This window comes from Vallitaleaceae bacterium 9-2, from assembly GCA_038396585.1.
Lineage (GTDB): Bacteria > Bacillota > Clostridia > Lachnospirales > Vallitaleaceae > UBA1351.
On sequence record CP121691.1, the window covers coordinates 2,190,418 to 2,305,760 of the forward strand.

Genomic DNA, 115,343 nt, shown 5'->3' on the forward strand with positions numbered 1-115,343 from the left:
AAATATAACGTATACTGTGCTATGTCTGGCGAAGAGGCAATGGAGATTATTCTAAATACCCCCATTGATTTAGCAATTCTTGATGTAATGCTTCCAAGAATAGATGGTTTTAGTCTTTGCGAACAAATTAGAATAAACTTCTTTTTTCCAATTTTGTTTTTAACTTCAAAAGTTAGCGAGGAGGATAAGATTAAGGGGTTAGTTTGTGGTGGTGACGATTACATGCTTAAACCTTTTTCATCCAAAGAACTTATGGCAAGAGTCTCTTCTTTACTTCGAAGAAATACAATATATAACAGGCAAAGCAAATCAAAAAAATCAACACATCATATACATAATTTATTTTTAGATGAAGATTCTTCTACCGTTACTGTTAATAATCACATGATAAGTTTTACCGATATAGAATACAAAATCCTCCTAATTTTATTAAAAAACAGAGGACATAGCTTATGTGTAAAACTCATTTTTGAAAAAGTTTGGGGAGAGCTTTTTACTCAGACATCACATAATACAATTGTTGTTCATATAAAAAATATACGCAAAAAATTGCATCAATATGACAAAGAAACGGAATATATACATACCGTATGGGGAAAAGGTTATGAAATTTATTAATAAAAAACAGTCTTTTGGAATAATCAATCAACTTATCTATCTATCCGTAAAGACCATTGCAGGTTTAATTCTTCTTTTTTTTATTTTCTTTATCTCTTGGCGCTATATCATTGATCTACATGTTTCACCTGTTGATAATATGCATTTAAATCATCAATTAAAAGATGTTGCGGTATTTATAGGTATTTTGATATGTTTTTCATTATATCTTGCTATCATTGTCCGTTTTTTAATGCAAAAACTTGAGTACATTAAGCATCTTATCGAGTGTATTCACGTAATGAAAGGTGGAAATTTTTGTGACCCAGTGACAATTTGTGGACACGACGAACTTTCCCACCTTGCACTACATATTGATGAGCTTAGACAAGAAATACATACTAACAACCTAGAAAAGCGAAGAAGAAAAGTAAAGGAGAATACTTTTTTAACCTCGATCTCTCATGATTTAAGAACACCATTAACTAGCATTATCGGCTATTTAGAAATTCTACTTGATAGTGATTTTAATGATTGCAAGAAACAATCTAATTATCTTAAGTTATGCCTCAAGCGTTCCATACAACTTCAAGAATTAACAAATAGCGCCTTTGAGCACTTTTATCTAAAAGATAAACAACTAGAAACCACGGAACTTTTACGTTGCAACTCTATAATGAACTTGGAACGTATTATCATAGATTCTGCCCAAATATTAGCTCAGCAAAATTTAACTTACTCTACTGTTTTCCCTAAAAAGCGCTATGCCTTGGTCTATGACATTCGAATGATACAGCGTCTTTTTGATAATGTGTTTACAAATATTTGTCGCTATGCAAAAAAAGAGACAAATATTAACATTACTGGTACCATCACAGATTCAAATCTAATTATTAGAATTACAAATAAAATAGATATACAATGTAAAAGAAAGGAAAGTACAGGTATTGGAATAAATAACTGTAAAAAAATAATGCAAATTCATGAGGGAAGTTTTTCCCATGAAATAGACAACCTTTTATTTACATCAACTGTTCGTTTTCCCATAAAATGTGGCAATAATATCTCTTGACTATTCTTGACTATAATAAAGGATTTCACGATAACCTTTTACTATCTTTCGATTGATTCTAAGGATATAACTTTGTCACAAAGTTTTGATATAATCTCTGTTTCATGACTAATAATGGCAAGGCCTATTTTTCTCTCTTTACATATTCGCAATAATTGACGCCATATCTTCGCTTGAGTAATGGCATCCAACATGGTTGTCATCTCATCTGCAATAATGTACTTTGTTTGAGGATTAAGTGCTCGAACAATACAAAATCTTTGCATTTCACCTCCGGATATTTCCATGGGAAAACGTTCAAGCCATTCTTCTTTTATACCAAAACTATCAATTATGTCCTGAGACGGTGTATAACTTTCACACAGCAAATCTTTTAGCTTCCACTTAGGATTAAGAACTTTTTCCGGATGTTGATAAATCAGCTGTACAGGTTGGAACACTCCGTCTTTGAAAGGTTCTCCATCGACCAATACTTGACCATTAACAGGTTTAAGGTAATTGGAAAGAACCTTTGCCAAGCTGGTTTTCCCACAACCACTATACCCTGAAATCCCAAGTATTTCTCCATAAGATAATTCAAATTCCACATTTTTAAACAGCCACTCATTCTTCTTATAATAAAACCCCAAATTGTTTGCTTTTAACGACATGATCGAACCTCCTTATATAATGTGAACTGATTTTGAGGCAAGCAATTCCATAAAGCTTTTGTATACGGATGTAAAAGCCCCTCTCCGTTCCCCTTAAAATTTTCAGCCTCCGTTGTTTCAATAGCCTCTCCATCTTTAAAAACCGTTACCCGATCACATATCGTTAATGCAGATACTACATCATGAGTAATAAGCATAACAGATACACCTTCATCAGCAAACTGTCGCAATTGATTTAAGATTCTACTTAATGCTTCTGGATGTATTCCCGGAGTGGGTTCATCTGCTATTACAAGTTTTATATCTTCCTTAACACTTGTTGCAAAAAGAACTCGTCTTAACATGCCTCCCGAAAGTTCAGATGGATACAACTTTGCATCTGTTTTTTTTAATCCATATCTTTCAAATAAACTTTCTTGTATATTATTTGCTTGTTTTTTAGGCAATCCAATTTTTACCTGCTTACCTACACGCATTAATGGATCTAAGTAATTTACTGATTGAGGTATAAAGGCAATCTCTTTTCCCCTAAGTTGAACTTTTCTTTCTTCTGTCAGTCGTTTTTTTTGATAATATATTTCCCCTCTACATTCTGCATTGGCTGGCAAGATTCCAAGAATTGCATGGGCAAGCAAGCTTTTTCCTGACCCGCTCGCACCAATAACCGCATGAATTTCTCCTTTCCTAACAGAAATATTCAAATTATTTATGGGTGTTGTTTTTTTTGTTTTAAGTCCTTTTACATATTGCGAAAATGAAATGGACAAATTTTCAACTGTTAAAATATCGCTTTTTTGATTCATTGATTACTCCTTTACTCATTAGCAGTGGCTGGTTCTACAAGCGTACGTACCTGTTCACCTATGTTATCAAAACTTTTTACAATAAGTACAAGTAACACCCCTGGGAAAACAGCAAGCCACCAATCACCAACAGATATATGTTTAACCGCTTCTGAAAGTATCAACCCAATCGAAGGCGTTTGAACAGACAAACCAAAACCTAAGAAAGTAATTGAGGCTTCATGTAGTATGGCATGTGGAAACAGAAGTAAAAATCCCACCATGATTTGTGGAATAATGTGTGGCATTATATGTTTTCTGACGATAAACCACTTAGTCTTCCCAAAATTCTTTGCCATTTGAATATATTCACTGTTTTTTATACTTAAAACTTCTGCTCGAATAATTCGTGTTAATGACGGCCAATGTGTAAAAGCAACACCACACACAACTCCTTTGATCCCTCCTCCTACTGCAAAAGAGATAAGGATGATGAAGACCAAATGCGGTATGCCTATGAACATATCTACAAGCCAAGAAATAATATAATCTGCTTTTTTACCTAATGTTGCTGCACAAATCCCCAATATCGTTGCAATAACAGCACCAATAGAAGCACCTAAAAAGCCAACAAAAAGTGATAACCTTAGCCCTTTAAGTGTTCGCGTCAGCATATCTCTACCTAACCAATCCGTTCCAAATAAATGGCTCCAAGAAGGAGGCAAACTTTTTTTTGCAAAATTAGTCGTTAAGTTTTCGTTAGTTAATATAAAGCTAAAGATAATCGCAATAAATATTAATCCGATAGATACCGTTAGTGTAAGTATAACTTTTTGTCGTGCATTTAAACCTCGCTTTTTATCTTGCATCTTATATCTCCTCCTTTAAACAAGGATTAATGACTGAATTTAATATGTCCGCAAGCATATTCCCAGTAAATACAAATATTGCACTTATCATAACAATCCCCATAAGTAACGGCATATCACTTTTGAGTCCCGCTTCAGTAAGCGTTGACCCCAATCCTGGATATGAAAAAACTTGTTCTGCCAAAACCGATCCCCCAAAAAGTTCTCCAAAATATGCAAAATGTAAAGTTATAGCGGGTAACGCAACATTTCTTAATCCATGATTTTTGATAATTTGCCAAGTCGTCTCTCCTCTAGCTTTTGCAAAGACTATATATTCACTATTAAGTACATCAATCATCTTTTCCCTTGTATGTAAAGTTACATTAGCAATTCCAAGCACACTAAGCGTTGCTACCGGTAAAATTAAATGATGTATGCGATCCATCAAAGTCACATCACTTGAAGCAACCCCTATCGGCACTGAAATACCTATTGGAAACCATTCAAGCCAAACCGAGAAAATAATTAACAATAATAATCCTAGCCAAAAAGTTGGAACTGAAGCTTGAATATAGGATATCCATTTAATAATTTTATCTGTCACTTTTCCTTTTTTTATCGCTGCAATGATACCCATACAAAAACCTATACTCCCAGATAAAATCCATGATAGCCCCATTAATGCAAAAGAAGCTAAAAACTTTTCCTGTATGATGTCACTGACAGGTCTACGGTGAACTTTTGACGTTCCCATATCACCTCTTACAATATTTTTTAACCATGTTAAATATTGTTCAACCGGATGTTTATCAATTCCCCAATATGCTTCTAGTGCCGCTCTTTGTTCTAATGATATGTTTACATCTCCACCAACATAAGCTGTTATTGGATCTATAGGGGAATTATGCATCATTATAAATGTTAAAATTGACAGCCCAATCAAGAGTGTAATCCCTCTAGTTAACTTATATATGACATACTTTAATTTCTCCATGATCTGCTCCTTTCAAAGAAATAGGATACATGTCAATTTACTTGCATGTATCCTAAAGAAATTAATACACTCTCTTAATCAACTTTCACTTCAGAATCCCAGCTCCATTCTCCAATATTTGCTAGTAGCGACCATTCATGCCCATGCGTATGAATCGCTTGCTCACCAAAGTTTAAGCGGGCATCTCCAAGATGAATATGATCAAGGCGCACTAACCATATAAATGGAACCTCTCCAAGTCCACTTGCTCCGGTTTCTCCATCCCATTGCGCAAGTTTCCAATATTCATTCGCCTCTTCCATACTAGTTGCATGCATTGCTTTATTCATATATGTGTTAACTGTCGCATTATCAAAATATACAATGTTATTATAGGCCGTCCCTGCAAGGTCAGGATTATGCATCGTGTAAAACTGATGTGGATGATGTCGTCCACCTGCAAATAGAATTGGATTAGAATGCATAATTGTTTTCATCTCATCCCAGTTACTTCCGACCAATTCAATCTCAATTCCCAACTGTTTGGCTTGTTCTGCAACTACAAGTGCAACATTTGTACGAATAATATCTGCCGTTGGATGATAAAGTTTAAACGCCGCTTTAAGTCCATCTTTTTCTCTTATTCCATCTTGGTCCGTATCTATCCATCCTCCTTCTTCAAGAATCAGGTTTGCTTGTTCAACCTTATTATCTTCAAGAACAGTTTCTTCATTCCACCATGGCATCTTATCCACAAGTGAATATGCCTTTTTCCCATGACCATTAAGCACAGTATCTACCATGGCTTGTCGATCCAACCCAATATACAACGCTTTTCTAATTGCTAAGTCACTTGTAACATCATTTCCAATTGGATAGCCTTCCGGCGTCTTTCCATAACCACTTTTTTGTGTTGGCATTGAAACACCTCGGACATCATTACTTTCATATGAAAACAATTTAAACCCTTCAATTTTTTCATCTGCAAATTCTGGTAGTGTATAGATCAAATCTACTGTACCGTTCTTGGCTGCAGCTAACGCAGCATTTTCATCAAGAAAAAGCAATGTAAATTTTTTAAAATGCGGCTCTTGTCCATGGTAATATGGATTTACTTCAAAAATTGCTTGTTCTCCTCTATCCCATTGAACCAATTTATATGGACCTGAACCAATTGGGTTTTGTGCATAATTGTCATCATAGTGGTTCTTTGGCAAAATAACAATTTCTGTAAGTTGAGCAAAAAATGTTGACCTTGGTTCTGTTAAAACAAATTTCATGGTAAGTGGGTCTATAATCTGAATCTCTTTTAAAAAAGTTAAGTCCCAATGCATTCCATGTTCTTTTAACATTTCAAAGGAAAACTTTACATCTTCTGGCGTTACTGATTCTCCATTAGAAAATTTGTAATTGTCATTAAGATAGAACATCCATGTAAGTCCATCTTCACTTACCTCATATTTTTTTGCATAGTCTCCAACAATTTCAAGTTCATGTGTTTTCTTTAACAATGTACTATGAAGTATTTGTGATTGACTATATAGTCCCCATCTTGTTTTTGGATCAAACTCTCCTGGTGGGCGTGTACCCATACAAATCACAAGCTCATCTTTTAATTCTGGTAGTTGTTCATCCTCTATATTTTCAGCACTATTTTCCTTGTTTTCTTCTTCCTTGTGCGTCGATCCGCCTGCTGCTGATTCTGTCACATTACTATTAGTGCAGCCAACAAGCAATGAAAAACTCATCATCAAAGCACACAATAGGCATCTTATTTTTCGCTTACTTTTGTTCATATGTTCCTCCTTGTATCTAATTAAAGTGTTATTTTTTGCTTAAGCAAAACCTAGTATAGTTCATTCCATTTGCAAGCTCAATCCTTTTATATGATTCTTCATATTTCTTCATAATTAAGATTGATTATCATTTTCATGCTTTGCGCAAAAAAATATCATTGTATATAAACAATGATATTAATTCTTCTTGATGAATAAATCGTATTCAATTCTTCCTTCATTTAACCTAAAATCCTCTGTTATAATATCATCTACACTGCTTTTTTCTTGAGTGTTAACATCATACTTAGATAACCTATAGCGGTCTCCAATATAATATATATATTGTCCATCAAAGGCAATATTATACACTGTATTAATATCACCAATTGCCGTTATTTTAGACGTCATTCTATCAATCATACGAACAGCATCTGTATCAATAATATATATTGTATCCTTGTCCAAAAAGAATCCATCAATCCCTCGCATAAATCCCCATTTTTTATTCTCTTCTTTGAGTATTCCACTTCTATTTCTCCCCAAATTTTTCTCAAAAATCACCGTTTCTTCAAACGTCTGCATATTTACTTGCACAACAGCAAAAAACCTACGCTATTTACATTTCCTTCAAGTTCAACATAATAATCAATCTCAACGTCCGTACCTGAATATTCGATAAATTCATTCTCATCTAATTTATCATTTAATCCATGCCCAAGAGAACCCAGTACTTTCATTTGTGACTCTGCTTCCTTAAAGGGATCTTCTGCCAACTCTTCTGCTACCTCTTTTTCAATACTTGAAACATCTATTGGTTCATTACTCGCACATGACACAAATAATACATTAAATAGGATTATCATTGATATTAACATTACTCTCTTCATATTATCCCCTTTCTTATATGCTTATCTCTCCATTTTTCTACGCATTAGTTCTCCTCTTACTTCAACATCAAAAGAAAGAAACTTAATCTATTGTTCTTTGATACGTACCATAAATGTATTTAAAAACTATTAATATTAATATGCATCCATTGTAACAAGCAGTATTATTTAATCAAGTCATTTTGCTTATTTGGTATACTTGATGTACTATTTGGTTATACACAAGCATTTAATCATAGATTTCTCTATATTATGTGCTATTGTACATGCCGTATCATTCCATCAGGAACCCCTGATGCATCTGTCTATTATCGTGTTATATTTTCGAATGTATCTGCAAAAAAAAGGAATCTAACACTAAAAAAGTATTAGATTCACATTGTTTAATCATTTTATATCAATTTTGTTTTTACAAGTTCGTCAATAGCACCTACTGTTGTCTGATCCATCTCCCATTCTAAGGCTTTGATATTAGCCATAACCTCTTCTATATTTGCTTGTGTGGCAATAACCGAGGTTACGTTCTTCTGTGCTACTAGATAGTTCAAGGCAATTTCTGCAAGCTTCTTGTTTTGTAAGCTTTCTATATTCTTAATTTCATCGAGAACGCTCAGATGACGAATTCTTTCATTCCCTCTAAGTTTTGGATTGGCATTACGAACATCATCCTTGCCAAAAATTGTATCTGCTGTTATTTTACCTGTCAATAGACCTTGGAATAGAGGACTATAAGGTAAGAAAGCCAGACCTTCTTCTTCACAAAGAGGAAGAACCTCTTTCGCCGTTTGATACTCTAATGGTATATCGTGATACGATTTTGGATTATGTTCAAGCATATTAAATAGTCCTTGCATGGATACAATATCTACTATTTCATTCGCTTTCTTGTAACTCTCTACTGAAAAATTACTGAGCCCAATATAGCGGGCCTTCCCTGAAGCTTTAATATCTCTCATAGCTTCAATAGTTTCTTCCAATGGCACGCCCTCTGTCGAAGGCCAATGCACTTGATAAAGATCTACATACTCCACATTTAACCTTTTCAAAGATTCTTCAATCTCCATCATAATATTTGCTCTAGACACATCATTTCGGACCTCTTGACGTTCATTCCACGGCAACCCTACTTTTGAAGCAATAAAGATATCATTTCTGTGACCTTTAATTGCTTTTCCTAATACCTCTTCTGCATGACCCAGACCGTAAACTGGTGCAACATCAAAAAAATTAACACCAGCATCAATTGCCGCTCTAATAGCTTTAATCTGTTCTTTGTCACCATGATCTGTCCAGCTTCCTTTTCCAGATGCTCCCCAACAACCAAATCCTAAAACACTAAAGTCATGATCAATTTTTTTTACTCGTTTATAGCGCATAATTTCCTCCTACTTTATTTTGATTAATTATTAAGTTAATTAGTCCACATTTGTTCAAAGACAGGTTTTATGTCCAGCAGATTTGTGTGACCGGTTTCATAAATGGCTGAGAAAAAAACTTACATCTTTTTCTCTGAACCTCTATAGATAATCTCTGGTTCCATAACTATTCTTAATGGCTCCGTATTTACTGCATTTTCTGTCTCGTTCATTCTAGCATACAATAAATTCATTGCTTCAATTCCCATCTTGATATTATCTCTTTTTATAACTGTCAAGTTAATATGTAGTGTTGTTAATACGTCTATATCATCAACTCCCACAATCGCTATATCTTCAGGTATTCTTAATCCTTTTTGAAAAATCCCCTGAAGTATCCCAAGTGTTGTGAGATTATTTGGTGAAAATATTGCCGTTGGCCTATTGTCTGAATCAATAATATCAATCATAATATTATAAGCCGTCTTTGTGGTAAAATCACCTGGGTAGATAAGTTCTTCTCGTACTTGAAGTCCATGTGCTTGCATGGCTTCTGTGTAGCCTCTAAGCCTTTCACGTCCAATCATTAAGCTCAAATCACCTGCAATTGTTGCAATCTCAGTGTGTCCTGCTTCAATCAAACATTTGGTTGATTCATAGGCGCCACGGTAATTATCGATAAAAACTCCATCCCAGTTTACATATGGCACATCTCTATCCAAAAGTATAACCGGCACATTTAGCGCCTTTACCCCATCTATAAATTCTTGACTAGGTCTTTTTTTATACATTCCACCAGCAGCCGGTGTTAAGATGATGCCTTGAATTTCATAGCTCCTAAGCATAGCAAGCGCTTTCATTTCTTTTTCAGCGCTATTGTCTGTATCACAATAAAATATATTAAGATTATGTTCTTCTGCAATCTGGCTAATTCCTTTGAAAACTTCACCAAAAAAAGGATTGCTGACCTCAGGAATGACAACGCCAATTACGTTGTTTTTTCTATTCGAGAGGTTCCTTGCTGTTGCTGATGGGACATAATTCATCTCTCTAATCTTCGTTGCTATCTTTGCAGCTACTTCTGCAGATACATAACCAGAGCCATTGATATATCTTGAAACTGTTGCTTTTGATACATGACATGCATTTGCAATATCTTTTATTGTTGTTGCCATATAGCCCTCCTAGGTGTGTGACCGGTTACATATGCAATATTATCATAAGAATTTACTAATGTCAATTTTTAATAAATGACTAAACTTCGTAGTCCCCTCTTATATTTCTATTACACCACATTTTTTGTTATGAAAAAAAAGCTATATTATGTGTTCAAATTCTTGAAATACCATAAAATCATAAAATTGAATATCTAAAAAGAAGATTTTAATAACTTATTCATGTATCATCTAGATTATAACGTCAATAAGAGGAGATAAATAGTTTATGAGAAAAAAATCTATATTACTTAAAAGTATTTTGTCACGGTTTATATTGTTAGTTGTCTCAATAGGTCTAATAAGTAGTATTGCATTATTTCAGTTTTATAATAAACAAAAAGACGTCTTAGATCAAAAAAAAGACATGATTATTGAAAATGCCAAACAACAGATTGATGCTCAAGTAAGTAATGTTGAAGCAGTAGCTATGACGCTTTCAACCTTAGATTTATTTAAAGAAGCCACAAGGGATAATGCTATCATCCTTCGTGAAATAAGAAATATCTTATTAACGTATGTAGAAAAAGATCAAGGATATATCAAATACGCCTTTTTTGTTGATCTTAACGGAAAGGTAGTTGCAGGTAGCGATACGCTTGTTGAAAGCTTAGACTTTGAAAATGAACGCTTTTTTCTTGAAGCGATAAACGGTAAAATCCAATGGAGCGAAAGTCGTATAGGTCTTGAAGGAGTGGGATACGAACAAATTGTCGGCGTACCCGTTTACGATGATTTTGATATTATTGGCGTCTTATGTATGACGTTATCCTTAGACTATGTAGGTGATTTAGTAAAAGAGGTTCAACTAAGTGAATCTGGAGAGACTTTTTTACTTGGGCATGATGGTAGAATCTTAGCACATAAAAATATGGACCTGATCGGAAAATCAATATTAAGCTTTGATGACTTAGGTTTAACAGAGAAAGGAAAAGATATTCTTAAAGAAAAAGAAGGCGATTTTATATTAACTTTTAATGGTGAAAAGACTAAGAATTACTTTTGCCCTATAAATGACTGGATATTCTTAACAAGGAGTCCACAAAGTGAATTAACGAAAGATATAAAACATATGATTTTTCTGATTGGCTTTACCTCTCTAGTAATTCTTATATTAGCATTAGTGATTGCTTATATTGATTCAAAGCACCAAATAAAGAGAATACGACAGTTACAAAACAAGTTAAAACAAGTTGCAAAAGGTAACTTAGATACTAAAACAAATCAAGTTCAGCTTGCTTCCTCTAATGAACAATCGAAAGATGAACTGGTTCAAATGGAGTTAAGTTTATATCAGATGATTGATAGTATACGCAGCATTCTGTTAGGAATCAATGAATCCGCTAATAACCTTTACCGATCAGGAGAACATGTGGAAAGATCTGCTAGTGAGAATAATCAGGCTAGTCAGGACATAGCAAGCTCTATGGAAGAAATTAGCGAGTTAAACGAAGTTCAGACGCATCAAGCAGGAAGTGTGCATATTAATATGAAAAGTATGCGTCAGCAAATGATACAGGTCGTATCTTCAATTGAAGAAATGAGCCATGTTATTGAAGGGGTAAATAAGGACACCATTATTGGGTTAAAAGTCATGGCAAATACTAAACAGCAGATGGAGCTTGTAGAAGATTCAAGCCAAACCACATCAAGTCAGTTAGATGGCTTAGCTTATAAATCCAAAGAAGTTCAAGACATTAATCAAGAAATTCATCATATTGCAGAACAAACTAACCTTTTAGCCTTAAATGCTGCGATTGAAGCTGCACGAGCCGAAATCCATGGTACAGGGTTTGCCGTTGTTGCAGATGAAGTTAGGAAGTTAGCTTTCATGGCTGAAGAAGCCGCGGGACGAACCAATCAAATTATGGAAGAATTGTCACAAGAGGTAAGTCTAGTTCAGTCGACTATGGACGTTGAACGGGAAAATGTTCAAAGCGGTATGACTTTTATAAGTGAATCAGTAAGTGCATATAATCGAATAGCAGAAGGTATTGAAAAATTCCATAATACCCTAAATGATACAGAAATAGTGATTAAAAAAACACAACGAGCTAGTCAACACGCCTTGGAATTGAGCCAAAAAATGGAAGAAGCAGTTAATAAGAGCAAGGGTGAAACTCAACAGATTGCTGCTGCAAGCCAGCAGCAGTGTGCTATAAGTGAAGAAATAGCACAACAAGCTGAAGTACTAATGGAATTAGGAAAGAATCTTGAAAAAAATATTCAAAAATTTAGGCTATAGCATCTGCTATAGCCCCTAATCTTACATTATGTCTGTAAATATCTCATGAATATTACCATCCGGACCTGCAAATAATGCCATTCTTTGATTCCACGGCATATCTTTAGGTTCACATATGCCCACAGCACCCTTCTCAAGGAGATTTACATAAGTTTTCTCCAAGTCTTCAATAGATTCGCACGGAAATGCTAATTCAAAACTTTGACCACTAACTTTTAGCTAATTCAAACCGCTTATCTGTTTCGTTTATCTCCAACTTTAGCCAACTAGTCTTCAAGTAGAATTTTTAGCATCTTTTCTGGATTATTCAAAAACTCTTTCGTCACCGCATAATGTTTTGTATCCTTATAATCTATAATCTGATATCCGTTCTCTATATCAAAAATCTGCGCATTAGGATAAGACATAATGATTGGCGAATGCGTTGCTATTATAAACTGTGATTGTCTCTTAACAAGATCATTAATTCTCGAAATAAGTGCCATTTGTCTAGTAGGAGACAAAGCAGCTTCGGGTTCATCTAGAATATATAGCCCTTTTCCTCCAAATCTATTCATCATGAGCGATACAAAAGCTTCACCGTGAGATTGTGCATGCAACGACTTCCCGCCATAGAATCGAATCAATTCACCATCGTCTTCATTTAATTCATCAATGTTACTCGCTAAGTTATACATACTCTCTGCTCTAAGAAAATACCCATCATCAGGACTTGCTGCCCCCTTTGTAACTTTTATAAAATCAGACAAATCCGAATGCGTATCATTAGTAGAAAAGTTAAAACTTCTGCTTCCACCTTCTGGATTGAAACCACAAGATATTGCAATTGCTTCCAGCAAGGTTGACTTACCAGCACCATTCTCACCTACAATAAATGAAACATTCGGATGTAATTCTAATTCCCCTAATCTTTGTATAGCAGGTAGCGTCATCGGAAATCTACCTCTACAAGTATATGCAGACGGAGATAATTCAACAGCCCTAATATATTGAAACATTCCACGTTCCAGAATTCCCATAGTAAGCCCTCTCTATATATTCTATATTACTTGAATTAATGTTTGAAAATCAAATCCATGTATTTCTGATTTCTTTATCCACTATAACTTATAGATGCAAAGATACATATTCTCACCAAGACTCTCAAACACATCATTTTTAAAACCACCTGCAAGAAAAATCTGATCCAATTCTTGGGGACTCAACCGCATACTTTCGGCAGGACCTGATGGCGAGTTTTTCTTATGAAATTCTACAAGTGCCACTTTGCCGCCTTCTTTAAGAGAAGTCTTCAGGTCAGCAACAAATTTCATCGTATTTTCAATATGATGAAATACCGTAATGATAACAAAAAGATCAATGGTTCCAGCCTCCAAAGGTACTTGATCATGCTCAACCTTTTGAAGAATTACCTTACTTAGTCCAAACTCACGAACTTTTTTCTGGACAAGTTTTAGCATATCTTCATTCGCGTCGAGAGCATAGACCTTACTTTGAGTTTTTTTAGCCAAAGCCTTCGTGAATATACCCGTTCCTGCCCCATAGTCACAAACCACCTGCCCTTGTTTAAGATCTGCCAGTTCCATAATTCGTTCTATATTAATTTCATCTAGTCTGTCTTGATTTTCAAATCTGCTAGGATCTTTCATCCAGTCCTCCTTTTTGTGTTTTTTTAAGTTTCTATACTATAGGTGTGCTTCATAGCTATCTGTTGTTATGGATTGTGCCAAAACAACTCCACACCCCACTCCTATAATACCTCGGAATAATCCTTCTTGCATTATTCTATAGATAATTCCAAATCCAGTGATGCTCGCTCCCACAACAAATGGAAGCAATAGCATTATGATAATACTTATAGAAAGTATAACGCCAAACCACATGATATTAAGTCCATTGGTCAGTCCTTTAATTAGTCGCTCTAATTCCAAGAGAAGACCTATTATAACCGTTCCCATCACAAAAACCACTCGATATGCATCATATGTTGGGCTTATTCCCCTGGCACCTTCAACAAAATCAGGATAAATCTTTGCTAAGGCTACTATAATGCATACAATAAGTATCCAAGAAATCAGACGTATTTGCTTCCCTTTAATTAATTTTTTCATTCAACTCTCCCCTCGTACTCCTAAAAAAAACTGCATAATATCAGGCGTATTCCAATCAAATATATGCCTCAAGCACTTCAAATATCTCATTAGATACGTCTTCATATCTATAGCGAATAATATCTACTAACTTACTTTTATTGTTAAAATCAGGATTTTCAAGAAGAGTACGTTCAAATATTGAATACTGTGGCATATTTTGGCTATCTACCCACTTTTCGTTTTTCATCTTTTGCCAATAGTTTATCTGGATCTCTTTTGTCTGTGCCACAAGCCATATTTCAAACTCTGCTTTTTGGTGATTTAAAACAAGTGCCAACTTCAGTTTGCTTTTTTTTAGTAAATCATTTTGCAGATAAAAATACGTGACATCAATATACCCATGCAAAACACTTGAAACTGTGTACGTCCCCTTATACTCCTTCAAAAACATTGTTCTTAAATTTTGAATAATGCTAACAAGATACTGATAGGTCATCTGAAACTCTCCATCCGTCAATACTTCTTTGTAACTACTCACTAACTGATTCATATTCTTATCCGCCATAGTTTTTACTCCTTAACATGTATGAGTGTACCATCTATCAAAACAAATCATCTTCTTTTTCATCTTGAATTAATCCTACCATAGATTCACAAGCGATTCAACGTTTTGAATATCCACAATATCACTTTGAGACATCACTATAAATAACTCAGCAATTCCATTATCTGATTCTAAAATGTAGATTGCAGGTATAAAGTCAAGACTTTTATTCAAAACGTATAACGAGTATTCGTGTTCAAAGTAATTGTGCCTTCATACATGACTGTATATATTACATCCATATAAACCTCTCCAATAACTATTTTAACTGAATATCTTACATACCGCTTTTTTTAATATCAATGCGAATTAATTCGCCAAATGGTTCATCAAACCCAAATATGACCGTAATCTTTTCTGACATTTGATATACAAGCATTTTCTCTTTTTCAAAAATATAACTACTATCTGTATATTCAGAATAGTTTACATCACAATAAGTTTTAACCTCTTGATACGAATCCCCAACACTAATACCTGAAATCAATTTAATATGTGGTGATGTGATTTGCAATTCAGATAATTGTTGAAATTCAAATGTAAATTTGCATATCAACGCATTTTCAAGAGATTCCCTGTTACTTACTCCTGTAGCGTATCTTTTAACTTCGTGCTTATATCTTTCCTCATTAAAATAAAATACAACGCTATCGCCATAAAAATCTTCCAGTACAATATAATTATTACCAAATAATAATTTCATCTCAGAAAATGTCATCCCAATGCTAATATCTTCAGAAACAGAAAAATGGTCAATAATAACCTCCGGAGTGTCATGATTTAATAAGTCCGAAGTAACAAATCCATACGGAGATATACCCAACACATCCTTAGATTGTAATTTAACATAAGCCCACCTTCCACTTTCAGTACTTACCTCATATAAAACCAATACACGACCTTCAATATTTTCTTCAATTATTTCTGCCCCCATATTAGGTGCTGAATATAAATTGCTTTTTTTAAGAAGCATAGCCTTACTTTCCAAAGGCTGTGCTTCACATATTGTATATTCAAACCCCTTAGCATAGCTCTCTTCTTCGCTGATATTAACTTCATTTTGCAATTTTTCTACAAGCAATGTTGTGTTTTTCATATCGTCTTTAAGCTTTAAAAGCTCATTCTCTTTTTGCTTAATAGCTATTTTTAATGATTCCATTTCTTTTTTTGTCTCCTTTAATTGGATGTAATTATCATTTGTAGAACATCCCATTAACATACATATGGCAATTAAAATAATAATTATTTTTTTCATATACCCCTCTCCAAAATCTCGCTTTATTCTTTAAGCAAAGTTCCTTTTTTCTATTAGTAACTGCTCCGATAATCATGATAATCTAATTTATTCCGAAATAGAAATAAAACAAATATTGCTATACTCTCCTAATAGCCCTATTTAGGCTAATTAAAAAGGCTACCAAGATCCATTGACAGCCTTTTTCTTTATCTACGAGTACCTCGTTAATCTCGATTCACCTTAGTCAAATGCACATTATTGAATGTTTGTACATTCGCACCGACAGCAACATCACTTTGTTCATCCTCAAAGTAAATATATAGTGCTGTCTCCGAAGTTTCACCCGGTATCATTACATTTTCCCCATCTATAATCCACTGCTCATTAAATAAAACAAGGATATGTACATCATCAATAATTGCACCTGAGTGCTTTTCAAAGCCTTCTCTATCAAATCCTACTAGTGCATCTAATATATCAACTGCTAGCTCGCCACGAATAACCTTGTATTGTCCTGCATAGTGATTAGATTCATAATCGTTTTCTTGTTGCCACCATTTGAAAGAACCGTCATCATCCAATTGCAGTTCTGAATAATCCCCCATCACCCATGAATAACCAGTAAGAAACTCTTCTTGTTCATTGCCTACTGTTATATTATCAAAAACTACTTTCGTATTCTCAATGGCTTCTATATCAGCCTGTGTTTTCACAGGCTCTTCAAAGTCAATATTCCATAAAACAGCCACAAAGACAATTACTGAGATCATCCCTATTGATGATAAAACAATACTCAAAATACCTAATAATTTCTTAGAACTTCTAATCACTGAAATGATTCCTAGAATTATCGAAGGAATCCCAAATATAAAGGGCATAACCAACATAAATCCTGTTAAAAAAGCCAATCCCCCTAAAACAATTGCAATAATACCAACCACGTCGGTTGGTTCCTTCTTAACACCTTCATTTCCCACCACATACTGATTCTCATTATTCTCCATTTTTACTCTCCCATCGTAATATATTTTTATTTATATAGTATAGCCCACATACAAATAAGTAGTCGGCTATATTAACAGAATTATATTCACACTCACAGTCCCTATTATTCAAAACTTGTTTGCTCATCAAGTATCATATATTTTACTTTTCAGGTAAACATCCATGATATCTGATGTAGTCTACGAAAGTCTAAGATAGCCTTGGAATAAACTGCTTTGCAAATTCAATCTTCTCGTCTTCACTATTAAACTCTCCAAGATAAGCCAAAACCTCTACTGCAAAGTCGACAAATGCAATTCCTTTAGCTGTAATAATATTCTTGTCACATACCACTCTTTCATCAAGATAATTCTCCCATTCAAACGGATCATCTATACAAAATCGTTTTCTTTTTTCATCATCCCATGCAGTAATAGATGTCGTATATCTAATGCCATTCAATACATCAGCTTTGGCAACTATCCAGGGAGCAGCACAAATCGAAGCAATCAACTTATTATCTGAATTAAGTCGTCTTATAAAAGAAATTAGTTCATTACTAATTCCAGTCATCCAACCTCCTGGAATAATAACACCCACAACGTCTTCTAGTTGTATATCTGATATCTTCATGTGTGGGGTAAACTGCATACCAGATGCACTATTCACAGCTTCTAATTTCTCTGATAGTGTAATAACTTCATAACCTAAATCTCTCTTAAGCACATGCACTAAAAGTGATACTTCAAAATCTGCCATCTCATCATAAATATACAAACATATCCGCTTCATAAAAACCTCCAACTTCCGCATTATTATTTTGCCGAACCGCTGATGTAAACCTGACTCGGTTTTCCAACTGAGTGTCGCTGGATCATATGTTAGACGACATTTTTTCAGGACGGCTTATTCAAGTATAACTCCTAACATCTTCAGTAAATGATCGTTATCCTCTAAAAAATCAAACGCATCATTCTCATATTCATATGATTCAATTGAGTATTCATACAAATTCCCATTAATTTTAATCTCATTGATACTAATAGAGATTCTAGGAAAAGTTTCTGCCGAGAAGATCACCTCGTCTACAGCTTCTCCGATTTCAAGTGAGACCTTCTTAGAACCTTTAAACACCGCATCAAATTCAGGTTTATATTCAACAATATCAGCTTTGTCAATACCAAACTCGATTTCATTTCTATACGTTATTATTTCATAGTCAATCTCAATCTCCACGCTTTTATCGCTATAATTCGCCATTTCAATAATAAACAAGGTAGGATCTACCTTGTTTACATAACCTTCATCAAAGTATGGCTCATTGACATACTCATTGTTATACTCATATTCAAGCAATTCTGTTTCAAAGATATCAAACCTTACATCTATCAATGGTTCTTCTTTAGCTTTATCGCTATTACTTTCTTCATTATCAATTGGTTTTTCATCATTATTCATGTTTGTGCATCCAATCATTATCAATAGACACAAAAAAACAGGTATGCTTCTCATTACATTCTCCTTTTCCAACTTTATATAGAATGAAAAATACCACATAGCGAACCCTATAGTTCTTGTTCAATCGGTCATGTCGTTAAATGGCTGTTTTACTAGTGTTATGCTCCCAAAAGTGGTAACTTCTTTATCTTATGATATTTAAGCGCCAATGATAAACAATGTTTTAATTCATTAACAGGTTGTTCTTCTGAAATCTTTAATATGATTGCTCGATTACCTTCGAACTCTAATGTATTCCTATATAATTCTCTAAATGTTTCTATTAATGTCGTACTGCATATAAAAAATATATAGAAGTTATCCGGCGTCTTTTCTTTCCAGTCCATCCTAATCGGACTGCCATCTGGTGCTTTAAAACATGGCTCGCCCCATTTTAAGCTTTCTTCAATCAAGTCAATTTTTTCATCTTTAGCCACTTCATATAATATCTCTTTCATACGAAAAGCTAAAGCTTTTGCAGTCTTTGGATAGGTATTAAACCTTTCATCTATTGGATTACCCAATTGTTGCACCTCCTCTTATGCTTTTAATGTAAGCTACATATATTCATGCTTTTGATTTATTAACATCAATTCCTGGAGTTGGCGAAATTACTGCCATTACCATACTCTCAGAAATCGGTGATATCCATAATTTCAACTCATCAAAACAACTAGTCGCTTATGCCGGTATTGATCCGTCTGTTCATCAGTCCGGTTCCTATACTGCTCGGAATTCAAAAATTTCTAAGCGTGGTACACCTTACTTACGAAAAGCTCTTTACCAGGCCACTGTAGCTGGTATTTCCAATCGAAAAACCGGACCTGTTAACATGACTTTACATAAATATTATATCTTAAAAAAAACTCAAGGCAAACCTACAAAAGTTGCTATCATTGCTACTTGCAATAAACTTCTTAGAATCATTTACGCCATGCTTACTAATGGCGAACTGTATGTTCAACAATAATTAGTTTAAATTTTGAGAGGTCTTTTTGTTGTGCCTTTTTTTATTCTAAAAACTTTTACTTGACTGGGATTAGCTGGTTTATGTGACGTCTGATACGGACAAATCCAATTCACAAAACCTTTCTGACAAATACCCTAAAAAAGCTTCGTACTTCTTTTCACTCCAAAAACTGAATGGATAATCTCTATTCTCAGTCGATACAACAATGTTATATAAATCATCTTTCTTATAATGTCTGATATCAGAAAGACTTACTTTGAAATCACCTAAAATGAAATATTCATCATTCTCATAAATTGTATTATGGTTAACGACCTTAGTCATTAAAGGCATAATCATAGAAATTACAAATAGATAATCTATCTTCTGCAATAATAACATTAGTAAAACAAGAAAATTGATGATACATAGTGCTATAAATTGAAAATACTTAGAGAACAATTTTGGATTATACAGCTTTCTCAAACGCATACTCTTTACTCTAGATTGAATTATATAATTCCTTGAAAAATAGATAATCGTATGAATAGCAACATATCCGTAAACCAGACTATATGGAATCAATTTCGTATCCAATTGTTCTATATCATAGAAACGAAAAAGTAAATACATCGATATTATAAAAGACATATAAACTATTGTAAAAATTCTATTCTCCTTCTTCGTTAAAATTGTATCCATTAATTTTATTCCTCCGTATTTATAATGGCTAGTATCGGATGTCACATAACATCCCGTAAGCTCTCAATCCACTTCATGTTCATGACCACATTTTGGGCATTTTATTGTTCTCTTTCTTGATATCTCTTCCATAAATCCCGAACTTAATATACCAGTAGGTAAGGCGACTAATCCAATACCAGTTATAGCAATTATTGATGATAACACTTTTCCAACTCCAGTAACAGGATATATATCACCATAACCAACTGTAGTTAATGTTGCAATCGCCCACCAAAACGAAGCAACAATATTAGGAAACCCTTCTGGTTGTATTTCGTGTTCAGCGTAATATATTAGTGTCGAAGATATAAGAACTATTAATATCATAATCGAAATCGTTGCTAATAGCTCTTCTTTCTTATCACGAATTACCTTAGCTATCAAGTTCAATGCTTTGGAATATCTATTAAGTTTGAATATTCTAAATATCCGTGTTAATCGCAGTATTCTTAAAAATCTCAAGTCAAACGGGATAATCATCGGCAGGTAAAATGGTAAAATTGCAAACAAATCAACCAATGCCATAAATGAAAATATATATAAAACCCTAGATATCGCTTTCGATTTCCCTTCATATTTCAAATCAGCAGTCCACACTCTTAGCAAATATTCAATCGTAAATATTGTTACTGTGAATTGTTCTGATACAATAAAGTTGTAACACCAAGAGCGAGTTTGATGATATAATTCAAACTTGAAAAGGAGTTACGATTATGGCAAATAACAAATATGATAAGGTCCTCCAGGACAAAATTATCCGTCTTCATCTTGAAGAAGGAAGAACCATCAAAAGTTTAAGCGACGAATACAACTTAGGTAATGGCACACTCAGATATTGGCTGAATAAGCACCGTGAAGAATGCAAGAACAACCCACAGTTACAAAGCGAAACAAATCAAATGCTTGAAATTCAACGCTTGAAGAAGGAACTTGCCGAGACCAAGAAAGAGAATGATTTCTTAAAAAAGGCAGCAGCATTCTTCGCGAAGGAAATCGACTAAAGAAGTACGAGTTTATTCGTGAGTATCATCTAGAGTTTGGCGTAAACTGGTTGCTAAATAAACTTAGCCTTTACCCAAATGACTACTACAATTACCTAAAAGACCGCAAAGCAGCCTATCGTCAGCAAAAAGAAACATTGAAGCAACAGATCAAAGATGTGTATCACGAACTTAACGGAGCCATTGGTTACCGAATGATCTGCGATTTACTGAACCGTAAAGGGATTCAGTGCTCTTATGGTACCGTTTATTCATACATGCGTGAAATAGGCATTAAAGCCATTGTACGTCGCAAGAAGAATCCGTATATCAAAGGTTATCAGCATCACATTTTTGATAACCTGTTAGGACAAAACTTTACTGCTGCAAAGCCTAATCAGGTTTGGTGTACCGATTTTACATACCTTAGTCTGAAGAATGGTTCTAAACGCTACAATTGTAGCATTATCGACCTATATGACCGCAGTATTATAGCTAGTCTCAACAGTAAATGGATTGATTCTAACCTTGCCATAGAGACCTTGGAGGTTGCACTAGAGGCAAATCCTGTAAGGGATGAATTGATTCTCCACAGCGACCAGGGGTCGCAATACGCCTCAAGGGATTTCATTGCCTACTGTGCTAATAATGAGATTACTCAAAGTATGAGCAGAGCCGGCAATCCGTATGACAACGCTCCGATGGAACGTTTCTATAATACATTGAAAACAGAGTTCGTATATCAGTACTCTTTTGAGACCGATGAAGATCTTAACCAAGGCATCTATGAATACATCTTCGATTGGTATAACCATCGTAGACCACACTCATATAACGGTGGTAAGACGCCATTTGAAATGAGACATTCAAACTAGCCACTGGTATGACAATTTTGCTTGACTAGAACACAACCACCTAACACTAATATTGCACTCAACATAAGTATAAAAAATTTATTCATATTTATCCTTTCATTACAGAGTATGTATTGCGTATAACGTTCTCGTGTTTGAGAGGCCGTTGAGTTTACAGTGCTTGCTTATGTCAGTCACCGCTTGCGGTCGACTAACTCAAGCGCGCCTCGGTTAGCGATACGGTCTTTCAAACACCATGTTAGAAGCTGTATATTACGGAAACTATGTAAACTTTAAATCTAGTTCATCTTCCATATATTCTCTTAACCGTATTACTTCAATTTTAATTGTAGTTTGGTCAGAATCCAAAAAATATTTCTTCTTTCCATTAACTACTGCAAACTTAAATACCCTGTCTATACTATCAACTTTAGAAGTCATCACTGTACCATCTTTAATATCACTATTAAACTCCCAACAAATAACCTTTCGGATATTTTGAAATGAATGGTTAAACTCATTTTTGTTTAGAATATACTTCAATTCAACATACCAAAATTCAGAATCTGTTACTTGAGCCGGAGAATTATTTCTAGCTAATATATCTATACCTAATGATGTATTATAATCTAATGGTTCAAAATCAAAATTATCTGGATAGAAATTATATATAGTATTAAACAAAATTGATAATTCAGATTCATTTTTGGGTTCAATCAATCTAACTTTATCATGTTGTATAAACTTTCTCTTTCGTACATTTTCACTTCTTTTTTTAAACTCTATCTTTTCAATTTCTTTAGTTCGATGCTCATTTTGCCATTGCTTTAAGGTGTAGATTTCCTTTTTATATAAATCCTCATTAACTTCATCTAAGCAATTTTGAATCTCTCCTTTTACCGCTTCTAAATGGTCAATATTTGTATTAGCAATAGTACCTCTATTCGCTGTTAATTTAAAATGTTGACAGTTTACAAATGCATGTAGCATTACAACAGAGTTTGAACCTGTACCAAAGTTGCTTACCCAACTATTCTTATTTTCTATTGGTATATAGTCTTTACATAGCCAAAGTCCATATCTATCTGATACTTTGTATTTACCCGTTCTTCTTGACTTTCTTTCTGCGAGCATATGATTATATTTCCGCTTAGCTTTATCACCTTCTACATATATTACTACATCGTATTTAATATACGGAAACCTATCTAAAGTGCAATCTTCCCAAACATACTTTTTAACAAAATGGTCAACTGCATCCGTTTTAAAATCCTCAAAAAGTTGATTTATATCACTATTTTCTTTAGCAAAGCGATGCCCAAACTCAAGCACCTCATACCCATCTTCTTTATCAAGTGCAGATAACTTAATTGTGAATGCCTTGGGATTGTTACCTTCAAATTCTTTTTCAACTGAACCATGTTTCGTGAACCAATAAATGTAATCTACAATGATATCTTGTCTGTAATGTGATGTCTCTTTTGAATAATTTTCAAGAATTATTTTTGTGCCTTTTTGTGTAGTTTCTGGATCTATAGTTTTAACTTTAGGTTCATGTAATATCCCTCTATTTAAAGACCTAAAAGGGTTATCACAATATGAATGAAAAGCTTCTTCACCTGTAGATGTGGTCACTTCAATCCTTTCTGCACGTAAGTAGATCTTTGTACCGTGACCTTTTTCTCCAATTAAATCTGGATTGCCCTTAGAACTGGAATCACCAAGATTCCAAAAATTTTGTGTCAATCTATCATATGTCATTCCTTCACCATCATCAGTAAAACTCATCATTAACACATCTGATCCCTGTGTTGTATCAATATAGATATCAATAGATAACTCAGAAGCACCTTTATCATATGAATTTGATATTGCTTCTCTAATTACTTCTAATGGATTCCCAAAATCACTGGCAATTTCTAAAAACTCATTTTCTTGGTTTACCTTTGGTACAATTGTTTGATATGACATATACTATTCTCCTTTTTTATATATAGTAATATATTGCTTCTAACGTTCCTGCAGTTCCCGACTTGTGCATCCTCCGATTTCCTGTACATGTTGGGAACTGGCGTGTTAGATGATGCCCTACCTTTCCGAGGAATTAAGCCATGGACGGCGTAGTGACGACTACTTATATTTTCTCAATCTTATTAACGTTAATAAATTTCACTTATATATTAAATTTCAATTTGACGCTGAGTTAACTAATTATTCATAGTCTATATCGAATTACTAGAAAAACCAATTACAACGGTAGTAAATGGTACTTCTTAAAAATTTTATTGTAATTTTTCCTGATGTGAATTTATATTGCTTTTTAAAGCCTTAATCATTCACTTGGAAATTTCAGAAAAATTTATCACAGGTACTACAAGAGTTACCTCTTGTAGTAATAATAACTTTGTTTTGTTAGGCCCTGGATAGGATAATGTAGTCCCTCACCATCAAATAGAATTTTTTATTCTATTCCTCGCATATTAATCCTGCCTTAATGTAATCTGTCTTTAAAATTGAGTATACTACTTCATAATCATCATTCAGATACACTATATCAACTAACTGGCTTTCATTAATTAATAAAGACTCTACATCCATCGCCTCAAAGTCATAGGTCATATTTAACACAATATAATTACTCTCAATTTCACTACTATAGCTAAATCCATTTACATCAAACACTTCGTTAGAAAAGGTTTTATCCGCTAACTCCTTTTTCATTTTTAAATTATCATACTTGCCATCTATTAATTCGTATTTATCCATAACCACAGTTTTAATAACGATATTATCAATATGATAAACTTCAACCTGATATGAATGTTTTACCTTCGACTCGTAAATATTAGTCTCAGTAGGTTCTATGCTAAATTTAGAAATCACTTCTTCGTTTGAAGTACATCCACACAATATAAATATTACAAATATGCATATACTTAATATTTTTTTCATGTAATTAATCTCCTGGTCTTATTATCACTACCCATTTCCAACAGTTAACTGAAGGTCAAATCAAATTTTAACATTCACTATTTGCAATCACTTCATATCAACCTAATACTAGCACTACATTGACGTAGTGCGGAAACTACATGGTAGGGTTTCATCTAACGTTCCCGCAATTGCCATCATCCCAGTCTGTGCATGATGGCAATTGTCGTGTTAGATGTAGCCCTACCTATCCGAGGAACGAAGCCATGGACGGCGTAGTGACGACTCTAATGACAACTTCAAACTCAATTACAAATTTTAGTTTGTAGGGATGATTCTTATCACTCTATTGCTGTAAATTCTATAAGCCTCAGACAACTTGTGAGTCTTTGGCATCAATTCTACCAACTTGATTAAATCTACCTGTCTGACCGCTACTGAATTGTTATCACCTTCAGATCTCCATCCCAACTAACAGACTTATCAAAAGCTTCTAAAATTGCCCTTACCGGTACATAGGTTCTATTTTCTATTAATGTTGGCGGTATATCGATTTCGTGAAGTTGATCATTAACATAAACTTCACGAAGATCAATCTGCATTACAACATTATTAACCCCATCACTCAGTATAATAGATTGTGTCTCATCAACCCATTCAATGTCATATCCAAAGCTACTTCCAATATCACGAAGCGGAATCATCGTTCTTCCCTCTACTACGGTTGGCTTCACTGTAAATTCTAAAAATTCATTGTTATAATTTACAATAATATCATCATTATTTTTCATTAGTTTAAACATTGCATTTGCATCTAATCGGAAGTTTTTATTATATAAAATCGTATCTTCATCAAAAGTTTTTTCTACAACTTTCCAATCTGTCAAATTATTACTTTCATGTACAACAGAATTTCCGATAACCCTATATACGCCATCCTCATAATTACATACTGATTCTGCTTCACTAAAGAGTTCTTTAACTGTAAAATTTTCAAAATCATTAGTCTCAATACAATAATATTCCGATGGCTTATAACTGCTTGAATTCCCAAAATCCATAACCCATAATTTGTAAGTACCATTATCATATATAATATCTTCTATTCCATAATTTTCTCCTAATACCTCAAGTTGCTGCCTTACTCCAGTCTTTATTTCCCAATCTATAAGGTTTTCTGAAATAGCAAAGAAACCATAAGCACCCCTTGTATAGTATTGTCCATTATCCAATTGATATACCGTATTAAAATGTGTGCTATAACCTGCTGCTCCTTTATATTCATAAGTTCTAGGACAATCGTATTCCTCAACCAATACCCAATTATTCAGATCTGAAGATTCGATGATATAATAATGAACAAGACTCAGCGTACTATTTCTATATCTGAAGATCAACCGCCATCCATTATCGACTGTACTTAGATTGACACAACTCATTTCCATACCATAATATATATATTTATTAAATGTTAGTTTCTCATGGGTTGGTACTGCTTGAAACTCATCTCCACTTGCATGAATATTTACTTCGATATCAATACTACCAAGGATTTCATATCCTTCTTTTTCGTCATATAGGGCGATTTTGTATGGCTCATCATCGTTAGCAACAAGATAGTAATCACCATCAGAACTCCCGCCTTCATGACCAGATATTCTTTCAATATAAGTGTAATCAAATTTATTGGTATCTTCGTTTCCTACAAACTGCCATTCCATCATATTTCGGGATGTATAGATATCTCCATTGACATACTGAACATAATACATATCTTCATCTTCTTGAAAGTATGCTGATTCTATTTCACTAATAAAGGCATTTTCTGGCATTTCTGTATTCCAACTATTGAAATATTCAAGGTAATAATCATAATGTGACACATCCAACTGATTTGATATATCCAACGCCTCTACAATGTTATCCGCATCAATAGAATATAATTGTTCAAAATCAGATTCTCCATCAAACTGATACACCGTTACTGATTCAGAATTTTTAACCATATATATTTTTTCCTCATATTTATATAATCCTCTATATCTACTATCATCAAGTTCATGTGCTGTCTGATTGATTCCATACCAATTCACTTGGTCATCAGTATAGAATATCCCATAATGATAATCCACACCTCCCAAAGAATTTTTTTGGACATAATCAACAATAGAATATGACCGATTTCCAATATATTGTATTTGGTTAAAATGAGCAGATATAACCGATTCTATTTCAACATTATCACTTGTATAAAAATTCAATTCTTCAGTTTTCCAAGTTCCGCCTTCATTTGTTACTTGAAAAACTTCTTGAATGTTTAAATCTAGATACGGCGTAATATAAATATAACCATTATAATACCGAAAACTATCTACATAATGCGGTATATCTATCTGTCCAACTACGTGTCTCCCATCAAATTCTATTATTTTCTCACCATAAAATAATAACGTATCATCAAACTCATTGTATCGAATTCCGGAAACTCCAGTTCCATTAAAAAACTGATCACTTAAGTTTGTGTACTTTGTTCCATCAAATTTTATCGCTGTCATATCTGATGTTGCTGCATACCATTCACCTTTATAAAAAATTACTTCACTATCAATTTCCGACATCAGGAATTCATCAATATATTTGATGTTATCACGAGTATCTGAAACTTCTTCTGCTACAACCAATTGAGTACCTACTGTCAATAGCATACAACAAATAAACCCTATTATTACCTTTTTCATAATTCTTCTCCTCGCTTCCCACATATCAACATCCTTACTTCTGTCATCTGCATTACAGGATATGATTGTGGATATCTACTATTTATAATAAGTTGAACCATTAATTTCTACTCAGAATACGCTTACATTAATAATCAAAAACTAGTTGTATTTGTTCCAATGATTTCTTCACTTCAGATTTAAATTTGACGCTCACTATTTGCAGTCACTTCATTTAACCCAATACTAGCACTACATGGACGTAGTGCGGAAACTACATTGTAGGGTTTCATCTAACGTTCCCGCAATTCCCGGCGTGTGCATCCTCCGATTTCTTGCGCATGTTGGGAACAATGTGTTAGCTGAAGTAATAACGGCGGTCTACACTACTTGTTTTTAGCTTTCCTAAATCGTTCAAATTCAATACCCCAAAACTTAATCTTACTAGCGAATGGAGCAATAATAAGACCTATAATTGCTCCGAGCAATGTTAAATCTGTTGCTGAAAGAGTAAATGACCATATCTTTGACCCTACTCCAATTCCAAATAGAATCCCAGCTAAAATCCAACTTACTAGCGAAAATCGATCTACAACTTCTTCCTTCTTCTTCTCAGCCTTATTTGCTTTCTCTGCTAGTCTTGCCTTTCTTTGTAAATTATAATCGATACTCTTCACGGACTTATATTCTGCAACATCAAGATTGCTAATATTTGCATCTACTTCAATAACTTCAAAGAATGGATCAACATCCTTTGGAAATACCAAATAAGTAGGGATTTCTTCTGGTAAATTTAGTTCTTGAACATATCTCCTAAGTTGATCGGTCCCCATCCTAACAAAGTCTCTTCTCTTACGAGATTTCAATTCAAATAGCATTATAGGTAGTTGCGTCGTTGTATCGATCACAGCTAAGTCAACCCTCCCTCTTCCTGCCTTATACTCAGTTAAGAGACTCTCCTCTGGAAAACCATGTTCTAATAAATAAGTTAAAAACTTATCCATTAAATCTCTTTCTAACTCCATAACTCCTCCTACAAACTAGTTATTATTTCAGCTAACGTTCCCACTGTTCCCGACGTGTGCATTCTCCGATTTCCTGCGCATGTAGGGAACAGTGTGTTAGGCGAAGTAAATTCCAACTTACTATATAGTATAAATATTCCAGCTGGCATTCAGTATATCCCTTATACATGACAACACTACGAAGAAATACTCTACACTCGTGTCAGAAGTTATCGACCATGCTTGACCAATATCTGAATCAGGACCGTGATTACAAGCATTCCTAATATGACCTAAATACTTTGACATGAACTTATGTTTATGTAGTATCTTATTGCTCGAAGACAATCTATCAATCTTGGCATTTATCCCATTAGCACCACTCATATTCACACTATTATCATCCCCAAACTTATTAAGAAATGATTCAAATGCATTTCCTGCGTGGAGTATTGCGCCTCTTGGATCATTGCTTATTGTCACAATCTTTAAGTATGAGGTGATAAGTGGTTCAATAACATCAGTATTACTTACTGAATTACATACTCTGTCACCTAATCTATTTCTTATTTCAACTTCTGCTTCAGTTCTTGAAAGTACGGATTCTCCAACCACAAGTAACGGAATATGTTGTTCATTTGATGAGTTTACTTTGTACAAACCAGCGCCCTCCGAAACAAGGATTCTGGCATATGTTCCTAGACTAGTCAACGTATCTCTTACTTCATCACGATGTGTTGCTAAGGAGTAAAAAGCTTTAACTTGTTCAGCAGCTATGTGGACAAATCCCGTTACTTCTAACCTCATTGTAAAAAACTTAAACGGTTCAAATTCCTCAAGCAAAATTCTGATAACAGATGATTTTAGCTTCTCATCATTTGTAGCCAAATGCTTGGTAAGCATAGAATCACAATAATATTTATTATCACCAGAATTCATCTTTAGAAGACCTAATTGAACAGACATTTCAAGTGAATTGCTGATAGAAGCTAAAGGAATATCCAAAAAATCTGCCAACTCCTGATTAGTACATCCATTTTTAAATAAATTAACTGCTTCCGCCGCAGTTACAATATTCTCAGCTGTAGTAGGTACAATAACATAACTCATAATTACCTCCTACTTCATTCATCTATATTGACTTTCACTTGTTGATTTAAATCGGAAATCAATTTATTTAGTTTAGTACCTAACTCGTCCAAATCCTCTACTTTTATATCAAGATTTATGTCAATATTTATAGCTAACTGATTTCTATTGTTAGAATTACTAGATATTGTAAATTTTTGTTTATCTGGTTCAACAGGCTCTTGTATCACTTGATGAGTTTCCTTATTTATAGCAGCTTTTTCGATATCAGAAATAGCAACGATCTTCCCCTCCTCTTCCTCAACAAGTTTAGCAAGCTTAAGAATTTCAATAATTGTACTAGAACCAATTTTCACATAATTATTACTCTTCTGACCAGAAGAATATGCTATATGACTCTTTAGACTTTGAATATCCATGCCATTTCTTATCCTTATTGCAGAAAGCATCTTTGAGAAAAAATCATTTTCGATGGCAATATCTTTCCACAATCTCTGAATCTCATCTGCAATTCCGTGTTCAATAGCACGAGATAACTCATTGCCACTTTCTGTGATAGATTTATTTCTTGCACCTTCGATTATTCCAGTAGCCAATAAAAAACCACTATTTCGACTAATTTGTGTAGATGGTACACCACATCTTTGACTCAAATCGTCTAGTGATGCTTCTCCATTCGCATGTCCATAAGCAAGTATAATCTTTTCAAGTTCCTCATAACTTGAACCTGGTAATTTAAATTCTGTGTTCATAAATACCTCCTTAAAATTTGTCGTTTATTTTATTCCTCATCATCGAAGAATTTATTTCGCCTAACGTTCCGGGTGTTGCCGACGTGGACATCATTCCAATTTATCGTCCATGTTGTCAATGCGCTGTTAGACGAAGCAATCAACGGAAGCTACCAATCCCATCAATTTGATAAATTAGTACACAAAAATTCTGTCAATGCTTTCATATTTTCATCAGGTTTTTCAAATAAATATTCTACAACCGAATCGGATAAAACGGATTCTAGTTTTCTCATCTGCCTTAACTCATGCTGAAGCTTTGAATAAAACGCCTTACCGTTCTTAATCTTTTCTTCATCGTTTATCTTTCCGTTTTTGACTTCAGTCTGATATTCAGATACAATATCCGATAAAGATTTATTCTGAAAAACGTAATCATTCATCACTCTAAAGAAACAGTGATCAACCTTCAACACTAATCTTTCAACAAGGTACTTCTCTAAGCTCTTTATTGGTAGATAATGAGGTGGATTAGCGAACCCAATATTGTTTTTGTTCATAAAGTTTGGTACAAGACCTTTGATGTCTCGATCCAAGACAATCATTATCTTTGTTGTGTTCAATGTAAGATTGGATTTAATCATATCGTATGTGAAACGTATTACTTCAGCCCAACCACCTACTGGAATAACTAAAACCCTCTTATTACCAAGCAGTCTCTCTTTATAGAGAATTCTATTTAAAATAGCTTGAGCAAGATTGTCTTCAACAACAAAAATATAATCATGTCCATAGTTAGAGGACTCTAGATTTCTAGTTGCATAGACTGGATAACAAGGATTTATTACTTCAATTGATTTGTCAGTATGTCTTTGTAAAAAATAAATCCGGCTATGGTCAATATTTCTTATTAATTCTATAGAATGAGTTGAAAATATTACTACAAAATTATGTTCTTCTGACAATCTCTCTAAGAAAAAAACAAGTCTTCTTAATGCTGATGAGTGTAAAGCCAACTCAATCTCATCAAGCAATATTAATGCTGGCGTTGTTCCATAATTCTCGCGACTTATTCGTATATGAAGAGATTGAAGTATACTTAAGAGCAAGTTTTCTCCAGTAGACATATGAAGTTGATTTACCCTTCTATTATTTTCATAATTATAATAAAGAGCTCTCATTAAATCATATTTACGCTTTGAATTTTCACCTAAGACCCTTAGGTCTTTGTAGTAAGTTTTATCATCTCTCAGTATCTCGCCAAGATTATCTTTAACAAACTGCGGTGCATCTTCAAGTTCACTTTCCTTCACTTTAGATACTTTCTTTAAGTTCTTAAAATCAACATCTTTAAACCTATTCCCAAATGTTAAACTACCTTCATAAAAGCCCGTAATACCAAGATGACCTGACGCATCAAACCACTGACCTTTCTTCGACCTAATATTTCTTTTATTGCCTTTATATTGAAAAGAAATCGACGAATGCATAGGCGTTCCAAAATAATGATACATCATTGGATTATAGAATGATGTTGACATTGCCATCATAATGGTACTCTTTCCTGTTCCATTCTCACCTGTAATTGCATACAATCCTTTAGTCATTGGAATATTAAACTCGAATTCCTTGATGGATTTTATGTTCTTCACGTTCATATTTATACTCATAATCATACTCTCCTTTAAAATAGTTGATCGTTTCCTCTAACGTTTCGCATGTTGACGACGTGGACATCCTTCCGATTTCCTGTCCATGTTGTCAACATGCTGTTAGTCGACGTAATTGATGACCCCTTTAGATAAACTGGGCTAAAGTCTAATAAACTCAGCTTTTTCTGCCAAATAGACAAATTCTTTCTTTCCAACTGCTATTTCACTACATACAGTAGCAGTAGTCTGAGATTTTAAGTACGCCACACCACTCTTATCTATATAATCTATAGCCACTTTGGTTCTGTTAGTAAGTTCCCATAACTTAAATAAGAACGCTGAAGCCTTAACGGAACGAAGTTTCACATCTTGGTCTGTCATTTCTTGTACTGTTACTGTAACCACCATTCCATCATCATTTACGTTTATGAGCTCAAATCCATTAGTAAATAATTCTGTATGAAATAACATTTGCCATGTTTCATCTCTAATTGTTGATGTCTTTGTAACCGCTTGATAATAAGGTGAAATCTCATAGATATTGTCATATAAAAAGAACTTAGTTGCAAAATTAACTATCTGCGACAATGTATTAAGCAAAACTGATATCTCTAGCAATTCTTCCTTATCTTCTACAACAACTTCCTTGTCTAGGTTTCTTCCGTAAGCACACTTAATTGATGTTCCGACTACTTTGTAACTTTTATGACAAGCAATATTCCTCCATTGTGTTAATGGAACATTATGAATTTCAGAACAGGTAAAATCCGCTAATATACCTAATGTCTTGAATTCATTATAAATATTACCAAATGATAACTTCATCACTTTATCTAACTCTACTGTTGGATTTGCCTTTAGCCTCTTGATATAGACTAGAAAACCAAGAAAAACTTTCAGCATAACTTCACCGATATTTTCTATCAATCCAAACACTTCTGTAATATACTCAAACAGTTCTAACTCAGATAAGTCTCTTTGTAATATACACAAAGACCAATGCTTGTTTCCCATTTCGGTTGTCAATTCTTGAAACTCTGCAAATGCTTTATATACTGAATCCGGTTCTACTGCTTTCACAGAGTTAAGATAATCTACAACTTCTTGTATATGGTCATGTAAACCCTCATAGTTGTTCTTATTGTAGTTAATCCAATCATGCACAAGAAAATCAAGAGAATATCTCTTAAGATTTTCTTTGTTTTTAAAGAAGCTAGAAAAAGTAAAAATAATATCCCCTGTTATCTCTTCTTTACTCTTCCCTTCTTTTACCTCTCTTCCTAATTCGTGCATACATAATTCATCACTCAATTTTTTATAAATCATAACTACTCCCTTTTTCCACTTATACGAATCAATTATGTCGACTAACGGACCGCCGGTTTACGCTGTACGGGAGCTTACAGGATGAGCTTATGGCTGTGAGCCTGCGAACGCCTTATGCGATTCCGACTCGGTTAGCGAGCCCTATAGCGTAAAACGGGTGTTAGACGAATTATGAGACGCCAAGTTTAAAATGTATTTGCCATAAACTGCTCAATTCCATTAAGCATATTCACAACATCATTAAAATCATAATCATCAAACTTTCCATGTGCTGCTGAGTTACCTACATCAAGCCATGATTGTATCAATCTCCACTGTGGAGTAGAATATACTCCTTGTTTCTTCAACTCATCATTAAGACGCGCGGCTTTAAGATTTTCAGTTATATCTTCACGCCTTGCAATTCGTTTCAAAGTATCTTCAACTACAACACGTCCCAAAACAGCAGCAGGATCTTTATGTTGTGCTTTCAACAAGTGCTTTGCTTCTTCAAGCACACTATCAAATATCTCGCCGGCTATTACAAACTCCTGACCTTCTATAAAACCGTTCTCAACATCATCAAGCGCTCCAATTAGTAAGCCTTTTATAGCCTTGACGTGCGAAGTTTTGGAAACTTGCCCAGTTAACTTGTTCAACTCACGCTTATGAATACTATGAGTTCCAAAAACGACTTGCACTATATTCTTAACTTTGGTAAGCCATGCATTTAGGGTCACTTTCTCACCTATATAATCACCATATGTATCCTGAACTGTTGAATCTAGAACATCATCTGCTTCATCAATCAGTTCCCTAATGCGTTCGACATACCGCTTCATTTTGTACTTCATTGTGCTCTCCTTTCGAAACCAAGTCTCATGTTTTGTCTAACGCCACTGTTTCTACATTGCATCAATCCCCCCTTTGCCATATGGGTTTACGCATTGCGACAATATGCATTTTATTGCAGGGTTGACGCATTGCGACAATACACTTACGGTTTTGATGCGTTTATATACTTTTGTTTTATCTTATATACGCAAAGAAGACCAACTGCTTTATGGAATAAATAGTAAGGCCTTGGTGACACTTTTATTCTGCGTTGGTCTGTGTATTCTATATTTTGTTGTACTGTATTTTTTGGTTAAAAATGATTGCTCTGGTGCTATTAAGCTCGCCATTTGATTTTCCCCCATCAATAATTTACTCACCTAGTTATTATTTTACCATATTTTGATATATCTTCCAACAACAGATGCCCCTTTTGTACAAAAAAAAGCTGAAAGCCTTTTCATGGGCTTCAGCGTTTTTATATTGAGTCTTATTCTCCACCGATTTCTTCCATTAAGTATGGTGTCATCTGGTAGACGTAATAGTTTAGCCAGTTTGAGTATAGAAGGTGCGCATGGGACTTCCAGGTAGATTCCGGTTCTTTGGATACATCATCATCAGGAAAATACCTGTGCGGAGGATGCGGATTCATCCCCTTGGATTGATCCCGTTCATATTCTTGCTTAAGGGTATCTGAATCATATTCTGAATGACCTGTCACAAAAATCTGCTTCTCGTCTTTAGATACAGCAATGTATAGTCCGGCTTCTTTTGATGTTGAAATCAAGCGAATCTGATCATGTTCTAGCACATCATCTACCGATACCGTCGTATGTCTCGAGTGTGGCACCATAAATTCATGGTCAAACCCACGTACCAACGGACAGTATGGATCACTGACAGAATGTTTGAACACACCATGGAGCTTATTTTTTAGAGGTATCTTATGAATACCGTAGTGATAATAGAGTCCTGCCTGCGCTCCCCAGCAGATATGGAAGGTGGAGGTTACGTGCTTCTTGGTCCATTCCATGATTTCTGTTAGCTCTTCCCAATAGGTTACCTCTTCAAAAGGCAAGTTCTCCACTGGTGCTCCTGTTATAATCATTCCATCAAACTTTTTATTCTTTATGTGATCAAAAGTTGTGTAGAACGAACGCAGATGTTCAATCGGGGTATTTTTGGATTGATGTGTTTTTGGCATCAACAAGGTTACCTCAATTTGCAGGGGTGAATTACTCAACATTCGTAATAGCTGGGTCTCTGTCTGCTCTTTTAGAGGCATCAGATTGAGGATGGCAATATGCAAAGGACGTATATCCTGATGCATTGCACGCTTGTCATCCATGATGAAGATATTCTCATCTTGTAAAATCTGTTTTGCCGGCAAATCATTGGGTATCTTAATGGGCATTGTCTATCACCTATCTTCCGTTTTTTTATTTATTCACTAATTGCCTCATAGATTGATTTTCCTGGAGGAACCATTGGATATACGTTGGATGCTTGGTCAACGATACAGTTAACAACCACCGTCTTATCTGATTCAAATACTTTTTGTAATACCGTATCAACGGAGTCCACTGAATCAATGATAAAACCTTCTGCCCCCATGGACATGGCAAATCCGATATAGTCCATGTCTTCATCAAAGTGGGTTGCTGAAAAACGCTGATCATAGAACAAGTCTTGCCATTGACGTACCATCCCTAGAGCGCGATTATTCATGACAAATATTTTAATCGGCAGCTTATTTTTAGTCGCTGTCAACACCTCGTTAAAGTTCATCTTAAAGGATCCGTCTCCTGTTATCATTAAGACCTGATCATAAGGGTTGGCAAGTTGAGCTCCTATGGCTGCACCTAGTCCATATCCCATAGTACCAAGTCCACCGCTTGTTAAGAAACGGTTAGGCTTTTCAAAGGGATAGTGTTGCGCCGTCCACATCTGGTGCTGACCAACATCGGTACTTACAATAGTATTTTCATTGGAATATTTTGCGATACATTTTAATAGATAGGGCACATTCAAACTATCACTATGGGTTTTATGTCCTACTGTGGCACGTAGTTCATCAACATACTTGGTCCATTCAGGATGGTCTTGCTGCTTAACGTCTTCAACCAAAATATCTAAGGTTGTTTTTATATCTCCGGTAATTGAGGCATCGATAATATAGTTCTTGTTAATCTCTGCTGGATCAATATCTATCTGGAGTACCTTAGCCTTGGCTGCAAATCCGCTCTCTTTACCAACAACACGGTCACTAAATCTCCCTCCGATGACAATCAAAAGATCCGTCTCATGTATCGCCCTATTTGAAACCAAGGATCCATGCATTCCGATATTACCTGTATACTTTGGATGTGAATATGGCATACCGCCAATTCCCATAAGGGTACACGCAACTTGAGCATCTATCTTTTCTGCAAATTTTATAAGTTGTCTATTGGCCTTTGAGCGAATAACACCTCCACCTGCAAGGATCATCGGTCGTTGGGCTTCATTTATCATTGTAATGATATCTTCAGATATAGGTTCTGTTAATGTTGATGGCTTATATTCAATAGGCTTTTGATATTCATAATCCGCCTCTTCCCATGTTAAGTTCTTAGGGATATCAATAAGGACCGGGCCGGGCCGACCGGATTTGGCTATATAAAAAGCTTGTCGAATTACGCGAGCCAATTCATTAATGTCTTTGACCATGTAGTTATGCTTAGTGACCGGCATGGTAATTCCTTGGATATCGACTTCTTGAAAACTATCTTTTCCAAGCTTATCGACCTCAACGTTACCTGTGATGGCTACCATCGGTACGGAGTCCATGTAGGCTGTTGCAATTCCTGTAACAAGGTTGGTCGCTCCTGGGCCTGATGTTGCAATACAGACTCCAACTTCACCTGATGATCTTGCATATCCATCTGCTGCATGTGCAGCTCCTTGTTCATGCGCCGTCAAAATATGGGTGATATGTTGACTGTTTTTATACAGTTCATCATAAATGTTAATTGTAGCTGCTCCAGGGTATCCAAATAAGTATTTCACATTTTGTTCCTTTAAACATTCAACAACGATTTCTGCACCATTCTTCTTCATATACTACTCCTTTCAAAAAGGTCAAACACTCCCTAACAGAGCAAACTGTCTAATAGTACAACAAAACCCTTCATCCAATATAGGACGAAGGGTATATCTTCGCGGTACCACCTAAGTTCACTTGCGTGCGCTCATCCATACAGGCTAAAAAACCGATATGGTGTCTATTAACGGTGTACAACCGGCTTCCTCTACTTGGGACTTCCCTTTCAATTCGCTGCTCGAAGGCTACCTTCAATAAAGTTGTCTCGAAGAATTTCCACCATCATCTTCTCTCTATAGAGTCCCTTAATCTACTCTTCCTTGTCATAGCATTTTAATATTTTATTCATAATATGTATTACTATATTACTTTACCCTATTAGATTTGTCAAGGAGTTCTTTAGATTAAGTGATAACTGTTACGCCCATTTTCCTTCACTTTATATAATGCTTGGTCCGCTTTATTAAACACTTTGGCATAGTCTTCGCCCATTGCATCAATAATTACCGCTCCTATAGATACTGTCACACGTGAAGATATTTCGGAATGTTCATGGATAATATCTAACAACTTGATACGTTGATTTAACGCCTTTAATACATCAATCGCTTGTTCTTTATTACAGCGTTCTACAAGAATAAAAAACTCATCTCCCCCGTATCGAAACACATGATATCGATAACGCCGCAAGACTTTATGTAACGTTTTGGTTATCTCTTGTAGGCAAATATCCCCTCGAACATGTCCATAATTATCATTGAACTGTTTAAAAAAATCCACATCCAACATCATTGCACATGCAGGTAGATTGCGTTCCGCTCGCGATGCAAACTCATTTTGCATATATTGTTCTAATGCACGACGATTATATACATCGGTAAGGCTGTCTCTTAAGGACATCTCCCGAAGTTTTTCATTTGCAGCAATTAATTCATGTGCCCTGAGAATGTTTGTCACTGCAATGGCTACATACGAAGCAACAATACGTAAACTCTCCAGATCTACATAGGTAAACATGTTCTTTGATGCAGATTGCATAGTAATGCCACCCATAGTTTCTTTTTCAAACACAATAGGGCTAAACAGTATCGATTTACTCTCACTCCTACGGGCAATCTTGGCAATTGCAGCATTAAATGAATCTTCATCTTCGAAACCGTTGTACACATTATCTGCATCATAGATTATTATTTCTTGACTGTTTTGGACACAAAGAGACATCATATAATTTTTACTAAGAATAGGAATAGATGTCTTGTGCATCTCGCCTTCACTCGATTCAAAGTAATAATAATCGATTTTTGTGTTATTTTGATGTTTGATACCGATTCCAAAACCATCAAAGGGAAACATGTCTCTAAGTTGTCGATAAAATGTCTCGACAAGTTCATCAACACGGGTGCAGGAGGTAATATATTTTCCCGTTTCAGACAATGTTTTTAAAATCTGTATTGATTTTTGTAGCTTTCGAACATCATCATATTCTCTATTACTAGCGTCGGTACTTTCTTTATTCTCACTGCGTTCAATGGTTTTATTGACCCGTTCCAGTTCTTTTTCTTTAAGATGTGCATACGCATACTCTTTCACCTTGGATAATCGTGTGAGTGTATCATATGCACGAAGGATATCGTTTTGCATTTTGTATATGCTTTCTAACATCGACAGCGCCGTGATTTCAATATTGCGATAATTTTTGTCATAAATCCTGACAAGCATTGCTTCTAGCCATTCAATGGCAAACTCATACTGCTCGCGTTCAATACTTTCTCTCGCAAATAGATTAATCATCTCGCATTGATCAATAAGTCCCACATCATCATTAAAGTAAACCATTCCCTCTTCAAATAATTCCTGAACTTCTTGCCAAGGCGCATTTTCCTTACTCAATATCAATGCTTCATATACTTTTACAAAAGCGTTCTCAAGCCCATCGGGATTTTTAATGGCTACTTTATAGTGATCATGATTATATTTTTTTGCTTGTTCCACATCTTTGATACGCAAAAAAATCTCGGTGAGATTCCCCGTTATCTTACCGATTAGTTCATCATTTTCTACCGTCTTCACCAAGTCAAGCGCTTCCATCATATATTCGGATGCTTTTTTATAGTCACCCATCTCTATATATAAGACGCCAATATTATTGAGTATCTTTACACGTTCGCACAATCCTCCTTTTGACGTTTGGAGAATTGTTAATGCTTCAATATATTTGGATATGGCAAGATGCAGTTCGCCGTGAACTGAGTATATGTTGCCACGATTATTCAATGCCGCGACTAAGCATTCTTCAATACTGTATTCACGTGATATGCGAGTTGCACGGGTATAATATGTCATTGCTTTTGGGATATGCCCTTTGGTTTCTTCAATGACACCAAAGCAGTAAATACAATAGGCAATTTGATCAATCGCATCCGTTGCAAGCGCCTGTTCATACTTTCGGATATTCAAATCCAAAGCCTCTTCAACACTCTGAGCCTCGATCATTAACCGTATTGTATCTATATAGTTTTTCTCTATATCCTGCTTTGTTTTATCACAAATCATGCGCTCACCTATTTTTTACTTTTCAAAATCTCTTTTAACAAGTCAATCACCATTTTGGGGTTGGCTTTTCCTTTCGTACGTGCCATCATTTGTCCCATAAGTGCTTGAATTGCAGCTTCTTTGCCTGACAGGTAATCTTGCACGGCTTTATCATTTTTAGCGATAACTTCTTCTGCCATTGTTCGTAGCGCACCATCATCACTAATTTGCTTTAAGCCTTCTTGTTCAACAATTGTTTCCGGATCATCGTCTTGCTCCCACATCTTTGCAAAAACTTTCTTTGCAATACTTGAACTAATCACATTTGTATCCACTAAGTGTGCAAGCTTCCCAAGGTTTTTGGCTCCGATGGGTATTTGTCCTAATTCTTTTTCATCTTCATTCATCCGAGAAAAAGCTTCAGAGATAATGATATTTGCAAGTGTTTTTTTGTTTTCAGTATATTGAGAAGCATCATCAAAATAATCGGATATCTTCATCGACGCGACCAAAAGTTCACTGTCGTATTTTGACAGACCCGCATGTTCCATATATCGATGCATCCGTACATCGGGAAGTTCGGGGATGGATGCTTTGATTCGGTCAATCTCTTCATCCGCTGTTACAATCGGCATAAGATCAGGTGCCGGAAAATAGCGATAATCATGAGCTTCTTCTTTACTTCGCATAGAAACCGTCACACCTTTGGCTTCATCCCAACGACGTGTTTCTTGAACAACTGTTCCACCACTTTCGATTAGTTTAATCTGACGTTTTGCTTCATACTCAGCCGCTTTAACCGCAAAGTTAAAGGAGTTAATGTTTTTCATCTCTGTACGCGTTCCAAAAGCTTCTTCGCCTTTTTTGCGTACCGATAAGTTAACATCACATCGAAAAGATCCTTCGTTCATACGACAATCTGAGACGTCTGTATATAAAAGAATAGAGCGAAGCTTGGTCAAAAAGATACGAATTTCTTCCGGTGAACGCAGATCCGGTTCTGTTACAATCTCAATCAGTGGAACTCCACATCGATTGTAATCGACATAGGTCCCTTCTGCTGCATGAATGAGTTTTCCGGCGTCTTCTTCTATATGGATTCGTGTAATTCCGATGCGCTTTTCTTGGTCTTCGATTTCTATATCAACATGCCCTTCATAACATAGTGGCAAGTCATATTGAGACGTTTGGTATGCTTTTGGTAAGTCTGGATAAAAATAATTTTTTCGGTCTTGCTTTGAAAATTGATGGATACTGCAATTTGTTGCTAATCCTGCTTTAATCGCATACTCAACCACTTTTCCATTAAGTACCGGCAACGTTCCTGGCATTCCTGTACAGATAGGACAGCAATGGGTATTAGGCTCACCGCCAAACTGGGTTGTACAACTACAATATATTTTACTTTTTGTCTTAAGTTCTGAATGGACCTCAAGTCCAATGACAATCTCATAATCTTTATAAGCCATGGTCACACCTCTATCCTATCGCAACTGTTCGTTTTTCCACATTAGCATGTTGCTCGTACTGATACGCAAAATTTAAAAGTGTTGATTCATCAAATGCTTTTCCAATCAACTGCATTCCTATGGGAAGCCCTTTTTCATCAAATCCACAATTTATTGATATTGCAGGTACACCGGCAATATTAATTGGCACTGTACATATATCCGTTAAATACATCTCCACCGGATTATCCGTTTTTGCACCCACTTGAAAAGCCGTTGTCGGTCCTGTCGGCGTAAGTAGAACATCATATTTTTCAAACAGCTGGTCAAACTCTTGTTTAATCAAGGTACGTACCTGTTGTGCTTTTTTATAATATGCGTCGTAGTATCCTGAGCTTAATGCATAAGTTCCTAGCATAATACGTCGCTTCACTTCTTTTCCAAAAGCTTCATCCCGAGTCTTTTGATACAAATCTAACAGATTATCAAATTCAGGGGTTCGATATCCATATTTTATGCCATCATATCGTGCAAGATTTGAAGAAGCTTCCGCTGAGGAAATCAAATAATATGCCGGCAATGAGAGGTTCGATAAATCAAAGCGAACTTCTTCAACAATGGCGCCAAGTTTTTCATATTCTTTTGCCGCTGCTAATACAGCCGCTTTCACTTGTGGGTGAATCCCTTCACCAAAAAATTCAAGTGGAAGACCAATACGCTTGCCTTTTAACGCGTCTTTAAGATGTGCTGTAAAATCCGGTGCCTCTATTGGTGCACTTGTTGAATCCATAGCATCATGTCCTGCGATGACATTCATTGCAAGAGCCACATCTTCAACATTATTGGCTAGTGGTCCAATCTGATCTAGCGATGAAGCAAATGCAACAAGCCCAAATCTTGACACACGACCATAGGTAGGCTTTAATCCCACAACTCCACAGTAGCTGGCTGGTTGACGAATTGAACCTCCTGTATCTGACCCCAGTGCCAGTGGTGTCATCATCGCTGCTACAGCTGCTGCCGATCCGCCGGAACTTCCTCCTGGAACATGCTCAAGGTTCCATGGATTACGTGTAATCTTATATGCGCTATTTTCAGTTGATGATCCCATCGCAAACTCATCCATGTTAAGCTTTCCAAATAAAATCATATCGTTGGCTTGAATTTTATTCACCACAGTTGCACTATAGGGAGGAACAAATGTCTCTAGCATTTTTGAAGCACATGTTGTGGGAATTCCTTGTGTACAAATGTTATCTTTGATACTGATAGGAATTCCAGCCAATGAAGATAAAGCTTCGCCTTGGATTCGTCTATTATCAATTGCTTGTGCTTGTGCTTTAATTTTCTCTTCATCCATGTGTAAAAACGCATTAACCTTTTGTTCTGTCTTATGAACACGCGCTATATACGACTCAACAAGCTCGAGACTACTGACTTCTTTGTTCTTTAATTGTGTTGCCATATCTAATACTGTCTTCATATCAAGCCTCCTATTCTACAACTTTCGGTACGTTATAACATCCGTCTTGTTTGCTCGGTGCATTCTCCAACAAAATATCGCGCTCCATTGAAGGCAATACTTCATCTTCACGAAAAACATTGTTAATCGGAATAACATGCGCCGTTGCATTGACATCTTCAAACGTATATTCATTGATCTGATCTGCAAACTCCAGAATCATTTCCATATCTTTTGTCATCTGAACCTTTTCTTCTTCTGTAAGGCTTAAACGGGCTAAGTGTGCCACATGTTCAACTTGGTCTTTTGTGATTTTCATCCTTACCCTCCGTTTCTATAATATAATGCTTTATTGTATCACAGTGTTAATCATTATTCAATGAGCGCTTTAAAGTCTTGCTCGCTAATAATGGGTATATTCAAACTTTTGGCTTTTTTATTTTTTGACGAATTCGAAGCCACATCATTGTTAATTAGATAATCTGTGTTTTTAGATACACTGCCGGTAACTTTTCCGCCAAAACGCTCTATCTCCAATTTTAGAGCTTCACGATTAGTATAATGTTCTAAGGAGCCGGTAATAACAAAAGTTTTTCCGTTAATCGTCTCCTTCATCACTTCCATCTCAACAGTTTCAAATTCTACTTCTTCAAGCAAATGGTCTAGTATCTGCATAAAATGTTCATCGTGAAAATAAGTGTACAGAGATTTTGCTATTACTTGACCAAAGCCTTCGATAGCTTCATAAGCTTCAACAGATGCACTGCGAATCCGCTCCAAATCATGGTCAAAGGCGGCAGATAAAAGCTTTGCATTACTTAATCCAACATGTAAAATGCCAAGTGCATAAATAAAGTTCGCCAGCTTCACTTTACGCGCAATATGGATGGAATCAATCAAGTTCTGATACGATTTTTCTCCAAAGCCATCCAGTGCAATAATCTTCTCTTTTTTTAGTGCATCATCTAATTTAAATAGATCTGCATATTCATGAACCAGCCCAAGCTGAATCAGTTTTTCAAGTGTGGCTTCTGATAAACCTTCAATGTTCATCGCATTTCTTGAGGCAAAGTGGGCATATGCCTTCACTTTTTTTGCAGGACATTCTCGGTTCATACAATAGAGCACTTTTATGTCATTAACATCTTTTATCTCGGTCTGTTCATAGCACACCGGACAGATTGTAGGAATCGTTAGTTGATTGCTTCGTGTCAGGTTCTCAGCAATTTGCGGAATAATCATATTCGCTTTATACACTTGGATGGTATCCCCAATACCTAATTCCAATTTTTCTACTATGCTGATATTATGCAAGCTAGCCCGTGAAACCTGTGTTCCTTCAAGGTCGACCGGTTTAAAAATAGCTACCGGGTTAATGAGTCCCGTACGTGAAGCACTCCAAAACACTTCTTCTAAGACAGTGTCGCGTATTTCATCTTGCCATTTATAGGCCATAGTATCTCGAGGAAATTTTGATGTTGCTCCTAGGCTTTGACTATACGCTTTATCATTATAGGTTAAGACTAGACCATCCGATGCAACGTCATTCGCTTCAAGTCCTGCAGCAAATTTATCGATGGCCGACTCTATGTTTTCTGCTCGTACAAGTTGATAATCTACACATTCAAATCCTTGGTCAATTATCCATTCGAGTTCTTCGCTTTTTTTACTAAACTGTTCTTGATGATCACTATAGATCATCGTAAAACCGTAAAAGCGCACATGCCGTCTAGCGGTAATTTCGCTATTAAGCTGGCGCACCGATCCACTGCAAAGATTACGTGGGTTTTTGTATTGGTTTTCCACTTCAAGCATTTGATTGATCGCTTCAAAATCTGAGTAGCGTATTACAGCTTCCCCTCGTAGCAACAAGCGTCCTTTATACGGTATGGTGAGTGGAAGGTTCTTAAATTGCTTGGCATTATTGGTGATTACCTCACCAACAATCCCATTGCCTCGCGTCACCGCTTTAAGCAGTTGTCCCTCTTCATACGTCAGTACAATGGTTAATCCATCCAGCTTATACGAAAGTATTCCTTCTTGATCTTTCAACCATTGACTAAGCGCCTCTTGATCTTTTGTCTTATCCAGACTTAGCATCGGATACGCATGCTCTTCTTTGGGTAGTTGAGTTAAAAGTTCATAACCAACTTTTTGTGTTGGACTTCCAGCGAGGATTGTTCCTGTCTGCTCTTCCAACGCAACAAGTTCGTCATATAATCGATCATACTCAAAGTTTGACATGATTTCTTGATTTTCCTGATAATATGAACGCGACGCCTGATCAAGTTGACCAACAAGCGCTCGCATTCTTGATATTTTATCCATTTAATCTTCCATCTCCCAATTATGGAATACATTCTGAACATCATCATCCTCTTCAAGATGTTCAAGCATTTTTTCCATTTCTTTACTCTCTTCTTCCGATAATGTCACTGTAGTTTGAGGAATCTGTGCAACTTCAGCCGACAGTATTTCATAGCCTTGTTCAATCAGTGCTTGATACACTTGGCTAAATTGTTCCGGTTCTGTAATGATTTCAATCCCTTCCTCATCAATATCGATATCTTCTGCTCCTGCATCAAGCACAAGCATCATTAAGGTGTCCTCATCGATATCCGTAGCATTTTCAAGGACAATCTGTCCCTTTTTATCAAATAAATAGTTTACACATCCTGTAGTCCCAAGGTTTCCACCATACTTTGAAAACCCATGACGAACATTTGCCGCTGTTCGATTTTTATTATCGGTTAAGCACTCCACCATAACTGCCACTCCCGAAATACCGTAACCTTCATAGACAATACGTTCATATTCAACATTACCGCCTTCACCAGAAGCACGTTTTATTGCCCGCGTAATTGTATCATTGGGCATATTGTTGGACTTCGCCTTATTAATGACATCGTTAAGGGATGAATTCAAACTTGGGTCTGGTCCCCCTTGACGGACAGCCACTACAATCTCTCGTCCTATTTTAGTAAAAATCTTTCCTTTTTTTGCATCATTTTTTTCTTTTTTATGTTTTATATTTGCAAACTTTGAATGTCCTGCCATTTTTTTCAGCTCCTATTCATCATATTTATTATTTATATATGCATTAGCCCTTATTCTATCATGATTCTTAGTGTTCAACAAGATTGTTCATCCAACGCTTAGACTTCATACGTTTGATTCCAAAACTGAATTTTGCCATTTCTTCAAAAAGAATGGCTGCATAGACATAAGGTAGATCCCATTTTAAAACTAAACCGGTGAGTATTGCTAATGGAACACCTAGTCCCCATACCGCAATGCCATCTAGTGCCGCGGCAAAAATAGTATCGCCACCACTGCGTAAAATTCCAACGATAATAACCAAGTTCACACTTTTTACCATAGTATACATTCCAAACACCGATAAGGAACCGATAATATTATATTTTACTATAGGTGGAACACTATATATTCCAGCAATATGTGGTGCTGAAAGTATAATGATGATTCCCATAAACGCACCCAGCAAGAAGTTGATTTTTACAAACTGTACGGCTTCATCATAGATTTTTTCACCTTCCATTGCTCCCAAAGAGTTACCAAGCATAACCGCACTTGCATTACCAACTCCTACAGAGACAACAAAAATAATCTGTTCAATGGTCTGTGTAATGGTCATGGCTGCCATAGCATCGGTTCCCATACGTCCATACACAACTGCATACATGGTTACACCTGTTGACCAAAGGATTTCATTGATAACCACTGGCATTGCAATCTTGGAAAAATGCTTTGCCAAATTTTTATTATAGCTAAATAGGGTTTTTAACTTGCCTGACGGCGGTAACTTATAGTAGTTTGACAGCCCGACCAGCATAAAACACTCTAGGGTTCTAGCAATTAATGTAGCAGTAGCAGCTCCTTCTACACCCATAGGTTGGAAGCCCATATTACCATAGATCAATACCCAGTTTAAAAAGGTATTCACCGAAATGGCAACCATCGTTACAAAAAGCGGAAGCTTCACATAATTTGTACTTCGAAGTACGAACATGGTTGAAAAGGTTACAGCTGTGAAAAGGTAACTAAATCCAACAATTCTCAGGTAATTTGCTCCTTCGATAATTACCTGCGCATCTGTGGAAAATATACTCATGACCTGTTGTGGCAAGAGTATAGCCACAATAGTAAAGAGCAATCCTCCACCTAGTGCAAAGGTTAAAGAAAGTCCATAGACTTTTTTGATATTTTCCACATCTTTTTTTCCCCAAAACTGTGCTGTTAATATGGAAGATCCACTGCTCATTCCAAAAAGAAAAAGGTTTAATAGAAAAAAGACTTTGTTCGCTGCACCAACACCTGCGATTGCTTCCTTTGTTAAGGAACTAATCATAAAAGTATCAATTAAGTTTAGTGACGAAATAATAAGTTGTTGTAGGGTAATCGGTACTGCAATAGCAAATAGTTTTTTGTAAAATTCTGTATTTTTCATTAATTGTTCTCTAAAAGTAGTCAATTATTTCAACGACTTTATTCTCCTTCATATAGATTCGAGGCACTCTTTTTCCAATGGAACAAAGTACTTCATAGTTAATTGTATTCATATGTGTTGCTAATTCTTCTACATAGATATGTTGTTCGTTGGATTCTCCAATCAAAATCACTGCGTCATCTTCAGTAACGCCTTCAATATCGGTAACATCTACAAGCATCTGGTCCATGCATACACGTCCGACCACCGGTGCATATTGTCCACGAATTAAAACGCGTCCTTTGTTTGATAAAGCTCTTGAATATCCGTCGGCATAGCCTATAGGTACTGTCGCTATCTTAGAAGTTCTATTCGTCTTAAAGATACCTCCATAACTTATATACTCATCTTTTTCGACCTCTTTCAAAAAAATAATTCGGCTGATAATTGAAAGCGCCGGTTCAAGTCGTATCCCATGATTTACCGTGTCTGACGGATATAATCCATATAAGGCAATCCCGGTTCGAACCATATTAAACCGTGCACATTGATGATCAATCAGCCCTGCACTATTGGATGCATGAACAAGTGGGAATTCTATACCCTGGGCTTTTAATCGGTTTAGCAAGTGTTCAAACAGCTCTACTTGCATATGCGTATATGAAAAATCTACTTCGTCAGCTTTAGAAAAATGTGTAAATATTCCTTCACACCTTAGATACTCACACTTTGTCAAATCAATAATTTCTTGGACGGAAGTATCCATACTCTTACCTAAAAGTCGAAAGCCCAACCGTCCCATACCTGTATCAACTTTGACATGTATACGCACTTTTTCTCCTAGACGCTCTCCAAATCGGTTCAGTTTTTCTCCCAACTTAGTTGAATACACCGTTTGGGTCAAGTCATAGCGCACCAAATCTTCAAATGCGTCTTCATGAGTATTTCCTAGGACAAGAATAGGTACTTTAACCCCTTCTTCTCTCAGTTGAATTCCTTCTTGATAGATAGCTACTGCAATATAATCAACATTCAGTTTTTCAAGCTCACGACTGATGGGTATCGCACCATGCCCATAGGCATCCGCCTTAACAACCGCCATAATCTTTACTTTATGCTGCATTTCATGATTAACATATTCTCGAATAGATTTTAGATTCGCACGTATCGCATCCAAATTCACCTTTGCATACACGCGATGATATATTGTCTCCATATTACAACCCTTTCCATAGGCATTCAATAAGGTCTGAAGCCATCAATGATGGCATGTTTTTTTCACTAACATAATAATCGCCCGCATATGAATGTAACAGCACTCCATACTTTGCCGCATCTGATAGGCAGTGGCGTTGTACTGCTAATCCACCGATAACACCCACAAGAACATCTCCTGAGCCGGCTGTTGACATGCCGGGGTTACCCAACGTATTAATATATACTTGATCGTTATAAGGGGCTACAACAGTTCGTGCACTCTTTAACACAGTTACAACATTATATTTTTTATACATGGCCAAAGCAAAGTGAATAGGATTTTCAAGAATACCAGATGAACAGTATCCAGTCAACCTAGACATCTCACCAATATGTGGCGTTATTATACATTCACATTTCTTTTCTTCAAGCCACTCCATATTTTTCGCAATAATATTTAGTGCATCTGCATCAAAAATTATTTTTTTATCACATTGCATGAGATAATGCACTAGATTGTGTGCATGATTGGATTGGGACAATCCTGGACCAATAGCAATAACGTCAACTTGATTAATAAACGCATCTAACTGCTCAGACATTGCCTTTGAAGAATCCTTTTTTACAATTACACATTCAGGAACCTGAGCCAAAAGAATCTGCGCATCGGATGTATCAACAAAAACTTTTACCAACCCTGCGCCAACCCGATATGCCGCTTTTACTGCAAGTATTGTTGCCCCCAGCATTTGGGAATCACCAGCAATAATTCCTAACGTACCAAACATCCCTTTGTGACTGTTTTCCTGACGCTTAAAGGCGCCTTGCTTAACCGCTTGCTTAAGTGTGTCTTGATCTAGGATTTCTACTTTTTGGGAGAGTACTTTCTGGGCCTCCTCAAAAATGCCAATATCTTTAACAACAAGCTTTCCGCTATATTTTGTCCCCGGAAAAAGAATTGATCCTATCTTTGGCATGGAAAAGGTATATGTAATATCGGCATCAATTGCCGCTCCCATGACCTTGCCGTTATCACTATTAATTCCCGAAGGTATGTCGACCGAAATGATTGTCTCAGAATGTTCATTCATCAATTCAATAATTTCTTTTAAAAGTATGGATACTGTACGGTTGCATCCGGTACCTAGTAGGCTATCTAATGTCAAGATGCTATGGCACAACACGTGTTTTATCATCGTCTGATTCGCATCAAAGCTATCTTCATCCACCCACAGGATGGAATCCGAATCGCTCCCCTTTAACAGCGCCTTTAAAATTTCCATTTGAAGCTGATGGTCCTTTGAGGTTCGCTCACGTTTTCCAACCAGAATGAACTGAACTTTGTATCCCAAGTGTATCAGCCATCGCCCAATAGCAATCCCATCTCCACCATTGTTGCCTGTTCCGCACACAATTGTGATTCTTCGCTGATGATATTGATTCAGTGGATACAACTCACTCAGTTCATCCACAATGGATTTGGCAGCATTCTCCATAAGCACTGCACTAGGAACACCTACGTTATTTATCATGTATTGATCCATTTTTTGCATTTCAAAACCTTTTACCGCAAACATGTCAAACTCCTTTTTTATAAAAATTCCTGTCGCAATCGTTCTCCAATCGCTACTGCTGTCACATAATCTTTTGTGTTGGAAATTGAAACATGTATTGAATCAATTTTTAAATTTTGCTGCATCTTTAATGCACTATCGTACAAGACGACATAGGGTTTTCCCCATTCATCCCTTAGTACTTCTATATCAATAAGATTAATGCCTTTAAATCCCGTTCCAAACATTTTGACTACAGATTCTTTCACACAAAAATTACCCGCAATTTTTTGCGGGTTCATTTGATGTCGTTCAAATAATTCTATCTCGTTATCAGAAAAATAACGATTCAAGAATCCCTCTTTTGCGCTTGCCTTTTGAATGCGTTCAACAGCAATTAAATCCGTTCCTACTCCTATGATCATATTATTTTTCATTTCCTTTCAAATAATACTCATCATATTGTTCAATAATATCACTACCCACTACATCATGAATAAATGAATACAAAGCATCCGAGCGCTCTTTGGTTTCATCACGAATGATAATCTCTTCTTTGATTTCTTCACGAAGCTTTTGCACATTTTCATCATGCTTTTGGGCTTTTTTACGTACTTCTAACATCTCTAAATAAAAAATATTCATCGTAACCGAGACCAACTCCCTATTCGTCTGATCAATTTTTATAGGTAATTGGTCTAGTCGTTTTTCATATTGTTTTAGCTTATCATTGATTTCTTCTATGTAGCGTCGATTTTTCTCCATCTTATGATAAGCTGCTTTTTCATTATCGGAAGTCGCAAGACTCATACCATCAACAATATCTTGCATTATCTTTTTCTTCAGATTATAGTATTCTTTAGATTCTGTTGTCAACTTTCCTTGTTCTTTAAGCAAAGAATTGAGTTTTTTTTCTAAAGCAATCACCTTGCCCGGTTTATTATCCTTGAACAGTTCATGCCATTTTTGATCCAAGACCAATAGATGGGTCTTTTTATCAATATGAATTTGCTTATTTTTGTTAAACCAAGCCATAGACATCCTCTATTCCAACTGATCTTTTACACGATAGGATAATGTCATTAAGCTCTCTGCCAAATGAACATTTTCTACAATGACATTCTCATTTTTTATTTTTAAATCAATGGGTGCAAAGTTCCATAGCCCTTTTATTCCCCACTCTGCCAAATCATTAGCAATCTTTGGTGCTTTTTGCTTTGGTAATGTCAAGACGGCAATATCAATATGATTATTCTTGACAAATTCTTCCATTTGGTCAATATCTTGAATCTCAATTCCTCTAACTTGTATCCCTATAAGACGTGGGTTCACATCAAAGAGCCCTTTGATGACAAATCCTCTTTTTTCAAAATCAATGTAATTAGCTAATGCTTGTCCCAAGTTACCTGATCCTACAATAATAATATTATACGTCTTTTCAAGGCCTAATATTTTACCGATTTCACTGTACAAAAATTCAACGTTATATCCATACCCTTGTTGACCAAACCCACCAAAATTATTTAAATCTTGTCGTATTTGAGATGCGGTTACGTTCATACGTTGGCTTAACTCTTTTGATGAAATCCTTACGACATCATTTTCCAATAATTCACCAAGATATCGATAGTATCTCGGAAGTCGTTTAATTACCGCCGTTGATATCCTTTTCATTTCTTCTTTATGATTATTTGACATTATAATGCCTCCTATTTCATTTTATTCATTTTTTTAATTATATCCTTTTGTTAAATCACTGTCAAATATGAATTGAACTTATCGCTTAACAATGCTATTATAATATAGAATTTAGGAGGATGAATCGTATGTTATTATCATGTCAAAATATTGAATTTTCATATATCTCTGAAAAGATTCTTAAAAACGTCTCTTTTCATGTCAACGAAAATGAACCTACCGCCATTGTCGGTGTCAATGGTGCCGGAAAAACAACACTTTTTAAGGTTTTAACTGGTGAACTGACTCCCGATGCCGGGGACATTTTTGTAAAAAACGGTACAACTATTGGTTATCTGTCCCAAACTATAGATTATACATCTGAGAAAACCGTATATGATGAATTACACTCTGCTGACCTTGACCTACTCGCTCTTGACACTGCGATAAAAGCCTTTGAACAGCAGATGACTCTGGCTACCCCTGATCAAAAAACCCTTCACGATTATCACAAGGCTATTGAAGATTTTGAAGCGATTGATGGGTATAGCTATGAAAGCCGAATCAAAGGCATCTTAAAGGGTCTAGGATTTTCTGAGTCCAGTTGGAATCAACAAGTATCCACCCTCTCCGGTGGACAAAAGACGCGTCTTGCCCTTGGACGCTTGCTACTTATTCAACCCTCATTACTATTTTTGGATGAGCCGACAAACCACTTGGACTTAGAGGCTATTCGCTGGTTAGAGGGCTACCTAAACAACTATAAAGGGACGCTTCTGATTATCTCCCATGACCGGTATTTTCTCGACCGAATTGTACACAAGATTGTTGATATTGAACTGGGTAAGGCACATGTCTATCAAGGAAACTATACCGCTTATGTACAAAAAAAGGAGTTTAATCAGTATATTGCAACCAAGCACTATGAAGAGCAACAAGCCGAAATTAAGCGTCAAGAAGCTATTATAAAACAATTACGTTCCTTTAATCAAGAAAAATTCATCAAACGAGCGGCTAGCCGTGAAAAAGCACTTGAAAAGCTTGATCCACTCGAAAAACCTACAGAGCTTAAGGACAATATGCGCTTAACACTTCACCCCAAAAGAGAAAGTGGTATGGATGTCCTAAAGCTAGAAGAGCTCGCACTAGGCTATGATAACGTTCCTTTGTTTTCAGATACAAGCCTTAATATATATAAGGGCGAACGTATTGCCTTAATCGGGAAAAACGGGACCGGAAAATCAACACTTCTTAAATTATTACTAGGAGAATTAAAGCCTATTAAAGGTTTAGCCCACATTGGTCATTCAGTTGAGATTGCCTATTATGACCAAGAACATTCCACTCTTAATGAATCCTTAACTTTGGTTGAGGAAATCGCCGAAGATTTTGAGACCATGGAAATGAGTAAAATCCGTAACCTCTTAGCTGCTTTTTTATTCACCGGAGACGATGTATTTAAACAGGTTGGCACATTATCCGGCGGCGAAAAAGGTCGACTATCCTTAGCTAAGTTAATGCTCGCTAAAGGTAACTTCTTGTTACTCGACGAACCGACAAACCATTTAGATATGGTCTCAAAAGAGGTTCTTGAAAAGGCATTGCGTCATTATAGTGGAACGATTTTATTCATCTCTCATGACCGATATTTTATTAATCGAGTGGCTACCAAGGTTTGGGAACTTGATCAAAAGCATATCAAAGAATATCACGGAAATTATGATTATTATATTGAAAAAAAAGAACAGCAAAATGCTGCGGACAAAGAAAACATCACCGATGTTCAAGCCAATTCCCTTAATAAGCAAAACTGGGAGCGTATGAAGCAACAGCAAAAAGAAGAACGCAAACTTCAAAATCAAATCGAACAGCTCGAACAAGATATCTCAGATATCGAAGAACGTATGCAAGCCATTGATGAAGAGTTGACTCAAGAGGATGTTTTTTCAAATTACGAGTTATCCAATTCTCTAATGAAAGAAAAAAACTCACTCGAAGTCGAACTTGAAGATAAACTTAATACATGGGAATCCTTACAATAATAGATACACTTTATATGTAGGGCTTTCCAAGAGATGAACAAAAAGAGATGCAGCCCATGGGCTACATCTCTTTTAATTATGATATTATTTATAGTTTTTCAATGGTTTCCATTAAGTAATCTGCATATTCAGCACTTGTCGCTCCAGTATCACGACCTGTTAATGCGATTTTCTTTTCTGTTTGACCACAAATCTCTAATGCTTTAAATAATTTATCTGCCTCTTGAGTGTATCCGATGTGATTTAACAACATCGCTCCTGCACGAATAATACTTGACGGATCTGCATAGATGTCACGCCCTTCATCAACCATTCTTGGTGCTGAGCCATGAATAGCTTCAAACATAGCATAACGCTTACCAAGGTTTGCGCTTCCTGCTGTTCCTACTCCACCTTGGAATTCAGCCGCTTCATCCGTTAATATGTCCCCATAAAGATTTGGCAACACCATCACTTGAAAATCTTTTCTTCGTTTTTCATCTACAAGTTTAGCTGTCATGATATCGATATACCAATCATCCGCTTCTATTCCAGGATATTCTTTTGCAACTTCATTAAAGACATCTAGGAATTTCCCATCCGTTGTTTTAATAACATTGGCTTTTGTAACACAAGTCACGCGTTTTTTATTATTCTTTTTCGCAAACTCGAATGCTGCACGAATAATTCGTTCAGCTCCTTGAGTTGTAATGACTTTAAAGTCAAAGGCCAAATCATCGCTAATATTTACGCCTTCACTTCCAAGTACATATGCTCCTTCTGTATTCTCACGGAAAAATGTCCAGTCAATACCTTCTTCCGGAACATTTACAGGACGAACATTAGCAAATAAGTCCAATTCTTTTCGCATCGCCACATTGGCACTTTCGATATTTGGCCATTTGTCACCTTTACGTGGTGTCGTTGTTGGGCCTTTTAATATAACATCACATTTTTTTAATTCTACAAGTACAGAATCTGGAATGGCTTGTCCCACTTCAGCTCTTTTTTCAATTGTCAAATCTTCAATAGTTCGAATCTCAACTTTACCCGCTTTGATCTCATCTGCTAAAAGATAAGCTAAAATTCGCTCTGCTTGGGCAGTGATTGCAGGACCGATCCCATCGCCTCCAACTGTACCAATTACAATCTTGTCTAATTGACTATAGTCCACAAAATCTTGCTGTTGTTTCATTGCTTCAACACGTTCAAGTTGTTTCTTAACTAGTTGTTCAAAATGGTTTAAATAATCCATATTTTTTCCTTTCGATTGTCATTAGAATTTCAGTTATATTATTGCACTTTAATGTAATTTTATACAACAGATTGCTTCTTGTCAATGGTTGCCCTTTATTTCACGACAATATTAATGATTTTTTTCGGAACAACAATTTCCTTAACCACTGTTTTCCCTTCAATTTTGGATGCGATTTCAGCACGTACTTGCTCCAAAATCTCATCTTTTGTCGCATCAACAGACACTTGAATGGTTCCACGTACTTTCCCATTCACCTGAATTGGCATTGTAATTTGATCTTCCTTCATTTTTTCGGTATCATATTCTGGCCAACCATTTTCAAAGACACTAGTTGTCTCTCCTAGTTGAGACCATAACTCTTCTGCCATATGAGGTGTAAACGGTGCTAACAGTCGTGCAATATCTTTAAGTGTTTCTTGGTCAACCCCATCATGTTCACGAGCATATTGGCTCAATTTGTTCGTATATTCCATAAATGCACTGACCGTTGTATTTAAATTAAATTTATTCAATCGATCTGTTACTTCATAGATTAACGTATGATGAAGTTTTTCTAATTCTTTGGTTCGCTCTACAGTTTTGCCTATGTTTTCTGCTACAAGGTTCCACACTTTATTCATAAAGCGATAAACCCCTTCGATACCTCGGTCATCCCATTCAGAATCTAATTCTGGTGGACCGACAAAGAGCTCATACATTCTTAAGGAGTCGCAACCATAGTTTTCTACGAGTTCATCTGGAGATACAACATTCCCCTTCGACTTACTCATCTTAGCACCATTTTTACAGATCATTCCCTGGTTGAAAAGGCGTTTAAAGGGTTCCTCAAAGTCAACCACACCTATATCATATAAGAACTTGGTATAAAAACGAGAGTACAATAAATGTAACACGGCATGCTCAATACCACCCACATACATATCGACTGGCAGCCATTTTTTTGCAATTTCTTTTGCTACAATTTCATTGTCATTATCAACATCAACATAGCGCAAGAAATACCATGACGACCCAGCCCATTGCGGCATTGTGTTTGTCTCACGTTTTGCCGGCTTACCACATGCCGGGCATGTTGTATTGACCCACTCGTCAATAGCTGCAAGTGGTGATTCGCCTGTACCTGTTGGTTCATAGCTTTCCACTTCCGGAAGTACAACAGGTAATTCTTCCTCCGGTACAGGAACAATACCACAATATGGACAATGGACAATTGGAATCGGTTCTCCCCAATAACGTTGTCGTGAGAAGACCCAGTCACGCAATTTGTAGTTAACGGTTTTTGTACCGATACCTTTTTCTTCTAAGTAATCGCCTACTTTTTCTTTCGTCTCATCTGAAGCCATTCCATTGAACTCTCCAGAATTAATCATCACTCCGACTTCGGTATAAGCTTCTTCAAGCTCGACTTCAATACCATCTTTAGCAATAACCTGAACAATTGGAAGGTTAAATGTTTTTGCAAATGCAAAGTCACGTTCATCATGGGCTGGTACACACATGATAGCACCTGTACCATAATCTGCTAGCACATAATCAGAAATCCAAACTTGTAATTTTTCACCATTTAACGGATTAATAGCATAGCTACCTGTAAAGACCCCTGTTTTTTCTTTGTCTTGCATACGGTCAACATTGGACTTCATTGATGCATCAAATACATATTTTTCAACAGCTGCTTTTTGCTCATCCGATGTTAATTCTGGAACAAGACCATGTTCTGGTGCAAGCACCATAAATGTCGCACCATATAACGTATCTGGGCGTGTTGTAAAGACACGAATGGTCTCATCATGACCTTCAAGTTTAAAGTCAACTTCTGCACCATAAGATTTTCCAATCCAATCTGCCTGCATTTTTTTAACTTTGTCCGGCCATTCCAATTTATCTAAATCTTCAAGTAAACGTTCTGCATATGCAGTAATTTTTAACATCCATTGGCGAAGATTTTTCTTGGTTACTTCTGAACCGCAACGTTCGCATTCACCATTGACAACCTCTTCGTTTGCCAAACCTGTTTTACATGATGGACACCAGTTAATGGGCATCTCTTTTTCATATGCCAATCCTTCTTTAAACATTTTTACAAAAATCCATTGTGTCCATTTGTAGAATTTTGGATCTGTTGTATTAAGTTCTTTTGACCAATCATATACTGCGCTAATTTCTTTTAATTGTTTTTTAAAATTGGCAACATTCTCTTCTGTTGATTTTGCAGGGTGTACACCCATAGTTATCGCATAGTTTTCAGCAGGAAGACCAAACGCGTCCCATCCCATTGGATGAAGTACATGATATCCTTGCAGAATTTTATAGCGGCTCCATACATCACTTAGTACATACCCACGCCAATGTCCTACATGCAACCCACTTCCTGATGGATAGGGAAACATATCAAGGCAATAATAGTTTTCTTTTCCTTCACTTGGCTCATTGATTGGATGCTCGCTCCAGTATGTTCGCCATTTTTTTTCAATCTGCTTAAAATCATAGTTTGTAGACATAATGTTCCTCCTCTAATTTATTCTTCTGTCACTGTCTCTTCTTCTGCTGTTTCTTCTGTTGCTTGTTGCGCTTCGCGAATTTTATAATATATAACAATCGGCGTATCCTTTTCAATTGTTACAATCGACTCAATCTGATGTTCAACCAATCCACTGGTTTTTCTTGGAAGATCACAGATGATTCGATACGTCGTGTCATTTAAACGGCGAACTTCATTTAAGGTCAAGTTGACTTCCCACTGATCATCTTCAATAATAACTGTGTAACATTCTTTTTCTTCATCATATACGACGTTAAAGGCTTCATGACTTCCGTGAACATCTAATTCACGTTGGAAAAACTCAGCCACAATTTTAGCCACATGCTCTCTTGGGATGGTTAATTCATAGGTCGCATAATCAAATGCTAGTCCTTCATAATCATGCTGCATAATGTATGATATTGCAAAAAGCGCCATGTTTGAAGCTTCAATAACCCCTGTCTCTGGATTTATACTTGGTGTAAAAAAATAATTATAATAAAACTGGTGCATTAATTCTTCTAAAGAGGTGTTTAACTGCTCATCTTCTACAAGTTCCCCTTCAATAGCCATCAACGCTTCAATACCATAATCAACCATTTCACTCGCAAGAACATACGTCTGTGTTTCTTCGGGTTCTTCTATATTTTCTTCTGGATTTTCTTCTTGTGTTGCATCTGATACTTCATTCGCATCTTGTTCTTGCTCAAGATTTGTCTCTGTCTCCACATCTGATTGAACTAAGTCAGCACTGCCTTGTGCTTGCTCACTTGCCTGTTCAATGCCCACATTGTCATATGCATCTTGAGTGGCATCCTTGCCACAACTTGACACTGTCAATGTCATCGCCCCAATAATGGCTAGTATCATTGTTTTTTTCATTCTTTATTTCCTCCACTATGAAGCCTATATTTCTATAAGCTTATGATGCATTTTGTTTTATTTTTTTACATAGAATGCTGCTAATACACCTGGACCAGCATGCGTTCCGATAGTTGCGCCCAACTCTGATATATATATTGGCTTGTCCCAATCAAACTTTTCCTTAAAGGCTTGAATAAACTCTCGAGCAAAAGGCTCGTCCATGCTATGTGCTACCGATAAAAATGGACTTGCTTCAAAATCCATTGTATTTTCTATATGTGCTAGATAAAATGGAATAATTTTTTTGCGCCCTCGAACTTTTCCTATCGTTTGTGTCAAAGCATCTTGAACATTTAAGATCGGCTTAATATTCAAAATCTCAGCTACAAATGCCTTTGACGCACGAATTCTCCCACCTTTTTTAAGGTATTCTAATGTGTCCACACAAAATAGATGCTCTATCTTGTTTTGAGTCAATGGTTCCAAAGCTGCTGCAATCTCTTCACGCGTCTTGCCCTCATCTAGCATACGTGTCGCTAAGATAACCAGATATCCTGTTCCCATACACAGACCATTACTGTCAATGACAGTAATACGATTAGGGTCAACCTCTTGTCTTGCAAGAAATGCCGATTGACATGTACCACTTGCCGGCGAACCTATTGTAATACATAAAATCTCTTCATCTTCTTGTAAAATTTCTTGAAAAGCTTCAATAAATTGCTCCGGGACAACCTGAGATGTCTTGGGTGGATTAACACTTTTTTCAAGACGTGCATAAAACTCTGTGGATGTAATGTCAATACCATCTTTATAGTCATCTCCATCGATTGAAACCGTCAATGGAATCACATGAATATTATACTTTTCAATGATCTCTTTAGGCAAATCGCTCGAACTATCTACAACTAATCGCATATCAACTCTCCTATATTCTTTATATTATCTATGTATCGCCCTTTATCATACCATAATTGTCAATTTTTTTCACTATAAATCCTTTAAAATATATGTTGTTTTAAATCATTTATATGTTTTATTCCAATTATTTGGATATCTTCTGTCGTTTTTATTGCCTTGGCATTATTCCATGGAAGAACAATTGTCTTAAATCCAAGCTTCACCGCTTCTTTGACACGACTTTCTGAAAAGGTAATGCCACGCACTTCTCCGGTTAATCCTACTTCCCCCATTAACACGGTTTGCGGATCAATTGCCTGATTTTTAATACTTGATATCACGGCGGCTATAATTCCCAAATCAAGGGAAGGCTCATTCATTTTTAATCCACCGGCAATATTGACGTAGCAATCATTATCCACCAGCGAAAGTCCGTATTTTTTTTCTATGACCGCAAGTAACATCATTATGCGATTGTAATCGGCTCCGTTAACGGTTCTTCGCGGCATATTAAACGTGGTATAAGATACTAGTGCCTGAACTTCGACAAATAATGGTCGGCTTCCTTCCATTGCACATACAACAAGTGAACCCGGTTCATTGATTGGACGTCCTGAAAGCATGTATTCTGATGGGTTTAAGACTTCTACGAGCCCTTCGTTACGCATCTCAAATATGCCTAATTCATTCGTCGAGCCAAACCGATTTTTTACTCCACGAAGTACTCGGTAGGATGCATTTTTATCTCCTTCAAAATATAAGACGGTATCAACCATATGTTCAAGTACACGTGGTCCTGCAATCGCTCCATCTTTGGTTACATGTCCAACTATAAACGTAGCGATGTTTAACTGCTTTGCCAGACGCATCAAATGCGCTGTCACTTCACGAACCTGAGATACACTCCCGGGTACTGAACCAATATCTTCATTATACATGGTCTGAATCGAGTCAATCATCAATACATCGGGTTGTTCTTTCATTATTACCGATTCAATGATATTCATATTCGTCTGAGCATAAAGCAACAATTCGTCATTTGCCACACCCAAACGCTTGCCACGCATTTTAATCTGATGCAACGATTCTTCTCCAGAGATATATAGCACTTTTTTTTTGATGCGGCTAACCGCCTGACAAATCTGAAGCATCATTGTGGATTTACCTATACCAGGGTCTCCCCCTACCAATACTAACGAACCCTGAACGATACCTCCACCTAGTACACGGTCCAGTTCTTTTATCCCTGTCTCCATACGTTCTTCGACTTCTGATTGAATCTCAGATAATTTCAACGGCTTAGCTTTTTCATAGTGCAACTGTCCGCTAACTTTTTTGGGCGTGCTGGATACTTTGACTTTCACTTCTTCTGCCATAGAGTTCCAACTATTGCATTCCGGACATTTTCCCATCCATTTTGACGCCTCATATCCACATTCACCACATACAAATATTGATTTGTTCTTTGCCATATTATCCACCTTAAAGAAATAGAAGCTATATCACATAGCTTCTATCATTATCATTCTTAATTGTATTTGGGTTACTTAGTACTTTTTGATTTGTACTTTTTGAGCACCACTTGCAAAATCAACACTAAAGTTAATCTTACCTGCTAGGTTCGATTTCACTTTCCCCACTTGCATTTCATTAATATAAATACTATACTCTTCATCGGCTTCAAGTTCCACCGTGATTTGAGCATCTTCCGCACTTCCGATTAATGAAAATGACATGCTGTCACTGTTTAGTTTTAAATCACTAACAGTGGTTCCCGGAACTGATTCAAATAGTAACCTTCCATTCTTTTCAAGACGTGTGATTTCATTGTGAGTTTTTACTTTGTAGACTTCGCCATTAAGTTCAAACCCTTCTAATTTTTGCTTCTCCTGTGTCTCATGGTTACCAAAGCTAATTGAGTTATCTTCATTAGCAACAATCAGTTTTTCTAAGCCTGCCATGACTTACCTCCTATATCTTTGCATTTAATGTTGTTACCTATTATAAAGGATATTCCTATAAATTACTAGTACAAAGTTACTTTTGGATAACAATCTCCTGATCCTTGACATGCACAGTAACTTTGTCACCTTCTTTTATCTTTCCATCAAGAATTTCTTCTGCTAAACGGTCTTCGATTTTTGATTGGATTGCACGCTTTAAAGGACGCGCTCCATATGCTTCATCAAATCCTTCTTGCGCAATATATGCTTCCGCTTCCGGCGTCATCATAACAACAATTTTTAAATTATCAAACATACGTTTTGCCAATTGTCTAAACATGATGCCTACGATTTCTTGAATATTCTCTTGATTTAATGTATGGAATACAATCGCTTCATCAATACGGTTTAAAAACTCCGGTTTAAACAGCTTTTTTACTTCATCCATAACATTTTTTTTCATCGTCGTGTACTCTTGTTCTTTATTTTCATCTTGTGTAAATCCAAGTTTTTTGGGTGCTACAATATTACGGGCACCTAAGTTAGATGTCATGATAATGACTGTGTTTTTGAAGTCTATTCGTCGTCCCTGAGCGTCTGTTATATGCCCATCATCTAGCACTTGTAAAAGAATGTTAAAAACATCGGCATGCGCCTTTTCAATTTCATCAAAGAGCAGCACTGAGTAGGGTTTTCTACGGATTTTTTCACTTAGTTGGCCGCCTTCATCATAACCGACATACCCTGGCGGAGAACCAATAAGTTTAGAGACACTGTGCTTTTCCATGTATTCTGACATATCCACACGAATAAGCGCGTTTTCATCACCAAAGAGTGCCTCTGCCAATGCTTTTGTTAACTCTGTCTTTCCAACACCTGTAGGACCTAAGAAAAGGAACGATCCGATGGGGCGCTTAGGATCCTTTAAGCCGACACGTCCACGACGTATAGCTTTACTTACTGCAATTACAGCTTCTTCTTGTCCTACAACCCGTTCATGCAAAACATTTTCAAGGTTTTTAAGGCGCTCTCCCTCTTCTTCGGTGAGCTTTTGAATCGGTATTGATGTCCAACCACTAATAATATTTGCAACTTCTTCTTCGTCGACAATAAGCGGTGTCTCTTGGTTTGTTTTTTCCCATTCTAATTTTAAGCCTTCAAGTTTTTGTCGAATTGCATTTTGCTTTTCTTTGATTTCTCCTGCCTGTTCGTAGGCTTCATTTTTTATTGCTGCCTCTTTTTCTTCTTCATACTGACTAAACTCTTTTTCAAGCTCCTTAATCTCAGGAGGTGCTGTATAGGTTTTTAATCGTACTTTGGATGACGCTTCATCAATGACATCAATTGCCTTGTCCGGCAAGAATCGATCTGTAATGTAGCGGTTACTGAGTATAACTGCGCTTTCCAGTGCATCATCTGTTATGGTTACATGATGGTGTTCTTCATACATTGCCCTTAATCCTTTGAGAATACGCACAGCCTCTTGCTCAGAGGGTTCTTCAACCTTTACCGGTTGGAAGCGTCGCTCAAGCGCCGGATCTTTTTCTATGTGCTTTCGATATTCATCTAATGTCGTCGCTCCGATTAGCTGTATCTCGCCACGTGCAAGCGATGGCTTTAAAATGTTAGAAGCATCAATGGCGCCTTCTGCTGCTCCTGCTCCTACAATTGTATGCATCTCATCGATAAATAAAAGAACATTGCCATCTTCTTTGATCTCGGCAATAGCTTTTTTTATTCGTTCTTCAAATTCACCACGGTATTTTGAACCTGCAACCATAGAAGACAAATCAAGTGCCACCACTCGTTTATCTTTAAGCAGTTCTGGGATGTTGCCATCAATGATTCGCTGTGCAAGCCCTTCTGTGATAGCTGTTTTACCAACACCTGGTTCTCCGATCATACACGGATTATTCTTCGTTCGTCGACTAAGAATCTGAATAATTCGTTCAATCTCTTTATCTCGCCCTATAATAGGGTCAAATCGCCCATTTTTTGCTTGCTGGGTCAAGTCTTGACTAAATTGATCCAGTGTTGGCGTCTTAGATTCTTCACCCTGCCCTTGTTTTAGTTTTTGTGATTTGGATTCTTTTCCAATCGTACGTAAAATATCATTATATATCTTTTGCTTAGATCCACCGACCACTTCTATAAGTCTTGTTGCCATACAATCTTGCTCTTTTAAAAGTGCTATTAATATATGCTCTGTTCCAATCAAATTGGTATTCATATAGATGGCCTCTTTTAAAGACATCTCTAGAATCTTGCGCACTCTAGGGGTAAACCCTTCTGGTTCTGCGACCTGATTCATATTTTGAGCAATCATATCACGTATCTGATCATGTATGACTTTATATGTAATGCCTTGATTGATTAATACTGTTGCAGCAACACCTTCATTTTGCTCAAGTAGCGCCAGTAGCAAATGCTCTGTTCCCACATAAGTATGTCCAATCTCGCCAGCGATTTCTTTTGATCGATTAATCGCTTGCTGGGCTTTTTCTGTAAATCGTTCCATCATAATATCAGCCTCCTTGTATTTTCGGTAATGTCATTCGTACAAGATTAGCCCTTGCTATATCCCGTTGTACAACGTCTAAATTTTTCTTTTCTAATTTTTGTAAATTTGCCGGTTGAATCTGCGTCATCAGATCAAAAATGTTAAACTCATCCGACGCTTCTAACTGCAACAATCCAAGCTCTACGCCAAGTTTAACATCCGATAACAAGGTCATTGCTTCTTTGGCTGTCAATATCCTCGCTTGGCTTAATACACCATAGGATCTGTATATGCTATCTTCAAACTCCAGTCGTCGTTCTTTGAGCAAACTCTCTCGAACGGTAAGTTCTTGATTGACAATTTGCATGGTGACTGAATGCAGCTTTTCAATAATTTCTTCTTCACTAAATCCAAGTGTCACTTGATTGCTTACCTGAAACACACTTCCAATCGGTTCACTGCTTTCGCCATAGATTCCGCGAAAAGTAATACCGAACTTTCCCACAGCTTCAAGTATAATCCGCAGTTGTCCTGTTGCTTCTAACGCAGGGACATGAATCATATATGATGCCCGAAGCCCCGTCCCAACATTTGTCGGACAAGCCGTTAGGTATCCAAGTTCTTGACTATATGCATAATCAACTTTAGCCTCTATTCTATCATCCAAGGCACTTGCCATGGCAAATATTTCTCCTAGGTTTGCACCATTAGCCATCGCTTGAATTCTCAAGTGATCTTCCTCATTAATCATAAGGCTCAAACTCTCATCCGAATTATGTATCAACGCATTTGGAATTGGCATATTGACAAATAAAGGACTGAGTAAATGTCTTTCCATCATCGCTACTTTATCAATAGAACTAACCTTATCCATATCCCAAAAATAAAAATCGTCTGATTGACCTTCGGAAAAAATATTATGGATAATCTCAATGGTTTTTTCTGCTTCGCTTTCCGACAAATGGTTGGGAAAAACAAAGTCCTTAAGGTTTCTTGCTAAGCGAATTCGACTTGAAATAATAACATCCGAATGCGTGCCTTGTTGTTTTTCATACCATTTCACGGTTACTCCTCCTTCAACTTATATAATGCATCTCGAATCCTTGCTGCTTCCATATAATCTTCCTGCATCAAAGCAAGCTTAAGTTGGGACTCAAGTTCTTCTAATTGTTCTTCTTTAAGTTGACTTTGATTCATTCGCAGCGGTTTTTTACCTGTATGTCGATAACTTCCTTGAACACTTTTTAACACATGATTTACATAAGGTTTGAATGCATCATAGCACGCATCACACCCAAGTTTTGATGTTTTGCGAAACTCATCTAATGTCATATGGCACTTGGAACACACCAGATTCTGGTCAATTTGTTCTTGTTCCACATCATTGGAATTTTTTAATAACCCACTCATAAATTTTTGAATTGAAGGATTGTCTCCATAGAATAAATCCTCTTGCTGTTTTGCGCATGTTGCACATAAATGAATTTCAACTTTTTTTCCATTAAGGACTTGTGTAAAAAAAACAGTTGCTTGTTCTTTATGACATTTTTCGCAAAGCATATTTATCCCTCCTTATGTCACCCAATCATTATAGCGGCTGATTACAACGAATGCAATGCGTAGATTTTGGGTTGTTCCCCGCCTGACATTGGGGACAAAAAACGTATTCATAAAAACCATCATTATTTTTTTCCGGCTCTAGAATGAGCGCTTCTGTGGACACACTGATGTCATGGTCCTTTAACTTTTCAATTTTTTGTATGTTTTTTTGAATAGATTTTATGAGTTTTCGCTGTTTTCTAGAAAAAGGTAGTTCTTCTCGTTCATCAAAAAAGAGTTCCTTTCCTAATTGTCGATATAAGCGATTAATTTCTTGGTTGTACATTTGTCGATTTTTCTTCACACGCGTTCCTCCTAAAAAATAAAACTTTATGGAATATGTATATTATACCATAAAGTTTTATAATTTGTATCGATTACTTATATGTATCAATAATTGAAAGCAGCGTCTCTTCATCAAGCATTCCTGAAACCGCACCTAATACTTTTCCTTCTTGATTAATAAAATATGTGGTCGGGAATCCTTGAACAGGATAAGTTCCTAACGCCGTACCATCTAAGTCCATCATCATCGGCATCGTATAGCCTCCATCTTCATACCACTGCCCAACTTCTTCTGCACTTATTTTCTCCGTTGTCGTCGCATTGAGTAGGATAATCACAAAGTCATCCCCTTCATATTCGGAATATACTTTTTCCAGATCAGGCATTTCTTGCATACAGTATGTACACCATGTTCCAAAAAAGTTTAATGCTATAAACTTGCCTTCATAATCCGACAACTTAACCGGATTACCATCTTTATCTACAAGTTCAAGGTCTACATAATCCGGGTATTCCGGTTCTTCTTGATTATCTTCTTGCACTTGTGGCTCAGGGTTCTCTGCCGTTTGGTCCTCTTGTTCGCTTTCTTGTCCGCTTCCCTCTTGATTTGTCTCTTGTGTGTCATCCACATCGAGTTCACTTGGTTTTGGCTCATTGCCACATGCTGCTAAAAAAAGCATCAGTGTTAAAGCAATCATACCTAAATATATATTTTTTTTCATCATTAATCTCCTAACTAAAATAATAAACTTTATCGGCCAACATTAATATTCCCATAATAATCAATATAATACCAGATACAACTTTAATGACGCCTAAATACGGCTTTAACTTATTGGCTTTATTTACAAATGTTCCTGCTAATGCTGCTGAGAGTAAAAATAAGATTGAAAATCCTGCTGAATATACAAGCATCAATGTTCCTGCCTTTAAGTAGTCTTGTTGGAAGGAAGCTATCAATGTTATGGATGCAACAATCGGTCCGTTACATGCTGACCATCCCAAACTGAAGGTAAATCCTAAAAGTAACGATTTCAAAAAATTGGGAGAATATTTTGTATATACATATTTTCGATCTTTTTCTAAAAATGGAATCTTCATTCCGGATACAAAATAAAGTCCAAAAGCAATAATTAAAATTCCTCCGACAATACGGATAATATCTTTATTGCGAATCAGATAATCCGATAAAAACTTTGCTCCAAATCCAATCATCAAATTTAATAACGACAATCCTAATATAAATCCAATACTATTTACAATAAGTTTTGCACGTACTTTTTTATCATTGTCTACATGCAGCGCTTCTCCGGCTAAATAACTAAAGTAAAGCGGTAAAAGCGGAATAACACATGGTGAAAAAAAAGTAAGAAAACCATGTGCGAACGCTGTAAAATAAGATACATCACCCATTTTAATCTCCTTAACTGTCAAAAAAAATTCATATATTATTATGTAGGTATATAATAATATATGAATATAAGAAAGTAAACCCCCTATTTGAAAATAATATTCATTTTAATAAAATTTTTATAGTCGTTTTTTTAACTAACTGCTTCTTGTAAGAATTTAATCTGTGCAGAATACAGCTCGTAATAATGGCCTTTGTTCTCCATTAATTCATCATGTGTGCCGATTTCTTCAATCCCCTTATTGTTGATAACTAAAATTCTATCTGACTGTTTGATGGTTGATAATCGATGTGCAATAACAAAAGAAGTCCGTCCCTTTAATAACTCCTCCAAACCTTCTTGGATAAGCTTTTCAGTTTGTGTATCAATGCTGGAGGTTGCCTCATCTAAAATAAGGATACGTGGATCTTTTAGAAGCGCTCTCGCAAAGGAAATGAGCTGTCTTTGCCCCGTTGATAATCGGCTTCCCCGTTCGTTCACCTCCGAATAATATCCATTTTCCATCTCACTAATAAACTCATGGGCACGTACCGCCTTAGATGCAGCAATTACTTCTTCATCCGTCGCATCTAATTTTCCATAGCGTATATTGTCCATAATCGTTCCCGAAAAAATAAAGGTATCTTGCATCATTACTCCCATCTGCTCACGTAAGCTTTGAAGTGTCACTTTTGATATATCGTGACCGTCAATAAGCAATCGTCCTTCATTTAAATCATAAAAACGACTAATGAGGTTTACCACCGTGGTCTTACCTGCACCTGTCGGTCCGACAAGAGCAATACGTTCTCCTGCCTTTACATCAAGGTCAAAATCTTCAAGGATCGTTTGATTTTTTTCATACCCAAAGGTGATGTGTTCAAACCGAATATCACCCTTTACCTCAGGTAACGCATAGGCATCATCTGCATCTTGAATCTCCGGTTGAATATCCATCATCTCAAAAATACGTTCTAGGTATGCTGATGCAGCTACCAGCTGATTATAGAACTCACTAATATTTAACAGCGGCATCCAGAAGTTCCCCATATATCCTAAAAAGGCAACAACAACTCCTGCACTCACTTGCTCTTTGAACAGTACTAATGCAAAGATTAGCATAATCCCTTGGGATATGATAGAAATATTTTTTACTATAGGAAAAATCAGGCTTGTATAGTGCCGTGATTCCATCCACTTATCTTTGTATTCTCCCATGACATCTTCAAAAATTTGAAGATTGACATTTTCACGGGTAAAAGATTGTGTAACCTTCATTCCACTAATACTTTCATGAATATAGGCATTCATATTCGATTGTTTGACACTCACATCTTGCATGGAACGTCTTTGTTTTGTCTTAACCAAAAAGATTAAATATGCCGCCAAAGGAACAAAACAAAGTACAATTAACGTCAATCGATAGTCAAGACGAATCATAATGAAAAATGCCACAAAAAAAGAAAAAATATCAACGACCAAGTTAATCAATCCATTGGACAATAAATCACTTAGTGAGTTTACATAATTGACAATTCGTACCAAAATTTTACCATGAGGACGGCTGTCATAGAATCGAAAAGGTAATTTTTGTATATGCGAAAAAATATCATAGCGAATGTCACGTATAATCTGATGTCCAATTTGCGACATATAGCGGATTCGAAACTTCATACAGACGCTAGAAATCAAGATAATGATAAAAAAAGCAACCGAACTTACGACCAGCCCATTAATGTTACGGTCCGGTATAAAATCATCAATCACATATTTCATTAAAAGCGGCGTCATTAAATTGGCCAAACTTGATATCAAAATGACAAAAAACGCTAAAACCATTTTTTTCTTGTGTTGCTTGAGATAACGAAGAAGTTTTTTTAGTTGTTGCCAATTAAACTCATCAAGCAGCTCTTCATCTTCTCCAAACGTGTTTCTCTTTTTAGTATCACTCACCTAAGCGCCCACCTTTCTCATGTCATCAAACTCACCCATTTGCTGTGTGAACACATTATAATAGTAGCCTTTTTGATCAACTAATTCTTGATGGGTTCCTCGTTCAATGACTTTGCCATTGTCCATCACCAAAATTATATCTGCATCTTTAACCGAAGAGATACGATGAGCAATGATAAACGTCGTCCGCTTTTCATTGACTTTCTTTAATTCGGTTAATATTTTATACTCTGTTTCCATATCAACTGCTGATGTTGTATCATCAAGGATAAGAATTGACGGATTTTGAATCAATGCTCGTGCTAGTGCAATCCGCTGACGCTGACCTCCTGAAAGCCCAACACCGCGTTCCCCAACAATTGTATCAAAGTCTTCTTCAAACTGATATATGAATTCATTAACACCTGCAATCTCTGATGCCAGACGAATGTCTTTTTTTCTTGCCTTTGGAACACCATAAGCAATATTGCCTTCAATCGTATCTGAAAACAGAAAAATATCTTGCATCGCAATGGATATATTGCTTCTTAATGTTTGAATATCATAATCCGTTATCGGATGATTATCAATATAAATCTCACCGGCTGTCGCATCATAGAATCTAGATATCAAGGAAGTCAACGTGGTCTTTCCACTGCCTGTCGATCCTAATAATGCAACCGTTTGTCCAGGTTCAACACTAAAGCTTACATCATCTAAAACAGGTAAATCCTCATAGTGAAAAGAGACATTTTTAAATTCAATGTACCCTTTAATTTCCTTTTTATTTACCGGCACTTCTTTTTGCATAATACGGCTTTCTTCATTTAAAAGCTCACGTACTCGTTCATAGGACGCCAAGAAATTTTGTGATCCATTAATGAGCCATCCCAACATACGCAGCGGGTTATTAATCATCCAAAGCAAGCGGTTAAAAGCAACCAACTCCCCAATGGACATTTGTTCTCTAAGGATTAATATACTTCCCAAAAACAGTACAATCACATTAAACAAAATTGCAAAGGCATCCAGCGCCGGAAGATACGTCTCCCACACTTTGGCTGATTCTAAATTTCGTTCCATAAAAGCTACATTTTCTTTTTGAAACTTTTCAATTTCATAAGGTTCTCTGGCAAAAGCTTTTACCACACGATTTCCACTGATATTTTCCTGTACAACTGTATTCAATCTTGAAAATTGTGTCCTTATGTTGACAAATGTCGGTTTTACACTCCGAGATAGTTTCAATGACAAGATTCCAATAAATGGAATAATGACAACTAATAGTGCTGTTAGCATCGGATTAATCACCAACATTGCTATAATTGCAATGATAAAAACGGTTGCGTGAAACAAACTCACATGGGTAATCCATGCAAAAAAGTGACGAATCGCTTCAATATCTCCGGTCATATTCGACATGATTTGTCCATTAGGTGTTCGATCAAAAAAAGTAAAATCTAAACTTTGGAGTTTTTTATATAGATCTTTTCGCAACTGATAGACAATGTTTTGTGACAGTTCTTCAAATTTCATAAAAAATTGATACCGAAATACAGTTCGAAACATTGTCACACCTATAATGATAAGTGACCCTTTTATAACAAATGATTGATCATTGTCACTAAGAATCGCATCAATAATCATTCCTGTCACATAAGGATCGACCAATGCTGTCAATGCAAAAATAAAGGTAATCAATCCACCAATGATATATAACCGCTTATATGGTTTTATATACACATTCAACTCTTTTAACGCTTTTAACATACTAACCTCCATCTCACTCTTTAATCACTTCTCATTTAACTATTATAAGGTGCTGACATAATAACTAAATGTCAAGAATGGTAAAAGGGATGTCATATTTGGTATGACATCCCTTTGTTTAATCTAATTGTTTTAATGCATTTGCAATATTTTCTTGTACTTCCTGTGGTAAGTAAACCCCTTGTTCATTATAACGTTTGATGTAGTCAATAACTAAAACCGGATCATTAATAATCTTGACATGACGACTTTCAATATTCAAAATACAATCGTTGGAAAAATAAAGAATTGGAAACGCTTTTTGATAAAAGCCATTTTTTCTTAGGAAAATGTCCATCCCTTTTTTGTGGCCACTAATCTGTTTAATTGGATTATACATCCGTTTATAGTATTTATCTCCACTTCGACTGGTTTTAATCTTTTGAATATATGTATCATCTTCTCGCCCTTTTATTTCGCCAATAATGTGCTTGCTCTCCATAATAAAAAGACCGTTCGTTCCAATAATGACAAAGTCTATCTGACTTGATTTTTTCCCATCAATAAGATGTACATCGCTTAACACTTTATAACTTTTGGGTAATTTACTTAATAAATCTAGTGATTCTTTTTCGCCTTCAAGACCAAACTTTAATATCTCAATGTGGTTCATAATCATCATAATCCATATAATCATGGCACCGATGATAATGAGGGAGAGATAATAACTAAGCTGTAAAGCCAAGACGGATAGGATAATCAACGCCATAGCACCACTTAGTTTTGCATAAGCCTTGCGAATGTCCGTGCGCAAATGATTTGAGCGCTTAACTATTTCTGCCATTCAACAACTCTACTTTCTTTTGTGTCGTTTATATCAATCATCTTTCATTATACAAGAGGATTGTCATTATGACAAGAAATCATTCATTACTTTTTAATACCAATATCTGAACGATATTGTTTATCTGTAAAGTCTACTTCCAAAACAGCTTCATAAGCCACCGCTCTAGCTTGTTCAATATCTTGCCCAAAAGCCGTCAAACCAAGGACACGACCACCATTTGTCACAAATTTATCTTTTTCTTTTTTGGTTCCCGCATGAAAAACAATAAGATTGTCTTTTTGCGCTTGCTGTTCTAGCCCTGAGATTTCATATCCTTTATGATAGCTTACAGGGTAGCCTCCTGAAGCTAGAACCACACAGACAGTAGCACGAGGATCCCACTCAAGTTCAACCGTATCAAGGCGACCATCAATTGCCGCTTCAACAACATCCACCAAATCCGTCTTAAGCCTTGGTAAGACAACTTGAGCTTCAGGATCACCAAATCTGGCATTATATTCTAAAACTTTAGGGCCATCTTTAGTTAACATAAGACCAAAGAAAATAATTCCTTTGAACGCACGACCTTCTGCTTTCATTGCATCCAATGTTTTTTGATATATATGTTGTGTACAAAAATCATGCACATCTTGGGTATAATACTTACTTGGAGAAAATGTTCCCATGCCTCCAGTGTTTAAACCTTCATCATTATCAAATGCACGTTTGTGATCTTGGGCACTAATCATTGGAAGAATATGTTCTCCATCACAAAAAGACAGCACGGATACTTCAGGTCCTTCAATAAATTCTTCCACAACAAGTCGATCCCCTGCTGCTCCGAACTTTTTGTCGACCATAATATCCTTAATGCCTTTTAACGCTTCATTGAGGTTTTCACATATCAGTACACCTTTTCCCAACGCTAATCCATCTGCCTTAAGGACAACCGGATATTGACATGCTTCAAGATACTTTTCCGCTTCTTCCGCTTGTTCAAAAACTTCATAGCCTGCAGTTGGAATGTTATATTTCTTCATTAAATCTTTGGCAAAAACCTTACTTCCTTCAAGCATTGCCGCATTTTTTGTCGGTCCAAAAACACGTAGTCCTTTTGCCTCAAACGCATCAACAACTCCCAGCATCAAAGGATCATCCATCCCCACAATAGTTAAATCTATCTGATTACTTTGAGCAAAGACAACAAGGGACGTAACATCGGTCGCCTGTATATCTACACATGTTGCAATCTCTCCAATTCCACCATTGCCAGGCGCGCAATAGATTGTATCAATTCGAGAATTTTGTCGCAGTTTCCATATGATTGCATGTTCTCTTCCACCACTTCCAATAACAAGTACTTTCATAAATCACCTTTCTTAACTTATTCACTTAATCGATCAAACCATTCTTCAAAAGTATTAATAGCTTTTGGCAATAGCTTCCATTCCGCTTCTTCCATAATGCGTTCTTGTAACAGCTTAGGTGTGTCATTCGCATAAACCGGTACACATTGCTGATATAAAATCGGACCATGATCGGTAATTTCATCAACCACATGAACTGTTGCCCCTGAGATTTTCACTCCACGTTCTAATGCTGCTTCATGCACTTTAAGTCCATAAAAGCCATCCCCTGAAAATGCAGGAATCAATGACGGATGGACATTGATAATTCGGTTTTTATATTGACGGATCACCTTTTCATGTAAAATTACAAGGTAGCCTGCTAAGACAACAAGCTCCACTTCATGTTCTTGTAGACAGTCAATCAGCGCATCTGCAAATGCTTGTGCCACATCATAATCTTTTGGACGTAGGCATTGTGTTTTGATTCCATGCTGGCGTGCACGCTCTAGTGCGTATGCATTTTTACGATTACTGATCACCACTTCAATGGTTGTATCTGTAATTTCTCCGGCTTCAATTGCGTCAATAATAGCCTGCAGATTCGTTCCACCACCGGATACCAACACTGCAATTTTTAGCATAATGAAACTCCTTTTTCGCCTTCAATCACACTACCTATAATATATCCTTTTTCATTGATGCTTTCAAGTGCTTCGAGGACTTTTTGCTGATCGACGTCTTTGACAACCATAATCATTCCTATGCCCATATTAAATGTATTATACATATCTGTATCTGATAAGTTGCCCATGTCTTGCATTAATGTAAAGATTGGGTGTACAGGCCATGAACCTTTTTTGACTTGTGCATGTGTTGCATCTTTTAACATTCTCGGAATATTTTCGATAAATCCTCCACCTGTAATATGGCTAATTGCTTTAATTTTTGCAACCTTTTTTGCCGCTTTAACTGCATTGACATAAATCTTTGTAGGTTCTAATAAAGCTTCCCCTAATGTTGTTCCTAGTGCATCGATATGCACAGAAAGTTTTTCCGGATTCGGATCAAACAGTTTACGAACAAGTGAATACCCATTACTGTGTATTCCTGAAGAAGGAAGTCCAATCAATATGTCTCCAGCTTCTAATGACGAGCCATCAATCACTTCTTTTTTATCCACAATCCCAACGGAAAAACCCGCCAAGTCATATTCGTCTTCCGGATAAAAACCTGGCATCTCTGCTGTCTCTCCACCAATGAGTGCAGCACCTGATTGCTGACAACCTTTTGCAATACCACTAACGATTGTTGCTATTTTTTCAGGAAAGTTTTTACCACAAGCAATATAATCTAGAAAAAACAACGGTTCTGCACCTGAACAAATAATATCATTAACGCACATAGCAACACAGTCAATACCAATGGTCTCATGACGGTCCATATCAAAAGCTATCTTAAGCTTGGTTCCAACCCCGTCTGTTCCCGATACTAAAATCGGCTCTTCCATTGAAAACTTTGCCAAAGAGAACAATCCGCCAAAGCCTCCAATATCATCAACCACACCATCTCGATGTGTTTTTTTCACATGCTCTTTCATTAATTCTACCGCTTTATATCCAGCTTCTACATCAACACCAGCTTCTTTATAATTCATTGTTATATCTCCTCATTTTCAATACGTGTTGGATATTTTCCATTAAAACATGCTGTACAAAAATCACACTTGGTTCCTTCAAGGGTTGTACGAAGTCCCGCTTCGCTAATAAATCCAAGTGTATCCGCTTCAATCAACGCACCAATTTCTTCTATTGAAAGCGTTGACGCTACAAGTTTTTTACGTTCCGGTGTATCAATACCATAAAAACATGAGTGGGTCACTGGTGGTGAACTCACACGCACATGTACCTCTTTTGCACCCGCTTTTTTTAATAAACGCACGATATGTTTTGATGTTGTTCCTCGAACAATCGAATCATCAATCATAATCACACGCTTGCCTTCAACTTGAGAGCGAATAGGGTTAAGCTTTAGATGAACACCTAGTTCACGTAAAGATTGATCCGGTTGAATAAATGTTCGCCCTACATAGCGGTTTTTCATAAAGCCATCAACAATCGGTATGCCTGATGCATCTGCATAACCATGTGCTGCTGATAGTCCTGAGTCTGGCACACCAATCACAACATCAGCCTCCACTGGATGTTCCTTGGCCAATACTTGTCCTGCTCGGTATCTTGACGTATAGACTTCCAGTCCTTCCATCACACTATCCGGTCGCGCAAAATATATATATTCAAAACTACACATAGCAGATTTTTCAGCTGCATTATCCACCATGATAGAGCGTATGCCGCTTTCATCCACAACAACAATCTCTCCTGCTTTAACGTCTCGTATCAGTTCAATGTCAAGCGCATCAAATGCACAGGACTCAGAAGAAAATACATACGCCCCATCTTTTTTCCCTATAACTAGAGGGCGCATTCCCAGGGGATCTCTTGCTGCAATCAGCTTATGGGGCGTCATGACAAGGAGGGCATAGGCACCTTCGATTTCATGCATGACATCTACAAGCGCATCTTCAATCGAACTATAGCGAATACGTGCTCGCGATAATAATGCTGCAATCACTTCAGAATCTGTTGTCGTTTGAAAAATTGTCCCTTGATCTTCAAGGCTTGTACGTAATCTTTTTGCATTGGTCAGGTTCCCATTATGGGCTAATGCCATATGACCTTTGGTATATTTAATCACTAATGGTTGAGCATTTTCTGCTAAACTTTCACCTGCCGTTGAATAGCGCACATGACCGATAGCCGTATGTCCTTTGAGATAATCCAGAACGACATCGTCAAAAATCTCTGTCACCATACCCATTTCTTTACGATAAAGAATGGTTCCATTGTTGTTTACCGCAATCCCGGCACTTTCTTGTCCCCGGTGTTGCAGTGCAAAAAGTCCATAATATGTCAGACGTGTCGGGTCAAAGTTCGCCCCATCTTTATAGACGCCAAAGACGCCACATTCTTCATTTAACTTATCGTCTAAAAACAGTTCATCCATCAATGTTTTTGCCTCCATTTAGTGCTCACCTAATAAGCGTTTTAACACTTCTTGATACGCTTGTTCAACATTACCCAAATCTCTTCTGAATCGATCTTTATCGAGTTTTTCATTGGTCTTGCTGTCCCAAAAACGGCAAGTGTCCGGTGAGATTTCATCAGCAAGGATAACTTCACCATCACTTGTACGACCAAACTCAATTTTAAAATCAATTAATTCAATACCAACCGTTTTGAAATGGTTAATCATGAATGTATTAATGGCAAAAGCCATCTTCTCTATAACCTCTAGTTCCTCTTGTGTCGCAAGATTCATCGCTTTGATGTGGTAGTTATTTATCATCGGATCCCCGAGTGCGTCGTTTTTGTAGCAAAACTCCAATACCGGGCTACTTAACTTTGTTCCCTCTGCTAATCCAAGACGTTTGCTTAAGCTTCCGGCAGCTATATTACGCATAATTACTTCCAGTGGAATAATCTTTACACTGCGAACTAAAGTTTCTCGATCATTTAATGTCTGGACATAATGTGTCTTTATTCCCTCTTGTTCTAAAAGCGACATCATATGATTACTCACTCGATTATTAACCACACCTTTTGCTTCAATGGTTCCCTTTTTCTCACCATTAAATGCTGTAGCATCATCTTTGTAGCTGACAATCAACAAATTAGGATCGTCTGTTTTAAACACTTTTTTTGCTTTACCTTCGTATAATTGCTCTCTCTTTTCCATGAGACCTCCATATAAATTATATCATTGCATTATAGTTATCATATCCAGATGCTTCTAAACGTTTTGCCTTGTTTTCAACCATTGTTTCTAACTGTTTTTTATATGTATCAATACGGTTTGCAATCATCGGGTCTTTAAGGGATACGATTTGAGCCGCTAAAATCCCCGCATTTTTTGCACCATTAATGGCTACGGTTGCTACCGGAATTCCCGGTGGCATCTGAACAATTGAGTACAAAGAATCAATTCCAGACATCGTCTTGGTTTTTACCGGGACCCCAATCACAGGAACTGAGGTCAAAGATGCAACCATTCCTGGTAAGTGCGCCGCTCCACCAGCACCTGCAATAATGACATCAATGCCATTATCTCTCGCTGATTTTGCATATGTATACATCCGATCCGGTGTTCGGTGAGCCGAAACCACCGTAAGTTCATAGTTCACTTGTAGTTCATCTAAAATCTTTGCAGCTTCGGACATGACCGGCAAGTCCGAGTCGCTTCCCATGATAATTCCAACCTTTACTTTAACAGACTTCATTCGTGTTCCTCCCCTTTTATATTTATCGCATTATATGCTGTTCTTGCCTTCATCAATGCTGTATCGACATCATCGCAACACACGGTGATATGCCCCATCTTTCTATAGGGTGACGACGTTTTTTTTCCATAGATATGCACCTTTACATCGTTATCTTGATAAGCTTTTACAAGTCCGCTAACGACTGTATTGCCATAAGTTTTTTCTTCCCCCAGCAAGTTCTTCATCACTGTTGGCGCCCGTAACTTACTACTGCCAAAGGGTAATCCTGTAATAGCTCGAATATGCTGCTCAAACTGTGATGTCACACACCCTTCAATCGTATAGTGACCTGAGTTATGTGGTCGTGGAGCCACTTCATTAACTAGTACTTGCCCTTCTTTTGTTACAAAAAGTTCAATACAAAACATACCTACGCCATGAAAAACATCCATTACTTTTTTGGCAATATCAAGAGCATCTTGATAGGCATGTTCTTCAATTTTTGCCGGAACAAGCGTCTCGTCCAATATACTATTCTTATGATGGTTTTCTCCCACCGGATAAATAACAATCTCACCTTCGATACCTCTACATGCTAATACCGATACTTCCTTTTCAAAGGAAACCAACCGTTCGACCATTAAGGGAATCTTCCCTGCTCCTAGTTGGTCATAGGCTGTTTTTAACATATCTTTTGATTCAATCAGTGCATTGCCTTTTCCATCATATCCGCCACATCGAGCTTTTAACATCGCTTGGCCACCATAGATATTCATCGCCTCTTCAAGTTCTTTAAACGATTCAATATTCATATAGTCCGGAACCAATATTCCGGCTGCACTTAGGGTATTTTTTTGTAGGAGTTTATCTTGGATTAATAGAAGTGACTTTGGCGAAGGATATATGTTATAACCTTCATCTTCAAGAATATTAAGAAACTTAGCGTCAATGTGTTCAAACTCATAAGTGACTACATCTGAACGCTCGGCAAGTTGACGAATCGCATCACGATCATCAAAAGCTGCCTGTATGTGTTCATCTGAAATCGCGTGGGACGGACAGTCCAAACTTGGGTCAAGGGTTATACAATAAAACCCCAGACGTTTTGCATCAAGAATCATCATCTTTCCAAGCTGTCCACCACCGATAATACCGATTTTCTTTGCTAAAACATTCATAATAAACCTCACTGTGTTTGTCAGACGTCTTTTATGGTTATTTTACAAGGATTTAGGCACGAAGTCAATAGCTTTTCCGAACATTAATCGTCTTTTTGATAAAATCATTCGGTATCCATCTGTTAAAAGCTTATATCTTCCGACTTATTGGACTTGTTGACAATTGTTTTTTTGTCTATAAAAAACTCAAGGGTAGCAAAAAGCGGATAGCCATAGCTATCCGCCTAACGTCTTAACATGCAAGTTCAAAAATATTATTGCGAACATACATTTAGCCAAGAATCTCTTTTTTAGTTTTTTTAGGTAACGCATCAAAAATAAGCTGATAGGATTTATCAATCATATCTTTTATGATTTCTGATTCAACCGAACCATCAAGATACACCGAATTCCAATGTTCTTTATTCATATAGTATCCTGCAGTTATGTCCTCATACTGCTCTCTGAGAAAGTATCCATCTTCTGGCAAGAGCTTTAGCGTAATAATCGGTCTATCTGTTTTATCTTTTCCCTGTAATGCAAACATTTTATTACCGACCATGCACTTTGTTGCCTGCCACTCTTGTTTATATTCTAATATTGCACCCTGTTTTTCACTACAGTATTTTTCAATCCAAGAATATTCCATACTATTTTCTCACCTCCAATAAGACTATACATATCATAACACTATTTTCACATTACTGCATTGTAAAAATCAGACAGATTCAAAGCGCATATGCAGTTTATTCAAACATATATTGTAATACTTTGGCAATGTTTTCTTCATTGTCTTGATTGGAGAAGATGCCCATATAATAGGTTTCTCCTTCCGGCAACATACCTTCGAACATTGGAAGTTCTGTAACATCGACTAAGTATATGCTATCACTTTTTATCTCTTCGGTCGTTGCCCCAAGTTCTTTGGCGGTATAGTAATTATCTTCAGGTAAAGTAATTAGCCCCTTCTCGATATAGTCATCCAGCGGTTTCATCATTCCTTGATCTAAATATCTTGAATAATTTTCTCCGACAAAAACTAAAATATCAAAGTCTCCTAACGTGCTTTTCCCCATGATTTTTGTTACATTGGCCATCTGCATATTATAATCAATGCCTTCTTCAATATTAAATGATTCAATGGCTGCGACTTCACGCTTTAAGTCATCACTCACAAGTGCACTTAGCTCATCTGTCAAAGCATCACTTTTTTCTGTATCCATGGCATATGTAAATATACTAAGGTCAAAAACAATATCTGCTGGTGGATTGAAAATATAATGATTTAATACCCAAAACAGCATCATCGCTCCAATAATTCCACCAATGATATGTAGCTTATAATACTCCCAAATATGATCAATCTTATCTTTTCGGCTTAAATCATCATAATCTATGAGTCGTTTTTCCATAGCTACACCTCGATTTCATCCAGTGGATCATTAAGTTTGGCTGTTCCTTCAAGAACAAATCGTCCTTGTTGAATAATTGGTATCTCTTTTTTATCATGGGTGATAACGACAATCGTATCCAATTCGTCATAAGGAATAGTAATATCCGTATGTCGATAAAAATATGCTTTTTCTCGATCCGTCTTACGCAAACAAGAAATCGAGTTATCTCTGGCAACGATTTCTCTACCATCCGGATTTTTCACCGGAACATCTTCACTTTGCTTATAGCACGTATCCCCAACAGCAAAATGCGGTCCAGTCTTTTCACCTATTAAAATCGGGAGGATTTTTTCAATATTATATTTACGTGCCATCGCATATGCTTTGGTGTTGGTTCCAATCGCAAATTCACCTAATGGTAAAAAATTATGCGGTTCTGTAATATTCGCCCGAATATATTCTCTATTTTTCTCATCTTCAGCATAATTTTTACATGTATAATCGGTCATCATTCCATCGACAAATTCTATTGCAAGGTCTTTATACTTTAATCCATTAAGGTATACTTCTTTGACATGTAATGTTCCATGGGTTCCTTCAAGTTTTGGCGATGTAAACACTTCACCTACAGGGACATTAACATCTGCAGTACAGTTATTGAAGTTCGTCTGCTTTGTCACATCGTCTAACGCATTCAGTTGAATAACCAATTGAGTACGGTTATCGTTACGTCCTGTCACCCGTACCGATTCTCCCATATCTAGCGCTTCTATGATGGTTTGTTGAATCTCCATGTACATAGCTTCATCCAATGTATTCACTTCTATCGTCTCATCAAAAATAGCTTCAAATTGTTCACCGATACTTGGTAGTGGATAGGCATTAATGGTAAAACTCCATTCACTACTTGGAAGGTATTGGTTAAATAACGTCTGATAATCACTTGTAAATTTTTGCTTTAACGCCTGTTGTTCTTCACTCAGGCGAAGCGCCGTTTCTTTCATCTCAGGCTCAAAAGGTTTTTCCCCAAAGACTTCCATAACTGCTGGACCTGCATAGCCTTTGATCAATGCTTCAAATTCATCGAATATGTCTTTTTGATGTGCCATAAGCCCCTCATAGTAGGATGCATCTACAAAAAGTGCCTCGTCAAAACGATGATCAATATAGTTTTGCGGATTAGCAAGTGTATTGATTAGCCTTGGTCGCAAAGACCCTTCTAAATCATATCGAACAATTGGTTCTAAACCATAGGCTTTAAAATTATCAACGGCACGTGCGATAACAGGTTCAAACCCAAGTTGATACGCTATCTGCACAGTTTTTTTATGTTTGATGTCGACCTCATTTCGCTCATAGCCACGAATAAAAGCCTCTGTAAAAGTATCTGCCATTTTTTGCAGTGTAGCCTCATCCGATTTTTTGAAATATTCAAATAATCCGTATTCATTGTCACCGATATACATTCCATATTTATAGAGGTATTTTTCATCGGCAAAGGTTGATTGGCACACCATCTGACTATATACATCAAAGTTTGGATCAAATGCACGATATGTATTTAAGCGTAATTTGTCTTCAATATCTTTCATTGCATGTGTTTTTATTATGTGCACCAATTCATCAACTGAAGTCGTCGGTTCATCTAAGAGTTCTTTTGCTATTGCAACAAAGACTTCTGCCGTCCACATAATCGACACCGCACGGTGCTCATATGCATAAGGTATGGTCAAACGCATTTTTTGATAAAGATAACTAAGGACTTTACCCAAGTCTTCGCCAAATATATCACGGCATACATCTGGATTAGCATAGCTTGTCACATAGTTCTTTGGCAATAATTCTTCATTTTGCTCTTGGTTTATGGCCTTTAGCTGCTCCAGAGTATGTGTGTCATAAAAAGATATTGACCACTCTTTTTCAAATGCTATACTACGTAAAACTAATTCTGTACTTTTTTGAATATATAACGCAATAGCATCATTCTTTTTTTTGCTTTGATTTTGTAGGGTAATTAGTTGTTGCTCAACTTCTTCCCTTCGCACTTCATACTTTTGATTTAATTGATTAATCATGATAATCCCTTCTTTATGTCATTATGTGATTTCTATATAAATTAATGCTTATGTTTATTTAATATGATACCACATAGATTTATCCCTATCTATTATTTTTTTATTAAAAACCAATGCGGTTAAACGTTGCCACCCACTCTTTTTGTACATCACCTAGGGTAATCTCCATCGCATTAAGCTCAGGTCTCACTTGAAGACGGTACGCTTTTCCCACATACTCTTTTAAAAACTTTTCGATTTTTTCCTTATTCACCTTCTTGTGTCCAATTAACCTTTGAACAATTGCCTGATTAGCTCCAATGAGCAAAGGCGAATCCAATAGTCTAATTCTTTCATGATACGTCTTAACAACATGAACAAATACTTCATAGGCACAAGCATCCATTACTAACTCGCCAAAAGCCGGATGGTAGGGACCTGCCACAAAAGCACCTGCATTAAGTTCTTCATTGGCTTGTAGCCCAATACGAATTATATCAATATCTGCCTCAAGAATTTTCGGCAACACTTGGGCTACCATGGTCACCGCTTCTTCGATCAAGAGCGGCTGATACTTCCCTTGCATATATAGATGTTCCAGTTCTGTATGTGTAATCACCAATGTCGGATATATTCGTAAGGTCTTGGGTTGTATTTGAATTAGGCGTTCAATAGTTGCTTCAAAGCTATCCTTGCTATCGCCCGGAAGCCCTAACATGACCTGCAGTCCTAGTTCAATACCGGTTTCACGAATCAATCGAACCGCTTGATATACATCCTCAACCGTATGATTTCTTTTCGATAGTTCAAGGACTTTGGGTTCTAAGGATTGTACTCCAAGTTCAATGGCACTTACTGGATAAGCTTTTAGAAAACCGAGTATCTCCTCAGAGATATAATCCGGTCGTGTTGACATACGTATGCCTTTTAATCCATATTGTTTGACATATTCCGTGGCAATCTCTAAATAAAACTTTTGAACTTTTGGATCAATCCCTGTAAAGCTACCTCCAAAAAAAGCAATCTCTATGTCCTCATGATCACCACCTGTTCTTAGGTAGGCTTCGATTTTTTGTCGTAGTTGTTGTTCATCACATACATTATGATGTTCTCCGCTGATGTGACGTTGGTTGCAAAACACACAATCATTGGGACATCCTAAGTGCGGTATAAAAATCGGTATATTCATCGTTCGTTTTTTATTTGTTATCATGCGTGCATCCTTCCCAGAAAAGAATTGATCCAATATCGGTGAGCCTTGTGCCGGGACAATCAATAATCTTCATTCTTTGTTTTTTAATAAACGCCTCTATTATATGATAATCCGGATGCTGTTTCAAGTCACCGTTAAAATACACGGTACGCCCCACAACGCCACTAGCACCTCCGATAAACCCATAATCTTGTCCTTCTAAGTGAATATGTCCCTGCCTGATTGTTAACACCTCAATCCCCTCTTGCTTTAACCGCCTAGCCATGCCTTCATCTGAAGTAATGGCATGCTTTTGGTCTAATTGCAGCAGACAACACCTGGCATAACCTTGATTCGTATGAAGATATTGAATCCTTTGTTCTTCTAGATAGGTACGTACAAGGGGATGAGTATAATCTCTATGATGTACAAACACACCTTCTTTATAGGCCCCATTCAAAAAAACAGTTGCCGGATAGCGATCTGTAAGTGGTACCTCAACAACTGTGACACAATGAAGTTCATGCTCTTTGAGCTTCTGATAAAGCTTTAATTGCTTAAACGTCAATGAATCAATAAATAATTGTTGCTCAATCGGAAGGATTCGAATGTCCGGATGGCTTGCAATGGATGGATAAAGCCGTGCATCTTTTTCGATTGTGATGCATTCGAATTTTTCTTCGAGTTGATGTAAAAGTTGTTGTGTAATATCTTCAGATACGAATACGTACATACTATTTCCTTCCTATTTGCACATGGGCAAAGCCATCTCAAACGAGATGGCTTGCACCTTATAGAACACATATAGTCTTCTTATTCTTCATCAATAGCTTTTTCAATAGCCGCTTTTTCAGCAACAGCTTTTGCTTCCATAACTTCTTTATTCTTACCAAGATAGGATGGTAGCTCCATTCCAGCCATATCAAACATTTCGTTCATTGGTGGAATCGACTTCATTAATCCCGATAAAAAGTTTGCCGTTGCGGGCTTTCCGTTTTCACCGTTCATTGAATCCCAAACGGTAACTTTATCAATCTTAATGTTTTTGATTGCTTCAACTTGTACTTTAACAAGATCTTCCATCTTATCTGCAATTAGCAATCGAATTGCATCGTCCGAGCCACCAGCAGCCTCAACCATGGCTCTAAAACCATCCGCTTGCTTACTAAGGACTTCAAACGTACCTCGCGCTTGCGCTTCCATTTTTGCATAGATTGCGTCTGCTTCACCTTTTGCAAGGCGTCTAGCTTGTTCAGCTTCGGCTTCGGCTTCTATTTCAAGGCGACGTTTATCAACTTCCGCAAGTACGATAATGTCTGCTTCTTTTGTTGCTTTTTCTTTTTGCGCACGTGCCATTTCCGCTTCACGTTCTGACTCATAAGCTTCTTTTAAGGCTAACGCCGCTTGAACTTTTTCTGCTGCAGTTGCTGTCCTTAAAGCTTCTGCTTCTCTTTGACGTTTTTCAGAATCTGAGTTCGCAATCGTTACACGTGCCTGGTTTTCACCTTCAATAGCCACTGAGTTCGCTGCCGATACGCGAATACGTTCGTCACGTTGTGCCTCTGCCTGACCGATAGATCCATCACGGTCTTTTTCAGCCACTGATTTTTTCGCATCATTAATCGCTTTGGCTGCTGCTTCTTTTCCTAAGGCTTCAATGTATCCTGATTCGTCCATAATATCGGTTACGTTCACGTTAATCAAACGCAATCCAATTTTTTTCAATTCAGACTCTACGTTGCGTGATACAGCATCTAAGAATTTGTCACGGTCCGTATTGATTTCTTCAATATCCATTGTTGCAACAACAAGACGTAACTGTCCAAAAATAATGTCTTTGGCTAATTCTTCTATCTCAGCAAGCTTTAGTCCAAGTAAGCGTTCCGCAGCATTTTGCATCACACCGGCTTCTGTTGAAATCCCTACTGTAAATCTTGAAGGAACATCAACACGGATGTTTTGTTTTGACAATGCATTACGCAAATCAACATTAATGGATATAGGTGTTAAATCTAAAAACTCATATTGTTGAATCACCGGCCAAATAAATGCTGCTCCACCATGGATACATTTTGAACTTGTATCCATGCCATCAATACTTCCCACTTTACCATAAATAACTAAAATCTTATCCGATGGACACCGTTTGTATCTTGTTAATAATGCTGCTAATGTTGTAAATAGTATCAGTACAATTACAACTATTAGGATTAAAACTTCAAATTCTCCCACTATACTTACCTCCTAATTTTTCTCTACGATTAGTGTATGGTCTGACAATAATCCAATTACCTTGACGGTCTCTCCTGTCTTAATGGGTGCATCGCCTTTTGTCATTGCACTGCACTCAATCAAACGTTCTTGAACTGTCAGCATGACTTTTCCTTTCCCCTGATTGTTTGGTGGAATCGTCAAGTATACTTCGCCAGTTTTTCCAATTGCATTTATATACGCAATATTACCGCTGGATTGAAGCTTTGTCATAATATAGAATAGATATCCTACAACAAACATCGCTGTTAATCCGGCAAGTGTCGCACCTATCACAGCAACAACTGTCGAACTTTTTCCTGCAAGGATTGCACCTGTCCAACCAAAAATCGAGAAAAATGCAATTAACCCTCGAAATGTAAAGAAACGAAAATCACCAACAAATCCATCTGAAACAGTATTTGCATCTTCTAGATCCACTTCAAAAATCTCATCCATGTCTCCAAACGAAGTGACGCCTTCGCTTCCTATTCCATCCATGCCATCCATCTCTCCATCCATATCGGATAGCCCTAGCATTGAAAAAATCGCTTGAATCACTAAAATAAGCGTTGCCGGAATCGCAATTGTATAAAAAATCTGCTTCAGCAATATGAGTTCATCCCACCATTCGATCATAGTCTCCCTCCTTTTCTCTTGTCCTATTTTGTTATACATTGGTTATTCGTTAAGTCTTTTTCATTATAAGCCAAGATATTTTTAAGTACAAGTTATAATGTATATCTTATACATCTTATTGCTTCAACTGTCATCTCATGTTATTTGATAACATTAGCCACAATATGTGTTGCGTCCCATGAACCGGAAAATGGCGGCGCATAACATAAGTCAATCATACTATACTCATCCGCTGTCATTTTGGCAAAAATAGCTACTGCAAACATATTGATCCGCATGACAACATCATTTTCTCCTACACCTTGAACGCCTAGAATTTGCTTCGTATCTGCATCATAGATCACTTTAAAGACAATCTGATGCTGGGTTTTATAATATTTAGGGTGGTCATGTGCTTTAATTATCTTACTCTTTGCCACAAATCCAAGTTCGAGTGCCTCATCTACAGTTAAACCTGTACGTGCTAGTTCTAAGTCCATGACCTTAATTGCCGCCGAGCCAATTGCTCCCGCAAAACTCTCTTGACCTCCGGTAATATTGATTCCAACCAGTTTGCCGCACTTATTAGCGGTAGTCGCTAGAGGTTGATAAACATTTTTTTTCTTTTGGAAATGATATACTTGTGCACAGTCTCCTGCCGCATAGACATTACTTACCGTTGTTCGCATCTGCTGGTCAACAACAACCGCACCATTATCTGCCAAAGCAATCTTTGACTTTTGTAAAAACTCCGTATTCGGTTTGATACCCACTGACATAATAACAAAATCCGTTGTGTATCCTCCTTGGTCGGTTTCGACATAGTCAACGATGCCGTCTCCATTACGGTCTTTAAATTTAACCACTTTTTCCTTCAGCTTAATATCAACCCCGGCTTCAATCAAAGCATTATGGGCATGGGATGCTATCTCTTCATCAAAGGGTAATAATATCCGATCTTGAAGTTCAATAATCCGTACTTTTTTGCCAAGTTCAACCAAGTTTTCAGCAATCTCAATACCGATATAGCCTCCACCGACTACCGTCACTTCTTCAACCGTCTTATCCATAATGCGCTCTTTTATTTCAATGGCATTTTCTAAGGTTTTAAGGGGCAAGATATTTTGAAGCTGGTGACCTTCAAGTGGAGGTAAAATAGCATGCGCGCCTGTGGCAATCATTAGGCGATCATAAGATTGTGTAAATACTTCGTCCTTTTTTAAGTCATGCACTTTAAGGGTTTGCTCATCTGTATCTACTGCGATGACTTCATGATATATATGTGCCATAATTCCAGAATCCCTAAATTGCTCTTGGGTTCGAATAATTAACTCTTCATAGCTTTGATGCTCATTACCTATATAGTAAGGCATGCCACATCCACCATAGGATACAAAACCGCCTTTTTCGTATACAATAATCTCAGCATCTTTATCTTCGCGTCGCGCTTTGGCTGCTGCGCTCATACCAGCTGCAACTCCGCCTATAACAACTATTTTCATAAATAACCTCCTTCATTTCGTGCAAGAAAAGCGATTCTCTCGAAAGAAAATCGCTTTTAACCTTTTTACATTTTTTCTAAACAGTCTTTACAAATCCCTTTTAGAAATACATGTCTTTCTTCAATTTTAAAACCATTTATCTCTTCAATCTGTGCGCGTGGTTCCTGAATCTCAAAGTCAACAATCTCTTCACATATACTACATTGAAAGTGACCATGCTCTTTGAGTATCAAGTCATAACGCATCTCTGTCCCACTTAAATTAATCACATTAATGATATGATGTTCTTCAAAGATTTTTAACGTGTTATAAATCGTCGTCTTTGAAAGTGTTGGTATTGTCGTAATAAGTTCACGATATATACTCTCAACTGTCATATGATTGCCTTGATTAACTAAACATTCGTAGACTTTAATTCGTTGATAGGATGGTTTAATATGATGTGCATTTAAAAAATCTGTAATTTCTGTCACAGTCATAAAATGCACCCTTTCTTTTTCAGCTCTTACGCTTCTTCAAAATCCTCTTTACCAACTCCACATAATGGACATACCCAATCCTCAGGTACATCATCAAAAGAAGTTCCAGGCTCTACTCCGTTATCTGGATCACCTGCTTCAGGATCATAAATATAACCACATACTGTACATACATATTTTTTCATAATGTTACCTCCTAATTAATTATTAGTTATAAATCATTCTTAATTTGTAACCATTACTTTCTTAATATATCGCATGTTAATTTAAATGTCAACATCCAATCCTATTACAAAAGTGTTCGCACTGCTTCAAACCGTTCTTTTTCTGCTTCAATTTTGCCTTCATTACCTAGAACACAGCACATTGGCTTAACAAAAATCTTTTGGTACATTTCACGATAACTTTTAAGTGTCTCTAATGTTGTATCTAAAATTTCATGTCGATTATTCAACACATCGTCATGGGTAATCTCTGAAAAGTACATGGACATCATCTTATCATTTTCCATCGTTGGCGTTAATGGACGATCAAAATTACTCATGGTCCCAATGATATATTTTGTTAACTCTTTTTCACTTAAATCAAGTGTTTCAATAAATTCTGCCACACCTTGATAGACATCCATGGTTTTGCCTAAATTTGGATCTCGGTAAGAAGAAAATGTCAACATTCCGTTACGACTCACCCCCGAAAAGGCACCATATGCTCCGCCTTTGATACGCACTTGATTCCATAAGTAATTTAGACTAATGATTGTATTTAAAACTTTAAGTGAACCTTGATAGTCAAAGCCATGTTGCTTAAAATTGCCTACCATCGCTACATATTGTACATCCGAAATTGTTTTTATCCCTTCATTTATTGGAGTGGAAAGCTCAACCACTGCTTTTTCCATCGTTCGCTTTTTGTTTGGTAGAGAAAATACAAATTCATTGGTATGGTTAAAAATCGTATTGCGATATTCGCCGCTTGCTGTAATGGCAAGTGTTAAGCCATCATTTGTTATAATACTTTCTAGGATTCTTTGCATGAGGATTCCAAGCTCTTTCAAATCCTCATCCGAACGTGATTGCCAGTCACACACTTCATCATAAAAGCTTATACCTTGAATATGTTCTTTATAACTACCGCTGGCACTCATATAACTTTGAGCCCGAAGTGTAGCACTGCTATGCCCCCTTGATTTTAAGCTCATCTGAAGACGTGACTTGATTTCATTTAACAATTCACGCATACGCTTTACTTCATCAAAACGTGTCTGCGTAATAATTTCATGGAACAATCCATACATCTGTCCTAATTGGTCAACAAAACTTTTTCCAACAACTTCTAACATAGGCGAATAGTATTTAACCGAATCTTTATGATCATATACAGAAAGTTTAATATGGATACCGCCTGTGTTTTTGTTGATTTTGTCCGATAGTAGTCCATAATGATTTTTTTCTGTACTTAATTGTACAAGGAACTTTGTCAACATACTTAATATAGCAAGCTGTTCTTCACTAACATGGGAGACATCAAAGGCAGCTTTAACATAGACAATATCTTTACTTTGTGCCTCTCTAAAAAGCACTTTTGTGTCATCAAGCATATCTGTCGTATAAGTAAATTCCTTTTTGTCCCTTGGAATATCTTCAAGCGTTAGCTGTGGAAGCTTATCTAAGTCTTCTTGGGTATCTGGTGCATCTTGAAAACGAATAAGTTCCTGTGTATATTCATATAATGCTTGACGCTCTTGTTCTGACAAGCTTTGTTCATATGTTTCCAATTGTTTACGAATCACGTCTTCCTTGGCCGCATTAAAAGCTTTATTTGGTTTTAATGTCAAGTATACTTTATGGGGATTATTTAAAAAGTATCGTTCAATAAGCTGTTCAAACAAGCCTTCATCTGCTTTTTGCTTCAAAGTATCAAACAAATCATCATAGTAATAGTGAACAAATGGGTCTTCATCATATAACCATGTCTCTAAGGTCTTGATGGCATAGATAACCCCTGTAGGATATTGCCCAAAATCAGCCTCTTTGACACGAAACTCAAATTTGTTAATCGCTGCCTGTAGCTTATCTTGATCAAATCCATCCTTTACAATACGGGCCAAAGTCGTCTCTATCACATTAACAAAATTATCTTGCTGGTTCGCATCACTATTTTTTGCAATAATGGAGAAGTTGCCTTCACGTTTACTATCATCATAGCTTGAAAATACATCTTCACCAATCCCTGCATCCAATAAAGCTTCCTTAATCGGAGCTGCAGGTGCATCCACCAATAGATATTCTAAAATATCCATAGCCATACTCTCAACAACATACTTGGATTCATCAAGCAACACATTATAACTTAAATATGTACGTTTATCCATGGGTTCGTCTTCAGCAATCGGATAGTCGCCCTCAACTTTTTTAGGCGCAGCATAACGTTGCATCAACTCTATCGCTGAATCTACCTGACGATACTCAAAATTTGATAGGTACATGCTATCAAGGCGTTCAAGCTCTTGTTCCACATCCATATCTCCGTAATAATAGATATAACTGTTTGACGGGTGATAATAGTTTCGGTGAAATTCCAAAAAATCCTCATAGGTTAAGTTGGGTATATCCATAGGATCTCCACCCGATTCAACGCCATAGACATGCTCTGAAAAAAGCTCTGCTTGAATTGAACGTAATAAGGTTTGTTCCGGTGATGAAAAGACGCCTTTCATCTCATTATATACAACCCCTTTATATTCTACATGCCCATTGACATCGTCAAGTTCATAGTGCCACCCTTCTTGATCGAAAGTCTTTTTTTCCGTATATATATTTGGATAAAAAACTGCATCCAAATATACATCCATCAGGTTGTGAAAATCTTTTTCATTGACACTGGCTACCGGATACATGGTCTTATCTGAAAAAGTCATTGCATTTAAAAAAGTATTTAACGACCCCTTGGCCAGTTCAATAAACGGATCTTTTACCGGGTATTTTTTTGAACCACATAATACAGAGTGTTCTATAATATGGGCTACCCCTGTACTGTCCTTGGGTGGCGTTCTAAATGCAATAGAGAATGTTTTATTATCATCTTCTGTGGAAATAAAGCAAATCTTTGCTTTGGTCTTGTTATGTTGATAAAGGTATCCAACACCTTGTAAATCATTTAGTTTCTCTTGTTTTAATAAGGTATAACTCATTTGATGACCTCCCAATTGCATCCATCACTTACGTAACGGGCTATTTTTTCAAGTTCTTCTTGATCAGTTGCATTAAATCGGTTAAGTATGAGGCTATCTATATCTAGGACCGCGATAATTCTTTGTTCGTGATAGAGTGGAATGACGATTTCAGAATTGGTATCTCCATCACATGCAATATGTCCCGGAAACTCATGTACATTCATAACGCGTTGCGTTGATTTCTCCGAAACTGCTTTACCACAAACACCTTCGCCTAATTTGATACGAATACATGCAGGCTTTCCCTGAAAGGGTCCAAGGACCAATTCCTCTTCTTTTAAAAGATAAAACCCAGCCCAATTCACGTTATCCAATGTGTTGTATAGTAAGCTGGCTACATTGGCAAGATTAGCAATGGGATCTTTTTCTTCATGAAGTATCCCTTCAACAAAATTGTATAGCGCTTCATAGAAACTTTTTTGATTTTCATTTTTTATGGATGAAATGTCAAACATTTTACATCTCCTTTATTTTTTACATCTAATATTCTTAAAATAACTATCTTTTTCATTATATCATTGAATATAAAGTAAAAAAAGACCTTACGGCCTTTTTTTACTTTGATGAGGGGAGTATAAATAATTAATAAGGGTTATAGTCTAGTCACAAATGTGCTAGTGCACGAGAAAGGATGACTAGCTATATTTATAATCTATCATATATTCGTCTCGTATACAAGTCCCTTATATAAATTTAATCAAAATTTCACTTTTGGTCTTTTTGTTCATTTTTGCTCACTAATGTCTAAAATGGCGCATTCCCGTAAAGACCATTGCAATACCATACTTATCACATGCATCAATAGATTCTTGATCACGCATGGATCCTCCCGGTTGAATAATACAAGTGATTCCCGCCTTTGCTGCTGATTCTACAACATCTGAAAATGGGAAAAATGCATCTGAAGCTAATGCTGCCCCTTGTAAAGCTTCTTCCCCAAGGGCTTCTATCGCATGGTCAATCGCCTGGTCTGCCGCCCAAATACGATTTACTTGTCCAGGACCTACACCAATTGATTGTTTTTCTTTGCCTATGGCAATACCATTCGACTTAGCATACTTAACAATCTTCCACGTAAACTTCAAGTCTTCCATTTCCTCTTGACTTGGTTGTCGCTTAGTGACAATTGTAAGCTCTTCACCAAAAAGTTTGGCATCAATGGTTTGAACTAACAATCCACCACTGACTTTCTTCAAATCATAAGCTGTCTCTGGTTGTTTTTTATCAATATCTTTTAATTCTAACAAACGAATATTTTTCTTTTGTTTAAGAACTTCAAGCGCTTCTTGCGAATAACTAGGCGCCACTACAATTTCGATAAAGATTTTATTGATTTCTTCTGCTGTCTTCACATCTATCTCTCGGTTTGCAACAATGATGCCTCCAAAAATAGATTTTGGATCGGAAGTATACGCCTTCATATAGGCATCATAAATAGTATCTGCACTTCCCACACCACATGGGTTTGCATGCTTACATGCTACAACTGTGGGTTCATCATACTCTTTAGATAATTCAAGAGCACCGTTGGTATCATTGATATTATTAAAACTCAATGCTTTTCCATGAAGTTGAACTGCATTGGTCAAGAACCCTTTTGTATTACCGATTTCCTTGTAAAACGCAGCTTTTTGATGTGGATTTTCACCATAACGCATATCCTGAACTTTCTCAAAAGTCATTGTCATTTGTTCCGGTAGTTCTTTGGCTCCGCGTTGCTTACGCATATAGTTAGCAATCATTGTGTCATATGCACAAGTGTGTTCGAACACTTTGCTACTTAGGTAAAAATTTGTATCTACCGAAACTTTTTTATTTGTTTTTAACTCTTCAAGAACAACTTCATAGTCCGCCGGATCAATGATAACAGATACGTCTTGATAGTTTTTAGCTGCCGAACGTAACATTGTCGGTCCACCGATATCAATGTTTTCAATAGCTTCTTCCAACTGAACTCCTTCTTTTAAGATGGTTTGTTTAAAAGGATATAGATTTACGACAACTAAATCAATAGGTGTCACTCCAAGCTCTTGAATCTGCTTCATATGCTCTGTATTACTTCGCATAGCAAGAATTCCTGCGTGAATGTGTGGATCCAATGTTTTGACACGTCCATCTAGACACTCCGGAAAACCTGTCACATCACTAATGCCTATAACATCAAGACCAGCTTCTTGAAGCTTTGTCTTTGTCCCTCCTGTTGAGATAATTTCTACTCCAAGTTCTGATAATCGTTTGGCAAATTCTACAATACCTGTTTTGTCTGATACACTGATTAATGCGCGCATAATTGCTCCTTTCAAAAACATTTATTTTTATATATGATTATGATATGTACGTGCAATGACTTCCAACTGCTGTTCCTTGTTTAAGCGATTAAAATTCACCGCATATCCTGAGACACGTACTGTTAGATTCGGATATTTATCCGGGTGATTCATCGCATCTTTTAACGTGTCCGGGTTTAATACATTGACATTTAAGTGGTGCGCTTTTTGGCTAAAATATCCATCAAGAATAGCCACAAGATTTTTCGTCTTATTCTCTACCTTTTTTCCTAAAGCTTGAGGGTGTATGGAAAATGTACACGAAATTCCGTCTCGACAAGCATCATAAGGAATTTTTGCAACAGACCCTAATGAGGCTAGCGCCCCTTTTGTGTCTCGTCCATGCATTGGGTTTGCCCCGGGTGCAAAAGGTTCGCCTAGGCGTCGTCCATCCGGCGTCGCTCCGGTTTTTTTTCCATAGACCACATTGGAAGTGATTGTTAATATACTTAAAGTATGAATCGCCTCACGATATGTCTCATGTTGACGTAGCTCGTTGATAAAATCTTCGGTGAGTTTCACAGCAATCTTATCAACCCGATCATCATTATTACCAAACTTTGGAAAATCACCTTGAACATCAAAATCTACAATCCACCCCTGTGCATCTGTAATCGGGCGAACTTTGGCGTATTTAATTGCACTTAAAGAATCTGCCATGACAGAAAGTCCTGCCATTCCAAAAGCCATAAACCGTTGAACATAAGTATCATGTAGAGCCATCTGTGTCTTTTCATAGGCATACTTATCATGCATTCGATGAATAATATTCATAATATTGACATATAATTTTGCCAACCATTTTTGGTAAATCTCAAACCGTTCCATTACTTGCTCATAGTCAAGAAATTCTGTTGCTATAGGTTGCATCTGTGGTCCGATTTGATAACCATGTAACTCTTCACGCCCTCCATTTAGGGCAAGCAGCAATACCTTTGGCAAATTACACCTTGCGCCGAAATATTGCATTTGCTTACCGATTTTCATAGCTGATACACAACAAGCAATTCCATAGTCATCGCCATATATCGGCCGCATCAAGTCATCATTTTCATATTGTATTGCATCTGTATCTATCGAAATCTTTGCACAAAATTCTTTAAAAGCCTTCGGTAACTTGTCGGACCATAATACCGTCAAATTAGGCTCTGGTGCAGGGTTTAAATTGTATAGAGTTTGTAACATACGATAGGAAGTCTTGGTTACAAGGGGTCTGCCCCCTTCTGTAAGTCCGCCAACAACTTCTGTAATCCAATTAGGGTCTCCTGCAAATAATTCATTATACTCCGGCGTTCGTAGCTGTCTAACCATCCGAAGCTTCATCACAAAATCATCGATAAGTTCTTGTGCATGGCTTTCATCAAGGACACCTTGGCAAATATCGCGTTCAATATAAATATCAAAAAAATTGCTCACCCGTCCAAGGCTCATCGCCGCTCCATTTTGTTCTTTAACAGCTGCAAGATATCCATAATATGTCCACTGAATTGCTTCACGTGCATTTTTTGCTGGTGCGCTAATATCATCACCATACATTCTAGCCATAGCTTTGAGTTTATCCAAAAAGTCGATTTGACGATGGAGTTCTTCAAGCAAACGAATGCGTTCTTCTGTCATTTGCAACTCACTGATACGGTCTTTATCTTTTTGCTTATCTTGCACAAGAAAGTTAACACCATATAAAGCAATACGACGATAGTCTCCAATAATGCGTCCTCGTCCGTAGGCATCCGGCAAACCAGTAATAATGCCAGCTCGGCGCACCTGTCGCATCTCTTCATTATATACTCGAAAAACGCCATCATTATGTGTCGTTTTATAGGCAAACTCTTGTTCAACCTTGTCACTGAGTTTATATCCATACGCTTCACATGCACTTCTTGCCATGCGAATTCCACCAAACGGATTAACACCACGCTTAAGCGGTTCATCTGTTTGCAAGCCTACAATACACTCGTTTTTCTTATCCACATATCCTGGTGAAAAAGTTAAAAGCGAGGAAACCGTCTCTGTGTCAATATCCAAAACCCCACCTTGATCTAGTTCTTGCTGTCGAAGTGCTTCATACTGGGCATAGACTTTTTTTGTTCTTGCTGTCGGTCCGCATAAAAATATAGGTTCTTCTTCATACAGCCTATAATTAAGATGAATAAAATCTTGTACATGAATGGTCTCACTCCAATGACCTACTTGAAACCCTTGCCATGCATCTTGCTTCATAACACACACCCTTTCCTAAAACTATTGTCTTATTTACATCGCGTTCCAGAAAAAAAGACCACCTGAACAAAAAAGAACACGTGTCTTTTTCGCCCAGGCGGTCGGCATATGTTTTCTGTACTCCCATAGGGTTTAATCCCACTAATCCGCCAGTCATACAGAACAAAGTATATATTTAATATACATGATTTTCTAGGTATTGTCTAGAAAAAGATAAATTTTAAAACAAAGAGTATGGTCAACACATACATCAACGGATGCACATCTTTTCGGTTCTTTGAAAAGACATTAACTACTGTATAACTAATAACACCAAATGCGATACCTTCAGATATACTGTACATAATCGGCATTACAATTACAGTTAAAAATGCTGGAATACCTTTTGTTGGGTCTGCAAAGTTAATCTTCATCACCGATTCCATCATGTAAAATCCTACAATGATTAAGGCTGGTGCTGTTGCAAAAGATGGAATAGCTGCAAACAATGGAGCAAATGGTAGTGCCAACAAGAATAAAATAGCTGTTGTCAATGCCGTAAGTCCGGTACGTCCACCGTCCGCTACACCTGCTGCACTCTCCACATATGTTGTGGTCGTTGATGTTCCGATCATCGCACCAAATGTAGTTCCTATTGCATCTGCAAGTAAGGCTTGCTTTGCTTTTGGAAGTTTGCCTTCTTTATCTAAAAACCCTGCTTTTGAGGATACACCAATAAGTGTTCCTAATGTATCAAATAAATCTACAAACAAAAAGGATAGCATAATGACCCAAAAATCAAGATTTGCAAGTGCTGCAAAATCAAATCTAAACAACAATAGTCCACTGGTTTCAATAGGTGCTGCTATTGCGCTTGGAATAACAGAGAATGTATTTTCCATATCCGGAACATACCAGCCAATTCCTTCCGCAACAATTGCTAAAACCCATGTTATGATGATTCCGTATAAAATTGACCCTTTAACTTTTTTAACAACAAGAACTGCTGTAATAATTACACCTAACAAAGCTAGAACAACAGGTGCTTGGGTAATGTCTTCTGTTATCGCAACAAGTGTTGCATCATTTGCAACAACAATACCTGCATTTTGAAAACCGATAAATGCAATAAATAAACCGATACCGGCACTTACTGCGTATTTTAATGTCATAGGAATTGCATTAAATAATGCTTCACGCACATTAACAAATGTTAATATAATAAAGATAATACCTTCGATTAAAATAGCCGTTAATGCTTGTTGCCATGTTAATCTGCCAGCTAAAACAACTGTAAACGCAAAAAAAGCATTTAACCCCATCCCAGGAGCCAATGCAAACGGATAGTTCGCAAGTAAGGCCATCGCTGTCGTTCCGACAAAAGCCGCTAAAGCTGTTGCAACAAAGACTGCATTAAATGTTACTTCGCCTCCGATTGCACTTAAGATGTTCGGGTTGACAATTAGTATATACGCCATTGTCATAAAAGTAGTAAATCCTGCTAGAATTTCAGTTCTAACATTTGTGTTGTGTTCTTTGAGTTGAAACATATGATACCCCTTTCATGTAGTAAAGTAGTAATACTTACAGAGATATTCTACATAGTTTGAAATCTACTGTCAATCACTTTCAAACTTTTTGGCAATATACTCAATAGCCATCAACCATATCCGAACAAAATCATACCAAATAGACCAAAAATATGTTATAATGTACGTACATAAAGGAGGTATTCAAATGAAAAAAATAGTATTTGCAGGTGGATGCTTTTGGGGTGTCGAAGAATATTTTTCTCGAATTCCCGGTATCTTATCAACAAAAGTCGGCTATGCCAATGGAACCGTTAAAAATCCTTCCTATGAGTTGGTCTGTTCAGGTACAACGCATCATGCAGAAGCTGTACATATAGAGTATGATCCTTATACTGTATCTTTACCTCAACTTTTAAATGCCTATTGGCAAATCATTGACCCTACCGTACTTAATCGCCAAGGTCCTGATGTCGGAAGTCAGTACCGAACAGGCATCTATTATATAGACCCCAGCGACTATGATATAATTAAAGAAAGCCTCTATGATGAACAAAACCGATATAGTGATCCAATTGTTACTGAAATCAAACCTCTAGAGAGCTTTTTTGATGCCGAAGAATATCATCAACGCTATCTCAAAAAAAATCCTAATGGATATTGTCACATAAAGCTTAACTAATTCTTAGATTCTATTGACATTCATCCTATATCATTATACTCTATAAAAGGAAATTTTGAACTTATGTTACTCTATATAGTAAAGGATCGATTATGACAAAGACAAACCAATATATGAACGAAATAAAAAAACGTCGTACATTTGCAATTATCTCTCATCCTGATGCAGGAAAAACAACATTAACTGAAAAGTTTCTATTATATGGTGGAGCCATTCGTGAAGCTGGATCTGTAAAGTCACGTCGCTCGAACAAGCACGCTGTATCTGACTGGATGGAGATTGAAAAACAAAGAGGTATCTCTGTAACATCTTCTGTTTTACAATTTAACTACGACGGTTATTGTATTAATATCCTTGACACACCTGGGCATCAAGATTTTAGTGAAGATACATATCGGACACTGGTTGCAGCTGACAACGCTGTCATGGTTCTTGACTGTGCAAAGGGTGTCGAAGCACAGACAAAGAAACTGTTCCAAGTATGTAAGTTGAGAAATATACCTATTTTTACATTTATCAATAAATTAGACCGCCAAGGTTTAGACCCTTATGAGTTGCTTGAAGACTTAGAAAATGTTCTAGGCATTCGCTCTTGCCCCATGAACTGGCCTATAGGCATGGGAAAAGATTTTCGTGGAATTTACCACCGTGAAAAAGAAGTCGTCCAACTTTTTGGCGCCGGAAATCATGGACAGTCCAAAACCGAAAACACCTTTGTCAAAATAGATGACGAACGTATTGAATCTCTTTTAGGTCCTGCCTTGTACGAACAGCTCCTTGAAGATATTGAATTACTTGATGAAGCGGGCGACCCTTATGATCTGGATAAAATTCTTCGAGGCGAATTAACCCCTGTATTTTTTGGAAGTGCTTTGACTAACTTTGGCGTCGAACCTTTTCTTGAAGACTTTTTAAATATAAGCACCTCACCTATGGCAAGAAAAAGCAACGAAGGTCTTGTTGACCCTATGGGCAATAACTTTAGTGGATTTGTATTTAAAATTCAAGCGAATATGAATCCTGCGCATCGTGACCGTATTGCTTTTTTACGGATTTGTTCAGGGAAGTTTGAAAAAGACATGATGGTTAATCATATACAAAAAAAGAAAAAAGTCAAACTCTCTCAGCCACAACAGTTCATGGCTCAAGATCGTTCAATTGTTGATGAAGCATATTCTGGAGATATTATCGGTATTCATGACCCTGGTATCTACAAAATTGGTGATACGCTTGCTGTAGGCTCTTCCACATTACAGTTTGCTGATATTCCTCAATTTGCCCCCGAACATTTTATGCGCATATCCACAGTTAATGCACTTAAACGGAAGCAATTTTTAAAGGGTATTCAGCAATTATCCGAAGAAGGGTCCATTCAAATTTTTAAGCGTCCATTTACCGGTTCTGAAGAAATCATTATTGGGGTTGTCGGCGTATTGCAGTTTGATGTATTAGAATATCGATTAAACAATGAATACAATGTTGAAATCTCTAAACATGCCCTTCCACACAAGTATGTACGTTGGGTTGAGATGGATGATTTTGACGATCAAAAATTAAAAACTTCCATGGATGCTATGCTTGTCTATAGCGAAAAAGAACAGCCTGTACTTTTATTCCAATATGAATGGTCGATTAAGCAAACCCTTGATAAAAATAAAGGCATGCAATTATTAGAGACCTCTTCCTCTTTTGAGTAAAATGTATTTTTATCTTTCTATTTGAACGGTTTTCTGATATTATATATGTGTAAAGGTTTTTATAAATATATAAATGGAGGTTTAATATGTCAGAAAACAATAATGTGAAGGAATTATTTACACAAGAGGACATTCAAAAAAATAAGGGTATGGCAATACTTGCATATATCATCTTTTTTGTTCCGCTTCTTGTTGATGGAGCAAAGGATTCACCTTTTGTGAAATTCCATGTTAACCAAGGATTACTCCTTGTCTTGGGCTATCTCGCACTTTCTGTTATCGGAATGGTTCCAATTCTTGGCTGGATTATCAGTGTTCTTGGCTGGTTAGTGCTAGTTGTTATCCACCTTATTACGCTTATCGGCGCAGCCAATGGACAAGCTAAAAAGTTACCATTAGTTGGCGATATCAAATTAATCAAGTAAAATAAAAAGGTTGATGCCCTCTTGGCTATCAACCTTTTCTATATTTATCCTATCCATTGCTATAATAATGCTTCTATATCTTCTGCTATCTTTTCAGGTTCAACCGTTGGTGCATAACGTTTAATGACATTGCCCTCACGGTCAACTAAGAATTTTGTAAAGTTCCACTTAATCTTTGAACCCAAAAGACCTCCTTTTTCTTTTTTCAAAAACTCAAATAGCGGGGCGGTATTTTCTCCATTGACATCAATTTTATCAAACACCTTAAAAGTCACGCCAAATCGCGATTCACAAAAAGTCTTGATTTCTTCTATGTCTCCCGGTGCCTGATTGGCAAACTGATTACACGGGAAATCCAAAAGTTCAAATCCTTGCTCTTTATACTTTTCATATAGCTGTTGTAAGCCACTATATTGAGGTGTCAATCCACATGCTGTCGCCGAGTTAATAATCAGCAATACTTTTCCTTTATACGCTTCTAATTTAATGTCTTCTCCATTAGCATCCCGTACATAAATATCATATAACATATCAATAACCTCCTTATGTTTTGTTATGAAAATTATACCATATCTCGTTTTTAGTGTAAAGCACAATTCAATTGTGCACAATCTTTAATAGTTCAAAATACTTAGGTTTTTACATTAAATTATCTGACTTTTCTCTTTACATTTGCGAGATGTGTGATATAATTAGATTATAGAAGAAAGAGCAACACTTCTTCTTACATGCCCTATTCACTTATTAACCTTGACAAATTATAAAAGTAGTTTGCATCAAGTAGTAGTATAGATGTTGGGTATAAAAAACCCTATAAGTAAAGTAGTAAAGTAAGACAACACCAAGTAAAGTGTTGAAGAAGTACAAGCAACATCGAAGTAAGTAATGCTTTTGATATTTTAAAAGCAAATTTTTAGGTATATGTATTAAGAGAATCTAGTATTTATGCTTTGGAAGGAATGAACAAGCAATTAGTATATGTATAACAATAAGTTGAATATGGTATGGTAAAAAGCCGATGGTTAATTAATAACGTATCGGCTTTTTATTGTGCTTTTATATGGATTTATAATGTAATAATTGCATAGCCTGCTTCAATATACTTTGCCATGGATGGATGTCCACTCATATCGCCAACAATTGGAATGCCTACCGTTTCATTATATTCAAGAACCCCCATCTTCGCTGAGCATCCTTGACATATTCCATCAATCAAGCCTTTTTCTTTCGCCTTCATATATAACGGATTCATTGCCTCTTCCATTTGCTGAACGAGCTTTACAGCCTCTCCTTCAATGACAATCAAGCCTCCCATGCCCTTTTCATGCAGCTCTAATCCATTGAGCAACACATGTACAAAGCACATCGGATCTCCTTTAAACGCAAACAATACAGTTTTATTCATTGTCTCCTCCTATGGTAAATCAATAGAATCCGGTAGCAAAGCTACCGGATTAATTATAGTATTAATAGTTTTCAGAACGCACTTCAAAATAACATTGTTCATAGCGACATACCGGACATACAACCGGAGCTTTTTTACCCATCACAAGGTGTCCACATACACGACATTCCCACATAGCTTCTTCGCCTTTTTCAAAGACTTGTTGCATCTCAACATTTTTAAGCAGCGCGCGGTAGCGTTCTTCGTGAGATTTTTCGATGGCACCCACACGTCTAAACTTTGCAGCTAATGATTTGAATCCTTCTTCTTCTGCATCTTTTGCAAAACGTTCATACATGTCTGTCCACTCATAGTTTTCACCTTCTGCTGCAGCAAGTAGATTCTCAGCAGTCGTTCCAATATGACCTAATTCTTCAAACCAAAGCTTTGCGTGTTCTTGTTCATTGCGTGCAGTTTTTAAAAATATTTCACCTAATTGATCATAACCTTCTTGTTTTGCAACACCGGCAAAATATGTGTACTTATTACGCGCTTGGCTTTCTCCTGAAAACGCTTCCATTAAATTTTTTTCTGTTTTTGTTCCTGCATACTTGTTTTGATCTGCCATTTTTTTGTCTCCTTCTTCTTTACTCATTTTTAATAAATCCAGCAATTGCTGAATAACTACCTTCATTGAACTATCCGTTGTCTGTGCATTCAACAGCTCCAACAATAGCTTTCGTGTATTCTTGCTTTGAGGTGTCATATATCCCGCTTCACGCACAAGATCTTCTGCCATGATACGATTCGAATACCGAAGGGCTTTTGCTAATTGTTTTATTATGGCATCTTGGGTATTTTCCTCAATATTCTTAGCGATACGTTCTTGTTGCGTCTTGCTTTCGGCTAATTGAAAAAGAGTATTTACAACTTCCTCTTTCTTATTTTGTTGCTCTGGATATACTTCTGGAACAAGTGAAATCGCATGCGACGGACACGCATCCACACATAAGCGACATCCATCCAGACACTTTTCAGGATCAATCTGCCCTGTCTCTGTATCTGTTGCTCCGGTCGGACATACATACAAGCATAGACAGTCTTTGGTACATAAACGTATATTACGAACGGCATGCATTATTTTTCCTCCCTTTGTATTTCCATTAGCTTCATACTTGGCACTTTACATACCGGACAAATTTCCGGTGAATCATTGCTTAAAGAGATAAATCCACATATTTCACAAACATACACCTTGGTGTTCTCAAGTAAAGTCGCTTGCTGTTTTTCATAGCGTGAAAAAATTGCATTGATGATTTTGCTGACTTTTTCACTCCAAGTCAGGGCTCTTAAGCTACCTCTGTCCATCGCACGTCTTGCTTGATTATTGGCTTCACCAAAGCCATAATCTAAGTCTTTTTGAAGTAATATGCGCATAGCTTCAAAAGAATCCTCTGTTAAAACTTGACTACGCTGTGCATAATGATTAGCTAATTCTTGAAATAATTTGGATTCGTCAGGTAAATACTGCTTTTCGCATCCTTTGGCTAAGTTTGAAAAGATGACACTTAATTGTGCATTCGATCTTTCAGCCTTATCTTGTGACACTCCTAACGTTGTAGAGTCGCTTACAGGTTTTTGCTCATCCTTTTGTTCTGCTTGTTGCAAGACAAACTCATCCTTTGTCGCTCCACATAAAGGGCACATAAAGTCGTTCGGCACTTCCCTCCAGACGGTACCCGGCAAAATATTCTCTTGGGGCCGTCCTAGTGCTTCATCGTAAATATAACCACATACTGTACAGATATACTTTTGCATGATTACACCTCCCACATTCTATTCTAAATGGTTTTCAGAAAATTATCAAGCATTATATTGTAATTATTATTTTTTTGTAATGATTACAAAAAGCTTTCTACAACCTTATTAAATATGGAAGGATTTTTATGTGCAACAAAGTGATCTCCTTCAAGAATAGATAAACGCGCATCGGGTATCAAATCACAAATCAACTGCGTATGTTTCTTCTTAATCATATCTCGAGTCCCTGCAATAACAAGCGTCTTAGCTTTAATTGCACTTAATTCATGAGGGTCAATATTAGGGTCATGGACCATAAGTCTAAATAACTCTGCCATATGCTTGGCTTTTTTATTAAAAAAAGCCAACGGGCACATTACCCAATACAGCAACGTAATTGGAACTTGATAGATTGGTTTTACCCCCTTTGCAGATAGATTGGACCCATTAAGAATCAATTTGTCCACTCGATTCGGATACATCATGGCAAACAACGTTGCAATATTACCCCCATCTGAAAAACCTAATAGGTGGGCTTTTTCTATATCATGTTCTTCAAAAAAAGCATATAGGTCTTTTACAAATTGTCGAATGGTAAATGGTGCTTCTCCTCGAGGGCTTTTGCCGTGCCCTCTGGTATCAATTGCAATCACGTGATAAAAGTGCTTAAAATAGTCTATTTGATGTGTAAAGTACGAATGATCTTCTCCATTCCCATGAAGTAGAATCAATACTTCCCCTTTTCCAGCTTCTTCATAATATAGATTAATCTTCATCCTCTCCCTCTAAAAAATCTTTAACAAGACCTGTATAATTTGGCGAAAATTCATGCCCCAAATGCTCTATCCATTGTTTTGAAACCTTAACACCATCGAATTTTAACTTCTGGTATAGTCTTAGGCTTTGGTCAAAGCAATCACGATCATCCTTGCCACACATAATGAATACTCTTGTCTTCTTAGACCTTAGTGCTAAGGTCAACGCTTCAATCGAGGTATCGCTCAATGGAATCCATGGTGATTGAAGAATAAGTGTATCGCATTCAATTGCTTCATCCAACATAGCCTTTAAGATAACATGGCACCCAGCAGAAAATCCACATAGCACCGTCTCTTCATATTGATGCCACATCGTGGATTCCAAGACTTTTTTTAATTGTTCTTCATCCGCTAGGTTATCTTCCCAGCGATAGATTCCATAAGAATCAATATGTTTAGATTGTACATATTCGACTTGGTAACCTAACGCTTCTAAAAATCCCCAAGCATTTTGACTGTCTTGAATATTTTGTTGGTTACCATGTAACGCCAAGGCTAGACAGTTTTTTTCCTTGGCATTCCATGTACAAATGGTCTGAGCTGATTTTTCCGCCTCATAAAAACGTTCATCCGATATACTTTTACACCGCTTAAATCGCTCTGTATCCCGTATGTTATCTAGGTCATCATCCTCAAACACTTGGGGACGATACCATAACCCACGCTCTACAATCGCCTCTTCAAGGTATGTAAGCGCTTCTTCATCCTTATCTATTATTGATGCTAGACAATACAAAAAGTTATAATACTGGGAGTCCAACTGTTCCCATTGCCCACTATGATTTTTCAAATATAGATAAGCTTGTTCAGGACCTGTTTCTTCCAATAAATTCAAAGCGTGATTCAATGCATTTTCTTGGGTCATCGTTACCTCCTTATTTAAGACAGAAATGGTATAATCTCTTTTTGAATAAGTTCAACACGATCCTTTGCTCGTGGCATAAAGCTTGATGCAATAGCAACTACAACACTAGTACGTGGACATATGTAGATTACATTACCGCCATCTCCAATTGCGGCATAAGCCGGAGAATTTTCTTGGTCAAAAACCCACCATAGATAGCCATATGCTAATTCACCCCAGCTACTGTGCTGCCTAGTACTTTCCTCAATCCATGCCTGAGAAATCAAACGCTTTCCCTTCCATATCCCTTGATTTAAATACAATTGTCCAAGTTTTAGCATATCAACAGGTTTTAACGTTAGCCCCCATCCTGCAGTATTGATTCCTTGGGGATCAACCACCCATTCATCCACATGCTTATTTTTCAAAAAATCTATATGCTCCTCTTTCGTATAAATATAGCGTCGAGCTGGTCTTTGAATATCCAATGGTTGGAATAAAAATTTCCAGGCAAAATCAACTACCGATATACCTGTTGCCTGTTCAAGAATACCGGATAAAATTTGAACTCCTACCGTAGAATACTTAAAGGTTCCTACCTCTTTTTTCCCTCCCAGTAAATCTAGCGCTGCTTTTGTCCAATCCTCACTAGAATATACTTTTGTATATGGTTCATATTGATACTTATAGGGGGCTGTCATCGTCAAAAGATCATAGATTGTAACTTCATAAATTCTTTTTTCTCGTCTTTTGACAACGTATTCCGGGAAAAAATCCAAAACCTTCTGGCGAACATCTATTATCGCTCCTTGATCGATAGCAATACCGATAAGCATAGACAAAAGACTTTTTGTAACCGATGCTACATGAACGTTATCTTCTCGTCTATACCCTTGATAATACTGCTCGTACAGGCACCTTTCTCCTTGTGCAATAACTATTCCCGTCATGTTATGATACTCTTTTCTTATAAGGTTATCTAAAGACTTCCATTGATATTGTCGCATAAAATATCGTTATTTTTTCTACGTAGATTCCTTGGTTTATATGTTACCAAGAAATAACTTCCTCCTCTTCTCGTCATTTAGATCTTGATCTAAGTTGAGTCTAACCCAATATAAAATGTATTTCAAGCAAACTTTTAAAAGATTATCTTTTCTTTTCTAAAGTTGCAATGACAAGCTGAGGGCGGTTATTAATACGCAAAGGAAAAAGGCTATTGCCTAAACCTCGACTGACAATCATCTGACCTGAATCTTTCGAATATAGACCATTAGCATATTTTGGGAAAACCCCTTGATGCGGGGCTAATATCGGACCAACCAAAGGAAGACGAATCTGACCTCCATGGGCATGACCGCTAAAGGTCAAGTCAATGCCTTGATCGACATATATTTCAAACATCTCAGGACGATGGGATAGCAAAATCGTATAAGGATCATCAGGTTTTATTAAGGATGCCAATGTACGCTTCATATAATGTGCATCGGATTCTTCTTGATTGTCTTTTTCAAAGAAGGGATCATTGACACCTAAAAGTCTTATCTGCTCTTCTTGATGTTCAAGCGTTATCCCTTCATTATCTAGCATGACAACACCCGCTTGAAGCATATCTTGCTTAAGTTTATCAAACGCTGTGCTAACACGTGCTTCATGATTTCCCGTAACATAATAAACTGGAGCGATACTCACAGCTCCATTGACAAATTCCATCGCAATCTCTACATCCGTACTATAAGAATCAATAAGGTCTCCAGTAATAACAATAATATCTGGTGCCTCCTTTTTAATCGCTTTTAACAAAGCTTCTTGGTTAGCGCCAAATCGCGTGTTGTGCAAATCCGATACGTGGGCTATGGAAAATCCTTCAAAGCTTTTAGGTAACTCCTTGCTTCTTGCAGTTATATAAGTTAATTGAATCGAAGTGTTCCCCCAATGTAGCCATACGCTCAAGATAATAAGCAACACTACACCAATGGTTAGTCTTCTATTGTTTATATTAATCATGTCTTACTCCGTTTCACAATTTTGCGCGTAGGCTTTTGTTGCTATAATATATAGGACTGTTCAAGTAAGTCCTGGATTATGGAACGTATTAGCTTTCAACAGATTTCAATACATCCTATGTTACTGTTCAACATTAAAACAATTCTAGGTCATACACGTGTTACGACAACATTTCAATACATCGTATGTTACTGTTCAACATGTTGAGTTTGACGATCAGGACACAGACTATTCCGATTTCAATACATCGTATGTTACTGTTCAACTACCGCTGTCGCTGGGGTCACTGTGCAATATGCGCATTTCAATACATCGTATGTTACTGTTCAACTTGTACTTATACATCTTGTGGCAAGGGCCGTTGATGGATTTCAATACATCGTATGTTACTGTTCAACTATTCACGCTTTTATGGATTGCAATCGTCATTGGTATTTCAATACATCGTATGTTACTGTTCAACTTCTAGGGAATGGTCGGATACCTATGGACAATATATATTTCAATACATCGTATGTTACTGTTCAACAAAAGACCTCCTTTCAATAGAAATATTTAATAAGGCATTTCAATACATCGTATGTTACTGTTCAACCAAGACAAACACAGGCTTTATCATTTTTCCTGTAAGCTCTATACGCTTTATTCTAGCCTATTTCGTCCTTTTTTTCCAATTAAACTTTGATTAAAGACTATAAGATACCAAAACATTCCCAAGACTATATACATAGGCTATTTACGAATTTGTCAGAATATTCACACCTGGAAAGTATGTATGGTTTTATGCATTAAATGAACAAACCATCTTCCGGTTCTTTTTTACTCGTTCCAATAATTTCCTCATCAAACATATATTCTCCCAACATTTTTATGATTGTTATGTGATCTTCTTCGGGGTCAATAATAGTGCATATTTCTTTTTTTAAACGCATTAATTTTGATGGTGTAATCTCACCTCGAAACACTGATAATTGATGGTGCTGAAGATATTTTTTGCAAATTTTAAAGACTTTTCCAACTCTTTTTTCTCCGACATCATAGAAGACAAATACATATCCATAATTTTTTTTGGATCGCTCCATCTCTTTCTCCTTAATTTTCCTTAAACTCAATTAACATTTTTTGTTCACTGAAAACGCATGATACGCTTTACCTTCCATCAAGTATTTAATCATTTTATATCCTTCATATTTAATAGCTGTCTCATATCGAACTTTTCGATGTAATCGACTATGTTCAAACGTTGTTGATATGCGTTCCTCAAATGCTTTGATTACGATTTTGCGGCCAGCTTCATTGAGTAAGCAGTAATTTAAAGCGCTGTCAAAATGTTTATCCACACGAAGTTTTCGATTGTTGACCAAGTCAAAAATCGTCTTAAAAACTAACTCCGACTTAAATACTTCTGCCAAGTCTAAGCTTAGCGAAAATCTAGCTTCTGACGGTTCATGAAGAAAACTTATCGTTTGATCCAGATGGGTGTGATATAGCATAGTTATTGTTTTGGCGTATAACATTGAATTCAAAAACGAGATGAGTGCATTGATTGGATTATCCGGTGGTCGCCGTACCCGTTTTGAAAAAACAAAGTCTTCATGTAAAACCATCGGAAAAGTGCCATAAAATAGAGACCACAGTTTTCCTTCAACAGACATAATCTGTCGAATATCTTGTGCTGGTCTTAACCAATTAGAGATTTCCCCACAAAAATCTATAACTGGCTTTACTTCCTTTTTTTCATGACGATAGTAATGATACAATAACGCAGATATATTTTCTGCAGTTCCTCTTACGATTTCCCTAGCAATTTCCAATCTTCTATCATCCGAGTACGCCAATGCTTGCTGAACTTTTAGCCGTCCACTTAGTAAGTAGTCTTTGGGATAATATGTTCCGATATAATGTCCATAGTAGTCAAAAAAATGCATGACGATTCCTGCCATACTTAAAACCTGTAGTAATTTTGTGTTGATTGTCACCTCATTGAATAAATATAGCTCTCGAATATTCTCAATCGGCATATGGGTCAAGCGACCGGAAGTATCTCGGAAACTAATACTATTTTCCCGTCTTTTTAATTCTCCTGTTGAAAATATATACTTTGTCTTCCCCATTTTCTCCTCCTATCTATTGCTACAAATAGCAATATTCATAATAGGCACATTTTTTACATGTCGGTTTATCTAAAACATCCGGAACAAGCGTTCCTGAGATTAAAGATTCAATATCCTGTATTAGCTGTAGCAAATCATCTTCTAATACATCCGTCAATTCAACATAATGTATTTTTTTGCTTGCTTTTTGGTCTCAAGTATTTCTATTTTTCCTTTTCGATTGATTCCTTTTTGTTTAAGAATATGCAGATAAAAAAGAACTTGCCACTGGACCGCTTCCATATCTGCATCTGACTTTTTGATTTCAACAAGATACTCTTGAGTCAACTTATCAATCCGTATATTTTCAACAGCCAGCTCATGAACCTTGCTCTTTTCCAATTCCAACTGATGTAGCACTCGCCCAATCTGTACATCTTCTGAATTATCCTCAAGATTCAGTCGATTGCCCGCCAAATAACATTGGCGCTTACAATGAAAATAATAATTAATCAACGTTCCATTAACTTTCATCCTTATCACCTACATAAAATCATCTTCTGTGAATGCATCTTCAAATAACTTCATCGCTTCCATCAAATCAAAATGTCCATCTTTTATGTAACGCTCCCCATCGTCCAAGTACAAAAGATCACCAATACGATCTTGAAAGCCACTCGCCTGCCGCCTATATCCATTGCGCATTTTCGGCGTATAAATCTGATAACAAAAATAGTCCATCTGGCTACGTACATACGATAACTTGATTTGCTTTTTGGCATATGGCATCTTTTGATCTTCCAATAAATCTTTGTAATTTTGCCAAACTTCATCGCCGCGTATTGTAGTGCTCACTCCGTCAATAGTTATGTCTTCGTTTGTGTTAATGAAAAGTGTTATGGTATCTTTTTCCTCAATAAGTGCCATGTGCTGATGAATCCCTTGGTAATCCAACATTTGCACTTTATTTTTTACATGTTTAAAATTCGCTTCATTATATTGCTCTTTTTCTCGCTGAACCTCTTGTAATACTTCGACATAAAATTGATAAAAATCTTTCTCCAATAGAATCTGTCGGTACTTTTCCATTCGCAGGTTAAACTGCATACGATGATCTTTTTTATAAATAACCTTTGCTTCATCCATATCAAAAAAATACACCACGCTACCTTCTTTTTTACACGAACGGTTAACTCTTCCTAAAAATTGCTCATCGGCATCTAGATATGCGATTGACTTATAGCCAACATCCATATCAATATCCACTCCGGCTTCAATAACTTGTGTCGTCACTAAGATACAATCCAAGAGATTACCCTTTACTTGCTCAAGAATATGTCGACGTGTACTTCGATTGTCACGCCCTGTCAATCCCAAGATTTCCATTCTTTGAGGCAGCTTATCTCTTTGGCGTATCAGTTCGTCATAAAAAAACATTGCAGATTTAACCGTTAAAAACTCAACAAGTATTTTAGTAGGTCCTCGTTCCTCTCTTATAGATACAATATGTGCCAATAATTGCTCAAAGTCTTTTTCTTTTCCTAAAAACAACGGCGTATCGACTAAACTATAGTCCAATTTTACACGGTTTTTAAACACCGGATGCAAAAAATATGTCTCAGGATTTTTAATCAGATTGGTATAGCTTGCCACTTCTGTGTCTAAGAGCGTATTAAGTTTAGGTAAGGTCGCCGACATAATGATTAGTTTCATATTGAGAAGTTTTCCGTATAGATCAAAAAAATGAATGATCTCTTTCCACAAACGAATAGAATAGCTTTGAATCTCATCTATAATAACCACACTGTTCACTAACTTTGCAAACGGAATATTAGCCTCTTTTTTTGTGTCAAATAAGAGCTTGAAAAATTGTACATGGGTTGTCACCACTAATGGATAATGCATAAATAAAAAGTTCATATACTCCTTATTATAATCATTGGCTTTTTCGTCTGGATGCATTGATGGGATGGGTGTAATCGAGTTAAGCACCTGTGGTTTAATCACACCATCTAAAGCATCTATAAGCGCTTGTTCTGTCTGTTCAATCAAGGTATTAAAAGGAAATATATATAGGAGTTTATTCGTCGCCTTATTTTGCTCACACATTTTTAATGCTAGATTAAGGGAGGTATTGGTCTTGCCGCTTCCTGTCGGCGCCTCTAAGTAATATATGGACTGATTCGGTTCTTGAATGTAGCTTTGCTCTGCTTCTAAAAAAAGTTCACTTCGCAAGTCATTAATCGACTTTGGTATACCCTTCGTCCCTTGTTGCCTATAGTGATTAATCTTCTGATAAAGTCCTGAATGGCGATATGTATACAGACACTCCTTCAAGACATCCTGAAGCCTTCCCATCTCATGAATCGGAACATATACCTCTGAGACAAATTCACCTGTTGCGGCATAATCACACGTTATCAACAGCGAATAAAAAAGCCTCGTCAAAACATAGTTTTGTCCCTCACTAAAGGATTTTGCATCAATACATTTTATATTTTTTTCTATGTAAGACCTATACATCTCGTATAAGATGTCTTCAATCGGTAGGTTTAACCCCTCTAGTTTTGTCTTAATCTCCAATGTATTGTTAGCGACTTGCTCGATGAATTTGTCCCAACGATACGCAAAGTCTATCAGGCTATCGAGTTGTCCATGGTGTTTACTAATCATATACCCAAAAAGATACACCATGTAATCACAGGCACCCATCTCTGATGGGTCTAAACCATCTCTCGCCTTGACCTTGTCCATTTCTCGTTGCATAATCCAGTAGTACAAAAAAGTTGAAAGCATCGAATGCTTGCTGTCACTTGAGCGCCCCTCTACATCTTTAAAGTCGGGATTATGCATTTTTTTCCATTGAAAAGCAGGATTTATCTTGCCTAAATCATGTAGATAAATCCCGTTAACAAACGCTTTATATACAAAGTCCTTTGCCTGTGTCGACAAACCGCTTTGATCTATGATGTTCTTAATACATGCTTTTAAATCACTTTCATTCAATGCACGTTCCAGGTATTGTTGCGTTAAGGTCATATGCGCCTTGAGTTTTTCAGCTTTTTTTCCCAACTGTGTATGCGCTTCAAAGCGATGAAACTCTTGTATATACTCTTCAATGTCCACATATAACTTATACATCTCTATTCCCCTCTAAATAAACTGAATAGTCTTTTCCTCGCAAGAATAAAAAACTGATTGTGCAGGATACTTGCTTATTGTCTGATTGGTTGCCACCAATGTTTTTAGGATATATCGATTCGGTCGTTTGGTTAAGCCTACCGGCAGCTGCTCCTTGTATAGATAAAGGGCTTGTCTAGGTCCTCGCATGCTTCGATCACTATTAAAGGTAACATTATCAAGCACAAACAAACTATGACATAGCGTCACTTTTTCTATCAGCTTAAACTCCACTTCCTTGGCATTTAATATGGTCGCCGGATGATCATTTTTACCTAGATATGGAACGTAGGTACATTTATTATGTAGCACATGCGCCTTTAATATATCCATTAACTTTGTATCGTCTGTATAGAGATAGATTCTCCACTGCGGCTCTTCCAACCAATACTCTCGAACCACCAGATTCCCACCTTGTTCCTTACTCGCATAACCTACACTATTATTAAAAACCTGCATTTTTTTTGAAAACATTCCATTTGAAGTCAGAGGTTCAATCGCCACCTCCAAGGACCGCAACCGATCATAAAAATCCGGAAATTCTTTTGCCACTTTGTGCTCTTGATTGTATCGATAGTGCTCCTCATAACCATTGAGCCCCAGCATTGCCCCAAGCATTCCATAGACAGCGACTTTATGAATATGCCCATAGGTCATGTAGACAAACTCGTTCACATCCGGTTGCTTAAACATGGCTGTTCTTCCTGTTAACGTAAACTGTAACCCTATCATTTAGATCACTTCTTTCGTAAAAATACTCATATGCTTCACCTTATCCCCTGTTATCCCCTCCACTTTGACAGAATATGGATTGTAATAGAGTTGAATACGCTGAATATCTTCACGGTCTAATAGCTCCGGTTTTTCAAAGCGAATAATATCAAGGTCATCCTTTTTCTCAAAAGAAATATATTCGGAAAGACTTGGTAAATAAGTGTCGATGTCGGTTTCAACGAACATAGTAAACTCATTTTCACATCCAACTTTACTATTGGTCGCAAGGGCTGTTGCCGAAGTCAGTGACGCATCTACAAAGGATGTATACGCCGCTTCTGTAAATCCTTCAAAGTTATCAATGAGTTCTTTGTATCCCTCATAAGCCAAAGGATTAATCACAACCGGATAAAAATAATGGGCTTCATTGCTGACAATCTTTTTCCCCAATGTGGAATTATCTTTGTCATCTCCCGTACTAAATGGGGATAAAATATCCTGGACTTCTACTTCGCTATGCTCATATTTATTAAATCCTTGTCCAACTTGAATCGCTCCTGTAATCGATATATTGTTACCTTTTTCCGCAAATGTTGCTCCAAAACACATCACATCAAGCGCTGAAAAAAGGTTTACGAGAACCTCTGTTGACGGAGTGTTTTTCTCAAGCGGTCCAAAGAGCTGACTGTAGCGTCCTTCCAGCGTTCTAGGCTGTAATTTTCCATCTTTACCAATCACATGGGACTTAATATATAGTATGCTTTCTCCTTGAGTTTCCCAATATTTTTTCATGCTATACTTTAACGCTTTATCACTTCCAAAAATCATATCATCACTGGTGGTCTTAGGTCTTCCCGTAAAGTCAGCGTTCCAGTTTGACATAATACTCTTGACCCCAACAACTCCATAGACGCGCTTATTCATCTGCATTACCTCCCACTTTTTCATAGAATAGGTTACTCGCTGTATAGCCTGTTAACAGCATCTTTACATCCACTTTGTTATCCGTACATGTATAGGCTTGAATCATTGCCATAGCGTTATTAAACTTACGATAATTTCGCGAAATATCATGATTGTATTTCATAAAGGCAAAGCGTATCTCCTTGATCAATTGCGCCGGACGTTTTGTTTCTAAAAACATATTGGCCATGCTGTGCTTTGTCGATTGCGATTTTGAACGGTCTAGCATATAACTAATGATTTGTCCTGATAGATAATAAAACTCATCATCCGTGTCACAATCTTGGGTTACCGGTTCTTCTAATTTCGTCGATAACATCTTGCGTAATTGAAGTATTTTTCCTGCCATATCTTCATCCCCTCCTTTTTGACTGATTAATGCTATATATAGATTCATGGCTTCTGCCGCCTTCCATTTTGGATAATCCTTATCGTGTAAGCGCTGGCAAATGGCGTGTGGCAGAATCTCTAAGGCAGATCTTAATCCGTTTTTTTGCCCAAGGCGAAAGTATTGCTTAAATCCTTCCCTAGAAGCTAATAAAAACTGCTTCATAGTCGGATTAATCTTTGTGATATCGCTTGCCTCTTGATAATAGACATAATGTAACCGCCCTTGAAAAATAAGCTGGTCTAATTTTTTTTCGATCATAAAGGGCTCTTCAAGGATATAGTCTTCCATAAGTTGTCGTTCTTCGCCACTTCCATGACTTACCCTTTGAACATTGGTTACAATAAGAGGCGCTTCTTTTTCAACAAATGGAACAAAGCTATAGTCGATAATTGTAGGAGCCATGCCCTGCTCTAATTGTATATAATGATACCCCTTTTGCCCATATGCTCGCTGATCACTAATCCCTTCTACAAAATCCGAATCCCCTTTAATATATAAGGGACCACTTTTTCTTGTCCCTAGCCAATCAAAAAAATACTTGTGCATAAGAATCTGGCGACTTTCAACAAAAAAAGGAATGGTATTATCCCGAGTCTTATGCTCTAAATATGGCTTCTTACTATTAAGTCCCATATTATTATTGGTCAATCCATAGATTTTTCCGTCGATAGTCTTATTATATGCATTTTTATTATACAGATTAGGGATAAAATATCGTCGTCCTTCTTGTTGATATAGCTCAGAAGGCGCATCAAAAAAAAGCTTGATATAATTGGAAAAATCTACTCCTTCAAGTTCTGCAAGTATGGTGTCCAGTTTATCAAGTATAATCGCCTTGTTAATCTTTACTTTATCTGAATCAACCGGAACCGCTAAGGTATGGTATAATTCCAAAGATTTCTTTTTTGAATTGTATTTTTGAATGGGGTCTTCAAGTGTTATATAATAT

101 protein-coding genes, 2 pseudogenes, 1 CRISPR repeat array, 1 riboswitch and 1 other annotated feature (2 of these 106 only partly in view) are annotated in these 115,343 nt (G+C 36.7%); of the genes and pseudogenes, 9 read left to right on the forward strand and 94 right to left on the reverse strand.

The genetic code is table 11. The features are described from left to right. Positions 1-618, forward strand: partial view of a response regulator transcription factor gene (locus QBE53_10350; protein WZL80207.1) — the 3' portion only. It extends 69 nt beyond the left edge of the window; only the last 618 of its 687 coding nucleotides appear in the window; its start codon lies beyond the left edge, outside the window; its stop codon occupies positions 616-618. Further along, entirely contained in the window at positions 605-1,669 is a 1,065-nt protein-coding gene (locus tag QBE53_10355; protein WZL80208.1) for a HAMP domain-containing sensor histidine kinase, read from the forward strand. Before QBE53_10350 ends, QBE53_10355 begins: the two co-directional genes overlap by 14 nt. A 41-nt stretch (positions 1,670-1,710) precedes the next feature. Here the strand turns inward: QBE53_10355 and QBE53_10360 are convergent, their stop codons facing one another. From QBE53_10360 to QBE53_10400, 9 genes are all read right to left on the reverse strand, one after another. Continuing rightward, entirely contained in the window at positions 1,711-2,319 is a 609-nt protein-coding gene (locus QBE53_10360; GenBank protein WZL80209.1) for an ATP-binding cassette domain-containing protein, read from the reverse strand. After that, positions 2,310-3,122, reverse strand: a complete 813-nt coding sequence (locus QBE53_10365) for an ABC transporter ATP-binding protein (protein ID WZL80210.1) — start codon at positions 3,120-3,122, stop codon at positions 2,310-2,312. The genes QBE53_10360 and QBE53_10365 overlap by 10 nt, the downstream gene beginning before the upstream one ends. A gap of 11 nt (positions 3,123-3,133) precedes the next feature. After that, positions 3,134-3,970 carry an ABC transporter permease gene (locus QBE53_10370; protein ID WZL80211.1) on the reverse strand — a complete coding sequence of 279 codons (837 nt, stop codon included), beginning with the start codon at positions 3,968-3,970 and terminating at the stop codon, positions 3,134-3,136. A 1-nt stretch (position 3,971) separates the two neighbouring features. Next, entirely contained in the window at positions 3,972-4,946 is a 975-nt protein-coding gene (locus QBE53_10375; GenBank protein WZL80212.1) for an ABC transporter permease, read from the reverse strand. 74 nt (positions 4,947-5,020) lie between these two features. Further along, positions 5,021-6,721: an ABC transporter substrate-binding protein gene (locus QBE53_10380; protein ID WZL80213.1), complete on the reverse strand. Its 1,701-nt coding sequence runs from the start codon at positions 6,719-6,721 to the stop codon at positions 5,021-5,023. A 177-nt stretch (positions 6,722-6,898) separates the two neighbouring features. Beyond that, on the reverse strand, positions 6,899-7,297 hold the full coding sequence (locus QBE53_10385) for a hypothetical protein (protein WZL80214.1): 399 nt from the start codon (positions 7,295-7,297) through the stop codon (positions 6,899-6,901). Next, positions 7,288-7,590, reverse strand: a complete 303-nt coding sequence (locus tag QBE53_10390) for a hypothetical protein (protein ID WZL80215.1) — start codon at positions 7,588-7,590, stop codon at positions 7,288-7,290. The genes QBE53_10385 and QBE53_10390 overlap by 10 nt, the downstream gene beginning before the upstream one ends. A gap of 392 nt (positions 7,591-7,982) precedes the next feature. Then, positions 7,983-8,966 carry an aldo/keto reductase gene (locus QBE53_10395; GenBank protein ID WZL80216.1) on the reverse strand — a complete coding sequence of 328 codons (984 nt, stop codon included), beginning with the start codon at positions 8,964-8,966 and terminating at the stop codon, positions 7,983-7,985. Positions 8,967-9,085: 119 nt separating this feature from the next. After that, positions 9,086-10,120, reverse strand: coding sequence for a LacI family DNA-binding transcriptional regulator (locus QBE53_10400; GenBank protein WZL80217.1), 1,035 nt, complete (start codon positions 10,118-10,120; stop codon positions 9,086-9,088). Positions 10,121-10,388: 268 nt separating this feature from the next. Between QBE53_10400 and QBE53_10405 the strand changes: the two genes are divergently transcribed. Further along, a complete protein-coding gene (locus tag QBE53_10405) occupies positions 10,389-12,404 on the forward strand; it encodes a methyl-accepting chemotaxis protein (protein WZL80218.1) in 2,016 nt (671 codons plus the stop codon). Positions 12,405-12,670: 266 nt separating this feature from the next. On the opposite strand, the gene QBE53_10410 is transcribed toward QBE53_10405, so the two are convergent. From QBE53_10410 to QBE53_10450, 9 genes are all read right to left on the reverse strand, one after another. Next, positions 12,671-13,402, reverse strand: coding sequence for an AAA family ATPase (locus QBE53_10410; GenBank protein WZL83296.1), 732 nt, complete (start codon positions 13,400-13,402; stop codon positions 12,671-12,673). 102 nt (positions 13,403-13,504) lie between these two features. Next, positions 13,505-14,053, reverse strand: coding sequence for a methyltransferase domain-containing protein (locus tag QBE53_10415; protein WZL80219.1), 549 nt, complete (start codon positions 14,051-14,053; stop codon positions 13,505-13,507). Positions 14,054-14,089: 36 nt separating this feature from the next. Beyond that, on the reverse strand, positions 14,090-14,515 hold the full coding sequence (locus QBE53_10420; GenBank protein WZL80220.1) for a hypothetical protein: 426 nt from the start codon (positions 14,513-14,515) through the stop codon (positions 14,090-14,092). 55 nt (positions 14,516-14,570) lie between these two features. After that, positions 14,571-15,062, reverse strand: a complete 492-nt coding sequence (locus QBE53_10425; GenBank protein ID WZL80221.1) for a hypothetical protein — start codon at positions 15,060-15,062, stop codon at positions 14,571-14,573. 316 nt (positions 15,063-15,378) lie between these two features. After that, positions 15,379-16,356 (reverse strand): hypothetical protein, encoded by a 978-nt coding sequence (locus QBE53_10430; protein WZL80222.1) that lies wholly within the window; start codon positions 16,354-16,356, stop codon positions 15,379-15,381. Between the two features lie 206 nt (positions 16,357-16,562). Then, complete coding sequence (locus QBE53_10435; GenBank protein ID WZL80223.1) at positions 16,563-17,342, reverse strand: hypothetical protein; 780 nt, start codon at positions 17,340-17,342, stop codon at positions 16,563-16,565. A gap of 190 nt (positions 17,343-17,532) precedes the next feature. Then, positions 17,533-18,114, reverse strand: a complete 582-nt coding sequence (locus tag QBE53_10440; protein ID WZL80224.1) for a DJ-1/PfpI family protein — start codon at positions 18,112-18,114, stop codon at positions 17,533-17,535. Positions 18,115-18,228: 114 nt separating this feature from the next. Continuing rightward, positions 18,229-18,834, reverse strand: a complete 606-nt coding sequence (locus tag QBE53_10445; protein ID WZL80225.1) for a hypothetical protein — start codon at positions 18,832-18,834, stop codon at positions 18,229-18,231. 104 nt (positions 18,835-18,938) lie between these two features. Further along, on the reverse strand, positions 18,939-19,343 hold the full coding sequence (locus QBE53_10450; GenBank protein ID WZL80226.1) for a hypothetical protein: 405 nt from the start codon (positions 19,341-19,343) through the stop codon (positions 18,939-18,941). Positions 19,344-19,411: 68 nt separating this feature from the next. Here QBE53_10450 and QBE53_10455 point away from each other — a divergent pair, with 68 nt between their 5' ends. Beyond that, positions 19,412-19,789: a transposase gene (locus QBE53_10455; GenBank protein WZL83297.1), complete on the forward strand. Its 378-nt coding sequence runs from the start codon at positions 19,412-19,414 to the stop codon at positions 19,787-19,789. A 744-nt stretch (positions 19,790-20,533) separates the two neighbouring features. On the opposite strand, the gene QBE53_10460 is transcribed toward QBE53_10455, so the two are convergent. Further along, positions 20,534-21,163 (reverse strand): ion transporter, encoded by a 630-nt coding sequence (locus QBE53_10460; GenBank protein WZL83298.1) that lies wholly within the window; start codon positions 21,161-21,163, stop codon positions 20,534-20,536. 62 nt (positions 21,164-21,225) lie between these two features. On the opposite strand from QBE53_10460, the gene QBE53_10465 reads away from it, so the two are divergent. Beyond that, a protein-coding gene (locus tag QBE53_10465; GenBank protein WZL80227.1) for an IS3 family transposase occupies positions 21,226-22,367 on the forward strand; the annotation gives its coding sequence in 2 pieces (ribosomal slippage) (positions 21,226-21,481 and positions 21,481-22,367; 1,143 coding nt in all). Between the two features lie 261 nt (positions 22,368-22,628). Here the strand turns inward: QBE53_10465 and QBE53_10470 are convergent. The 23 genes from QBE53_10470 to QBE53_10580 form a co-directional block, all read right to left on the reverse strand. Continuing rightward, entirely contained in the window at positions 22,629-24,317 is a 1,689-nt protein-coding gene (locus tag QBE53_10470; GenBank protein WZL80228.1) for an ATP-binding protein, read from the reverse strand. Between the two features lie 495 nt (positions 24,318-24,812). Then, positions 24,813-25,298: a hypothetical protein gene (locus QBE53_10475; protein WZL80229.1), complete on the reverse strand. Its 486-nt coding sequence runs from the start codon at positions 25,296-25,298 to the stop codon at positions 24,813-24,815. Between the two features lie 413 nt (positions 25,299-25,711). Further along, on the reverse strand, positions 25,712-28,015 hold the full coding sequence (locus QBE53_10480; protein ID WZL80230.1) for a copper amine oxidase N-terminal domain-containing protein: 2,304 nt from the start codon (positions 28,013-28,015) through the stop codon (positions 25,712-25,714). Between the two features lie 365 nt (positions 28,016-28,380). Further along, positions 28,381-29,019, reverse strand: coding sequence for a hypothetical protein (locus tag QBE53_10485; GenBank protein ID WZL80231.1), 639 nt, complete (start codon positions 29,017-29,019; stop codon positions 28,381-28,383). A 120-nt stretch (positions 29,020-29,139) separates the two neighbouring features. Next, complete coding sequence (locus QBE53_10490; GenBank protein WZL80232.1) at positions 29,140-30,108, reverse strand: hypothetical protein; 969 nt, start codon at positions 30,106-30,108, stop codon at positions 29,140-29,142. A gap of 14 nt (positions 30,109-30,122) precedes the next feature. Beyond that, entirely contained in the window at positions 30,123-30,839 is a 717-nt protein-coding gene (locus QBE53_10495; protein WZL80233.1) for a hypothetical protein, read from the reverse strand. Positions 30,840-31,000: 161 nt separating this feature from the next. Continuing rightward, positions 31,001-32,488 (reverse strand): AAA family ATPase, encoded by a 1,488-nt coding sequence (locus QBE53_10500; GenBank protein ID WZL80234.1) that lies wholly within the window; start codon positions 32,486-32,488, stop codon positions 31,001-31,003. A gap of 141 nt (positions 32,489-32,629) precedes the next feature. Next, positions 32,630-33,796 (reverse strand): hypothetical protein, encoded by a 1,167-nt coding sequence (locus tag QBE53_10505; GenBank protein ID WZL80235.1) that lies wholly within the window; start codon positions 33,794-33,796, stop codon positions 32,630-32,632. 185 nt (positions 33,797-33,981) lie between these two features. Continuing rightward, positions 33,982-34,629 carry a hypothetical protein gene (locus QBE53_10510; GenBank protein ID WZL80236.1) on the reverse strand — a complete coding sequence of 216 codons (648 nt, stop codon included), beginning with the start codon at positions 34,627-34,629 and terminating at the stop codon, positions 33,982-33,984. A gap of 470 nt (positions 34,630-35,099) precedes the next feature. Continuing rightward, positions 35,100-36,023 (reverse strand): homoserine O-succinyltransferase, encoded by a 924-nt coding sequence (metA, locus tag QBE53_10515; GenBank protein WZL80237.1) that lies wholly within the window; start codon positions 36,021-36,023, stop codon positions 35,100-35,102. Positions 36,024-36,052: 29 nt separating this feature from the next. Further along, positions 36,053-37,708, reverse strand: a complete 1,656-nt coding sequence (ilvB, locus tag QBE53_10520; protein ID WZL80238.1) for a biosynthetic-type acetolactate synthase large subunit — start codon at positions 37,706-37,708, stop codon at positions 36,053-36,055. A gap of 77 nt (positions 37,709-37,785) precedes the next feature. Continuing rightward, positions 37,786-38,027: a binding site (T-box leader), on the reverse strand. 63 nt (positions 38,028-38,090) lie between these two features. After that, positions 38,091-40,244: a GGDEF domain-containing protein gene (locus QBE53_10525; protein ID WZL80239.1), complete on the reverse strand. Its 2,154-nt coding sequence runs from the start codon at positions 40,242-40,244 to the stop codon at positions 38,091-38,093. 8 nt (positions 40,245-40,252) lie between these two features. Continuing rightward, on the reverse strand, positions 40,253-41,692 hold the full coding sequence (gatB, locus tag QBE53_10530) for an Asp-tRNA(Asn)/Glu-tRNA(Gln) amidotransferase subunit GatB (GenBank protein WZL80240.1): 1,440 nt from the start codon (positions 41,690-41,692) through the stop codon (positions 40,253-40,255). A gap of 10 nt (positions 41,693-41,702) precedes the next feature. After that, positions 41,703-43,154 (reverse strand): Asp-tRNA(Asn)/Glu-tRNA(Gln) amidotransferase subunit GatA, encoded by a 1,452-nt coding sequence (gene gatA, locus QBE53_10535; GenBank protein WZL80241.1) that lies wholly within the window; start codon positions 43,152-43,154, stop codon positions 41,703-41,705. Positions 43,155-43,164: 10 nt separating this feature from the next. Next, positions 43,165-43,452, reverse strand: a complete 288-nt coding sequence (gatC, locus tag QBE53_10540) for an Asp-tRNA(Asn)/Glu-tRNA(Gln) amidotransferase subunit GatC (protein WZL80242.1) — start codon at positions 43,450-43,452, stop codon at positions 43,165-43,167. Between the two features lie 53 nt (positions 43,453-43,505). Beyond that, positions 43,506-45,461 (reverse strand): NAD-dependent DNA ligase LigA, encoded by a 1,956-nt coding sequence (gene ligA, locus QBE53_10545; GenBank protein ID WZL80243.1) that lies wholly within the window; start codon positions 45,459-45,461, stop codon positions 43,506-43,508. Continuing rightward, positions 45,462-46,190, reverse strand: a complete 729-nt coding sequence (locus QBE53_10550; protein ID WZL80244.1) for a YebC/PmpR family DNA-binding transcriptional regulator — start codon at positions 46,188-46,190, stop codon at positions 45,462-45,464. Positions 46,191-46,257: 67 nt separating this feature from the next. Next, complete coding sequence (locus QBE53_10555) at positions 46,258-47,601, reverse strand: MATE family efflux transporter (protein ID WZL80245.1); 1,344 nt, start codon at positions 47,599-47,601, stop codon at positions 46,258-46,260. 10 nt (positions 47,602-47,611) lie between these two features. Continuing rightward, positions 47,612-48,796, reverse strand: coding sequence for an alanine racemase (gene alr / locus QBE53_10560; protein WZL80246.1), 1,185 nt, complete (start codon positions 48,794-48,796; stop codon positions 47,612-47,614). A 1-nt stretch (position 48,797) separates the two neighbouring features. Next, positions 48,798-50,354 (reverse strand): NAD(P)H-hydrate dehydratase, encoded by a 1,557-nt coding sequence (locus QBE53_10565; GenBank protein WZL80247.1) that lies wholly within the window; start codon positions 50,352-50,354, stop codon positions 48,798-48,800. Positions 50,355-50,368: 14 nt separating this feature from the next. Then, positions 50,369-50,755 carry a holo-ACP synthase gene (acpS, locus tag QBE53_10570; GenBank protein ID WZL80248.1) on the reverse strand — a complete coding sequence of 129 codons (387 nt, stop codon included), beginning with the start codon at positions 50,753-50,755 and terminating at the stop codon, positions 50,369-50,371. 1 nt (position 50,756) lies between these two features. Continuing rightward, positions 50,757-51,365 carry a hypothetical protein gene (locus QBE53_10575; protein ID WZL80249.1) on the reverse strand — a complete coding sequence of 203 codons (609 nt, stop codon included), beginning with the start codon at positions 51,363-51,365 and terminating at the stop codon, positions 50,757-50,759. A 9-nt stretch (positions 51,366-51,374) separates the two neighbouring features. Continuing rightward, on the reverse strand, positions 51,375-52,028 hold the full coding sequence (locus QBE53_10580) for a redox-sensing transcriptional repressor Rex (protein ID WZL80250.1): 654 nt from the start codon (positions 52,026-52,028) through the stop codon (positions 51,375-51,377). 128 nt (positions 52,029-52,156) lie between these two features. Here QBE53_10580 and QBE53_10585 point away from each other — a divergent pair, with 128 nt between their 5' ends. After that, on the forward strand, positions 52,157-54,049 hold the full coding sequence (locus QBE53_10585) for an ABC-F family ATP-binding cassette domain-containing protein (protein WZL80251.1): 1,893 nt from the start codon (positions 52,157-52,159) through the stop codon (positions 54,047-54,049). Between the two features lie 88 nt (positions 54,050-54,137). Here QBE53_10585 and QBE53_10590 read toward each other — a convergent pair whose 3' ends face one another. The 37 genes and pseudogenes from QBE53_10590 to QBE53_10770 all read right to left on the reverse strand — a co-directional run bounded on the left by QBE53_10590 (position 54,138) and on the right by QBE53_10770 (position 97,417). Then, positions 54,138-55,283 (reverse strand): isocitrate/isopropylmalate family dehydrogenase, encoded by a 1,146-nt coding sequence (locus tag QBE53_10590; GenBank protein ID WZL80252.1) that lies wholly within the window; start codon positions 55,281-55,283, stop codon positions 54,138-54,140. A gap of 95 nt (positions 55,284-55,378) precedes the next feature. Beyond that, positions 55,379-57,787: a leucine--tRNA ligase gene (leuS, locus tag QBE53_10595; GenBank protein ID WZL80253.1), complete on the reverse strand. Its 2,409-nt coding sequence runs from the start codon at positions 57,785-57,787 to the stop codon at positions 55,379-55,381. Positions 57,788-57,804: 17 nt separating this feature from the next. Next, on the reverse strand, positions 57,805-58,689 hold the full coding sequence (locus QBE53_10600) for a hypothetical protein (GenBank protein WZL80254.1): 885 nt from the start codon (positions 58,687-58,689) through the stop codon (positions 57,805-57,807). A 57-nt stretch (positions 58,690-58,746) separates the two neighbouring features. After that, positions 58,747-59,589: a DegV family protein gene (locus QBE53_10605; GenBank protein WZL80255.1), complete on the reverse strand. Its 843-nt coding sequence runs from the start codon at positions 59,587-59,589 to the stop codon at positions 58,747-58,749. Between the two features lie 83 nt (positions 59,590-59,672). Next, entirely contained in the window at positions 59,673-61,043 is a 1,371-nt protein-coding gene (gene radA, locus QBE53_10610) for a DNA repair protein RadA (protein WZL80256.1), read from the reverse strand. 75 nt (positions 61,044-61,118) lie between these two features. After that, positions 61,119-61,532, reverse strand: coding sequence for an endosialidase (locus QBE53_10615; GenBank protein WZL80257.1), 414 nt, complete (start codon positions 61,530-61,532; stop codon positions 61,119-61,121). A gap of 76 nt (positions 61,533-61,608) precedes the next feature. Next, a complete protein-coding gene (locus QBE53_10620; GenBank protein WZL80258.1) occupies positions 61,609-64,035 on the reverse strand; it encodes an ATP-dependent Clp protease ATP-binding subunit in 2,427 nt (808 codons plus the stop codon). Positions 64,036-64,039: 4 nt separating this feature from the next. After that, positions 64,040-65,077: a protein arginine kinase gene (locus QBE53_10625; protein ID WZL80259.1), complete on the reverse strand. Its 1,038-nt coding sequence runs from the start codon at positions 65,075-65,077 to the stop codon at positions 64,040-64,042. 2 nt (positions 65,078-65,079) lie between these two features. Then, positions 65,080-65,574 carry an excinuclease ABC subunit B gene (locus QBE53_10630; GenBank protein ID WZL80260.1) on the reverse strand — a complete coding sequence of 165 codons (495 nt, stop codon included), beginning with the start codon at positions 65,572-65,574 and terminating at the stop codon, positions 65,080-65,082. 28 nt (positions 65,575-65,602) lie between these two features. After that, positions 65,603-65,917, reverse strand: a complete 315-nt coding sequence (locus QBE53_10635; GenBank protein ID WZL80261.1) for a hypothetical protein — start codon at positions 65,915-65,917, stop codon at positions 65,603-65,605. Between the two features lie 73 nt (positions 65,918-65,990). Then, positions 65,991-66,620, reverse strand: coding sequence for a TlpA disulfide reductase family protein (locus QBE53_10640; protein ID WZL80262.1), 630 nt, complete (start codon positions 66,618-66,620; stop codon positions 65,991-65,993). A 10-nt stretch (positions 66,621-66,630) separates the two neighbouring features. Continuing rightward, entirely contained in the window at positions 66,631-67,311 is a 681-nt protein-coding gene (locus QBE53_10645) for a cytochrome c biogenesis CcdA family protein (protein ID WZL80263.1), read from the reverse strand. Between the two features lie 131 nt (positions 67,312-67,442). Then, on the reverse strand, positions 67,443-69,242 hold the full coding sequence (locus tag QBE53_10650) for an ABC transporter ATP-binding protein (protein ID WZL80264.1): 1,800 nt from the start codon (positions 69,240-69,242) through the stop codon (positions 67,443-67,445). Continuing rightward, entirely contained in the window at positions 69,243-70,991 is a 1,749-nt protein-coding gene (locus tag QBE53_10655; GenBank protein ID WZL80265.1) for an ABC transporter ATP-binding protein, read from the reverse strand. A gap of 118 nt (positions 70,992-71,109) precedes the next feature. After that, positions 71,110-71,814, reverse strand: a complete 705-nt coding sequence (locus tag QBE53_10660; GenBank protein ID WZL80266.1) for a nuclease-related domain-containing protein — start codon at positions 71,812-71,814, stop codon at positions 71,110-71,112. 86 nt (positions 71,815-71,900) lie between these two features. Then, positions 71,901-73,163 (reverse strand): phosphoribosylamine--glycine ligase, encoded by a 1,263-nt coding sequence (gene purD / locus QBE53_10665; protein ID WZL80267.1) that lies wholly within the window; start codon positions 73,161-73,163, stop codon positions 71,901-71,903. Positions 73,164-73,188: 25 nt separating this feature from the next. Continuing rightward, positions 73,189-73,786, reverse strand: a pseudogene (gene purN / locus QBE53_10670) (phosphoribosylglycinamide formyltransferase). Next, complete coding sequence (gene purM, locus QBE53_10675; protein ID WZL80268.1) at positions 73,780-74,799, reverse strand: phosphoribosylformylglycinamidine cyclo-ligase; 1,020 nt, start codon at positions 74,797-74,799, stop codon at positions 73,780-73,782. Before purM ends, purN begins: the two are co-directional and overlap by 7 nt. A 2-nt stretch (positions 74,800-74,801) precedes the next feature. After that, the gene (gene purF, locus QBE53_10680; GenBank protein WZL80269.1) at positions 74,802-76,226 is read right to left on the reverse strand and encodes an amidophosphoribosyltransferase; all 1,425 of its coding nucleotides are present in this window, start codon (positions 76,224-76,226) and stop codon (positions 74,802-74,804) included. Next, positions 76,227-76,940 carry a phosphoribosylaminoimidazolesuccinocarboxamide synthase gene (locus QBE53_10685; GenBank protein ID WZL80270.1) on the reverse strand — a complete coding sequence of 238 codons (714 nt, stop codon included), beginning with the start codon at positions 76,938-76,940 and terminating at the stop codon, positions 76,227-76,229. It abuts the gene before it with no gap. A gap of 16 nt (positions 76,941-76,956) precedes the next feature. Then, positions 76,957-77,481, reverse strand: a complete 525-nt coding sequence (gene purE, locus QBE53_10690; GenBank protein WZL80271.1) for a 5-(carboxyamino)imidazole ribonucleotide mutase — start codon at positions 77,479-77,481, stop codon at positions 76,957-76,959. After that, on the reverse strand, positions 77,478-78,641 hold the full coding sequence (locus tag QBE53_10695; protein WZL80272.1) for a 5-(carboxyamino)imidazole ribonucleotide synthase: 1,164 nt from the start codon (positions 78,639-78,641) through the stop codon (positions 77,478-77,480). The genes purE and QBE53_10695 overlap by 4 nt, the downstream gene beginning before the upstream one ends. Before the next feature lie 271 nt (positions 78,642-78,912). After that, complete coding sequence (locus QBE53_10700; protein ID WZL80273.1) at positions 78,913-79,269, reverse strand: MmcQ/YjbR family DNA-binding protein; 357 nt, start codon at positions 79,267-79,269, stop codon at positions 78,913-78,915. Positions 79,270-79,366: 97 nt separating this feature from the next. Continuing rightward, on the reverse strand, positions 79,367-80,032 hold the full coding sequence (locus tag QBE53_10705) for a hypothetical protein (GenBank protein WZL80274.1): 666 nt from the start codon (positions 80,030-80,032) through the stop codon (positions 79,367-79,369). Between the two features lie 2 nt (positions 80,033-80,034). Next, positions 80,035-82,089, reverse strand: a complete 2,055-nt coding sequence (locus tag QBE53_10710; protein WZL80275.1) for an aminopeptidase — start codon at positions 82,087-82,089, stop codon at positions 80,035-80,037. A 103-nt stretch (positions 82,090-82,192) separates the two neighbouring features. After that, positions 82,193-83,281 carry a radical SAM protein gene (locus tag QBE53_10715; GenBank protein WZL80276.1) on the reverse strand — a complete coding sequence of 363 codons (1,089 nt, stop codon included), beginning with the start codon at positions 83,279-83,281 and terminating at the stop codon, positions 82,193-82,195. Continuing rightward, a complete protein-coding gene (locus tag QBE53_10720; GenBank protein WZL80277.1) occupies positions 83,268-83,993 on the reverse strand; it encodes a hypothetical protein in 726 nt (241 codons plus the stop codon). The genes QBE53_10715 and QBE53_10720 overlap by 14 nt, the downstream gene beginning before the upstream one ends. Positions 83,994-84,073: 80 nt before the next feature. Beyond that, positions 84,074-85,492, reverse strand: coding sequence for an SPFH domain-containing protein (locus QBE53_10725; protein WZL80278.1), 1,419 nt, complete (start codon positions 85,490-85,492; stop codon positions 84,074-84,076). Positions 85,493-85,504: 12 nt separating this feature from the next. Further along, positions 85,505-86,149 (reverse strand): hypothetical protein, encoded by a 645-nt coding sequence (locus tag QBE53_10730; GenBank protein WZL80279.1) that lies wholly within the window; start codon positions 86,147-86,149, stop codon positions 85,505-85,507. A 140-nt stretch (positions 86,150-86,289) separates the two neighbouring features. After that, the gene (locus QBE53_10735; GenBank protein WZL80280.1) at positions 86,290-87,630 is read right to left on the reverse strand and encodes a CoA-disulfide reductase; all 1,341 of its coding nucleotides are present in this window, start codon (positions 87,628-87,630) and stop codon (positions 86,290-86,292) included. Between the two features lie 65 nt (positions 87,631-87,695). After that, on the reverse strand, positions 87,696-88,109 hold the full coding sequence (locus QBE53_10740) for a Fur family transcriptional regulator (GenBank protein ID WZL80281.1): 414 nt from the start codon (positions 88,107-88,109) through the stop codon (positions 87,696-87,698). A gap of 26 nt (positions 88,110-88,135) precedes the next feature. Further along, positions 88,136-88,294, reverse strand: a complete 159-nt coding sequence (locus QBE53_10745; protein WZL80282.1) for a rubredoxin — start codon at positions 88,292-88,294, stop codon at positions 88,136-88,138. A gap of 104 nt (positions 88,295-88,398) precedes the next feature. Continuing rightward, positions 88,399-91,299, reverse strand: a complete 2,901-nt coding sequence (locus QBE53_10750; protein ID WZL80283.1) for an insulinase family protein — start codon at positions 91,297-91,299, stop codon at positions 88,399-88,401. Beyond that, positions 91,296-91,796, reverse strand: coding sequence for a GAF domain-containing protein (locus QBE53_10755; protein ID WZL80284.1), 501 nt, complete (start codon positions 91,794-91,796; stop codon positions 91,296-91,298). The genes QBE53_10750 and QBE53_10755 overlap by 4 nt, the downstream gene beginning before the upstream one ends. A 282-nt stretch (positions 91,797-92,078) precedes the next feature. After that, positions 92,079-93,629: a bifunctional phosphoribosylaminoimidazolecarboxamide formyltransferase/IMP cyclohydrolase gene (purH, locus tag QBE53_10760; protein WZL80285.1), complete on the reverse strand. Its 1,551-nt coding sequence runs from the start codon at positions 93,627-93,629 to the stop codon at positions 92,079-92,081. A 27-nt stretch (positions 93,630-93,656) separates the two neighbouring features. Further along, entirely contained in the window at positions 93,657-95,888 is a 2,232-nt protein-coding gene (pflB, locus tag QBE53_10765; GenBank protein ID WZL80286.1) for a formate C-acetyltransferase, read from the reverse strand. An 84-nt stretch (positions 95,889-95,972) separates the two neighbouring features. After that, a riboswitch (ZMP/ZTP riboswitch) is annotated at positions 95,973-96,055 on the reverse strand. Positions 96,056-96,091: 36 nt separating this feature from the next. Next, entirely contained in the window at positions 96,092-97,417 is a 1,326-nt protein-coding gene (locus tag QBE53_10770) for an NCS2 family permease (protein ID WZL80287.1), read from the reverse strand. A 187-nt stretch (positions 97,418-97,604) separates the two neighbouring features. Between QBE53_10770 and msrA the strand changes: the two genes are divergently transcribed. The 3 genes from msrA (at position 97,605) to QBE53_10785 (ending at position 100,200) form a co-directional block, all read left to right on the forward strand. After that, complete coding sequence (gene msrA / locus QBE53_10775; protein WZL80288.1) at positions 97,605-98,078, forward strand: peptide-methionine (S)-S-oxide reductase MsrA; 474 nt, start codon at positions 97,605-97,607, stop codon at positions 98,076-98,078. 92 nt (positions 98,079-98,170) lie between these two features. Then, positions 98,171-99,775 carry a peptide chain release factor 3 gene (locus QBE53_10780; protein ID WZL80289.1) on the forward strand — a complete coding sequence of 535 codons (1,605 nt, stop codon included), beginning with the start codon at positions 98,171-98,173 and terminating at the stop codon, positions 99,773-99,775. Between the two features lie 86 nt (positions 99,776-99,861). Further along, on the forward strand, positions 99,862-100,200 hold the full coding sequence (locus QBE53_10785) for a hypothetical protein (GenBank protein WZL80290.1): 339 nt from the start codon (positions 99,862-99,864) through the stop codon (positions 100,198-100,200). 59 nt (positions 100,201-100,259) lie between these two features. Here the strand turns inward: QBE53_10785 and QBE53_10790 are convergent, their stop codons facing one another. The 15 genes and pseudogenes from QBE53_10790 to QBE53_10860 all read right to left on the reverse strand — a co-directional run. After that, positions 100,260-100,730, reverse strand: coding sequence for a glutathione peroxidase (locus tag QBE53_10790; protein ID WZL80291.1), 471 nt, complete (start codon positions 100,728-100,730; stop codon positions 100,260-100,262). 536 nt (positions 100,731-101,266) lie between these two features. After that, positions 101,267-101,605: a hypothetical protein gene (locus QBE53_10795; protein WZL80292.1), complete on the reverse strand. Its 339-nt coding sequence runs from the start codon at positions 101,603-101,605 to the stop codon at positions 101,267-101,269. Between the two features lie 61 nt (positions 101,606-101,666). After that, positions 101,667-102,722, reverse strand: a complete 1,056-nt coding sequence (locus tag QBE53_10800) for a ferritin family protein (protein ID WZL80293.1) — start codon at positions 102,720-102,722, stop codon at positions 101,667-101,669. Next, positions 102,722-103,402, reverse strand: coding sequence for a rubredoxin (locus QBE53_10805; protein ID WZL80294.1), 681 nt, complete (start codon positions 103,400-103,402; stop codon positions 102,722-102,724). The genes QBE53_10800 and QBE53_10805 overlap by 1 nt, the downstream gene beginning before the upstream one ends. A gap of 83 nt (positions 103,403-103,485) precedes the next feature. Beyond that, complete coding sequence (locus QBE53_10810; GenBank protein WZL80295.1) at positions 103,486-104,160, reverse strand: alpha/beta hydrolase; 675 nt, start codon at positions 104,158-104,160, stop codon at positions 103,486-103,488. After that, positions 104,150-105,067, reverse strand: coding sequence for a hypothetical protein (locus QBE53_10815; protein ID WZL80296.1), 918 nt, complete (start codon positions 105,065-105,067; stop codon positions 104,150-104,152). The genes QBE53_10810 and QBE53_10815 overlap by 11 nt, the downstream gene beginning before the upstream one ends. Positions 105,068-105,081: 14 nt before the next feature. Beyond that, complete coding sequence (locus QBE53_10820; protein ID WZL80297.1) at positions 105,082-105,996, reverse strand: serine hydrolase; 915 nt, start codon at positions 105,994-105,996, stop codon at positions 105,082-105,084. 199 nt (positions 105,997-106,195) lie between these two features. Then, positions 106,196-107,053 (reverse strand): metallophosphoesterase, encoded by an 858-nt coding sequence (locus QBE53_10825; protein ID WZL80298.1) that lies wholly within the window; start codon positions 107,051-107,053, stop codon positions 106,196-106,198. Positions 107,054-107,155: 102 nt separating this feature from the next. Further along, a CRISPR array of direct repeats spans positions 107,156-107,648; the repeat unit is 30 nt; unit sequence ATTTCAATACATCGTATGTTACTGTTCAAC. 193 nt (positions 107,649-107,841) lie between these two features. After that, positions 107,842-108,135: a CRISPR-associated endonuclease Cas2 gene (gene cas2 / locus QBE53_10830; protein ID WZL80299.1), complete on the reverse strand. Its 294-nt coding sequence runs from the start codon at positions 108,133-108,135 to the stop codon at positions 107,842-107,844. Between the two features lie 30 nt (positions 108,136-108,165). Further along, the gene (gene cas1b, locus QBE53_10835; protein WZL80300.1) at positions 108,166-109,167 is read right to left on the reverse strand and encodes a type I-B CRISPR-associated endonuclease Cas1b; all 1,002 of its coding nucleotides are present in this window, start codon (positions 109,165-109,167) and stop codon (positions 108,166-108,168) included. Positions 109,168-109,186: 19 nt separating this feature from the next. After that, positions 109,187-109,680 (reverse strand): annotated as a pseudogene (cas4, locus tag QBE53_10840) (CRISPR-associated protein Cas4). Between the two features lie 9 nt (positions 109,681-109,689). After that, positions 109,690-112,287 (reverse strand): CRISPR-associated helicase Cas3', encoded by a 2,598-nt coding sequence (gene cas3, locus QBE53_10845; protein WZL80301.1) that lies wholly within the window; start codon positions 112,285-112,287, stop codon positions 109,690-109,692. Positions 112,288-112,299: 12 nt separating this feature from the next. After that, positions 112,300-113,058, reverse strand: coding sequence for a type I-B CRISPR-associated protein Cas5b (gene cas5b, locus QBE53_10850; protein WZL80302.1), 759 nt, complete (start codon positions 113,056-113,058; stop codon positions 112,300-112,302). Then, complete coding sequence (locus QBE53_10855; protein WZL80303.1) at positions 113,059-113,964, reverse strand: type I CRISPR-associated protein Cas7; 906 nt, start codon at positions 113,962-113,964, stop codon at positions 113,059-113,061. Then, a protein-coding gene (locus QBE53_10860; protein ID WZL80304.1) for a hypothetical protein crosses the window boundary here: on the reverse strand, positions 113,957-115,343 show its 3' portion. Its footprint extends 347 nt past the window's final position; 1,387 of the gene's 1,734 nt are visible here — the last part of the coding sequence; its start codon lies beyond the right edge, outside the window; its stop codon occupies positions 113,957-113,959. The genes QBE53_10855 and QBE53_10860 overlap by 8 nt, the downstream gene beginning before the upstream one ends.

Bases quoted from the DNA above. Each gene is read 5' to 3' on its own strand.
- cas2 (WZL80299.1), bottom strand. From the start codon at position 108,135: ATGGAGCGATCCAAAAAAAATTATGGATATGTATTTGTCTTCTATGAT.
- QBE53_10700 (WZL80273.1), bottom strand. From the start codon at position 79,269: ATGGAATATTCTTGGATTGAAAAATACTGTAGTGAAAAACAGGGTGCA.
- QBE53_10370 (WZL80211.1), bottom strand. From the start codon at position 3,970: ATGCAAGATAAAAAGCGAGGTTTAAATGCACGACAAAAAGTTATACTT.
- QBE53_10505 (WZL80235.1), bottom strand. From the start codon at position 33,796: ATGATTTATAAAAAATTGAGTGATGAATTATGTATGCACGAATTAGGA.
- QBE53_10490 (WZL80232.1), bottom strand. From the start codon at position 30,108: ATGAGTTATGTTATTGTACCTACTACAGCTGAGAATATTGTAACTGCG.
- QBE53_10470 (WZL80228.1), bottom strand. From the start codon at position 24,317: ATGTCATATCAAACAATTGTACCAAAGGTAAACCAAGAAAATGAGTTT.
- QBE53_10415 (WZL80219.1), bottom strand. From the start codon at position 14,053: ATGAAAGATCCTAGCAGATTTGAAAATCAAGACAGACTAGATGAAATT.
- QBE53_10525 (WZL80239.1), bottom strand. From the start codon at position 40,244: ATGATTTGTGATAAAACAAAGCAGGATATAGAGAAAAACTATATAGAT.
- QBE53_10785 (WZL80290.1), top strand. From the start codon at position 99,862: ATGTCAGAAAACAATAATGTGAAGGAATTATTTACACAAGAGGACATT.
- QBE53_10820 (WZL80297.1), bottom strand. From the start codon at position 105,996: ATGACGGGAATAGTTATTGCACAAGGAGAAAGGTGCCTGTACGAGCAG.
- QBE53_10750 (WZL80283.1), bottom strand. From the start codon at position 91,299: ATGAGTTATACCTTATTAAAACAAGAGAAACTAAATGATTTACAAGGT.
- purE (WZL80271.1), bottom strand. From the start codon at position 77,481: ATGAAGTCTGTTAAAGTAAAGGTTGGAATTATCATGGGAAGCGACTCG.
- QBE53_10550 (WZL80244.1), bottom strand. From the start codon at position 46,190: ATGGCAGGACATTCAAAGTTTGCAAATATAAAACATAAAAAAGAAAAA.
- radA (WZL80256.1), bottom strand. From the start codon at position 61,043: ATGGCAAAGAACAAATCAATATTTGTATGTGGTGAATGTGGATATGAG.
- cas5b (WZL80302.1), bottom strand. From the start codon at position 113,058: ATGATAGGGTTACAGTTTACGTTAACAGGAAGAACAGCCATGTTTAAG.
- QBE53_10380 (WZL80213.1), bottom strand. From the start codon at position 6,721: ATGAACAAAAGTAAGCGAAAAATAAGATGCCTATTGTGTGCTTTGATG.
- QBE53_10735 (WZL80280.1), bottom strand. From the start codon at position 87,630: ATGAAAATAGTTGTTATAGGCGGAGTTGCAGCTGGTATGAGCGCAGCA.
- QBE53_10425 (WZL80221.1), bottom strand. From the start codon at position 15,062: ATGGCGGATAAGAATATGAATCAGTTAGTGAGTAGTTACAAAGAAGTA.
- QBE53_10780 (WZL80289.1), top strand. From the start codon at position 98,171: ATGACAAAGACAAACCAATATATGAACGAAATAAAAAAACGTCGTACA.
- QBE53_10695 (WZL80272.1), bottom strand. From the start codon at position 78,641: ATGAATGTTTTAGCAAAGAAAATCGGTATTATCGGTGGTGGACAGCTT.
- QBE53_10645 (WZL80263.1), bottom strand. From the start codon at position 67,311: ATGGGTGATGTATCTTATTTTACAGCGTTCGCACATGGTTTTCTTACT.
- purH (WZL80285.1), bottom strand. From the start codon at position 93,629: ATGCGCGCATTAATCAGTGTATCAGACAAAACAGGTATTGTAGAATTT.
- QBE53_10745 (WZL80282.1), bottom strand. From the start codon at position 88,294: ATGAAAAAATATGTATGTACAGTATGTGGTTATATTTATGATCCTGAA.
- QBE53_10685 (WZL80270.1), bottom strand. From the start codon at position 76,940: ATGGAAAAGAGAGAGCAATTATACGAAGGTAAAGCAAAAAAAGTGTTT.
- QBE53_10730 (WZL80279.1), bottom strand. From the start codon at position 86,149: ATGATCGAATGGTGGGATGAACTCATATTGCTGAAGCAGATTTTTTAT.
- QBE53_10355 (WZL80208.1), top strand. From the start codon at position 605: ATGAAATTTATTAATAAAAAACAGTCTTTTGGAATAATCAATCAACTT.
- QBE53_10790 (WZL80291.1), bottom strand. From the start codon at position 100,730: ATGTTATATGATATTTATGTACGGGATGCTAATGGAGAAGACATTAAA.
- QBE53_10710 (WZL80275.1), bottom strand. From the start codon at position 82,089: ATGATTAATCAATTAAATCAAAAGTATGAAGTGCGAAGGGAAGAAGTT.
- QBE53_10640 (WZL80262.1), bottom strand. From the start codon at position 66,620: ATGAAAAAAAATATATATTTAGGTATGATTGCTTTAACACTGATGCTT.
- gatA (WZL80241.1), bottom strand. From the start codon at position 43,154: ATGAAGACAGTATTAGATATGGCAACACAATTAAAGAACAAAGAAGTC.
- QBE53_10815 (WZL80296.1), bottom strand. From the start codon at position 105,067: ATGACCCAAGAAAATGCATTGAATCACGCTTTGAATTTATTGGAAGAA.
- QBE53_10825 (WZL80298.1), bottom strand. From the start codon at position 107,053: ATGATTAATATAAACAATAGAAGACTAACCATTGGTGTAGTGTTGCTT.
- QBE53_10365 (WZL80210.1), bottom strand. From the start codon at position 3,122: ATGAATCAAAAAAGCGATATTTTAACAGTTGAAAATTTGTCCATTTCA.
- alr (WZL80246.1), bottom strand. From the start codon at position 48,796: ATGGAGACAATATATCATCGCGTGTATGCAAAGGTGAATTTGGATGCG.
- QBE53_10600 (WZL80254.1), bottom strand. From the start codon at position 58,689: ATGAAAAAAACAATGATACTAGCCATTATTGGGGCGATGACATTGACA.
- QBE53_10630 (WZL80260.1), bottom strand. From the start codon at position 65,574: ATGCTTTGCGAAAAATGTCATAAAGAACAAGCAACTGTTTTTTTTACA.
- QBE53_10565 (WZL80247.1), bottom strand. From the start codon at position 50,354: ATGTTTGCGGTAAAAGGTTTTGAAATGCAAAAAATGGATCAATACATG.
- pflB (WZL80286.1), bottom strand. From the start codon at position 95,888: ATGAAGCAAGATGCATGGCAAGGGTTTCAAGTAGGTCATTGGAGTGAG.
- cas1b (WZL80300.1), bottom strand. From the start codon at position 109,167: ATGGGGAAGACAAAGTATATATTTTCAACAGGAGAATTAAAAAGACGG.
- QBE53_10480 (WZL80230.1), bottom strand. From the start codon at position 28,015: ATGAAAAAGGTAATAATAGGGTTTATTTGTTGTATGCTATTGACAGTA.
- gatC (WZL80242.1), bottom strand. From the start codon at position 43,452: ATGAAAATCACAAAAGACCAAGTTGAACATGTGGCACACTTAGCCCGT.
- QBE53_10395 (WZL80216.1), bottom strand. From the start codon at position 8,966: ATGCGCTATAAACGAGTAAAAAAAATTGATCATGACTTTAGTGTTTTA.
- QBE53_10755 (WZL80284.1), bottom strand. From the start codon at position 91,796: ATGTTTGACATTTCATCCATAAAAAATGAAAATCAAAAAAGTTTCTAT.
- msrA (WZL80288.1), top strand. From the start codon at position 97,605: ATGAAAAAAATAGTATTTGCAGGTGGATGCTTTTGGGGTGTCGAAGAA.
- QBE53_10400 (WZL80217.1), bottom strand. From the start codon at position 10,120: ATGGCAACAACAATAAAAGATATTGCAAATGCATGTCATGTATCAAAA.
- QBE53_10720 (WZL80277.1), bottom strand. From the start codon at position 83,993: ATGTACGTATTCGTATCTGAAGATATTACACAACAACTTTTACATCAA.
- ligA (WZL80243.1), bottom strand. From the start codon at position 45,461: ATGGATAAAATATCAAGAATGCGAGCGCTTGTTGGTCAACTTGATCAG.
- QBE53_10390 (WZL80215.1), bottom strand. From the start codon at position 7,590: ATGAAGAGAGTAATGTTAATATCAATGATAATCCTATTTAATGTATTA.
- purM (WZL80268.1), bottom strand. From the start codon at position 74,799: ATGAATTATAAAGAAGCTGGTGTTGATGTAGAAGCTGGATATAAAGCG.
- QBE53_10855 (WZL80303.1), bottom strand. From the start codon at position 113,964: ATGAATAAGCGCGTCTATGGAGTTGTTGGGGTCAAGAGTATTATGTCA.
- QBE53_10810 (WZL80295.1), bottom strand. From the start codon at position 104,160: ATGAAGATTAATCTATATTATGAAGAAGCTGGAAAAGGGGAAGTATTG.
- QBE53_10420 (WZL80220.1), bottom strand. From the start codon at position 14,515: ATGAAAAAATTAATTAAAGGGAAGCAAATACGTCTGATTTCTTGGATA.
- QBE53_10485 (WZL80231.1), bottom strand. From the start codon at position 29,019: ATGGAGTTAGAAAGAGATTTAATGGATAAGTTTTTAACTTATTTATTA.
- cas3 (WZL80301.1), bottom strand. From the start codon at position 112,287: ATGTATAAGTTATATGTGGACATTGAAGAGTATATACAAGAGTTTCAT.
- QBE53_10585 (WZL80251.1), top strand. From the start codon at position 52,157: ATGTTATTATCATGTCAAAATATTGAATTTTCATATATCTCTGAAAAG.
- QBE53_10770 (WZL80287.1), bottom strand. From the start codon at position 97,417: ATGTTTCAACTCAAAGAACACAACACAAATGTTAGAACTGAAATTCTA.
- QBE53_10580 (WZL80250.1), bottom strand. From the start codon at position 52,028: ATGTCAAATAATCATAAAGAAGAAATGAAAAGGATATCAACGGCGGTA.
- acpS (WZL80248.1), bottom strand. From the start codon at position 50,755: ATGATCATAGGAGTAGGAACGGATTTAATTGCTGTTGAACGCATTCAA.
- purD (WZL80267.1), bottom strand. From the start codon at position 73,163: ATGAAAGTACTTGTTATTGGAAGTGGTGGAAGAGAACATGCAATCATA.
- QBE53_10805 (WZL80294.1), bottom strand. From the start codon at position 103,402: ATGCAAAAGTATATCTGTACAGTATGTGGTTATATTTACGATGAAGCA.
- QBE53_10575 (WZL80249.1), bottom strand. From the start codon at position 51,365: ATGGCTTGGTTTAACAAAAATAAGCAAATTCATATTGATAAAAAGACC.
- QBE53_10475 (WZL80229.1), bottom strand. From the start codon at position 25,298: ATGAAAAAAATATTAAGTATATGCATATTTGTAATATTTATATTGTGT.
- QBE53_10405 (WZL80218.1), top strand. From the start codon at position 10,389: ATGAGAAAAAAATCTATATTACTTAAAAGTATTTTGTCACGGTTTATA.
- leuS (WZL80253.1), bottom strand. From the start codon at position 57,787: ATGTCTACAAACTATGATTTTAAGCAGATTGAAAAAAAATGGCGAACA.
- gatB (WZL80240.1), bottom strand. From the start codon at position 41,692: ATGGCTTATAAAGATTATGAGATTGTCATTGGACTTGAGGTCCATTCA.
- QBE53_10715 (WZL80276.1), bottom strand. From the start codon at position 83,281: ATGATAACAAATAAAAAACGAACGATGAATATACCGATTTTTATACCG.
- QBE53_10800 (WZL80293.1), bottom strand. From the start codon at position 102,722: ATGCATGCCGTTCGTAATATACGTTTATGTACCAAAGACTGTCTATGC.
- QBE53_10360 (WZL80209.1), bottom strand. From the start codon at position 2,319: ATGTCGTTAAAAGCAAACAATTTGGGGTTTTATTATAAGAAGAATGAG.
- QBE53_10590 (WZL80252.1), bottom strand. From the start codon at position 55,283: ATGGATTATTTAAACCATTTTGAACAACTAGTTAAGAAACAACTTGAA.
- QBE53_10500 (WZL80234.1), bottom strand. From the start codon at position 32,488: ATGAGTATAAATATGAACGTGAAGAACATAAAATCCATCAAGGAATTC.
- QBE53_10445 (WZL80225.1), bottom strand. From the start codon at position 18,834: ATGAGAAGCATACCTGTTTTTTTGTGTCTATTGATAATGATTGGATGC.
- QBE53_10660 (WZL80266.1), bottom strand. From the start codon at position 71,814: ATGGCAGAAATAGTTAAGCGCTCAAATCATTTGCGCACGGACATTCGC.
- QBE53_10495 (WZL80233.1), bottom strand. From the start codon at position 30,839: ATGAACACAGAATTTAAATTACCAGGTTCAAGTTATGAGGAACTTGAA.
- QBE53_10375 (WZL80212.1), bottom strand. From the start codon at position 4,946: ATGGAGAAATTAAAGTATGTCATATATAAGTTAACTAGAGGGATTACA.
- metA (WZL80237.1), bottom strand. From the start codon at position 36,023: ATGCCCATTAAGATACCCAATGATTTGCCGGCAAAACAGATTTTACAA.
- QBE53_10740 (WZL80281.1), bottom strand. From the start codon at position 88,109: ATGACTGTGACAGAAATTACAGATTTTTTAAATGCACATCATATTAAA.
- QBE53_10615 (WZL80257.1), bottom strand. From the start codon at position 61,532: ATGGCAGGCTTAGAAAAACTGATTGTTGCTAATGAAGATAACTCAATT.
- QBE53_10430 (WZL80222.1), bottom strand. From the start codon at position 16,356: ATGAAAAAAATAATTATTATTTTAATTGCCATATGTATGTTAATGGGA.
- QBE53_10620 (WZL80258.1), bottom strand. From the start codon at position 64,035: ATGATGGAACGATTTACAGAAAAAGCCCAGCAAGCGATTAATCGATCA.
- QBE53_10795 (WZL80292.1), bottom strand. From the start codon at position 101,605: ATGAATAAAACTGTATTGTTTGCGTTTAAAGGAGATCCGATGTGCTTT.
- QBE53_10410 (WZL83296.1), bottom strand. From the start codon at position 13,402: ATGTTTCAATATATTAGGGCTGTTGAATTATCTCCGTCTGCATATACT.
- QBE53_10655 (WZL80265.1), bottom strand. From the start codon at position 70,991: ATGTTAAAAGCGTTAAAAGAGTTGAATGTGTATATAAAACCATATAAG.
- QBE53_10605 (WZL80255.1), bottom strand. From the start codon at position 59,589: ATGCGATTAGTTGTAGATAGTTCGAGCGATTTGCCTAAAGAGATCATT.
- QBE53_10440 (WZL80224.1), bottom strand. From the start codon at position 18,114: ATGAAGCGGATATGTTTGTATATTTATGATGAGATGGCAGATTTTGAA.
- QBE53_10510 (WZL80236.1), bottom strand. From the start codon at position 34,629: ATGAAGTACAAAATGAAGCGGTATGTCGAACGCATTAGGGAACTGATT.
- QBE53_10435 (WZL80223.1), bottom strand. From the start codon at position 17,342: ATGGAGAATAATGAGAATCAGTATGTGGTGGGAAATGAAGGTGTTAAG.
- purF (WZL80269.1), bottom strand. From the start codon at position 76,226: ATGGAGGCAAAAACATTGATGGATGAACTGTTTTTAGACGATAAGTTA.
- ilvB (WZL80238.1), bottom strand. From the start codon at position 37,708: ATGAAGAAGAATGGTGCAGAAATCGTTGTTGAATGTTTAAAGGAACAA.
- QBE53_10705 (WZL80274.1), bottom strand. From the start codon at position 80,032: ATGGAAAAACGACTCATAGATTATGATGATTTAAGCCGAAAAGATAAG.
- QBE53_10555 (WZL80245.1), bottom strand. From the start codon at position 47,601: ATGAAAAATACAGAATTTTACAAAAAACTATTTGCTATTGCAGTACCG.